Genomic DNA, 112,109 nt, shown 5'->3' with positions numbered 1-112,109 from the left:
TCGCTGCTGTTTCCGCTGGTGCTGGCGCCGCGCCTCGGGCTGGTGCGCACCGGTTTCCTGTTCGGCCTGTTCAATACGGCGATTGCGGTCTGGACGCTGTGGCACTTCCGCGCCGAGCTGGCGCTCACGGCCCGCATGCGTACGGCGATGGCGTGGCGCGCAGGCGCAGTGGCAGCGGCATTGCTGGCGGGCTTTGGCGCATCGGACAAGCTTACGCATTGGTCGGAACGCGCGCTCTTTGGCGACGAGATCATCCATGCGATTTCCTCGCCGTATCAGCGGCTGGTGGTGACGCGCTGGAAAGACGACCTGCGCCTGTATATCAATGGCAATCTGCAGTTTTCCTCGCGCGACGAATATCGCTATCACGAGGCGCTGGTGCTGCCTGCACTGGAATCCGTGCGTGGTGCGCGGCGCGTGCTGGTGCTGGGCGGCGGCGACGGCCTCGCACTGCGGCAGATCCTGAAATACCCGCAAATCGAGCACGTCACGCTGGTCGACCTGGACCCGCGCATGACGAGCCTGTTCTCGCACGCCGAGGCACTGGTCGCGCTCAACCAGCATGCGTTCAGCGACCCGCGCGTGACGGTGGTCAATGCCGATGCAGCGCAATGGATGCAAACCGCCACCGACATGTTCGACGTGGCCATCGTCGATTTTCCGGACCCGTCCAACTTCAGCATCGGCAAGCTGTATTCGGTGCCGTTCTACCGGCTGCTGTCGCGCCATGTGGCGGATACGGGCCTGGTTGTCATTCAAGCCACGTCGCCTTATTTCGCGCCGCGTTCGTACTGGTGCGTGGATGCGACGCTGAAGGAAGCCGGTTACCGCACGTGGCCGTACCACGCGCTGGTGCCATCCTTTGGCGAATGGGGCTTCATCCTGGCCGCACCGGGCCGCGCGGATTTCCAGCCACCCACGTCGTATCGCGTGTCAACGCGCTTCCTGGACGCCGACACAACGCACCAGATGTTCAGCTTCGCGCCCGACATGCCGCGCCCGCAGGTGGAACCGAACCGGCTGAACAACCAATCGCTGGTGCGGTATTTCGAAGAAGACTGGCACGGCGTGCTGCGCTGATGGCCGGCACATCATGAACAGCAGACGCAGCTTTCTGGTGGGTGCAGCCGCGGCCGGTGTGGCTGCGGCGGGTGCCGCTTCGTGGGCAGGCTTTCGCGCCTTTACCGAAATCACGCCCAACGTGCGCATGCCCGGCCAGGCTGCGGGCCATCGGCTGCGCGACCTGCGCGCGCTGCCGCGACCATCGGAAACGCGGCGCGTGCGCGTTGCCATTTGCGGCAGCGGCATCGGCGGGTTGAGCTGTGCGTGGCGACTGGCAAAAAGCGGCCGGCGCGACGCGGTGGTCGTAGAAGGCCCAGAGCGCTATGGCAATGCGGCTGGCGGCGCCTTCGGTACGCAGCGCTTCCCGACCGGTGCGCATTACCTGCCACTGCCGTCGATGGAATCGACGCACGTGCGAGAGATGTTGGCCGACTTTGGCGTCATCGAGCGCGACCCGTTTGCCCTGCGCCCGACGTACGACGAACGCGTGCTCGTTCACGCGCCCGATGAACGCCTGTGGCTCGGAAATCGCTGGCAAGACGGCTTCGTGCCGCACGAGGGCATTTCCGAGGCGGAACGCTCGGAGCACACCAGGTTCTTCGCCCACATCGACCGGCTGCGCCAGACCACCGGTGCCGACGGCCGCCGCGTCTTTGCCGTGCCGACGGCGCTCTCGTCCGCAGACCCAGCGTGGCGCGCGCTCGATGCACTCACCTTCCGCGACTGGCTGCACCGCGAGGGCTACCGCGCCGCCACGCTGCACTGGTATGCCGATTACTGCTGCCGCGACGATTACGGCGCCACGGCGGATCATGTTTCCGCCTGGGCCGGCATCGCCTATTTCGCCAGCCGCGGCGGCATGGCGAGCAATGCGGAACAAGGCACCGTGCTCACCTGGGCCGAAGGGCTGGACTGGATGGCCAAGCGGCTGTTCGAAGCCGCCGGATTGAACGAACCGGGCCGTTTGCTACCGGGCAGCGCCGCGCGCATCGGCACGACGAACGAGGCCGGCGCACGCGTCTTCGCCGATGTGCTGCAAGCGGATGGCCGCGTCGTTCGGCTGCTGGCCGATCACGTGGTCAGCGCGATGCCGCTGCACGTTGCCAAACACATCGTCGACGGCTTTGACGTGCCCGCCGCCGAGTTGCCCGAAACCGCACCGTGGCTGCTCGCCAACCTGCTCATCGACGGCTTTCCGCCCGAACACGACGACACGCCGCTGGCGTGGGACAACGTGGTGTATCGCGGCACGGGGTTGGGTTATGTGGTGGCCAATCATCAGGACATTCGTGTCGGGCCACCCGCGCAGAGCGTGTTCACCGCCTACGTGGCGCTGTCGGACATGACACCCAAGGCGGCGCGTGAATGGCTGCTGAAGGCATCGCCGCAAGCACTGCTCGATCGCGCGCTGGCCGATCTCGATACGGTGTACGGCATCCGCCTGCGCACGCAGATCCGCCGGGCCGACCTGACGCTACGCGGCCATGCGATGGCGATTCCCACACCCGGGTTCCTCTCTCGACCGGGCATTGCGCGCCTGCGTGAAAGCGCCGGGCCGGTCCACTACGCGCATGCGGACCTGTCCGGCTATTCCGTCTTTGAAGAAGCCGCGTGGTGGGGGGATCGCGCGGCGCTGCGCATTCTGGGCGGCTGATTGCCCGCGCCGCCGCAGGGCATCTAACGCAACCGTTCGACCTCGGCCATCAGTTCCCACGTGGCTGGGTCGATATCGCTGCGCTCGAGTGCCAGTGACAGGTATGCCCCGATCATGTCGACAAACCCGCGCGCAAATGCGGGGGGATATGCGCTGCCGGTGTACTGCATCAGTTGCTGCCGTAGCAGGCGCGGCCGATGCTGCCCGAACTCGCGCACATAGGCCTGCGTTCGGCAGAGGAAGGCGCGCGCTTCCAGCGCACCGTCAAGGTAGATACGGCGTTTGGTGAGTGTCATTGGCGGCCTCCGGTTCGCAACGGAACGGGGCACAGCCAAGGTGGAGAGGGAAAAGACGCGGGGCGACGCCCGCCGAACACAACAGTCATGGAGCCTCCTACGGATAGCAAAAGGCCCGACTAATCGCTGCTAAACGAGGGTGGCGGGCCCGACGACAGGGTTAGCAGACCGGCCCGTAGGACGCCGGCGACCCGAAGGTCCCCTGCCCGGCCCGCCGTGGTACAAGCGTGCGCGAGCACGGACGTAAAAAAGCCGCACGAGGCGGCCGTCCGGCCATACGGTAAGAATAGGCTGCTAAACCCAGCTGCCGTTGGTGCGGCAGCGCCGTGAATTATAGCGGCGGCAACAGCGCAGCCCACATGCGAAATTGCAGCATTTCGTGAGCGCGCCGTACCGCCAAACCCGCCGTCCTGTGTGCGCTTACCCTTAACGCGGCCAGAGCGTGCGGCCGAAGAACGTCAGCGCGCGGTCCCACGCATGTTCGGCCCACACCGGGTCGTATTGCGTGATGGCGATGCGGTTCTCGCCCACGGCCGTTTCATTGGCGAATGCGTGATGCGCGAGATAACGATGGAAGTCGACATCGACGCCGGCATCGACGAGCTTCTTTTCCAGCGCATCGACGCCCTCGATCTTGAAGGCGGTGTCCTGCGTGCCCCAATGGCCCTGCACCGGCACCTTGATCTTCGAGGCGTCGATGTATTCCAGCGGAGGGTAGCCGTACCAGACCACGCCGGCATCCGCCTCCGGCACGTTGCTCAGCGTCAGGAGCGTCAGCGCACCGCCCATGCAGTAACCCGTCACGCCCACGCGGGCGCAGGTCTGCTTGAGGTATTGCACCGCACCGCGCACATCCTGCGTGGCAGCGTCGCCAAAGTTGAGATTGGTCATCAGGTGGTGCGCTTCCTCCTCTTCCACCGTCATGGTGCCGCGATAGAGATCGGGCACCAGCGCCACGTAGCCCGCGCGCGCGAGGCGGTCGGCCACGCCGCGAATCTGGTCGTTCAAGCCCCACCACTCCTGGATGACAACCACCCCGGGCGCGCCCTCTTCCTTGGCCGGCTTGACCAGATAGCCCTGGAGTTCCTGCCCATCCGGGCGTTTGAACGTGATCATGGATCCTTGCGATGCAGTCATGCGATGGCTCCTCTGCCTGGAACGAAAGCGCACAGCATAGTCCTGGCCGATGAAATTTGCAGCCGGCGCATCGCGGGCAAAGGGGATTGCGCACCGATGCCGCGCTGATACCCCACCATCCGGGTGCAGGCACGCGGCACAAAATCTCTATCATGACGGCACGTTCACTTTTGATGACCGCCATGATCAAAACCCTTGCCCTGCTTGCCTATCTGCTCGTGCTGCTGATCCACGTCTACATCGTCGTACTCGAGATGGTGCTGTGGAAAACGCGCGGCCCCAAGGTATTCCGCATCACCCCGGAGAAAGCCGCCGAAACCGCCGCGATGGCGTCCAACCAAGGCCTGTACAACGGTTTTCTGGTGGCGGCGCTGGTCATCGGGCTGGTCGCGCCAGACCCGGCCATCAACGCTGCGTTTGCGCTGTTCGGGTTGATCTGCGTGGCGGTGGCCGGCATCTGGGGGGCCATCACGGTCAACAAACGGATTCTCTTCGTGCAGACGGTGCCCGCGGCGGCGGCATTGGCGCTGGGGTGGTTCGCCTAAAATGCGGGGCGATCCGCCTACGGTTTAAGCGGCAATGCAGGCGTTTTGACGTTGCCCGGCACCCCCGGGCTGCGGCGAAACAACGCATACGGCACACCGCGCTCGGGGTGTGCCGTCGTCTCGTCGATGAAGCGTTCCACATCGGGCACCTCGCGCAGCGCGGTCATGAACGGCCCCAACGTGTAACCGGGCGCCACGCAGCCCTGCACGAGTATCCAGCGCTGCCATATCGTCACCCACAGCGTGGTGTTCTGCTTCCATCCCGGCACGTGAATGGACATCCATTGCAGACGCCGCTTGGCCGTCTCGGCAATTTCGTCGTCGTAAGAGAACGCGTTGGGCAGGCGGCACCGGCCTTCGACCCAGCAATGGTTGCCGTGCTCGATGCGGTGGTGTGAGTCGCGCTTCCATTCGGCTTCGTTGATGCGCGGGCCGGCAGGCTCAGGGCAGTTGGCGACGCCGGAGGAAATCTGGAAGAACGGATCGTGACCGCGGTTTTGCAGGTCGTCTTCCGCGTGCGCCGCGCACGCCAGCAACAGCATCGCCAGAGCAAGGCGCAAATCGATCGTCATGGCGGCCTCCTTGGCGGACCGGGCGCAATCGGCTGCTGGCAAGCATAGGCGTTGCGGGGCTTAGCGGCCAGGGATCAGCTCAGCGGAATCTCGAAAATCCACTTCAGCGTCCAGCGGTCTGAGGCGCGGGTCAGGCCGCGGCCGATGCCAAAGTTGAAGACGAACGGCTTGCGGTCCACATCGAACGCCAGAAACACCGTGTGCTGCTGTTCATGCAATGGCGCGATGTGGTTGATGGGGCCCAGCCCGGCGTAATACTCCGTGCCGGCGCGCACGCCTGCCGCAACCGTACGCGCAATCTTGAAACTGGGCGCGGCCTCCGGCACACCGCTGCGCCCATCCCCCGAGATGTTCCAATCGAGCACCGGATTGACTGCCCAAAGCCAGCGGTCGTTCTGATACCCATAGATGGGTCGCAGTTCTGCCGCGTTCTGGGATGCCTCAAAGCGGCCTGCCACGTGGGCGAGTTCGACGTTGATGCCTGCAAAGTTCCCTACGCCATCAACCGGGCGCACGGGCATCCATTTCACCCGCACCTTTGGGCCTGTCACGTAGAACGTGTTCTCGCGCGTGAGCGTGGTCGGCACGTAGAGCCCCAGCTCCAGCGAGGGCGTCAGGCCATACGAGAACTCCGCCGTGGCACGCCAGCCGTGCGGTGTCGTGACTTCGCCCGGATAGCTTGGCGTGCCGATGCCGCTGGGCGTGGTGTTGACGTGCAGCTCCAGCCCAAACTCGCCCGGCGCGTTGATGTCACCGGTGTAGACCTGGATCTCATCGGGCAGCACCGCATGCGCCGGCAGCGCCAGTGCCGAAAACACAACCGCCGTTCCAATCGCGCGTGCAACGTGTGCAACCACCATGATGACCTCCGGAGCAATCCCGAGATCATAGTGAGGGGATGGCGTCGTGTGCGAATAACCGGCGGGCGCAGATAGAAATCCGCATAAGAGGCATTCGCATTTGCGCCCGTGGGTTGGGCCCCGTTACCTCGATTTCACATGCGCCGCCAGCATCTCGGCAAACACATCGTGCAGCTCGGTCTTGCCAAAACGCTGCTCCGAAATGCCTTTCTCGACATCGATCTGACCAGCATTGACCGCGTCGTACAGCTCGGTAATGAGCTGCACGTGGTTCGTGCTCAGACCGGCGCGTTGCAGCATCGGCGCCCACGCGGTGCGCGGCACGGCTTCGGCAGCAATCTCGCGGCCGACGACGGCGCTGAATGCGCGTGCCACGTCGACAAGGCTCACGCGGCGCGGCCCTTCCACGCTGATGATGCGCGGCGTTTTGGCCGATGGCCCTTGCAGCAGCAGTTCGGCGGCCAGCTTGCCGACGTCCTGCGTGGCGACCGTCGCAAACGCGCGGTCGAGCGGCTGGTGCAGGCTGGGCAGCCGCCCGGTTGCCAGCATGACGGGCAGCATCGCCGCCCAGTTCTGCACATGCTCCGCTGAACGCAGCAGTGTCAGTTGCGTCGCAAGCGGCTTGAGCCGCTCTTCGAGCAGATGAAACAGCCGCGTCAGACCGGTGCCCCGCTCCAGCTCAGCGCCGTAATCCGACAAGGCCAGCACCGCGGGCGGTGGGTCGGCACGCAACGCACTGGCGGCCACGTCGATCATGCGTTCCATGGTCAAGGCCGGATCAACGTCGCCCACCGGCACTGGACACAACATCTGCACAGCCGTCGCGCCCTTGATGGCGGAAGCAACGGAAGCCGGATCGGTCAGATCAGCCAACGCAATCTCGCAGCCGATTCTGGCCAGCGCTTCGCCTTGCCGCGCACTGCGCACGACCGCCCGCACGGGCCGCCCCGCATTGCGCAGCGCTACGGCGGTCGCGAGCCCGACCTTGCCCGATGCCCCAAAGATGACAAACATGTTCGTGCTCCTCTTAAGTGGGAGGCACGAGCTTAGGCCCGGCCCTCAAACCAAACTTGCAGGAACAGAGGAATTTGGCAGATTCGGTGGATTGACTAACGAGCCGGCGTATCCGCGGTCGCGGCCAACGCCTTGCCGGCGCGGATGATTTCACGCGGCGTGACGCCGAGCAACCGCTGCATCCACTGCGTCATATGGCTCTGGTGCGCAAAGCCCACGTCCAGCGCAATCTGCGACGCACTGCGGCGGCCTTCGAGCAGCAACGCTTTCGCGCGCTCCACCCGGCGCTGCACAACGTAGCGATGCACGGGCACGCCCAGGGTTGCGCGAAACAGCACGTTGAAATGGGGCACGCTCAAACCAGCTTGCGCGGCCAGCTCGGCCAGCGTCAGGCGCGCATGCAGATGGGCTTCGATGTAGTCGATCATGCGCGTGGCCACGTGGGGCGCCAACGTGCCGGCGCGCTCGGCCACCCCGGCGGCACCATCCCGACTACGGCTCAGTAGTCGGACGACCAATGCCGTGCAAAGGCTTTCGGCGTACAACGCATCGGAGGTGTCTTGCGCCTCCAGTTCTTCCCCCAACGCCGCCGCAAGATGGCGCACGCGCGCATCGCGCCATTGCAGACGCGGCGTGATGTCGGCTGGCGCGCCAATCTGTTCGCCGATGCTGCGAACAAACCTGTCGCTGATGGCGATCCGCAGAATCCGGCAGTCCGCATCGTCCGTCCACATGCCGGGCACGCCCGCGGGAATGACGTCCGCATCGCCGTGTGCCTGGATGCGTGAATAGCGGCGGCCATCGCATGCGCAATTCATCCGCACGGGGGCTCCCACATGCACGTTGACGCGATGCTGCGCCATGGCCGGCACCCGGTACGCGCCGGGGCGGATCCCGAGCAGCGTTGCGGCAAAGCCGTCCCAACCAAGCCCGTGGCTGGAGCGCAGGCTGACTGGGGCGGGTTCAAGCAAGGCGAGAGGCGTGATGGCGTTCATGGCAGGTCCGGGAACTCGGTGGCGCCTCGACATTCTGCGCTACCCGGCGCCCTATCGTCGCCATAACAAAGATCAATTAGATTTCATATATCGATAGTCAGATACTTGCCAATGTTGTATTTGGCTCTCCCACAGCCGAATTTCCGACGGCCTCCGGGCCGTCTTTTTATTTCTGCGCGCCGCGCTTATGGTGAAACGGGGCACGCATCACATCGGAGACACGCCAATGGACCGCGACGCATTCGTCAGCGCGTTGAGAGCGGAAGGCTTTACCGAGTTCGTTCTGGTGACGCGAGAGCCGGGTGAGCTGGACACGCACACGCACCCGTTTGAGGCGAAAGCGCTCATCCTGGCCGGCGAAATCCACATCCGCGCAGAAGGGGCGGAGCGCGTCTACCGGCCCGGCGACACGTTTCATCTGGCGGCCAATGCACCGCACACCGAGCGCTACGGCGCGCAGGGTGTGCAGTATCTGGTGGCGCGGCGCTAGCCCGGCAAGTCAGGCGCGCGCCGGAAACTGCGCGAGCACCTTGTCGCGAATCGACGGCTTGATATTCGCCAGCGACATGTTGCCGTTGTAGTGCGCCACCACGCGCGGGTTCATCACCCGGAACCACAGCGGCGGCACATAGGCGATCAGGATCATCGCCGCATAGCCTGCGGGCAATTGCGGCGAATGCTCGAAATGCCGCAATGCCTGGAAAGACCGCGTCGGGTTGGCGTGGTGATCGGCATGCCGCTGCAGTTGATACAGGAACAGGTTCGTCACCACGTGGTTGCTGTTCCACGAATGCTGCGGCGTGCATCGTTCATAGCGGCCGCTGGGCAATTGCTGGCGGCACAGGCCGTAGTGCTCCAGGTAGTTCACCACCTCCAGCAGCGACGCGCCGTAGATGGCCTGGATGATCAGGAACGGCACCGCCTTGAGCCCGACAAACGCGATGCACACACCCCACAGCACCACCGTCATCGCCCAGGCGTTGAGCACATCGTTACGCCAGGACCAGACCGAGTGCCCGTGCTGCTCCAGCCGACGTTTCTCCAACGCCCAGGCCGATTTGACGCTGCCCACCACCGTACGCGGCAGGAACTCCCAGAATGACTCGCCATAGCGGGCGCTTGCCGGATCGGCCGGCGTAGCCACCCGTACATGGTGGCCGCGGTTGTGCTCGACAAAGAAGTGTCCATACGCCACGGGCGCGAGCGTGATCTTGGCCAGCCAGCGCTCGAAGCCGTCGGTCTTGTGACCCAGCTCGTGGGCGGTGTTGATCGAGATGCCCCTCACCACGCCCACCGAAAACGCAAACGCAATGTAGTCGTACCAAACCAGGTCGTTCGTACGCAGCACCCACATCGATACGGCAAAGCTCACGTAAAGCACGGTGGTCGCCAAGTAGACGATGCGGCGGTAGTAACGCTGTTTTTCCAGCGTCGGGACGACGTCTTCGGGCGGGTTGTCTGGGTCGTCGCCAATCAGGAAATCGAGCAACGGGATGATCGTGAACACGATGAATGGCCCCGCCCACCAGAGCGGATGCCAGCCGGTCGCCAGCGCCGAAACGGCCGCGACGATGGGTAGCGTGATGGTCAGTGCGCCGAGCATCCAGAGATAGCGCTTGCCGTCGGTCCATTCCACGGACGCGACCATGCCGGGTGTTGCCATGTGTCTTCCTCCTGTTTTGCCCCACTGGGTGGCTTGGCGTCTGTACGCACATGCGTGCGCCGCCGGGGTCGTGCCCGACATCTGCGTTATAGGCGCAGCAGGAGGAGAGACCAACGCCGGAAACTAGGCGCGAAACTCCAAACAAACGGGCCGCCGGGCAGCCCTCTGAAGGCGGGAAAAAAGCAGGCGATTGAAACGATCGATTTAAAAACGGTCGTTCGATTTTGGTGCGACGCACCTCAATGGATGCTCAAAATAACCGCTGATGCCGGCGCTCAAAGGTGCTGTTGGCGCCGGGGCCCAACGCGGGTCAGGCCAAGGTCGGGAGAAACGTATTGACCGCATCCAGCACGGCGGCTTCCTGCTCCCGATGCGGCACGTGCCCGCAGCGCGGCACCAGCTTGAGCGTGGCGGGCGCCCCGGCCAGCGTGACGATGCGCTCCGGCTGGGCGGTGGAGCCATATTCGTCTTCCGTGCCGTGCAGCGCCAGTACGGGGCTGCGCACGGCAAGCAGCGCGTCGTCGAGGCACCACTGCGCGAATGCCGGAGACAACCACGTATTGACCCACGCATCCAGCACCCATTGCGCCTTGCTGCCGTGGTAACGCTCGAGCCTGCCCATCTGCCCGGGCTCTGCAAACTGTGCCTGGGCGACGCGGATGCCCTCGCGTGTTTGCTCTTCCACAAACGCCTGCGCAGACTCGGTGATCAAGCCGGCGCAGCGGCCCGGATACGCTGCGGCAATCGACACCGCCATGCCGCCGCCGACGCTGTGGCCGAAGACGATAAAGCGGTCCACGCCAAGCCGCTCGGTCAGGGCGGCAAAGCCACCGTACGCTTCCTGCTGAATGAAGCCCGCATCAAGCTGGCCCGGAAAGGCGTCGGACCGGCCGAAGCCAAGCCGGTCGTAAGCGATGACTGCATGTCCGGTCGACTGCGCCAGGCGCTGCGGAAAATCACGCCACAGCGCGACGCAGCCGAGCGAATCGTGCAGCAGCACGATCGGCGGTTTTGCGGCATCGCCGACCGGGCCGCCCCATTGCCTGGCATAGAGACGACCATCGGGTGTGCTGATCCAGGCTTCGGTACCGTCAACGGACGGCGCGGAAAGCGATTCGGCCATCCCCGGCTCAGAACAGGCGGTCGAGCCAGCCGTGCGGGTCCGGTGCGCGGCCGTTCTGCAGATCGACCAGCGCCGCCTTCAGCTTCGTCGTCAGCTCACCCGCCTTGCCATCGCCGATGGTGAAGTTGTGCTTGTGACCCTTGACCTTGCCGATGGGCGTGACGACCGCTGCGGTGCCGCACGCAAAGGCTTCACGCAGGCGACCGCTTTGGGCGTCGGCCTGCCATTGGTCAATGGAATACGGCTCTTCGCGCACGGTCAGGCCCATGCCCCGCGCCAACGTAATCAGCGAATCGCGCGTGATGCCCGGCAGGATCGTGCCAGTCAGCGGCGGCGTCTGCAGCGAACCGTCATCGAAGACGAAGAACACGTTCATACCGCCCAGCTCTTCGATCCACTTGCGCTCCACCGCGTCGAGGAAGACGACCTGGTCGCAGCCCTCGCGGGTGGCCTCAGCTTGAGCGACCAGGCTGGCGGCGTAGTTGCCGCCGCACTTGGCCTCGCCCGTACCGCCCGGTGCCGCGCGCGTGTAGTTGTCCGACACCCAGATCGTGACGCCCGACGATGCGTCGCCCTTGAAGTACGCGCCCACGGGGCAGGCAATCACGCAGAACAGGTATTCGGCCGAAGGCTTCACGCCGAGGACCACTTCGGTGGCGATCATGAACGGACGCAGGTACAGCGCGGAGCCCTGGCCCGACGGAATCCAGTCGCGATCGAGCTTGACCAACTCGCGCACGGCTTGCAGGAAGAGGTCTTCGGGCAGCGCGGGCATCGCCAGGCGCTTGGCGGAGTTCTGGAACCGGCGCGCGTTGGCTTCCGGGCGGAACAGCGCACCGCCGCCGTCCGGCAGACGGTAGGCCTTCATGCCCTCGAAGATTTCCTGCGCGTAATGCAGCACCAGCGTGGACGGATCGCACTGGATCGGGCCATGCGCGCCGATTTTGGCGTCGTGCCAGCCCTTGCCTTCCGTGTAGCGGATGGTGGCCATGTGATCCGTGAAGACGCGGCCGAAAGCGGGGTTTTCCAGCAGGCGTGCCCGCTCTTCCGCCGGAACAGGGTTCGGGCGCTTCTCGATCGAAATAGCCGATTCGACAACGTTGTTCATACCGTCTCCAAGAGTGCGAGGGGCGCAAAATGCCCAAACCGCTATTTTGCGCCAACGGCGATGCAATTTGGTGGCGTATTGACGCACACGCGGTATTGCAGGCGGCGGAAAAGCCATGCGCCCGGCAGGCGCCCTATGGCTTGAGCGGCCTTGGCGGAGCGGCTGAAAAGCCGCCTTGCTGACATGGATTCCGCATGGAAATGACGGTAGGGCCATGCATTCGCACGCCCAGAAACTTGATGGCCCGGCATCACCCCTGCGGGACATGGAGCCCTATGGTACGGTTGGCGGAATGAACGTCATGACCCGCCATCCCCTGCTGGTGCACGGCGGCACAGCGGTGCCGCCGGGGAGCGTTGCGCACCATGAGTGATGCGAAACGCGATCCGCGCCGCCTGATCCACGCCGAGAAAGTTGCCGCCAGCCGGGCTTTGCGCCTGAGTGTGCCGGCAGAGGCGCGGCCCGCGCCGGTGAGCCGGAAAGACTGGCTTCGGCAACGGAAGGAACAACTGCAGGCTGCCCGCATTGCCGCCAAACAGCGACGTGACCAACTGAAAGCGGAAATCCTTTCCGCAGCGCAGGAGATTGCGCGCGAAGAGCGGGTGGCCGCGCGACTGGAAGCCGAACGCCTCAAGGCGGAAACGAAGTCCGCGAGCGTGCATGCGAAGGAAGACGCACGTGCTGCAGCCAAGTTCGAGCGGAGAAAGCCGGCCCGCGCATCGTCAAAGCGCAAGACGCTGGGAACGGGAAAACGCAAACTGATCTCCTACGCCGACCTTTTGCGCATGCGTGGATAACCACGCCCACTCTTTTACGGGAAGTTGCTCGCGCCCGCCGCCGCCCTGCCGGAGGCCCTTGCCGTTCCGCGCGCTCAACAACTGGATGACGCGGGATGGAGCCCGCCCACGCCGTGCCCGCCATCGTTAGCGCGCCTGTACAGCGTCGGCTTCTACGTTTTTGGCATGAGCCGGCTCGGGCTTGGCGTCGAGCTTTCTGAAAATCAACGCAGAAAACACGGTGACAACGCCCATGGTGAAGAACGCCAGCCGATACGCCGGCGCCGCCACGCCAAGCTTGATCGAGAAAAGGCTGACAAGCCCGCCCCCGATCGATACACCGAGCCCGATCGCCAGCATCTGCACCATCGAAAACAGGCTGTTGCCGCTGCCGGCATCCTGGTGCGACAGCCCTTTGAGCGTGATGCTGTTCATGGCCGCAAACTGCATCGAATTTGCCCATCCGAACACCGACAGCTGCACGATCGACAGCACCAGCGGCCAGCCCGGCGACATGGCCGCAAACGAGGCGATCGAGACACCAACGACCCACGTGTTGACCTGCAGGAAAACGTCATATCCGAAACGGTTCACGAGGGGGACGACCCAGCGTTTGGCGAGCATGCCGGCAATGGCAATTGGCAATAGCAGCAACCCGGAATGGAATGGCGAATAGCCAAGCTGCAACTGGAACAGCAGCGGCAGCAAAAAGGGCACGGCACCCGAGCCAATGCGGCAGAACAGGTTGCCGACGAGCCCAATGCTGAAGTTCGGTTCGCGAAACAGCGCAAGCTGGAATAGCGGCGCCACACGCCGCCTCGCGTGCGGAATATAGAGCAGCGCACTGACCACGCTCACGGCGATCAACACCGCGCTCCACGGGCTGTGCGTGCCATTTTCAAGCGCCAGCGAAAACGCCACCATGCACAGCGACAGCAATCCGCAGCCGAGCCAGTCGAATGGCGCCACCGCACGCACGGCGTCGTGCGGCAGATAGCGCCGTACCGCGAACAAGCCTACGAAACCCACCGGCACGTTGATCAGGAAAATCCAGTGCCACGAGACATCCTGCACGAGCCAGCCGCCAAGAGCCGGCCCCAGGAGCGGGCCCACCTGCCCCGCCACCGACACGAAGGCCAATGCCGCGATGTACTGCTCGCCCGGAATATTGCGCAACACGGCCAGCCGGCCGATCGGCAACAGCATCGAGCCACCAATCCCCTGCAGCACGCGCGCGACCACCAGTTGGCACAACGTGTGCGCCGTTGCACAGAACACAGACCCCAGAACGAAGATGAGGATCGCGGTGAAATAGACGCGCCGCGTGCCGAACTTGTCCGCCAGCCATCCCGATGCCGGCGTCAACATCGCCATGGTGAGCGTGTAGGCCACCACCACTGATTTCAGGTCGAGCGGTTTTTCGCCCAGGCTGCGCGCCATTGACGGCAGGGCTGTATTGACGATGGTCGTGTCCAGCGCCTGCATGAAGAAGCCGGCAAAGACGATCCAAAGCATGGCGGTTTGCGAAGCGCTCTGCGGCGCGGCGGGGGCTGAAGCGGTCTGCATGTGAATCCTGGAATGCCTGTCCGGAAAGCGCCGGACATCCACTCGCAATGCTACCGATGAGGGGCCAATCGGGAACCCCTCTAGAGACGTTGACTGTGATCGGAATATCCGATGACAATGCCCGCATGCTCAATCCCGTCTGGATCCAAACCTTCGCCACCGTGGCCGCGGCCCATAGCTTTACGGAGGCCGGGCGGCAGCTTGACCTGTCGCAATCGTCTGTCAGCGATCACATCCGCCGGCTGGAACACAGCGTAAACCGGCGGCTGTTTGTGCGCGACACCCATTCGGTCTCGCTCACACCCGACGGCGAGGCGCTGCTCGTCCACGCCAAGCTGATCCTCGAATCCCTGGCGCGCGCCGAGCTGCAGTTCAGTGCGCCCCGGCTGCAGGGTCGCGTTCGGCTCGGTTCATCGGAAGACCTGGCGCAGGGGCCGCTGCCCAACCTGCTGGCGGCGTTTCGGGCAACGCATCCCGATGTCGAACTCGAGATCACGATGGGGATGACCAGCAAACTGTACGAAGGCATCGAAGACGGCTCGCTTGACCTGATTGTCGGCAAGCGCCGCGAAGGCGGCCGACGTGGTGTCCCGCTATTCCGAGGGCAGCTCGAATGGCTGGCCCGGCCCGGGACCGTGGTTGACGTAAGTCAGCCACTGCCGCTCATCCTCGTCAACGAGCCGAGCGTGACGCGCTCGATCGTGCTCGACACGTTGGCCGCAGCAGGTTGGCTGTGGCGCATCGTCTGCACCAGCAGCAGTCATTCCGGATGTATTGCCGCGGCCCGCGGCGGATTGGGGATTACCGTGCGTGCGCAGAACCTGGCGGGCGGCGGGCTAGTGCCGCCGGTCAACGGCGACGTTTTACCGCCGCTGCCGGCCATCGAATTCATCACGTTGTCGGCGCGGCGCCTGAGCAAGCCCGCGGAGACGCTCTTGCAGCTCATCCGCAAGAGCGACTTGCGCGCCGGGCGAGCGGACTGAGCAACGCTCACGTTACGACAAGACGGCCTCGTCGACCTGCACCGCCGTCTGCGCAACTTCAAGCCGCCTGACGAAACTCAGGCCGCCTTGGCCTGTGGAACGGCATCGAGTTGATCGCCGCCAAGGCTGTCGATCAGGTCGGACAGCATCCGCGACAGTTCACCGGTCATCAGTGCGGCATCCGAGTCGAAGCGCTCGTCGTCGTTCTGGGCAGTGGGGTCTTCGGCTTCCTTGATCACGTCGAGCGGCGTGACACGCTTGATCAACAGCGACGGCGTCAGCACGAACGAGACGCGGTCGTCCCACGTCATGGCAAGGCGCATGCACTGCTTGCCGGCTTCGATATGCCGACGCATGTCTTCCGCTTCGAGCGCGTGGCCAACGTATCGCACCGTGGCGCCGCCCTCGCCCGTCGAGCGCAACTCGGCGTCCTGGTCGACGGTGAAGCCGCCGGGCGCCTCGCCGGAGAGCAGCCACTCCGTCATCGCCGCAACAGGCGAATGCTTCACATGCACGCTGGTGAGTGGCAATTGATCGATCGACTTGACGAGCAGGCCGCGCACGTCGTCGGCAACCGCCTGCGAAGCTGCATCGATCACGAGCCAGCCATTTGCCGTATCGATCCACACACGGGTATCGCGGCGAATGCTGAACGCGCGCGGCAGCAGTTCGTCAGTCACCTGCTCCTTGAGTTCGCGCAGTTGCTTTCGGCCGGGCTTGAAGCCCTGCTGCTCCTCCAGTTCAAGCGCCCGGGCCTTGGTGACCTGATTGATGACGGACGCGGGCAGCAGCTTCTTCTCGGCGCGGAACATCAGCAGCATCTGCCCGTTGTTTGAATATACGAGCGCGCCGTCGTCACGCGGCGAGGCCCAGCCGAAGGTCTGCTTTTCTACGCTGTTGCCCGGTTGAAACGCGTGGGGTGCCAGCCACTTTTCAAGCTGGTCAGGGGTCACGGCCCAAGGTGCCGGCAGACGATGAAGCTGGAGGTTTTTGAACCACATGGGAGGTCGGCAAAGTGTGCGATTCTAATTGATGGCGGGGCTCTCCCCCCAACGGCCGATGTTCGCCCGGCGTGCTCGGCGCGTTCGGGTGGCGCTGGTACTAATATGCAGGTCCCGACGCCGGCATCCGCTGATGACCGATCGGGCGTCGCATTGGAGTTGGAGACAAACGATGACACGTGTTCGCGTTGAGGGCTTCACCCTATCGCTTGACGGATACGGCGCCGGTCCGGACCAGGACATTACCAACCCGCTCGGCATTGGCGGGACAGAGCTGCACCAGTGGCTCGTTGCGACGCGCACATTCCAGCAGGCCGTGCTCGGCAAGGAGGGCGGCATAACCGGCGTCGACAACGACTTTGCTGCCCGCAGTTTTCAGAACGTAGGCGCATGGATTCTCGGGCGGAACATGTTCGGCCCCGTTCGCGGCGATTGGCCTGACGACACTTGGAAAGGCTGGTGGGGCGACAACCCGCCGTATCACGTTCCCGTTTTCGTATTGACCCACTACGCGCGTGCGCCACTCGAAATGGAGGGCGGCACAACGTTCCACTTCATCACAGGCGGCATTCGCGAAGCGCTGGACCATGCCCGCGAGGCTGCCGGCGGGCAAGATGTACGAATCGGCGGTGGGCCGGACACCATTCGGCAGTACCTTCGTGAGGGCCTTATCGATGAGCTGCACATTGCGATCTCTCCCGTCTTGCTTGGCCGTGGGGAACCGCTGTTCGAAGGCATTGATCTGCGGGCGCTGGGCTACACGTGTGTTGAATCCGTAGCGTCGGAAAAGGCAACGCATGTGGTGTTGCGGCGGCCATCTCCTACCCACATTTGAACGGACGATGACAGGAAGAACCATGTCTGAACACGCGGCAAAACTGTACGGTAGCTGGCGGCTGGTGGCTTTCGAAACCGAGCTTCACGATACGAAGGCGCGCAAGCAGCCTTGGGGCGCCGATCCCAAGGGGTCACTGATCTTCGGCGCCGATGGCCGCATGATGGTGCTCCTGACCGCAAAGGCGCGGGAGCCCGGCAACACGGACGAGAAGCTCGTGGCGCTGTTCCGCACGGTGCTGGCCTATACGGGCCGGTATCGGGTCGACGGAGACCGCTTCATCACAAAGGTCGATGCCAGCTGGAATGAAGCCTGGAACGGCACGGAGCAAGAGCGCTTCTACACGCTCGATGCAGATACGCTTGAGGTCCGCACGGCATGGATGCCGAACCCGTTGATCTCCGGACATCCAACTGGAAGGGGGGTGCTGAGTTTCAGGCGCGAGTAAATGGGGCTACGAACCCGACGGCCAGTGCCGATTTAGCGCGATGCACAATCCAATACTGACGTTCACCAGTCAGCAAGCCTGGGAGGCTTGGCTCGAAACCAACGGCGAGACAGCCGCCGGTGTGTGGCTGCGCATCGCAAAGCGGACGGCCGAAGACTCCACCGTCTCTTATGCCGAGGCACTCGAGAGCGCCCTGTGCTACGGATGGATTGACGGGCAAAAGCAGGCCGAAAATGCCCACTACTGGCTGCAACGATTTACGCCCAGGACCGCCAAAAGCATCTGGTCGAAGATCAATACCACCAAGGCGGAAGCTTTGATCGCGGCCGGGAGGATGCGCCCCGCTGGGCTCCGCGCCGTCGAGCTAGCCAAGGGCGACGGGCGCTGGGAGGCTGCCTATTCGTCTGCGAGTACGTCGACCGTGCCGGATGATCTCCAGCAGGCTCTGGGGGCCAACCCCAAAGCCAAGCAGTTCTTCGCGACCCTGAACAGTCAGAACCGGTACGCGATTCTGTTCAGAATCCAGAACGTGAAGAAGGCCGAGACGCGCGCAAAGAAGATCGCTCAGTTCATCGACATGTTGAACAAGGGCGAGAAGCTTCATCCATAGCGGTGTCGGAGTGCCGACCCACCGCCGACGAGCCCATACACACTGTCGAGATCAAGCCGGATTGCGTGCAATACGCTGCAACGGCACCCGCGGTCACATCATTGGCTAGGGACGACCCGCAACTGAACCATGCAGTGGTGTGCTTGCGGCTGCTCGGCGTAAGTTCGCTGGCCCGGTGCGGCAGACGGTACCCGGGAATTGGCTACTGAGCGACAAAGCCATCAATGATGGCCTCAGCCATCTTCGTCGCCGCACGTTTGGCAACGCCGATGCTTTCCCACTGGTCAGCCGGCAGCGCGAAAATACGGGAATGCTCGCCGCTCGGCGGCTCGCCTTCCTGGCAGATCAATACGGAGGCGCTGTAAGACCGGTCGGGACGCCGCTCATGCCATTCACGAGGGGCATCAAACAGATAGATCAGGGGGTAAACATCGAACCCCTTGTAGCGGCAAATCGGATAGGCGTCCACAGCAATCTCCGTTGGAAGGGGTGGCCTCACTGTACGCTGTTTATGCCGGTTCCATAGAACTATTCGCGAACAAGCAAATGCGGACGAAGCGGCCGTTGTACACCACGTGACCCCGCCGGTCTCAAGTCTCCGTCCCAAGGCTGCACGCGCATATCGAGGGTATGGTCGCCTTGTTCCGTTTTTGCGTAGAGGCTGTCTCGCATGACTTGTCCGATGGCTAAGCGACACAGGGCCTCAACGCTACCCGCGGCAGCGGATGCCAGATCGGACGCCTGTGCCAATACCCTGAAAGACCGTCTTCCGTCGCCCACGAAACTGGTGAACTGCACGCAGTTCGGTTGCCCATCGCAGACAAAGCCGACGGTGACGGAATACGCCATGCCCTTTGCCGCTCCGGGAAGTGTGCAGAGAAAGCTCGTATTGTCGGACGCGGATGTCATGTTGTTTCCTGGGTGGTCATGCACGGCCCGGATCGCAACCTCTAAGTGATCAGGGACAAAAAGCGCAAAGGTGCAACAGGATCACGGCGCGCCTGTTACAACGAGTCCATCGATGACGTCTTCGCCAAACGGCATCCACCGATTGGCCGACGGTCAGGAATCCACTCCGAGATGATCGACGGTGATGATGACAACCGTACGATCTTCCGGGTGCGCCTGGGCATGCATGCCCAGATGCGCGCGCAGAAAGCGGTCAAGCACGCACTGCAGCTGACAGAGGTCTTGCCGATCTGCGTGCGTCAACTGATTCATGACATCGTGCGTGAATGCGATGTTCAGCGTCCTCACACGCCAGATGCGGCTACCCAGCTCAGGCACCTGCCAGTTTGCCGCCAGCACACCGGGGCCGGAGTTCCAGGTCCGCACATCCTGCCCGGTAATTTCATCGAGCACCGGTTTGGTAAACGCGACCAGGTCGAGCATCACGGATCTCCATGACTTACATCGCGAGTCGGAGCATCAGCAGGCAGACGTCCGTGTGCGGAACAGGCGAAGATGACGGTGTGCAGGGCGTGTCTGCCCAGTAGGAACCACCGGGCGCGGTGATCAAAAGTGCGGGTCACCGTGCTTTCGTACCGATTTTTCGTACCAATGGAAGCATGATCCGGCGCACCGTTGTCGGTGTGCCACTGTACTCCGATCCATGCTCGGCGGTATGACGATCTTTCCAGGCGGCGAACAGCATGTTGTGGGCGCCCAGGGACCGCAGTGCAGTAGACAGGAAAACAACGTGTGCGCGCGGACATGTCGCTGAAGACGGCGCAGGCGTTGCGAGAAGCGGTTACCATGCGCAACCTTCGCCCGTCATTCGAACCGATCGGGCTGGCTGCCCAGCAAGAAGACTTACAAAACGCTGGTCACCCGTCGGGCGTACACCCGAATCATCCTGGGCCACGCGGCCCACCACCTAACTGACCGGCGATTTATCCGCTCCGTATGCAGCGCGCATGTACTAGGCGCGGGCCTACGCAAGTACGGTCACTCCGTTTCCAATCGCTTGCGCCATGCATTTGCATGCATGATCCGAAAGCGTTGGCTTTACCCATCGTGGCGTAGCTCATCTGCAGGCATTGGTTTGCTCAGGCATTCCAAGGCTGCCATCCGCTCTCGTCCGAAACCTGGCAGTGCATTGAACACAATCGACTCCCCGTACACGGTATCCGTGTACCCAATTGAACAAGAACCCGGCGTGTGGTTTGCCACCTATCTCATCAACGAATACCGGGATGGCGCAGAACGCATCCTCGCTAACGTCTCGTTGCGGCATAACGTGCATGGCACTGAAGCGCTCGCTACGCATGCCGCGCGCGTTGCCGGCAGAGCCGCCATCGCACGCTTGGTGCCCCATCACAACAAGAACTGAACCACGCGAGCCGCGCCGGACGGCATGTTCCGGTTGCGGCAACACAGGCACACGCCGGCCATCAACACAAAGGAAATCACCATGTCTGTTATCGAAGAATGGGAAGAGTTGCATCTGACCCCCGATGGCTGGAAAGATGGCAGCTATCGTCACGTGCCGGGTGAGGCGATCATCGTCGCGCCACCGGCCAATGACGTGCTGACCGTGCGCAGGCATGTGGCCGCGGTTTATGGCGGGCCGTCACGCGTGACGGAAGATAGAACGCCGCGCACCGACGACATGAGCCAGATCGAGCAGTTACTGTTGAAGTACGGCGCGCCTGTCTTTGGCGTGTAGACGGCGTCCGCGGCATCAGATCCACATTATTTGAGAGAGGAATCGGCATGACACTCTGCCCCGCTTGCCTTGCGATTGAAGTCCATCAGCTTGGTGCGCCAGGCCATGCCTTTCTGAGAATCACAGACACCCAGCGCATCAAGGTTTCCAAGGCTGCAGCTGTCACGGTCAGTACGTTCATCTGCCGCACGTGCGGCGCGAACTGGACGTATCGCGAAGGCAAGAACGTGCCCAATCCCGGATGGTCGCTCGACCAGTAGGCAGCTTATTAAGTTGCAGGCCTGCGGCGCCCTGTCCGAGGCTTTGAAAAACGCTTGGCGGCACGTCAGGCAACTCCTTCCAGGAGCCCCCCGGCATCTCCGATCGCGGCTTGCCAAGCACACCAATGCTGCCTTGATCATCGCTGCTGGCGACCGCCTGCCCAATGGGCGAGGCTGGCGGACGCACGTGAAGCGCCTGATGGGGCCGCCTCCCGAGAGCGCTGAAGCCCAGGCAGCCTGGATCAATGCAGAAATGGCAGAGATGGTCGAGCGCTTTCCTCAGCAATACCTGTAGGGCTACAACCGATATAAAGTGCCGGCCGGCGCGCCATCAGCTCCCACGGGCATCAGCCGAGCGGATTTGCTGCTGAAGCGCCCGGACGATTGATCCGCCATTCTAAAAACCAATATCGCCTGGCCTCGGAGAGGCAAATGCAGGTGCGGGACTACGAATCGCACAGCTGGTTTTTATTTGAAGCGAATGGCGCCCTGTATCTCCATGCCAATTGCAATCATGGCGCTTTTGGTTACAGCTTCATGATTCGCCTGACTGCGGCAGAGGTCCAGCGGTATCGCGCTGAGAGCAGGGATTACCTGAGCTGGCTCGCTCAGGACATACACAATTCCGCGCCGATATTGTCTGCCAGTTCGTCGCCCTATAAAACCCGAAAGGCAGCCGCCGAAGAAGAAGCCCATGCGAGCACGGCGTTGGCGGCACGGCGGGCGGAGCGGATTCGGGCGATCCGCAGCGCCACTTAGACCGGCGAGCTGGAAAACATCAGACCCCTATCGATGGACCCTGTCCGTGCAATTGGAACGCGGCCGGGGTAGACAAGAAGAGGGAGAGCTTTTTTTGCGGCGGGCAGAGAAAATATACGAAGGTATTTCACAGATTCCGTGAACAGTTAGGCTACATACCCGCGCTTTGGGCCAGAGAATGAGCGCCGTCCGCCGACACGGTGTGGTCCTACTGTGATGTATGAGTGCAACTGCAAGGTTTGTCCGCCAATCGCATTCCGCCAGACCCATGTCCGCTACCCACGTTCCAGGCAAGCTGTCGCCCAATCCCGATCAGGTTCCCTCGCAGAAGGCAAAAGCACGCAAACGTCCAATAGTGAGCAAGGTCATTCTGGTAGCTGGCCTGCTAGTCACAGTCTTTGCGCATGGCTTGTTCTTCAGCGTTCAGACTGAAGCCGCCGAAGCTCCCGCGCAGTCCACTGCACCGATAACGGCTCCCATTGAACCGGAGATCGTTTCCATTACGGTCCCGGGTGCTGGCATGTTTGGCGGCGATGTCGATATGCGCGCCGAAGTCTACAAACCCGCAGGTGTCGGTCCGTTTCCGACATTGATCTTTTCTCATGGCCGCTCGGCAGATCGTCTAGACCGCGCCAATTTGAAATACCCGATCCCGAAAGGTCACGTGCGATATTGGCTGGCCAAGGGCATTGCTGTCGTTGCCCCGATTCGCGTGGGGTATGGAGCGACCGGGGGTCCCGACCAAGAGGCCTCTGGAGCCCTCTTCAATGCCACGGGCGTCTGTACAAGCAAGCCCGATTTCCCGCATTTGGTTAAGGTCACGCGAGATATCACCATGACTGCACTGGCATGGACGCGCATGCAGCCGTGGGTCGACAAAGACCGGATTCTTTTGGAGGGGCAGTCTGCAGGCGGTTTTGCCACGATCGCTACAGTCGCGGCACAACCGCCAGGCGTGATTGGATACATCAACTTCGCTGGAGGCGCGGCCGGTTGGCCCGACGGCGCGCCCGGTCACAGTTGCGACCAAGAACAACTTCGCGAGGTCATAGGAGAGCTCGGGAAGACAACGAAGATTCCAGGCTTATGGCTATACGCGAAGAACGATCAGTACTGGGGCCCCGACGCTCCCGGTAATTGGTACCGAGCCTTCGCTGCCGGAGGAAGTCCAACTGAATTCATCCACGCTGCTGAACTGCCAGGGCGCGACGGACATCTTCTGATGTACTACGGCGGCAAGCTCTGGTCGGTTCACGTCGACCGGTTTGTCAAGGCGCTTGGGCTTTAGCTGGAACAAGCGAGGTACAACGCCTTATCCAGGCATCTGCTTTGCGCAAATATTCCCGGTTAGCCAATTAGCCATGGCTAGGACGACGGCCCCAGATAGATAAGGTGTTGACGGACGTTTTGGTGGGGTTATACGTTAATGCAGTCAAGCCATGAAGGCCGCTTGTTTCATGCCGATGAAAAAAGCGCGATAACCACCTAACCAAACGGTTATCCCACGATGTAGGGATAGATTCCCCCCTCGTATTTGCTTAGCATCCGCTTGCGCCAGCGCACTCGCCCGCGCGCATACAGACGTTGCGGCAAAACGCCTTTCTTTATCGAGAACGGCTATTTTCGCAACGTCTTGAGAAAACAAAACAGGGGGATTTTGATGAAAGCAAGGTACGCCAAGAGTATCTGGCAAGTGAGTTCGGCCGTGACGGCCATTGCATTGGCTGCAGTCACGCTGGTGGCCGGTTGCGGCGGCGGCTCGGATAGCACAGCGTCCGGTGGCACCAGCACCGCCACACCCGCGGCCGCGACCCTGACCGGCACCGCTGCCACGGGTAGCGCGCTCGCCAACGCCAACGTTGCCGTGACCGACAGCACCGGCAATTCGCCGTGCGTTGAAACTGCCATCACCACCAGTGCTCTTGGTACGTACACCTGCACGCTCAAAGCTGGCGAGACGGCGCCGTTCTTCGTGGTCGTGACCGACCCGACCGGCAATACCGCGCCGCTGGTCAGCGTGACCACAACCACCCCGCCGGCCGGCACTCCGCTCACGCTCAATGCCACCCCGCTGACGACTGCCATCGTGGCGCAGCTGGCATCGGACGGAAATCCGCTGACGCTGGTCAACGCAAAGACGGTGGATGCAAATGCGCTCAAGGCCGTCACGGCGAACGTTGTGGCCCAGCTGTCGTCGGTGCTGAGCGCCATCGGTGCACCGGCAAACTATGACCCATTTGCCACCAGCATTTCCGCCGCTACGGCGTCTGGCGTCGGCAACACGGCTGACCAGATTCTGGACGTGGTGACGGTGTCGAAAGACCCGGCCACCGGCCAACTTCGGCTGGGTACGGTAGATGGGACGCCCGTGCCGCTGGCCACGGCCACCGGCGGCGGCGCGACGCTGCCTGCACCGGCGCCGAACGTTTCAAGCCTGCCGCAAGGCGCGCAAGCGCTGGCGAATGCGCTGACTGCCTGCTTTGCACTGCCAGCCTCGCAGCGCGTGCTCGGGACCGACTTCACGGTGCCTGCCACGCAAGGCGGCCCGAAGGTGACGTCGCTCGCGCCTGCCTGCCAGAACATTGCATCGGATACGAGCAATGCGGGCAGCATCCCATTCCTGCACAACGGCTACGCCTTCGGGCAGTGGATCTTCGGCCTTCTGAACAGCGACTCCATGACCGGCGCCAAGTTCAGCGTGCCGGAAGTCATGGCGTTCTATCCGGGCTCGAACACATCGGTACCGACAGCCGTATCGCCGATGTCGGCGCCCCTGCCGGATCAAGCCGTATTGAACGTCAAATATCTGGACGCGAACGGCAATCCGGGCAACATCATCGCGATGATGCGCTATATCGCCTCAGGCACGTCCAGCGCGCATCCGTCCAAGTGGTGGGTCGTGGGCAACCAACAACCGGTGGAGGTGATCGACCGCGTGCAAGTTCGCCGCGTTGAGCAGGTCAACCCGAACTTTGCGGGCACCAGCGCCAACAGCAGCAGCTACAGCCACTACCAGACGGGCATCCAGTTCTGGATCAACGCCAAGGGGCCGGGCAGCGTTAACGGCAACGGCAGCCTAAGCTATGCGCGCGTGACAGGGCCGGGCTTGCCCACCAGCGGACTCGTCTACATCGCCCCCACCGGCGACAGCAACGAGCCTAGCCAGGTGTACATGGATGTGAGCAACAAGTTCGGCACGGTGCCTGCCACCACCCGTTGCAGCAACGGCGGTACAGCTACCTACAACTGCCCGAACTTCTGGTTCGCGCGTACGGTCGGCCTGACCGGCTCGGCAGCGACGACACTGGCAGCACCGCGTAGCGACTTCAGCAACCCGGTTTGGGCGCAGGCGTCGGACAACCTTGATCCGAACCCTGTTGTGAAGGGCGCGCGGTATCAGATCGAACTGTTCTACGGCTCGCAAACCACGCCGGACCGTGTCTACAGCAAGACGCTGCTGACCGATCTGGTGCAGGCAACCCAGGCCGTGAACCTGCCGTGGGATACGGCGGGCAGCCAGACGCTGGCAGTGCTGAACCCGTCCAACAGTGCCACCAACGGCGTGCTGTCTTCGCTGGTAGTGGATTGGGCGCTGAACCCGTCGGCCCAGCAGATCGGTAGTGCTGCTGTGACGGTGGATACGAAGGGCACCTACAGTGCGTCAACAAACGCAGCCAAGGGCGCGACATCGGCGGTCATCAACCTGCCGAACCCGCAACAAGTGCCGGCGTTGACCAGCTCGGGCACGCGCTCGGTGCTGTTCAACTACCGCATGCTCGACAACAGCCTCAAGAGCATGGTCTACACCTACAACTAAGCGCGAAGGCGAAGCGCAATCCGGCCGGTCCGCACGCTGCCAAGACGGCGTGCGGAATCCGCCGGATCGATCACGATGGGCGTGCCAGACGGCGCGCCTTTTTTTCGCGTGTCGAGGGTGATTTCTCCGAGCCCCGACCTCCAAGCCCCGCGCTCGGCCCTCCAAGGCCCAACCACGAGGCTTTTTGCCTCGCCGCTGCTGCTTTTTTGAGCAATGGGGCGGACCATTGACCTCGACCCACGGCGTTCCGAACGCCACGCATGGGGTTATGAACTCCACGCGTGACCGCTTTTTCCTCGCGCTTGCTGCATTTTTCAGCAACACATGCTGCTTTTTTGGGCACGGTCGAGGGTCTGAACTCGGCGATTGAGGTTCTGAACTCCACCGTTGAGGTTCTGAACTCGACGGTTGGGGCTCGGAACCCGGCGTGTCAGGCTTTGTGCTCGGCGTTTGAGGTTCGGACCCCGGAGATTCGAGTCCGGAACCCGGCGCGCGGCGTTTCGGACTCGGCAGTTGCTGCGGGCACCGCCACAAACCGCAACTTGCCGCCGCCGCTTGCCACCCCTAAACTCTGTCCCGCTCGCGCAAACCAAGCGCAGCCGGGACTGCAATCCCGAATCAAAAAGACCCCGTGAGTGCCGTTATGGCTCTCGCGTGCCGTTGTTCGCCTTTACGGGTGGGCCTCGGCAGGGAGGGCTTCGGCCCTGCCGGTTTTTTGGTGTTTTTGATCGGTATTGCAGACCTTGTCGTGTGCCCGCCCACCCTCACCGGTGGGTGGCTCCTCACTCAAACCAGAGGGCAAGACAATGGATCAACCGACCCAAGCCGTACCCATCCCACGCGGGCATCGCCCCGCACGCTGTCAGTTCACCAGCATCGCGCAACGTCCTTCGTCCGGAGGTGCCCGATGAACGTCAATGAAAATCTCCTATACGCACAGGGCGCCTTGGCCGCCAAGGAGTATCTGCACAAAGCGCAGATGGACATGAAAGTGAACCGCCGGTTCCAACCCCAGACGTTGCGCTTACATAAGCAGGCCTACCTGAAGGACAAGGCACTCGAATTCCAGGCCGGGTTTATGGACGCGATCGGGGCGTTCATTCTGACCTCGCTGGATGGTGTGACGGTGGATTTGTTCCGGTGGGAAGTTCTGAGCGTGCTTCAGCGCGCGAATCGCAAGAAATAACGAAAACAGCAGTAACGCGACCCCGAGACGGGCGGGGAAGCTTGCAGTCGAGGCGCTATCAAGCGCATTCAACACAGCCGACCAAGGCCGATGCAGCAATCGGACGCATTCAGTCAACGCGGACGCTTCTCAATGCTGTGATGTAGCGCACTCCAGTCGCCTGAAAAGCCATCCGCTTCAACTCCACCCCTCCACCCCAGGCACCCGCATCCCCTCCACCTCCGGCAGATCCATCCCAAAGTACTCAGCCAGCAGCCCGCGCAACGCGCGCCGGTCTTCCAGCTCAAACCTGTGCGGCGTATTCCCGCGCCAGATCGTGGCATCCCGATTCATCACCGTCACGCGGCCTTCGTCCGTCAGGGCGCGCATCAGGATGCGATTCACGAACGGCGATGCCGGATAGGTTGACGTGTAGTAGTTCGCCATTTCGAAGTCGATCGGGTAGTCCTGCTCCATCGTGGTGACCCACGCGTCGACGGGCGTGTCGCTGCGCACTTGCGCGCGGAGTATCCAGCGGTCTTCGTCGCGCGCCACCCAGTGGAGTTCACCGTCGATGTTGGCTTGTGTGCCGTCCAGAGGCACGGGTACGCGCGGCGCCAGCGCGCCAAAACCGGGGTCGACGACGAAGGTGCCTTCGGGCAGCGGCACCGTCAGGAACATGTGCGTGCGAGGTGCCTCAGTGCGCGGCGAAAGCAGGACCACGCGCGACGAGTGACGGGTTGGTTGAAAGCCAAGCTGCTCCAACACGGCGGCAAACAACGTGGCGTGCTCGAAGCAGTAGCCGCCGCGCCGCGCGTGGACGAGCTTGTTCTGCAGGCTTTCCAGGTCGATCCGGATGCCGCGTCCGAGCAGCACGTCGAGGTTTTCGAACGGAATGTGCCGCATGTGCGCACGCACCAGTTGCGCGAGCGTGTCGTAGGTTGGGCTGGCGCTGCCGCCCCACTGGATGCGGTTGAAGTAGGCGTCCAGATTGAGTTGCGATGTCACGTGCGGTCTCCTTGTGCGCCCGGGACGACACAACCTCAGCCCGGTTTGCGGCGACGGAATTGCTGTTCGGTCACGGTGCTGCCCCACTGCGTGCCGGCTTCTTCATGCGTGAGTTGAAAGCCGAACGATTCGTAGAGGTGGCGGGCGGCATCCAGGCCCTTGAAGGTGTTGAGGTACGTCTCGTCAAAGCGCGCATCAACAAAGCGCATCGCCTGCAACATCAGATGACGGCCAATGCCGGTGCCACGCAGGGAATCATCCACGATGAACCAGCGCAGGTGTGCAACGCGCGTGTCCGAGTTTCCGTCAATTGCGAGAGACGCAAGGCAGCGGCCGTTTTCCACGCATAGCCAGAGTGCTTTGTCGGGGTCGGGCAAGGCTTGCGCAAAGTCGGCGAGTTCCTTGGCGACCCGGCGCTCGAAGAACACGCCAAACCCCCAGTGCTGCGCGTAGAACCGGCCATGCAGGCCGGCGATATCCCCAATGCAGCCGGGCACGTAGCCTTGCACGATCTGTGGGCCGGCATCGGCGGCGGCATGCGCGGGCTTGTGGTCGTTGTCATCGGCCAGCGCGCTGACGTACTGCGACAGTGACGCGACGAGCCGTTGCTGCTCTGCCGGGGTCAGGTGACGCAGCGCGTTGGAAACCTGCTCCGAAGCAAATGCATCAATCTTGCGGCGCAGTTGCTGGCCGCTTTTTGTGAGATGCAACTCGGAAGCCCGTGCATCGTCAGCGCAGGTGCGGCGTTCGACCAGCCCGGCGGATTCAAGCCGCGTGAGCTGCCGGCTGGTGCTCGATTTGTCCAGCCGCAGGCGTTCGGCCAGATCGCGCGCCTGGATGCCGGGCGCCCCGGCAATCTCGAGAATCGCGTGTACGGCAGAGGGCGGCAGGTCGCTCTCTGCCAGCGTGTTGCGCATGAAGCCGAGCTCGCGGACAAGCTTGCGGGAAACCTCACGCAGCTCACGGATGGTCTGTTCGCGTGACTGCGCGGGGGCTTCGATGATGTCCATACCGGGCCTGAGTTAGTTGTTTGGCACAACCAATATAGTTGCGCGATACAACTTCTTCAAGGCCGGCATGTCTACGGGAAACTGCGACTGCGTGCGCCTAATTGAAAGGCGGTACGGCATGCGACTGCATGAGGATGGCCGAGGCCGGGGTGTCCTTGGCCGTCTCGGTCGACGACCGCGCCGGCCTGTGCGGGGTGGACGGTGGCAATGCTGCCCCGCGCTGTGCGCGCCCAAGAAAGCGTTGCATGAGGCAGAACACGCATAGCAACACACCAATCGCAATGCGCGCCCACCAGGAGCTGAGCGTGCCGTCAAAGGTGATGAGCGACTGGATGACGCCAAGCAACAGCACGCCCACCACACTGCCGCTGATGAGGCCCACGCCGCCGGTGAGCAGCGTGCCACCGACCACCGTGGCGGCAATGGCGTCCAGTTCCATGCCTTGCGCGTGCAGCCCGTAGCCGGACAGCATGTAGAACGTGACCAGCACGCCTCCCAGCGCCGAGCAGAAACCGCTGAGCACATAGACGAGGATGCGCGTGCGCGCCACCGGCAAGCCCATCAGGAGGGCAGACCGCTCATTGCCACCCAGTGCGTACACCGTGCGACCAAAGCGGCTGCAATGTGCAAGCCACGCTGCTGCCGCAAACACCACCAGCGCAATCACCACGCTGGGCGACACGTAGTTGCCGCCGCCCACCTGGATCTTGTACTGCGAGAGCGCGGTATAGATCGGGTCGGTAATGCTGATCGAATCGATGCTGATGAGATAGCACAGCCCCCGCGCGAGGAACATGCCGCCCAGCGTGACGATGAACGGCTGGATGCGGAACACCTGGATCAGCACGCCCATCACCAGGCCGAACAGGCACCCGACGGCGAGCGCCAGTGGCACCACCACGCCAATCGACCAGCCGTGATGCTCGACCAGCGCGGCGGAGATCATGGTGGTCAGCGCCACCACCGCCCCGACCGACAGATCAATGCCGCCCGACAGAATGACGAACGTCATGCCGATGGCAACGACGATCAGGAACGCGTTGTCGATCAGCAGATTGAGAAACACCTGCACGCTGAAGAAGCCCGTATAAGTGACCGAGCCGAAGCCGAACAACAGCGCAAACAGAAACAGCGTGACGTAGAACGGCAAGCGCCGTGGATTGATTCTCATGACTGCGCCCCCGCACGGCTGTGGCGTTGAAAGAGCATGCTGCGAAACGCCTCCGATTGCGCCAGGCATACGGCAAACACCACCACGGCTTTCACCACGAGGTTGATTTCTGGCGGCACACCCATCGAATAGATCGCATAGGTGAGCGTCTGGATGATGAGCGCCCCCATCACGCTGCCCCACAGGCTGAACTTGCCGCCTGCCAGCGAGGTACCGCCCAGCGTGACGGCCAGGATGGCGTCAAGCTCCAGCAGCAGCCCCGCGTTGTTGCCGTCCGCGCTCTTGACGTTGGAGCAGATAATGAGCCCCGCAACACCGGCCATGGCACCGCAGAATGCGTAGATGCCAAACAGCAGCGCCTTGGTGTTCAACCCCGCAAGCCGCGCGGCCACGGGGTTGATGCCAACGGCCTCGATGAACAAGCCCAGCGCCGTGCGGTGCATCAACAGCAACAGCAGGCCCAGCACAGCAGCCGCGATGTATAGCCCGAACGGCAGACCGAACAGATAGCCGTTACCCACGAAGAAGAACGGCTCGTAGTACACGGTGATGATCTGGCCGCCGGTAATGAGCTGCGCCACGCCGCGGCCGGCCACCATCAGGATCAGCGTGGCGATGATGGGCTGCATGCCCGCGCCCGCCACCAGCAGGCCGTTCCACATGCCACACACCAGCGCCGCGCCAACGGCCGCCAGCAGCGCAAGCAGCAGCGGCACCTTCGTCACGTAGACGGGCAGGCCGTTCTGCACGACCAGCGTGCCGCCGACAAGCGATGCCGCAATGGCGCCGGAAATGGCGACCACCGCGCCCACCGAAATATCGATGCCGCCCACCGCAATCACAAGCGTCATGCCGAGCGAGACGAGCATCAGCGGCGCTGCGCGGTTGAGGATGTCGATCAGGCTGCCGTACAGATGCCCATTGCGAACGTCGAGGTGAAAGAAATGCGGGTTGAACCAAGCGTTGAGCAGACACAGCAAAAGCAGCGTCACGCACGGCCAGAACAATCGGTGGCCGGTGAGCGCACGCAGGCGGGCGGGGTTCATGCAGCGCCTCCGGTGGTGGTGGATTGGCTGGCGGGCACGTCGCCGCCGGCAATCACGTGGCACAGGTTGTCTTCCGTCACATCGGCGCCGGTTAGCTCGCCCACCTTCTTGCGATCGCGCAAGATCGCCAGTCGGTGGCTCACGCGCAGCACCTCTGGCAGCTCGCTGGAGATGAACAGGATCGCCATGCCCTTGCGGCACTGCGCGGTCACCAGATCCATGATGTCGAGCTTGGCGGCAATGTCGATACCGCGCGTGGGCTCATCCAGGATCAGCATGGCAGGATCGGTCGCCAGCCAGCGCGCGAGCACGGCCTTCTGCTGGTTGCCGCCCGAGAGCTGGCCGATCGGCTTTTCAGCGTCGGGCGTCTTGATGCCGAGCTGGGCGATGTACTGGTCGGCAATCTCGCGCTGGCGCTTCTTGGGCAGATAGCGGAACAGGCCGCGCTTGGCCTGCAGCGCAAGGATGATGTTCTCGCGAATCGACAGCTCGGCGATGATGCCTTCGGTCTTGCGGTCTTCCGGGCAAAAGCCGATGCCCTGCCGGATGGCGTCACGCGGCGAACTGAACTGGCGCGCTTGCCCCTGCACGTTGATCGAGCCCGCATCGTTGCGGTCGACACCGAACAGCAGCCGAGCAGTCTCCGTTCGGCCCGAGCCAAGCAGGCCGCCAAGGCCGAGCACCTGCCCGGGGCGGACGTCCAGATCGAGCGGCTGCACGACGCCACGACGGCCCATGCCGCGCGCGCTCAGGAACGCTGGCGCCGTGTCGTCCACGGGCGGCACTTCGGTGCGCTCGAAGCGGCTCGCGTCGATGTCGCGCCCGACCATCTTGTTGATCAGTTGCAGCTGCGGCAGATCGCGCGCGGCGTATTCGCCTTCCAGCCGGCCGTTGCGCAGCACGGTAATGCGGTCGGCAATCGCGTACGTCTGCTCCAGAAAATGCGTGACGAACAGCACGGCCATGCCGCGCGCCTTGAGCGTGCGGATGGCGGCAAATAGGCGGGCCACTTCATCGTCGTCCAGGCTGGAGGTGGGCTCGTCGAGGATCAGGATGCGGGCTTCGGTGGAAAGCGCGCGCGCAATCGCCACCATCTGCTGAATGGCCACCGGATACAGCGACAGCGGCAGCGTGACGTCAATGTGGATATTCAGATCGGCAAGCAGTGCCTGCGCCGCCCGGTTGGTGGCACGCCAGTCGATGCTGCCCAGCCGCATGGGGAAGCGGCCGATGTGGATGTTCTCCGCCACGGTCAGGTTCGGGCAGAGATTGACCTCCTGGTACACCGTGCTGATGCCGAGCTTTTGCGCCTCCAGCGGCGAGCTTGGCGCGATGGGCTGACCGCCGAGCAGGATCTCGCCCGCATCGGGTGCTTCAACACCGGTCAGCACCTTGATGAGCGTCGACTTGCCGGCACCGTTCTGCCCCATCAGGGCATGGACTTCTCCGGGCAACAAGCGGAAATCGACCCGGGCCAGCGCCTGCACGCCGGGAAAGTTCTTGCAGATGCCGCGCATGTGCAGCAGCGCGCCGCGTGCATCTGTCGCGGCGGGTTGATCAACGTGATCGGACATGGGTGTGGCCTGTTGAGGGTGCATACCGGCAAGGCGAGTCACCGTCACCCGCCCTGCCGGCATGCCCCGATTCAGCAAAGGGCTTGCGAATGGCCCCCCTCAGTACTTGCGGTTCGGGAACTCCTTGGCCGCCACCTCCATCGGGAAGATGCCTTCCTTGGTGACGATGCGCTTGGGCACGGTCTTGCCCGCCAGCACGGCGCGCGCGGTATCCATCAGTTGCGGCCCGAGCAGCGGGCTGCATTCGACCGTGACGTTCAGCTTGCCGGCCATCATGGCTTCAAAGGCGCCCTTCACGCCGTCGATCGAGATGATGACGATGTCCTTGCCCGGCTTGAGCCCCGCCTCTTCAATGGCCTGGATGGCACCGATCGCCATGTCGTCGTTGTGCGCGTAAAGCACGTTGATCTTCTTGCCCTCGGCCTTCAGGAACGCTTCCATCACCTCCTTGCCCTTGGCGCGGGTGAAGTCGCCCGTTTGCGAGCGGATGATCTTGTAGTGCGGGTCGGCCTTGATGATCTCTTCAAAGCCGCGCTTGCGATCGATGGCGGGCGCGGAGCCCACCGTGCCTTGCAACTCGACGATGTTCACGTCGCCCTTGGGCTTGACGTTCTCCAGCAGCCAGCGGCCCGCCTTGCGGCCCTCCTCGACAAAATCGGAGCCGATGAACGTGGTGTAGAGCGAGGTGTCTTTGCTGTCGATGCCGCGGTCGGTCAGGATGACCGGGATCTTGGCGGCCTTGGCCTCCTGCAGCACGGTGTCCCAGCCGGATTCCACCACGGGCGAGAACGCAATCACATCGACCTTCTGCGCGATGTACGAGCGGATCGCCTTGATCTGGTTTTCCTGCTTCTGCTGCGCGTCAGAGAACTTCAGGTTCACGCCCTGCGCCTTGGCCGTCGATTTGATGGACTCCGAATTGGCGGTGCGCCATTCGCTCTCGGCACCCACCTGGGCAAAGCCCATCGTGAACGACTTGTCAGCCGCGTAAGCCGCTGTCGTCAAGCCCGTGGTCAGCAGCAGCCCGGCCGTGGCCAGGAAGGTCAACACAGTCCGTCTGGCGCACGCAGCGCTCGTTTTTTGCATCGTTTGTCTCCGTTATGGTGGAACGCAGCCGGTGACTACCCCCGGGGCTGCGCACGTCGTCTTTGCAACGCGATACACGAGTCGATTCCGGCATGAGGCGTGCATCTTCCCTTGCCGGTGATTCGTGCTGAGCCATGGTATGGACAGCGAGACATGACCGTCTAATGCTTTTTTGGGGCCCAAGCGATATCGGTTTTGATATCACGCGGGCATTTGCGCACCGTGCAACGCACCAAATTCGCGCACGGTGCGACAGGAAAGGCCGCGCGCTCAGCCCGATTCGGCCAGCGATGCCGCCACGTGCGAGAAGGCCACGCGCTGGCGCCGGAAGTCATTGGGCGACAGGCCCTGAAGGCGTCGGAAGACCACCGCAAAGTGGCTCGCGCTTTCAAAACCCACCGCCGTTGCGATCTCAAGGATGGACATGCGTGTCTCGGTCAGCAGCCGGCTGGCAAGCTGCAGGCGGCGCTCGGTCACGTACTGGTGCGGCGTACGGCCGCTGGCCTCTTTGAAGCTGCGCGCGAAGTGGTGGACGCTCAGGTCGGCAATCTCGGCCATGTCGCGCACGCTGATGGGCTGCGTCACGTTCGCCTCGACAAAATCGATCACGCGACGCAGGACGTGCGCGGGCAACGACGCGCGCGTGGCGATCTCCTTGTTGCGCTGGGCGCTGTCGCGGGCCTCTTCCAGATGCGTGCAGGCGCGCACGATGATGCGCATGGCGCCGCCCATCACCGTGTCGTTCATCCAGGCGCGGTCCGATCGTGATGACGACAGGCTGCAAAAGACGATCCAGGTGGAGCGCGGCGTCATCTGATGGCGCAGTGGCGCGCCCCATACGATGCCGCTGTGCAGATTGAAGCGGCTCAGATCGGTCAGGAACGTTTCGATGCGGGGTTCGCTCGGGCTGTTGCCGACGCGCTCACGCAGGTAAGGAACGTCCCACGCCAGAGGCAGGCCGCAGTCGCCCTGCAGCGCGATGCGCGGGTCGATCTCGAAATGGCGCTGCTCCAGATAGCGCTCTTCCCAGCCGGCGGGGGAATTGGTGTTGTAGAGCACGCGTTGCTCGCCCCGCTGCTTGCCCGCCTCGCCGATGTATTCCATCAGGCCAAACGAGAGCCACTCGAAGCCGACGTCGTGCATGGCTTGCCGCAACGTGTCAGCAAAGCCGGCAGAAAAGTCTTGCAGGCGCGTGCCCAGGTCCATCACCCGTATCCGTTGTTTTCGTACGCCGTCTGAGGTGCGGCGTTCCGCGCGTCTGGTGCCGGCCCGCGTGCGCGGTGCGCGGACGGCTCAGAACAATCCCGTCACTATAGCTGCGGCTCATGTCAGAAACCGAGCATGCATATCGAAAAAGCTTCGTTCCGCTGCATACGTCTGCTTTTTACACTGGGCGCACTTGTTATGACGAGTTACGCCCCCGATGACGACCTCCAATGTGCACCGCCAACCTGCCCTGCCGCTTTATGAGCGGATCAAGGGCACGCTGCGCGAAGGCATTCTCAACGGCCACTATGCGCCCGCCTCGCTGCTGCCTTCGGAGGCGGCGCTGGGCGAGCAGTTCAACGCCAGCCGCATCACCGTGCGTCAGGCACTGGCCGATTTGCAGAACGAAGGGCTGATCTTCCGCCGCCACGGCAAAGGCACCTTTGTGAGCCAGCCGAAGGCCTTCCAGAACGTGACCGCGCTGCAGGGCTTTGGTGAGGCGATGTCGGCACAAGGTCACGCCATCCGCAACCGCGTGCTGACGCTGCGGACCGTCCCCGCACCAATCGACGTTGCGCAGGCGCTGCAACTCGCACCCGGCACACCCGTCACGGAATTGCATCGCGTGCGGTTGCTGGACCACGAGCCAGTGTCGCTCGAGGTGACGTGGCTGCCTGAAGCCCTGGGCAGCATCGTCGCCCGGGCGGACCTCGTCACGCGCGATGTGTTTCTCGTGCTGGAGCAGGACGCGGGTGTGGCGCTGGGCCATGCCACGCTCGCCATCGATGCGGCGTTGGCCGATCACGCCACGGCCACCGCACTCGACACGGGCGCAGGCGCGGCACTGCTGCGTGTGGAACGCCTGACGCACGACGGACAGGGCACGCCCATCGACTTCGAACGTCTTTATTTCCGCGGCGACGCCTTCCAGTACCGGCTTCGGCTGGATCGGCAAGTGGCGGCGCACGCGCAATCCATCCTTCCTTTGCAAGGCACCGTATGAATACGCTGGAACTAAAGTACGACCTCGTCGTCGTGGGCGGCGGCACGGCCGGCCCGATGGCGGCCATCAAGGCCAAAGAACGCAACCCCGCGCTGCGTGTGCTGCTGATCGACAAGGCGCATGTCAAGCGCAGCGGCGCCATCTCGATGGGCATGGACGGGCTGAACAACGCGGTCATTCCCGGGCATGCCACGCCCGAGCAATACACGCGCGAGATCACGCTGGCCAACGATGGCATCGTCGATCAATCGGGCGTGTATGCCTATGCGCAGCACAGCTTTGCCACGATTGAGCAACTTGACCGCTGGGGCGTGAAGTTCGAGAAGGACGAAACCGGCGACTACGCCGTCAAGAAGGTCCATCACATGGGCAGCTACGTGCTGCCGATGCCAGAGGGGCACGACATCAAGAAGGTGCTGTATCGGCAGCTCAAGCGCGCGCGGGTGGAGATCACGAACCGCATTGTCGTCACGCGTGTGCTGACCGATGCCGATGGCGCCGCCTGCGGCGTGCTCGGCTTCGATTGCCGCACGGCGGATTTCCTCGTGGTGCGCGCAAAGGCCGTGGTGCTGAGTTGCGGTGCGGCGGGGCGCCTTGGCCTGCCGGCTTCCGGCTACCTGATGGGCACATACGAAAACCCCACCAACGCAGGCGATGGCTACGCGATGGCGTATCACGCTGGCGCAGAGCTTTCCAACCTGGAATGCTTCCAGATCAACCCGCTCATTAAGGATTACAACGGCCCGGCCTGCGCGTATGTGACCGGCCCGTTGGGCGGCTACACAGCCAACGCGCGCGGCGAGCGCTTCATCCAGTGCGACTACTGGAGCGGCCAGATGATGTGGGAGTTCTACCAGGAACTGCAGGGCGGCAAGGGCCCGGTGTTTCTCAAGCTCGACCACCTGGCCGAAGAAACCATCCAGACCATCGAGACCATCCTGCACACCAACGAGCGCCCGAGCCGCGGCCGCTTCCACGCGGGGCGCGGCACCGATTACCGCACGCAGATGGTGGAGATGCACATCTCGGAAATTGGCTTCTGCAGCGGGCACAGCGCGTCTGGCGTGTATGTGAATGCACGCGCGGAAACCACCGTGCCGGGCCTTTACGCGGCGGGCGACATGGCGGCCGTGCCGCACAACTACATGCTCGGCGCGTTTACGTATGGCTGGTTTGCGGGGCAGAACGCGGCGGACTACATCGCCGGCCGGCAAGGCGACGCCCGCGTCGACGAAGCGCAGATCGAACGCGAGCGCGCGCGCATCTTTGCGCCGCTGCAACGCGACCACGGACTGGCCCCCGCGCAAGTGGAATACAAGCTGCGCCGCATGGTGAACGATTACCTGCAGCCGCCCAAGGTCACACGCAAGATGGAAATCGGCCTGCGGAGGTTCGACGAGATTGCCGAAGACATCACCCACCTGCACGCGCGCAACCCGCACGAGCTGATGCGCGCGATGGAAGTCAGCTTCATCCGCGATTGCGCCGAGATGGCCGCGCGCGCCTCGCTCTTCCGCACCGAGAGCCGCTGGGGCCTGTACCACCACCGCGTGGATTACCCCGAACGCGACGACGCCAACTGGTTCTGCCACACGCGCTTGTACAAGGACGCACACGGCGCCATGGCCAGCCGCAAGCAGGCCATCGAGCCGTACGTCATCCCCGTTGATCTGCTCGGCACCGATTCCTACGCGCACATGCGCATTCCGAAGGCTGCATGACCATGCAACAGACGACCGTTCATTTCACCCACACGCCGCACGACATCACCTCGCGCAGCAGCGCGCCCGTCACCATCGACGAAGCCAAGTGCATTGCCGACAAGGGCTGCACAGTATGTGTCGACGTCTGCCCGCTCGACCTGCTCGCCATCGACCTGACCAAAGGCAAGGCCTTCATGCAGTTCGACGAATGCTGGTACTGCATGCCGTGCGAGCAGGATTGCCCGACCGGCGCGGTGAAGGTGGACATCCCGTATCTGCTGCGCTGAGGCCGCGATGACGACAACACCCCTGGCGCGTCTGCTCGACGCGGATGCCGCCACCCGCCGCGTTGCCCTGCTGCAGATCGCCGATGAAGAAGACGCCGATTCGCTGCCAAACGTGATTGCGCTGCTTGAGCAAGACCCTGCCCCCGAAGTTCGGCTGGAAGCTGCGCGCATCCTGGCAACGTGGGAACAGCCGGATACCGTGGCCGCGCTCGCCCGTGCGCTGGAAGACGCCGATGGCACCGTGCGCGATGCAGCCGCAATCGGCCTGGCGGATTTGAAGTCTCCCGAGTCGGCGCCGGCGCTGTTGCCTTACGTCGACCATGCCAATTCCTTTGTGCGCGCCGCCGCATTGCGTGGGCTGCGTGAGCTGCGCGTGCCCGAGAGCGAAGCACCCGCGCTGCGAGCCTTGCAAGACGCGGACGCCGCCGTGCGTCGCGAGGCCGTTGCGGTGCTCGGCTGGCGCAAGCATGTGGGCGCATTGCCGGCGCTGGCGGAACGCGCGCGTCATGACGCAGATGTCGACGTGCGCCGTGCCGCAGTCGGCGCCCTCGGCCTCGCCACCGATGCCGCCGTACTGCCCGCGTTGCTCGATGCGCTGCAAGACACCGCCTGGCGCGTACGCGAGGAAAGCGCCAGCACGCTCGGCAAGCTGCGCGCGCTCGCTCCCGACTCGCATGTCACGCAAGCGTTGGTGGATGCGCTGGCCGATGCGTATTGGCAAGTTCGCCTGCAGGCCGCCCGGGCGCTCGGCCGTTGGCGTGCTGCGCATGCCGTCGATGCGCTCGCCGCGCTGCTCACGCACCCAATCAGCAACCTGCGCAAGGAAGCCGCACTCGCACTGGGAGAGATCGGCGAAGCCTCTGCCCTGCCCGCCCTGCGCAGCGCAGAAGCCGATGGCGACCCGGAAGTCGTCAAGGCTGTGCGGATCGCCTTGGCACAAATCGAGCGCGCCCGTGCATCCGCCTGAGCGTATCGAAAACGACGTCGCCCAAGGCCGGCTGCGGCTGCACTGGGCAGACGCCGTGGTCGCACTCGACCACGCCGCGTTGCGCGAAGCGTGCCGCTGTGCGGAGTGCCAGTTCAAGCGCCATCACGGCACGCCGATCAACGTGCCGGCCGCCGTGCGCGCCACCACCATCGCGCCCGCGGGTTACGGCGTGCAACTGGTGTTCAGTGATGGACATGCGCGTGGCATCTATCCGTGGGCCTACCTGGCTGAACTGGCTGCCATAACAACAGGCTGACGCAGCCGCGTCTATGCACATGCAATCTTGTTCGTTCCTTCGCGCGTGCGCGGTCCGTAGCATCGACCGCACAACACCTGACTCGCTGGAGGAATCATGCAAACCCAATTGCCCCATACCGCCGCATCGTCTGGCCGCCGACGCTGGCTGGCCGCATTGCTTGGCGCCGGCATGGCGCTGTGCGCAGGCCTGACGCAGGCCGCCGAGCCAACCACGGTGCGCATCGGCTTTCAAAAAGCGGGGCTGCTTGCCGTGCTCAAAGCGCAAGGCGCACTCGACAAACCGCTGGGCGACCTCGGCTACAAGGTCGAGTGGAAGGAATTCCCTGCCGGGCCGCAACTGCTCGAGGCGCTCAACACGGGCAGCATTGACTTTGGCTACACCGGCGCGCCGCCGGCCGTGTTTGCGCAGGCCGCAGGCGCACGCCTTGTCTATGTGGGGGCCGAGCCAGGCGGCAAGACCAACGAGGCGCTGTTCGTGCTCGACAGCTCACCTGCGCACAGCGTGGCCGACCTGAAAGGCAAGCGCATCGCGCTGCAGAAGGGCTCCAGCTCCAACTACCTGCTGGTGCAGCTGCTCCGTCGCGCCAACCTCACGGTGCAGGACATTCAGCCGATCTACCTGCCACCGGCCGAGGCGCGCGCAGCCTTCGAGAGCGGCGCGGTCGATGCGTGGGTCGTGTGGGATCCGTATTACGCACTGGCACAGAAGGCGTTGAAGACGCGCACGCTGGGCGATTTCAGCGAGTTGCCGGTGTTCAACTTCTACGAAGCCACGCCGGAATTCGTGACCACGCATCCGCGCGCGGTCAACGCCATCCTGGCCCAGTTGCGCACGGCGGGGCTGTGGGTGAATCAGCATCCGCAGGAAACCGCCGCCCTGCTGGCGCCCAAGCTCGGCATTGAACAGCCCGTTGTGGAGACCTGGTTGCGGCGCGTGCCCTACGGCGTCACGCCGGTCACGCCGCAGATCGTGGCCTCGCAGCAGCAGATTGCAGACCTGTTCCTGCAGCAGAAGCTGATTCCGAAACAGGTCAACGTGCAAAGCGCTGTCTGGCAGGCGAATTTTCCGGCAGCGGGGCTCTGAGCGTCTGCCCCTGCCGATCATGCAGTGCTAAGGTGCGGCACCGACACGTGAACGGAGCCGCATCGTGATTTTGAAAATCCCGTTTCTGGCAGCGCTCTTGGCGCTGTGCACTGCCGGCACCGTCGGCAAGGCAAGCGCTGCAGATATCAGCGTCCTCACGGCCGGGGCATTCCGGCCCGTGCTGGATGCGCTGGAACCGTCGATCGAACGCTCGGCCGGTCTCCACCTCATCATCACCAACGGCACGGCGGGCGAACTGGCCAAGCGTATTCAGAACGGCGAGGCCTTCGACGTAGCGATCCTGCCCGAGCCCCTCGCGAAGACCCTCAGCGCGTCGGGCAATCTGGCCCCCACGCTCAGCAGCGTGGCCCGCGTCGGCATTGGTGTGGCGGTGCCCGAGGGCGCCCCGCGGCCCGATATCTCAACCGTTGAGCAGTTCAAGCAGACCTTGCTGGCGGCGCCTTCGGTGGCGTATCTGGACCCAACCGCTGGTGGATCGTCCGGCGTGTATCTTTCGAAACTCTTCGAAACGCTCGGCATTGCGCAGGCCATTGCGCCCAAGGCGGTGCTCGTTCACGGCGGGTTGGTGGGCACCCGGCTGGTCGATGGACAAGCCGCGCTGGCCGTGCATCAGATCAGCGAACTGCTAGCGGTGCCGCGCATCCAGTACGTCGGGCCGTTGCCCGCAGCCGTCCAGAACTACACGGTGTATGCAGTGGGCGTGAGTGCGCATGCGAAGAACCTTGCAGACGCGCAGAAACTGATCCAGGCGCTGCACGGCAAGGAAGCCTCTGCCTTGCTCAAGCCCAAGGGCATGGAACCGGCCGCGTCGCAGTAAACGCAGGCGGCCAGCGAAGGCACGTCAAAAGTTGCCGAACCGGCCGATCCATGCAGCGGCGCCCTTGCTATGCCCCTTGATGGCCGCTTCCAATTCAGCGCGCGTGAGTCCATTGGGCAGCGCGTCCGGCGCCAGATCCGTGGCGATCAGCACAAAGACGTAGTGATGCATGCCCGTGCCCTTGGGCGGACACGGCCCGAGATACGCCGGCTTGCCGATGGAGTTCTGGCCCATGCGCAGCGCCGCGCCGCTGCCGGCGCCTTCCGGCAGGCTCGTCTGCGTGGCCGGGATACCGTAGGCCATCCAGTGGTTTACGCCCAGGCCGCCTGCGCCCTGCGGGTCAGAGGCGATCAGCACAAGGCTGTTGGTGCCCGCGGGCACGTTGGACCAGTGCAGCGGCGGCGAGACGTTGTCGCCCGTGCAATTGGCGTTGGCGGGGTTCTTGCCGGCGTACTTGCGGTCCATGACGCCGTTGTCGGCAAAGGCAGGCGATTCGACGGTGAACGTGGTATCGGCCTGCGCGTGCACTTGCGGCACGGCAGACAGGCACGCCAGCGACAACAACGCGCGAAACAGGGTGGGCTTCAAGGCAGGTCTCCTCACAGGGAAAACAGCGAACGGGCACCACAATACGCGAATGCGCCGCGGCTGCGCAGAGGCACAACGCACAGATCCACGTCAGATTGCCGTGCGACAATACCGCGCCCCAGCGCGCGCGTATGCCGCGCGCTCCTGCCCGACCTGACCATAGGAGAACCGGACGCATGTTCGGCGATATCACGCGTTTTCTGCTCGACACGATCTTCTCGCTCTTCGGCGCGGCGCTGCTGCTGCGCGCCTGGACGCAAGCGGTGCGGCTGTCACCGCGCAATCCGCTGTCGCAGGCCATCTTCCAGCTGACCGGCTGGCTGGTGCACCCGCTGCGCCGGGTGATTCCGGCCACGGGCTATATCGACTGGTCCTCGCTGGTGGCTGCCTATCTCACGGCGCTTGTGTATCTGTTCCTGCTGCTCGCATCGGTGGGCCTGAGCCCGGTGGCGCTTGTGCCGATGGGCTTTGTGGCGGCCCTCTTCACGGTGCTCAAGTGGGCGTTCAACGTGCTGGTGTGGGTGACGATTGCCTCGGCCGTGCTGTCGTGGATGGGGCCGGCATCGCCGATGGGCGCAGTGCTCAACACGCTGGTCGACCCGCTCCTGCGCCCGATCCGCCGCGTGGTGCCGCCGCTGGGCGGCCGGCTCGACCTGTCTCCGCTGATCCTGCTGGTGATTGCGCAGGTGATCGTGATCGCGCTGTCGCATCTGTCGCTGTCGCCGTTGTTCATGTGAGCCCGGCACGCGCTTTGCTCGACTGAGGCATATGCCGACGGCTGCATCTGGCCGGCTTCTCAGGAGGACATCATGAACGCATGGAAAACGGCGCTGATATGCGCAATTGCCGTGCTGGCGCCTGCTCTCACGGCGTGTACGGCAGGCGGTGCGGTGGCGGGCGGTGTGGCCGGCCACGAGATCACGCATAGCACGGCCGGGACGATCGGGGGTGCCGCAGCCGGGGCCGTCATCGGCCACGAGTTGAGCAAGTAGCCAAGTAATCGATGCAGCGGCCTACCGGCCGCTTTTTTATGCCTCAGGTTTGCGCAAACAAGGCGCGGTAAGCGCTGGGCGACGTGTGATATGTCCGGCTGAAATGCTGGCGCAGCGATACGGCGCTGCCGAATCCCGCCAGTTGCGCAATCGCTTCGACCGGCTGACGCGTGGTTTCCAGCATGCGTTGCGCATAGGCCAAACGCTGCCCGAGCAACCATTGGCTGACAGTGGTTCCTGTCAGTTCACGAAACCGCCGCGTGAAATTGCGCCGGCTCATGGCCGCGCGTTCGGCCAGCGAGTCGAGCGAATGCGGCTCCGCTAAGTTGGCCACCGTCCAGTTCAGCAAATCTGACAGTCGATCACCGCCCGGCGCATCGTGCAGCGGTTGCTCGATGTATTGCGCCTGACCACCCTGCCGATGCGGCGCCACCACGAGCCGCCGCGCAATGCGGTTGGCGACCTCCGCGCCATGCCACCGGCGCACCAGGTGCAGGCAGCAGTCCAGCCCGGCGGCGGTGCCTGCAGATGTCACCAGCCGGCCGTCGGCCGCGTCCAGATACAGGACATCGGGCACCAGCTTCACACGCGGGTAGCGCTGCGAGAACGCATCGGCAGCGCTCCAGTGCGTGGTGGCCTCGTGGCCATCGAGCACGCCCGCCTCTGCCAGCACGAACGCGCCCAGGCACAGGCCGACCACCGTGGCGCCGCGTTCGTAAGCATCCCGTACCGCATTCACCATGGCCGCCGGCGGCCGCTCTTCCGTATCGCGCCATGACGGCACGACCAGCACGTCGGCGCGGGCGGCATCTTCGAGCGTGAACTCCGTCTGCAGGGCAAACCCGGCTGTGGTGCGCAGGCCGCCGTTCCGGGCCGGCTCCCCCGCACAGATCCGCAGGTTGTACGACGGCAGCCCGGCCCAGACGCGGTCTTCAAACACAAGACACGGCACCGACAGGTGAAATGGGCTGATGTCGTTGAAGGCCAGAACGGCGATTTCCTGGGGATGCTGAGGTTGCATACGGGCTCCGCACTTTGGCCCGATTTTTTCGATAATCGTCTTCTGGGCCACTGTCGGGAAGGATAGTCATCCGCGAAGATGCTGTCCACGGGCCCACGCAAATGCCCGATCCAACCGACCTTGAGGAGTCAGCCATGACCACGAACAATGCCCCGAAGCGCGCCCTGATCGTCATCGATGTGCAGAACGAATACTTCACGGGCGGCCTGCCGATCGAGTATCCGGACCCGCAGCAGACGGTCGCAAACATCGGTGCCGCCATGGATGCGGCACGCGAGGCGGGCATTCCGGTGATCGTCGTGCAGCAGACCTCGCCGGCCAGCTCGCCGCTGTTTGCCATCGACACCGATGGCTGGCAATTGCACCCGGTGGTGGCGTCGCGACCGCATGACCACTATCTGCGCAAGCTGCTGCCCAGCGCCTATCCCGAGACGGACCTGGCGCAATGGCTGGAAGCACGCGCCATCGATACGCTAACCGTGGTCGGCTACATGACGCACAACTGCGATGCGTCCACGATCAATCACGCCCTGCACAACGGCACGGCGGTGGAGTTCCTGCATGACGCGTCGGGCGCGGTGCCTTATCAAAACCAGGCTGGCTTTGCGAGTGCGGAAGAGATCCACCGCGTGTTCAGCGTAGTGCTGCAATCGCGCTTTGCGGCGGTGATGTCGACCCAGGATTGGGTGCACAGCGTGAAGACCGGCGCGGTGCCGGTTCGTGACAACATCTACAAGTCGAATCAGCGGGCGCGCGGGCTGCTCCAGGACGAGGTGGCGCAGCAGGCTGCCTGATCGGTCAGCCGGCCACGCTGTCTTCGGCCGGCAGAAACCCGCGGAAGGACACTTCTACCTGCTCCACCATCGACGCCGATGTGGCTTCGCGCAGGGCCGCCAGCAATGCATCGAACGCGCCCTCCACCGAGGCGCGGTCGGTGGCCTCGACAAGGCGCTGGCGGATCGGGTGCTCGGCCGAGCTGAATGTGCGCGCCGCAATATCCATGAGGTACATGCGCGCCGCCGCCAGCGAACGCTTGCGCGCCGGTGCGGCAGGTGCAACGGGCTTGGGCGCCTCGGGTTGCGGCTCGGCCACCTGGACGAAGACGGGCTCGCTGGCAACATCGGTTGCGCGTTGGATGAAACCGGCCTGCACCAGATCGAATACGGCCTGCGCTTCCAGTCCGAGCTGGCCGGCACGCACGGCAAGGTCCTCGCCAGTGACTTGCCCATCCACCATGATGAGCAGCGCGCGGCTTGAGCGACTGAGCGCGCCCCCGCGCGTGGCGATTTCACGTCGCCCCGCGTCGGTTTTTTCAAATCGTGCAGATAACCCTAACCCCAGCATGGCAGCCCCCTATCCTCCCCCGAAGATCGGGCCAACATAGGGCGGGTTGTTTGCAGAATCGTGAAATCGCAACCCTCCCCCACCAGCCGGGGGGCGGCAAACGCTTGCGCTCAGGCAGATGTCGGCAAATCCAAACACCCTCCCCCGAAGTGGGGCTGACAACACGCGCTATTGCCTGCGCCTTCTTCCGGCTCTACGATGCGTTGTTACCGGTACCAAAATTACGTCACAGGCTTCCGCAAAGCGCCACGCCAATTCCCCGCAGAGGGAACCCCAGTTGCACATAACGAACGAGACACCATGCCCGCCCAACCTCCCCGCAGACTGCGCAGCCAGCTTTGGTTCGACGACCCAAGCCACGCCGACATGACTGCCCTCTACGTAGAACGCTTCATGAACTACGGCCTGACGCGCGAAGAGCTGCAGTCGGGCCGGCCCATCATCGGCATTGCGCAAACGGGTAACGATTTGGCGCCGTGCAATCGGCACCACCTTGAATTGGCGCAGCGTGTGAAGGCCGGCATACGCGACGCGGGTGGTATTCCGATGGAGTTCCCGGTTCATCCGCTGGCCGAGCAGAGCCGCCGCCCGACCGCGGCGCTCGACCGCAATCTCGCCTATCTCGGCCTGGTCGAGATCCTGCACGGCTTCCCGCTCGACGGCGTCGTGCTGACGACCGGCTGCGACAAAACCACGCCCGCCTGCCTGATGGCCGCCGCCACAGTGGACCTGCCGGCCATCGTCCTGTCTGGCGGGCCGATGCTGGACGGCTGGCACGATGGCAAACGGGTCGGCTCCGGCACCGTTATCTGGCATGCGCGCAACCGGCTGGCTGCAGGCGACATCGACTACGAAGGCTTCATGGAGTTGACCACCGCGTCGTCACCGTCGATCGGCCACTGCAACACGATGGGCACCGCACTTTCGATGAACAGCCTGGCCGAAGCGCTGGGCATGTCGCTGCCCGGGTGCGCCAGCATTCCGGCGGCGTATCGGGAGCGGGGGCAGATGGCCTATGCCACCGGCAAGCGCATCGTCGACCTCGTGCGTGAAGACGTCCGCCCTTCGACGATCATGACGCGCGCGGCGTTCGAGAACGCCATCATGGTGGCCTCGGCGCTTGGCGCGTCGACCAACTGCCCGCCGCACCTTATCGCCATCGCGCGCCACATGGGCGTGGAATTGAGCCTTGAAGACTGGCAGCGCCACGGAGAGTCGGTTCCACTGCTCGTGAACTGCATGCCGGCCGGGGAATACCTGGGTGAAAGCTTCCATCGCTCTGGCGGCGTGCCCGCCGTATTGCGCCAGCTTGACGCGGGCGGGTTGCTGCGCCGCGATTGCCCCACCGTATCGGGCCGGACGATCGGTGCAATCGCCGATGCCGCCCCCGCCGCCGACCGCGAGGTGATCTTTCCCGTGGACGCACCGCTCAAGCATCGCGCGGGCTTCATCGTGCTGTCGGGCAATTTCTTTGACAGCGCCATCATGAAGATGTCGGTGGTGGGCGAGGCATTCCGGCAGACCTACTTGAGCGAGCCGGGCGCGGAGAATGTTTTCGAGACGCACGCGATTGTCTTCGATGGCCCAGAGGACTATCACGCCCGCATCAACGATCCGGCGCTGGCGATCGACGAGCGCTGCATCCTCGTCATCCGCGGCTGCGGAACGGTCGGTTATCCGGGCAGCGCGGAGGTCGTCAACATGGCGCCGCCGGCGGCACTGGTCAAGCAAGGGATCGAATCGCTGCCGTGCATGGGCGATGGCCGGCAAAGCGGTACCTCGGCCAGCCCATCGATCTTGAACATGTCTCCGGAGGCTGCTGCCGGTGGCGGGCTTGCGCTGCTGCGCACGGGCGATCGCATCCGCGTGGACCTCAATGCACGCAAGGTCGATGTCCTGGTCGATGCGGAAGAGCTGGAGCGCCGCCGCGAAAGCGCGACCTTCAGCGTGCCGCAGTCGCAAACGCCTTGGCAGGAAATCTATCGGCAGTTTGTCGGGCAGCTTTCGACGGGCGGATGCCTGGAGCCCGCAACGCTGTACCTGAACGTCATCGAGACGCGCGGCAATCCACGGCACTCGCATTGACGCTGGGCATGAAGCAGCCGGCTATGCGCTCTCGCGCTCGACAACGCTGAAGTCAATGCGTGAGAGCTTGCGCGGGCTCGTGGCCTCGCCAACGCCGAGCGCATCGAGCAAGACCTCGCCCGTGCGCAGGCCGATGCCATAGGCGTCGACGGAAATCGTCGTGATGGTCGGATGGCAGCACCACGCGACCTCAAAATTGCCGAAGCCCGCAACAGCAATGTCACCGGGCACGGACAAGCCGCGCCGGTGGCATTCCATGATGGCGCCGAATGCGGACATGTCGCTCACGCACATCACGGCATCGGTGTCGGGCCAGGTATCGAGCAAAGCGGCCATCGCGGGCCCGCCGTGGCTCATGGTGATGGGCGATTCGCCCAGGCGGATCACACGCGGCTCGCCCAGGCCAAGCGCCTTGATCCCGCTCATGTACCCGCGCATGCGGTCGGTGCCGCGCCGGTCCAGTTCGCTTGCCCCGCACAGGAAACCAATGCGCCGGTAGCCCCGCCCATGCAGGTGATGCAGCATCGCGAGCGATGCCTTGGCGTTCGAGAACCCGACCGCCCTGTCGATCGGGCGTTCTGGCAGATCCCACATCTCGACGATGGGGATGCCGGCGCGCTCGAGCAACGCACGCGTGCCTGGACTGTGATGGCGCCCGGTCAAGGCGATGCCACGCGGCTGATGGCGCAGCAGCGACCGCACCAGCGCCTCCTCCTGATCGAGGTGGTAGTCGGTATCCCCCAGCAGCAGTTGCAGACCATGCGGCGCCAGCGCATCGCTCAGCCCGCGTACGGTATCGGCAAAGTTGGAACTGGCCAGCGAAGGCACCAGCGCGGCGACGAATTCAGATCGGCCGCTGGACAGCATCCCAGCCGCGGCCGTGGCAACGTAGCCGAGTGCATCGATAGCCTCTTGCACGCGCGCCCGGGTCTCGGGCGACACGCTGCCGCCTGCCAGCACCCGCGACACGGTCATCTTCGACACGCCGGCAACGCGCGCAACATCGGCCATGCGAGGAGGAGTGGTGCCGGTGGTCATGAGAAACGCCTACGCGCCAAGGGTAGAAAAAAGGAAAGAAAAAAGAGGTGTGGCGATCATAGCGGAACCGGCCACGAAGCAGCCCGCCGCTATGCCTGCGCGAGCGCGCGGCCGATGCGATCCGCCATCCCCGCAACACCGACGACTAGGCGTTTCTCCCTGCGGGCGTCCAGTCGGCTGACGGGCACGCTCGAACTCACCGCAACGCGTTTCCCGAGCGGCGTGATGCCCACGAACGCCGCGAAGCAGGCAAGCCCCGCCACCACCTCCTCACGCTCTGTCGCCAGCCCCCGCACGCGAATGCGCGCAAGCTCGTCGAGCAAATCGGCGCGGCGCGTGGTGGTGTGCTCCGTCATGGCGGCAAGACGCGCCGGCAGCAGCGCACACACCGCTTCGTCATCGAGGCTCGCCAGCAGCGCCTTGCCCAGCGCGCAGCAATGTGCCGGCAGGCGCAGACCGACATCCGAGACCAGGCGCACCGGCCGCGGCGCATCTTCCCGCGCGATGTAGACGACTTCCGTGCCGTCGAGCACGGCGAGTTGCACGACTTCGTTGTGCATGGCCACGAAGGCGGTGGATTCGCGCCGGAACGCTGCCAGCAAGCTGTCGTGGCGGAAATAGGCGTTGCCCAGCTCGAACAACGTCAAGCCGATCAGGTAGCCGTCTGCCCGCTTTTCGATCCAGCGGCGCTTTTCGAGCGACTCCAGCAGCAGGTACAACGTGCTTCTGGACATGCCCGTCGCCTGCGCCAACGCAGCCGGCCGCACAGGAGACGTCGCCGCGCAAAGTATTTCCAGCACGTCATGAATGCGCTTGAGTGCTGGCACCTCGTAGTCTGTTTTCACTGGAAACCTGCTCCACTCGCAATTGGTTCGATTGTCCAACAGGTTGGAAATTGCGTCACGGTGTTGGACACCGTGCATCGCCGTCTCTACGATCACGCGGGTTCCCTGGCAACAGGGGTGTCCTACTCACGGAGTGCACATGACCGACATCGCCAACTACTTGCCGCACGATCTTGAGCACGCAACGCTCGTCGGTCGGGTGTGGCGTACAACGGCCAACGGCGAGGGGCCATCCGTCGTGGTGGTACGCAACGGTGTCGTTTTCGACATCACGGAAGCCGTGCCGACCGTGTCGGATCTGTTCGAGCATCCTGACGCACTGGCCGTCGCCCGGCAGGCACGCGGGGAAGACCTGGGCCGCGTCGAAACGCTCGTCGAACGCTCCCTGGCTGCCGATCGTGCGGGCAACGCGCCCACCCTGCTCGCTCCGAATGATCTGCAGGCGATCAAGGCCTGCGGCGTGACGTTTGCCGTCAGCCTGATCGAGCGGGTGATTGAAGAACAGGCGGGCGGCGACCCAGCCAAGGCGCGCGACGTGCGCGCGTCCATTGTCGGCGTGGTGGGCTCGGACCTCTCCAAGATCAAGCCCGGCTCCGATGCCGCCATGCGGCTCAAGGAAGAACTGCAGCGCCGGGGCGCGTGGTCGCAATACATGGAAGTCGGCATCGGCCCCGATGCGGAAGTGTTTTCCAAATCGCAGCCGATGTCGGCAGTCGGGTTCGGCGCCGATGTGGGCCTGCATCCGGCCTCGCGGTGGAACAACCCCGAGCCGGAAATCGTGCTGGCGGTCAGCAGCACGGGGCATGTCGTCGGAGCAGCGCTGGGCAACGACGTGAACCTGCGCGACATCGAGGGGCGCTCCGCGCTGCTGCTGGGCAAATGCAAGGACAACAACGGCTCCTGCGCCATCGGCCCGTTCGTGCGCCTGTTTGACGAGCGCTTCACGATCGACACGATCCGCACGACGCAGGTATCGCTGCGCGTTGAGGGCGCCGACGACGGCTTCACGCTCGACGGCGTGAGCCACATGAGCGAGATTAGCCGCGACCCGCTCGACCTCGTGGCCCAGACCTGCGGGCCGCACCATCAGTATCCGGACGGCTTCATGCTGTTCCTCGGCACGATGTTCTCGCCGATCAAGGACCGTGACGCGCCGGGCGCCGGCTTTACGCACCACCTCGGCGATCGCGTGACGATCAGCGCGCCTGCACTCGGGGCGCTGGTCAACACGGTACGCCTGTCGACGGAAATCGCCCCTTGGACGTTCGGTGTCCGTGCCCTGTACCGCAACCTGGCGGCACGCGGGCTCATCCGTCAGGGTTGATCGGGCTTCGCTGCGGAAACGTCCACGGCACATTCCGTGGAAGGCAGACCCTTGACCGGCGCGCGAAACGCAAACAATCCGCCGGCAAGCGGCTGCGTATGCAACGCCTCGTCCGTCAGGCCCTTTCGTGCAGTGGTTGCATAGACGGTCTGCAAATCATCGCCGCCGAACGCGAGCTTGGTGATGTTGGAACACGGAAAGTCGACGCGCCCGACGCATCGGCCGTCCGGCGAGAACCGCTCGATCCGGCCTCCGCCAAACAACGCGATCCACACGCATCCTTCCTCGTCGACAGCCATGCCGTCTGGGTAGCCGGAGCCGTCGATGTTGGCGAAGACGCGCTTGCGTTCCAGGCTGCCGTCATCGCCAAGGTCGAAGGCATAGACCACACGCTGCAAGGTATCGGTGTGATAGAGCGTGCGGCCGTCCGGGCTCGCGGTCGGGCCATTCGTGATGACGTAGCCAGAATCGCGCACGCTCAGTCGGCCATCCCGACCGACGCGGTAAAGCTGCCCGCTCGGCTCCGACTCCCCATCGTCCATCGAGCCGAACCACAGCGCCCCGGTGCGATCGACATAGCCGTCGTTCAGGCGGTTTCCCGGCCGATCGGTCTCTACGGGCAGCATGCGGCTGAAGATGCCGCTTGCGAAATCGAACCGGTAGAGACCGCCCTGCACGCCGCAGACCCAGCTGCCGTCAACGCAGGGCAGCGCAAAGCCGATCTGGCCGGGTGCGACCCAGCTGCGGCGCACATCGGTATCCGGGTCATAGCGGTAGAGCCGCCTGCCCTTGATGTCGACAAAGACCACGCAGCGCGATGCGGCGTGCCACACCGCACCTTCACCCAGCGTTGCACCAACGCGCCAGACGCATTCCGGATGGATGGGCGCCATCATCCGCCGTACCATCCGGCATCGACAAAGTACTCGCGCGCCGTGCAGCGGGCAGCGTCGTCCGATGCAAGAAACAGCGCCATGCGCGCCACGTGTTCCGGCTCGACGCGTTCATGCAGGCATTGCTCGCCCAGCAGCTTGGCTTCGCTCTCGGGCGATTGCCAGAGCGCCATCTGCCGCGGCGTGCGCACCGCGCCGGGCACGATGCAATTGACGCGAATGCCGAATCCGCCAAGGTCACGCGCAAGGCCGCGCGTCAGGCCCTCGATGCCGGCCTTGGCCGTCATGTAGATGGAGAGGTCCGCCTGGGCAAGGTGCCACGAAATGGACCCAAGGTTCAGGATCACGCCGCGCCCCAGCTTCTTCATGCTGGGCAGCACGGCCTGCGCGCAGAAGAACTGATGGCGCAGGTTCACCTCGATGCGGTTGTCCCAATAGGCCTGGGTCACGGTTCCGATCTGATGGCGGTCATCATTTGCGGCGTTGTTGATCAGGACTTCGATGGGGCCGGCGTCTGCCTCAATGTCCGAGAACGTGGCGTTCAGCACATCGATATCCCGCAAATCGCAGTGGCGGAAGACCGGCGGATGCACGCACTCGCCAAGCGACGCCGCCAGCGCTTCTGACTCCACACGCGCAATATCCAAAAACGTGACACGCGCGCCCTGTTTGGCAAAGCCTTCGACGATGGCAGCGCCAATGCCGCTACCGCCGCCGGTAATCACAACGTTCTTGTTAACAAGGCTCGGATAAATCGCATAAGACATAAGAGATTCCAGTGACAGCAAAAGAAATAAAGCCTGTAGCGCAGCCTCAGCGGCGGCCGGAGCGCGAGATGACGTCCACCCAGACGGCCAGCACGAGGATGCTGCCCTTGACGATCATCTGCCAGTACGCGTCGACGTCGAGCATCGACATGCCGTTGTCGAGGCTGGCCATCACGAGTGCACCGACCAACGCGCCGTACACGGTGCCTGCGCCGCCGCGCATGGACGTGCCGCCGATGAAGCAGGCCGCAATGGCATCCAGTTCGCCCATGGTTCCGGCGGACGGCGAGCCCGCGGCAAGACGCGCCGTATTGACGATGCCCGCAAACGCGCACATCAGGCCCATGAGGCCGAAAATGGCGAGCTTCACGCGATCGGTGTTGATGCCCGACAGACGCGTGGCCTCAAGGTTTGAACCCACGGAATAGATGCGGCGACCGAACACCGTCTGGCTGGCGATCCAAGAAAAAATGCCCAGCAGCGCCAGCACGAGCAGAACGGGCACCGGAATGCCGCCATAGCTGTTGAGCGTGGCGACAAACGCCACGATGACCGCGCCAGCAACAATCAGCTTGGCGACGTCTTGCCAGAGCGGCGCAACGTCGAGCTCATAGCGGCGATGCTCACGCCGCTGCCGGATCACCACGAAGATCAACAGACAGAAGATCAGCACCGCCATCAGGTCGCCCACGTGGCGCGGCAGGTAGCCCTGGCCGATCAGCACGAAGCTGTCCGACACCGGTGCAACGGTTGAGCCATGCGTCAGGCCGAGCAGGATGCCGCGATACGCCAGCATGCCGCCCAGGCCGACGATGAAGGACGGCACGCCCCGGTAGGTCGACCACCATCCGTTGAACAGGCCCATGGCCACGCCGAGCAGCAGCACCACGGGCACCGTCGCCGTGATCGGCCAGCCCAGTCCTTGATCCAGGATGGCCGCCACGCCACCGAGCAAGCCGAGCAACGAACCGACCGATAGATCGATCTCGCCCGCGATGATGACGAACACCATCCCGCAGGCCAACATCCCCGTGATCGACATCTGGCGCAGCAGGTTGGACAGATTGCGCGGCGAGGTAAAGGCGCCGTTGGTCAGCATCGAAAAGAACAGCCAGATCGCGGCCACGGCGATCAGCAACGCCAGGATCTTGTAGCGTGCGAACAGTTGCCTCAGGCGCTGGCTTGCCTTGAACGTATTGCGCGAATCGGCGACCCCGCCGGCGGCTTGTGGGCTGGTTTGAGAAGTCATGCGTGACCTGCCTGATGGAAAGTGGCTGCGTGCCTGGGTGGGTTCCGGACTGGCTGAATGGCTGCGGTCAGAATGTGTTCCTGCGTCAATCCGTCGTTCACGAAGTCGCCGCGCAGTTGGCCCTCCCCGATCACAAGCACACGATCCGAAATGCCAAGCACTTCGGGCAGCTCCGACGAGATCACGATGATGGCCATGCCGCGCTTGGCGAGATCACCGATCAGCCTGTAGATCTCGTACTTGGCGCCGACGTCCACGCCGCGGGTCGGCTCATCCAGAATCAGAACGCGCGGCTCCGTGAGCAACATTCGGGTGAGGACCGCCTTCTGCTGATTGCCACCCGACAGGCTGGCAATGGGTAGCGTCGGATGCGCCGCACGCACGGCAAGCCGCCGCATCTCCTTGCGGATCGTGTCGAGTTCGGCCGCGCCGTCGATACGACCGAGACGCGCGAAACGCTGAAGGACGGCCAGCGTGATGTTGTGCCCGACGCTCATCAGCGAGACGATACCGTGACGCTTGCGGTCTTCCGGCACCATCGCAATGCCCGCACGAATGGCGTCCAGCGGCGCGCGAATTTTTAGCGGCTTTCCGTCCAGCACCAGCTCCACCTCACTGGCACCTTCGTACGCGCCAAACACCGCCTGCATCAGCTCGGTGCGCCCTGCCCCGACCAATCCCGCCACCCCAAGAATTTCGCCGCGCCGCACCGCGAAGGACACGCCGTCGACCCGCTTGCGCGCCGGGTTGTTGGCGTCGTAGCAAGTCACATTGCGAGCTTCGAATACAACTTCCCCGATGGGATGGGGCTCGCGCGGAAACAGTTGCGTGATCTCGCGGCCGACCATCTGCGCGATGATGCGGTCGGTCGTCAGATCACGCATCGGCGCGGTCGAAACATGGCGGCCATCGCGGATGACGGTGACCGTGTCGCACACCGCCTCCACCTCATCGAGCTTGTGCGAGATGTAGACGCACGCAATGCCGCGCGCTTTCAGGTCGCGCACGATGTCGAGCAGGATGCGCGTCTCTGCCGCCGTAAGCGACGACGACGGCTCATCCAGGATCAGCAGCTTGGCGCGCTTGTTGAGCGCCTTGGCGATTTCAATCAACTGCTGGTGGCCGCCGCCGTAGTGCATCACGGGCAGCGCCACGTTGATACCCTGGATGTTCAGGTCACGCAGCAGCTTGTCGGCGCCCTGGTACATGGCCGCGTAGTTCATGCGGCCACCCGGCAGCGTGATTTCGTTGCCAAGATAGATGTTCTCCGCGACCGCCAATTCCGGCACCAGCATCAGTTCCTGATGGATGATGACGATGCCCGCGCGCTCGGTGTCGCGAATACCGCCGGCGCGCAGTGGCTGCCCCTCCCAGACGATTTCGCCATCCCAGGTGCCGCTCGGGTACACACCGGAAAGCACCTTCATGAGCGTGGACTTTCCGGCGCCGTTCTCGCCGCACAGGCCAACACACTCGCCTGGCCTCACGACCAGGTTGATACCATCGAGCGCCTTCACACCGTCGAACGTCTTGACGATGCCGCGCATCTGCAACAGCGGTTCAGACATGCCCCGTCCCTGGGATACGAAAGCGGCCGGCGACGAGCGGCTGCCTCATCGCCGGCACAAAGCGACCTGACTGTGCGACCTTACTGGCCGCCGATCTGAGCCTGCGTGTAGAAGCCGTCTTTCACCACCAGATTGACGTTGTCCTTCGTGAGTTGGGTGGGTTGCAGCAGCACCGTGTCGACCTTCTTCTTGCCGTTGTCGTACTGGGCGTTGTATTTGGGCTTGTCACCCTTGGCGAGGGCCACCGAAAGCTGCGCGGCCTCCGTTGCAATCAGCTTGAGCGGCTTGTAGACCGTCATCGTCTGCGTGCCGGCAATCACGCGCTTCACGGCAGCAAGGTCGGCATCCTGGCCCGACACCGGCACCTTGCCGGCCAGCTTCTGCGCAGCCAGCGCCTGGATCGCGCCGCCCGCCGTGCCGTCGTTGGATGCCACCACGGCATCGATCTTGTTGTTGTTCGCCGTCAGCGCGTTTTCGACGATACCCAGCGCCGCAGAAGCGCTCCACTCGGGCACCCATTGCGAGCCGACAACCTTGATGTCGCCGCGGTCGATGGCCGGCTGCAGCACCTTCAGCTGGCCCTGCCGCAGCATCTTGGCGTTGTTGTCCGTGGGCGCGCCGCCCAGCAGGAAATAATTGCCCTTCGGGCGCACGTTGAAGACGCCCTGCGCTTGCAGTTCACCCACCTTCTCGTTGTCGAACGAAATGTAGGCATCAACGTCGGCATCGAGAATCAGGCGGTCATACGACACCACCTTGATGCCGGCCTTCTTTGCTTCGGCCACCACGTTGGTCAGCGCCTTGGAGTTGAACGGCACGATGACGATCACGTCGACACCGCGCGAGATCAGGTTCTCGATCTGCGAGATCTGGCGTTGCTCGCTGGCGTCCGCTGATTGCACCGACACCTTGGCACCCAGCTTTTCTGCGGCAGCGACAAAGTAATCGCGGTCGCGCGACCAGCGCTCCACGCGCAAGTCGTCGATACAGAAGCCAATTTCCGGATGCGCCTTGCTCGCGTGCGCCAGCGGCGCGGTCATCGACAGGCTGGCGAGCACTGCACCGCAAACGACGGCCCTCAAAACACAACGGCGTTGGTTCGATCTCATGTCTCACTCCATCTTCTTTTGTTGGTGGATACCCTAGGCCGACGGAACGCGTGGTGCGCCGCAATGGTGATCTCGCCCGGCTCGACGGCCATCGCATGGTGATGCGGCGGCCCAGCACGGGCAATTACGAAATTGCCCAACCGAACTAACATTTCTTGCCACCCGGCACCGATCGTCTGACAGCGCTCCATGTAGCCAATAGAATGTGCGGGCGAGCGGCACGCCCCTGCGCTGCGGCCGCTTGGCAACCCCTGCCACCGCGAGCGGCCCGAGCCACCATGCACCGTCAATCGTCCGATCCATCGCAGCACGCGCGCATTCATCGCATTGCGCTGCTGTTCAATGCCAACAAGGTGTATGACCGCGAAATCATCGCGGGCATTGGCGACTACATGCGCTCCACCCGCGTGACGTGGGACTTGTTTCTCGAAGAGGATTTCCGCTGCCGGCTGCCCGGTATCGAGCGCTTTGACGGCGACGGCATCATTGCGGATTTCGACGACCCAGCAGTCGCCGAAGCGCTGCGCGGTTGCCCGTTGCCCGTGGTAGCCGTCGGCTCATCGTATGAAGACGCGGCGCACTACCCGGCAAAGGAACCGTATGTGGCGACCGACAACGGCAAGCTGGTCGCGCTGGCCTACCGGCACCTGATCGAAGCCGGACTTCAGCACTTTGCGCTGTACAGCCTGCCCCAGGCACCTGAGAACCGCTGGGCACAGGAGCGCGAACTGGCCTTTACGCGTTTGCGTCGGCAAGACAATCCCGCCGCCCCCGTTGAGCAGGAGATCTATCGGGGGCTTTCGACCAGCGCGCCGACCTGGCATCAGGCGATCAGCCGGTTGATCGAATGGCTGCGCGGCTTGCCCAAGCCCATCGGCATCATTGCCGTGACGGATGCGCGGGCGCGCCACCTGCTGCAGGCCTGCATGACGGCGGGGTTCGCCGTACCGGAAGAAATCGCCATCATCGGCATCGACAACGATCCGCTCACGCGCACGCTCAGCCGCATCCCGTTGTCATCGGTCATTCAGGGCACCGTGGAGATGGGTCGCACCGCCGCACATCTGCTGCATCAGATGCTGGGCGGCGCCCGCCTGGCAGGCCGGCAGATTCTCGTACCACCCGTGGGCATCAACGTGCTGGCGTCGTCCCGGCACCAGCCGCTTGCCAGCCCGTACGTCATGCGGGCGCGGCACTTCATTCGGCAATACGCCTGCCAAGGGATCAAGACCGAGCAGGTCGCGGACTACGTCGGTATCTCGCGGTCATCGCTCGAAGAACACTTTCGTCGTGAATTGCATTGCACCGTGCACCAGGAAATCCTTCGCCATAAGCTCGACGCGGCCAAGCACATGCTGGCCAGCCGTGATGTCGCAACTGCCGAAGTGGCGGTGCGCTGCGGCTTTACTTCCCCGCAATATATGCACGCCGTATTCCGCCGCGAGCTGGATTGCACACCACGCGAATACCAGGAACGCACCATCGCAGAGGGCCAATCATGAGCATCGCGCCAGCGCTGTCCGCACACGCGCCGCTCGACGGCGCCATCTCGTCAGCAACATGGGGGCACTTGCCGGACGGTGAGCCGGTTCGGCTGTTCACGCTGCGCAATGCCTTGGGCATGCGCGTTTCGATCAGCGACCTCGGGGCGACGCTCGTCTCCTGGCAGGCGCCGGACCGCGGCGGGCGTCTGGGCGAGATTCTTCTCAACCATGCGACGCCTGCCGCCTACCTTGAATCGGGAAGCTATCTTGGGGGCTTGATCGGACGCTGGGCCAACCGGATTGCCGGCGCGCGCTTTACGCTCGACGGGATCGACTACGCGCTCGACCGCAACGAGGGCAGCAATCTGCTGCACGGGGGAGCGAGCGGGTTTCATCGGGCACGATGGGACGCCGACGATCAGGACGGCGCTTTGGTCCTGCGGCTCACGTCTGCGGAAGGCGATGCGGGATTCCCGGGCAATGTCGCCGTGCAGGTTCGCTATGCGCTTGCCGACGATGGCACGCTGTCGATCGACTACGAAGCGCGGACCGATGCGCCCACGCCGATCAACCTGACCAGCCACGGGTATTTCAACCTGAGCGGCAAACCCCGCACCGACATCAGGGGCCACATCCTGTCGATCGATGCCGATGCCTATCTGGAAGTCGATGCCAAGCTGATCCCGACACGGGCAGTGAGTGTCGCCGGCACGGCATTCGATTTTCGGCAGGCGGCGCCCATCGGGGCACGGCTGGACTGGCCTAACGCACAGTTGGCGCAGACCGGGGGATTCGACCACTGCTTCGTGCTGCGCAATTCGGCCTCGGACGGTCGTCCGCATGTGCGTCCGGTCGCGCGTCTGTATGAACCCGGCAGCGGCCGCGAGCTGACGGTGCTCACAGACCAACGCGGGCTTCAGTTCTACTCGGGCCACAAGCTGGCGGGCACGCACGCGCAGCGCAGCGGCTTATGCCTGGAAGCGAGTGCGTTTCCGAACCAGGTCAACATGCCCGATGCCGAAACAGTCATGCTGCGCCCGGGCCAGGTCTATCGGCAGCACACCGCATACCGCGTCTCCGTTGCCGGAGAAACCTGAGCCGCGGTGCAGCGCGGGCGTTGGATGATCAATGCGCGGCTGCGGCTGCACCGTGCATCACTTCGTGCGAGCCGCGGATGCCGTTGAACCAGGCGTTCAACACCACGGCCACCAGCGTGCCCATCACGATGCCGCTGTGGGTGATCGGGCGCGTCCAGTCCGGGAAGTGATGGAAGAAGGCTGGGGCAAGCGTCGGCATCATGCCAAAGCCCACCGACACCGCGATGATCAGCAGGTTGTGGCGCTGCTGTTGGAAATCGACCATGCCCAGCATGCGGATGCCGGCTGCGGCCACCATGCCGAACATCACGATGCCCGCCCCGCCCAGCACGTATTGCGGCACCGATGCCACCACGTACGACAGCTTCGGAAACAGCCCCAGCACGATCAGCAACACCCCGCCGGCGGCCGCCACATAGCGCGAACGCACGCCCGTGATCGACACGAGCCCGATGTTCTGCGAGAACGACGTATGCGGGAACGTGTTGAACACCCCGGCCACCACCGTCGCCAGACCATCGGCACGCAGGCCGTTGGTCAGTTCATTACGCGAGATGGGCTTGCCGACCACGTGCGCCAGCGCGAGGAACATGCCGGTCGACTCCACCAGCGTGATCACGATCACGATGCACATCGAGATGATGGCCGACAGCTCGAACTTCGGCATACCGAAGTAGAACGGCGTCACCAGCGTCATCAGGGGTGCGGCGCTCGCGTCGGCGAGCGACACCTTGCCGAACGCCGCCGCCACCAGCGTGCCCGTCACGATACCCAGCAGCACGGCGATGTTGCACAGCAGTGCGTTGCCGAACTTGGTCAGCAGCAGGATCGTCACCAGCACGAGCGCCGCAATGGCGAGGCCGAACGGATCGCCAAACGCCGGGTTCGGCACCATGTGGCGCACGCCGTCCACCACCTGCGGAATCATCTGCTGGCCGCCCGCGGCCCAGTTGATCCCGACGCTCAGCAGCGAAAAACCGATCAGCATGATGACCGTGCCCGTCACCACGCGCGGGAAGAGGCCGAGCAGCCGCCCCATCAGCGGCGCCACGGCAATCCCGAACACGCCTGAAACGATCGACGCCCCGAAGATGCCGGGCAGCCCCATGCCGGGCTCCACACCGATGGCGATCATGGGCGCAACCGCCGCAAACGTAACGCCCATCATGACCGGCAGGCGGATCCCGAACATCAGGAAACCGAGCGATTGGATGAGCGTGCCGATGCCAGCCGCAAACAGGTCGCAATTGACGAGATAGGAGAGATCGCTCTTCGACAGGCCGAGCGCATTGCCGACAATCAGCGGCACGGCGATCGCGCCGGCGTACATCACCAACAGGTGCTGCAGGCCAAGCGCGAACAGGCGTGGCAGCGGCAGAAATTCGTTGACGGGATCGCCAGCGGCGCCGGTGATTGTCGACGAAGAGAGCGAGGGTTGGCCGGGGGATTGGCGCATTGTCTGTCTCCTGGGCCGCCCCCGTGTCAGTGCCGGGAGCGTGCTTTAGGCGGATGGGGCGGGTTCGATCCGCCAGCATTCATGCGGCGTGATGCCGCGTATTCGCCGGAATCTTGGATGGGCGCCATTTTTCTGTCAACAATTACATACGTTTTTTGTGTACATATTTTGCGTTCTGAAATGCAGGTGCGCGATGGTGACTTCACGGGTCGCGTGCATCTGCCCCGGCACCGGAAATCAAAGATTCCTTGATACTGACGTCATCCTTCTCATCTCTGTGCTTCGCTGACCCGCTCCGATGCCATGAAGAATCCCGACTACAACCCCGCCAAGCCGCACCACACGCCGGACGGATTCCGCAACCGCTATCCGCACCCGCGCCCCGACGCCGATTTCTGGCAATGGCAACGCGAGCGCCGCCGCCTGAAGCTGCCCAAGCCGCCGACGCAAGACCTCTCCTGCGTTGCGCCCAACCTCGGTGCCATCCATCAGCCGCCGAGCCAGCCGCAACTGACCTGGATCGGCCACGAAACGCTGCTCCTGCAGATCGACGGGCTGAACGTGCTGACCGACCCGGTGTTCTCAAAGCGCGCCTCGCCGCTGCCGTTTGCCGGGCCGCGCCGCCATCAACCGCCAGGGCTGTCGCTCAAGCAGTTGCCGCATATCGACCTGGTGCTGATCTCGCACAACCACTATGACCACCTCGACCGCGCCAGCGTGCGGGCGCTGATGCGCCAGCCCGGCGGTGCGCCGATGTTCTTCGTGCCGCTGGGCATCGACCGCTGGTTTGCGCGCAACGTGCGCGGCACGCGCCTGGCCGGCGACCAACCGAACGTACGCGCGTTCGACTGGGACGACGAAGCCCGCTTCGGCCCCTTCGCCGCGCACTTCTGCGCCGTGCAGCACTGGTCCGCGCGCGGCCTGTACGACCGCAACCGGACGCTGTGGGGCAGCTGGGCGCTACTGCATCCGCACCTGCGCTTCTGGTTCTCGGGCGATCTGGGGTATTCGCAAGACACGCGCGACATCGGTACGCGCTTCGGCCACTTCGATGTGGCGGCCATTGCCGTGGGCGCCTACGAGCCGCGCTGGTTCATGAAGGCGCAGCACATCGACCCGGCGGAAGCCGTGCAGGTCATGCAAGACATCGGCGCACGGCAGGCCGTGGGCATTCATTGGGGCACGTTCGAGCTGACGGACGAAGCGCTGGACCAGCCCATCACCGACCTGGCCCACGCGCTGAAGGCCGCCAACGTGCCCGCCGAGCGCTTCCTTCTCTTCAAGCACGGCGAGACCCGCGTGTGGGATGCCGCCGCGTCGCGGCTCGTGACCGACGTGCCCGAAGTAACCGACGTGCCGAAAGAAAAAGCGCGGCCGCGAGATGACTCGCTGGCCGCGCAGTAAGAAACTGGCAGGTCAGGCACAGACCCGGCGTCGCTCGCCATTGGCGGCGGCGCTCGGGTGATATCGGATCAGGTCGGCGTCGGCAGCCACGCACGATCGCGCAGCCGCGAGCGGATGCGGGCAATCGCCTGGCTATGGATCTGACACACGCGCGATTCCGATACGCCCATCACGGCGCCGATTTCACGCAGGTTCAGATCCTGCTCGTAGTAGAGGCTCATCATGAGCTTTTCGCGCTCGGGCAGTGCCTCGATGGCGGCGACCACCGATTCGCGCAGGTCGTGGTCCAGCAGTTGGTCCAGCGGCGTGGCGTCGTTCTCGGGCGCACGGTTCTCGATGAAGGCGTCGGCGTCTTCGCGATCGAAATCTTCGTAATACAGCAGCTGGCTGCCTTGCAGGTCGACCAGCTGCTTCTGGTATTCGGCCAGCGACATGCCCAGCGCTGCGGCAATCTCGGTTTCGGTGGGCGCGCGGCCCTTCTGCTGCTGGAGCTTCTGGATTGCCTGCTCGATCGTGCGCGCGTTGCGGCGCAGGCCGCGCGGCAGCCAATCCGAGCCGCGCAGTTCGTCCAGGATCGCGCCGCGGATACGCTGGGCCGCGTAGAACTCGAACTGCACACCCTGCGTTTCCTCATAGCGCGACAGCGCGTCGAGCAAGCCCATCATGCCGGCCTGGATCAGGTCGTCCAGCTCAACGCTGGCCGGCAGCTTGACCATCATCTGGTTGGCAATGCGACGCACGAGCGGTGCGTACGTGGCCATCTCGTCGGACTTGGTCTTGCGACCGGTTGCGGTGTACATATCCATGCCTGCCTTTGACGCTTCGTTCATGCTGCGCCTCAATAAACCAATTCGGCCGCGCGTGCGGTGGCGCCGGGTGTCGCTGTCGATGCCGACATTGACGTTGCTTGCGCCGATTCATCTGCCGGCTCCTGAGCCGGTGCCCGCGCCGACATGACCACCCGTGACGGCGCACTGCCATCACCGGCTTGGGCCTCGGCGCTGGCCCAGCTCAACATTTCTTCGGCAAGCTGGCGGAAGGCCATGGCCGAAGGCGATGCGGGAAACGCACTCGCCACGGGCTTGCCGAGCGAGAGCGCGAGTTCTACGTGCCGGTCCTCGGGGAGGTAGCCGGCGAAATCGATCCGGGTGTTCAGGTACTGGCCCACGGTGTTGGCCAGGTTGCCGAACACGCGCACGGCGGAATCCACCGAATGCGCGCCGCACACCACGGTGCGGATGCCGGCGCCGCCTTGCAGCACGGCGGTTTTCTTGAGCAGCGTGTAAGCGCTCTTGATGCCTTCCGGACCATCCGAGAAGGTCAGCAGCACGTCGTCGCACGCTTCGGCCACGGTGCCCAGCGCCCGCGTGCCGAAATGCGCTGCCACGAGGGTCACATCCGCCGTCTCGTCGTGCTCCTCAAGCACACCGGCCATGGCCAGCACGGTCTGCGCGCTCACCACAGCGGTATCGCGGCCCATGCCGGACAGCGCGATGCGCAGGTTGTCGACAAAGTCATCGACCTGCTCTTCCGCGCCGATCACGAGCACGCGGCGGGCAGCGGCATGACCGAGCATGCGCCGCAGCCCTGCGGCTTGATCCTTGGCGAATGGCGTCGTCATGGTCGCCCCCTTGTCAGGCGAAATCGAAAGCGGCCAGGCCGGGTTCGCGGTTGCCTGCGTTGCGTGACACCGCACCCTGGGCCACGAGCAGCGATTCGTCCGAATCCAGCGTGAACGACGACTGCTCCGCACCGGCCCGGAACGAGCGGTGGATGAGCAGCTTCTTGTTCGGCACCGCGATGTCTTCCGGCACTCGCTGGCCGTACGACACGTAGTGCAGCGGCAGGCGGCGGCGGATCATCACGTCCATCGCGTGGCCCACGGAAGCGGCCTCGTCGATCTTGGTCAGGATGCAGCCGGCCAGGTTGGCGTCGCGGTAGGCACCCACGACTTCATCGAGCGTCTTGCCGTTGCTGGCAGCGTTGAGCAGCAGCAGGCGCTTGATCGACGGGCCCACGGCGTGCAGCATCGCCATCTGTTCGGACACGGCGCGGTCGCGCTGGCTCATGCCGATGGTGTCGATCAGCACGACGTGCTTCTCGCGCAGGTCGTTCAGCGCCAGGCTCAGGTCTTGCGCGTCTTTCACGGCATGCACCGAGACGCCCAGGATCTTGCCGTAGATGCGCAGCTGTTCGTGGCCGCCGATCCGGTAGCTGTCGGTCGACAGCAGTGCCACACGTGAGGCGCCATGGCGCAGCACGAAGCGTGCGGCCAGCTTGGCGGTCGTGGTGGTCTTGCCCACGCCGGTCGGGCCCATCAGGGCAAACACGCCGCCCTGGTCGAGCAGGCTGTTTTCATCCGACACGGTGCTCAGGTTCTTTTCAATCGCACGCTGCACAAAATCCAGCGCGCCTTCGTACGTGTCGTGCTGCGGCATGTTCTCCAGCACGTAGCGCGTGAGCTGCGCCGAGAACCCTGCGTTGAGCATGGTCTGGAACAGGCGCGTACGCACCGGGTCGCCCAGCTTCACGCCCAGCGAGGCCAGGCTCGACATGGCGTCGTTCAGCGTGCTCTTGAGCGTTTCGATCTCGCCGACCATGCGGCGGGTCATCACGTCGGTCTCGGCACGGATGCTTTCCTTCACGTCGGCCTGGAAGGCCGAACGCTGCAGGCTCACGTCATCACGCGGGGCTTCGGGCTTGGCCATCGTGTCCTCCACGCGGACGAAAATGTCGGACGCCTTGCCTGCGTCGGCTTGCGCGTCGATGCGGGCCTTCACAGGCGCTTCGGCCTTCTGCTGTTCTGCACGGAGGTTGCGGGCCTGGGCTTCCACGCGCTCGGCAAAGCTGCGCAGCGAAACCGGGCGCTCTTCCTGTTCATGTGCCTGCTCGCGTGGCTGCTCACGGCGTGCGGCAAAGCGGGCGGTCGATTCCATCGCCGGCTCCTCGTCTTCCACTGCGGTGCGGCGGGCGATGAATTGGGCGGTGCTGGCCAGGGCTTGCGCCGCGGACTGGGCAACCTCGGCATTGGCGCGGTCCAGCGACAGGCCAGCCAGCATGCGGGTGGACGCTGCCAGCGCATCTTCTTCGCCGAAGGCCACGTCGTCATCCACGCGCGTTTGCAGCGTGCGGCCGGCCGGCTTGGCCACCGGAGCAACCGGGGCTGCCGGAGCTTCATCCGGTGCCGGCGCGCGGCGCGAAGCAATGAAGCGGTTACGCAGACGGGCCAGCGCGTTGGGTGCCGGGGTCTCGGCCTGCGGGGCTTCATCCGCCGGTGCCTGCGCGGCAGCCACCGTTGCGGTTGCAGCGGCAATCGGTGCGGGCTCGGGAATCGGGGCCGGTGCCGTGGGACGGCGCTGCGCCGTCCGGGGCGCCGACGACTGCGTGTCGACCAGCGCATCCACGTGCGAATCGGATGCCGCGATGATCTCGATGCCGCCGGGAATGGCGCGGTTCGACAGGATCAGAGCGCCATCGCCCAGTTGGTCGCGGACCTTGCGCAGAACGTCACGCGACGTCAGTCCGGTAAATCGATGCATTTTCATGCGCGGCCTCCAAGCATGGCGACAACCTTAATCGTTCGGTGATCTGGAATTTCTGCGTGCGACAGCACGCGCAGGCTCGGTGCGGCACGCTTGAACAGGCGGGCGAGCATCGGGCGCAGTGCGGGCGGCACGAGCAGGACGCCGGTCTGACCCATCTGTTCGTGCTGCCGCGACGAGTCCGCTGCCGCCTGCATGAGCGAGTCGGCCAGTTGCGGTTCGATCGGGCCGGCGTTAGAGCCAACGACGCTTTGCAGCAAGATGTTCTCCAGATTCGGGTCAAGCGTGACGACCTGCATTTCGGTCTTGTTCGGGAAGAGCTGCTGGGCAATCGCCCGGCCCAGCGCCACACGCACGGCGGCGGTGAGTTCGGCGGGGTCTTGCGTCCTGCCTCCGTGCTCCGCCAGCGTCTCGACGATGGTGCGGATATCGCGGATGTGCAGGCCTTCGTCCAGCAGGTTCTGCAGCACCTTCTGCACGGTCGCGACGGGCAACAGCTTCGGCACAACGTCTTCGACCAGCTTCGGTGCTTCCTTGCCCAAATGATCGAGCAATTGCTGGACTTCCAAACGGCCGAGAAGCTCGGTGCTATGGGTGTAAATCAACTGATTGACGTGCGTGGCGATGACCGTGCTGCAGTCGACCACGGTGTAACCCTCGGCCTGCGCGCGATCGCGCACATCGGCAGTGATCCACATGGCAGGCAGACCAAAGGTCGGGTCCACGGTCGGGGTGCCGGGCAGTTGCGTGCCCAGTCGACCACCGAGGCCACCCATGCCGCCATGACCCCCCATGCCGTCCTGGCCGCCCGGGTTGATGGCGAGGAACTTGCCCTGCTGCACTTCGCCGTGGCCGATTTCCACACCCTTGAGGGTGATGCGGTACGACGACGGGCCCAGCTCCAGGTTGTCGCGGATGTGTACCACCGGCGCCAGGAAACCCATGTCCTGCGTGAACTTCTTGCGGATGCCCTTGATCCGGCGCAGCAGCTCGCCGTCCTGGCTCTTGTCGACCAGCGGGATCAGGCGGTAGCCGATTTCCAGGCCCAGCACGTCGACCCACGCAACGTCGTCCCAGCTCGCCTCGGGCGTATCCACCGGGGCAATGGCCTGCAGCACGGGCTCGATCTCGGGCACTTCGCGCTTCTTCTTGAGGTACCAGCCCAGGTAGCCCAGGCCGCCGCCAAACAGCACGAACGGGATGTGCGGCATGCCCGGCACCAGGCCCAGCAGGCCGAGCACGCCGGCAGTGGTCATCAGCACCATCGGCATGGCAAACAGCTCGCTCGACAGTTGCTGGCCGACGTCCTTGTCGGTGGAGACGCGGCTGACCATGATGCCCGCTGCGGTGGAGATCACCAGCGCGGGAATCTGCGCGACAAGGCCGTCACCGATGGTCAGCAGCGTGTAGTTGGTGGCGGCGTGGCCCACGTCCATGCCGTGCTGGAGCACGCCCACGGCCAGGCCGCCGACGATGTTGATCAGCAGGATGGCGATACCCGCCACCGAATCGCCGCGCACGAACTTGCTGGCACCGTCCATGGAGCCGAAGAATTCAGCTTCCTGGGCGATCTCCGTGCGGCGCCTGCGGGCCTCGTCTTCGCGGATGAGGCCGGCGTTCAGGTCGGCGTCGATGGCCATCTGTTTGCCGGGCATCGCATCGAGCGTGAAGCGCGCGCTGACCTCGGCGATACGGCCCGCGCCCTTGCTGATCACCATGAAGTTGATGATCACCAGGATGACGAACAGCACGATGCCGACGGTGTAGTTTCCGCCCACGAGGAAGTGGCCGAACGCCTCGATCACCTTGCCGGCGGCGTCGGGGCCGGTGTGGCCTTCCATCAGCACCACGCGCGTGGACGCCACGTTCAGCGACAGCCGCATCAGCGTGGTGATCAGCAGGATGCTCGGGAACGACGAGAAATCCAGCGGCTTGAGCGTGTGCATGCTGATCAGCAGCACGATGATCGACAGCGCGATGTTGAAGGTGAACAGCAGGTCCAGGATGAACGGCGGCAATGGCAGCACCATCATCGCCAGGATCAGGATGATGAGCACCGGGCCCGCGGCCGAGCGGTAGTCGCCCTTGCGCAGGATGTCGGTGACTCGGAGCAGTGCGGCGTTCATTGGCGGGGCGTGCAGCGGGGGGCTTTTCGATGGATGCCATCTTGCAGGCGGCATCGCCAAATCGAAGAAGCGAGAAAGCCGCCCAAAAGGCGGCTTTTCGTTGAAATACCCTCCCACCGGGGGGTGCGCTTCTACCCCTTCACGCCGCCAGGGGGGCCTGGGGGTGCGTCGTACCAGACTTTCATACAGAATCGCGTACTCAAATGGGCTGTGCCCATGCTGTCCCTCAACCGCTCCCCTTTCGATACCCTCGCGCTGCAGCAGCGGCCTGGTCGTATGCGCCATGCCGCCAGGGATGCTGGGTATGGGACTTGCAAATCATCCTGAAACGCCGCCCACCAGAGCCGGATCCAGGCAACGCCGCACGACGGTGGTGCAGTGCCCGGTGCGTGGATGCACCAACCCGATCATAGGCAACGTTCAATGAAGCGCCCCACCTCTGGATTACCGGACATCCATGATTGTTTGCCGGACTGGCCGTTCATCCGATGAGCGGCACCATGGACCATCAGCTTCATCACGCAAGCAGCGCCGTCGCAGCAAACCCTCCCCATGCCGCCCGGCACACGATGCTCGAAGACGTCTACGGCATGGCCGTCGGCATGATGTTTATCGTGACGGGGGTGGTGTTGCTCAGCGCGGCCGGACTCGTGACCGGTGGCATTGCAGGGATCGCGTTGCTCGTGTCGTATGTCGCGCCGCTGTCGGTCGGCACCATTTTCACGTTGGTCAACGTGCCGTTTTTCGTGTTCGCCTATTTCGTGATGGGCCCCCGTTTTGCCATCAAGTCGACGCTGGCCAGTTGTGGCATCACCCTCCTGCTTGCGGTGACGCGGCAGGCCTTGCACATCGATTTTGAGAGCCCGCTGTTTGCAGCGGTGGTGGGCGGGACGCTCAACGGCATGGGGGTGTTGGCGCTCGCCCGGCATGGCTCCGGCGTGGGCGGCACGGGCGTCCTGACGCTCTGGCTGCAGCGCACGCGGGGCATCAATGCGGGGATCGTACAGGTGGCCATCGATTCGATGATTCTGCTGACATCGCTCCTGGTGATTCCGACCGGCCGCGTGGGGTGGTCGGCACTCAGCGCAGTCGCCATGAGCGCGATGGTGATCGCATGGCACCGCCCGGGCCGATATAACGTCGTGGTGCGGTAGCTCCAGTCGGAGCCTTACCGGGCGAAGGCGTCAGCGTCAACGTCGGGGTTGCCGATCCCTCAGGCGCCGCTGGTGACGTCGTCATCGGCATCGTCCGGGCCGGGCTGCGGCCCCGGATCCATATCGGCAGGCACCGGCAGGTCGGTCGGACGCACCGGCACACGGCCGCCCACCTGATGCAGGCGGCGCAGCTGGTAGACATAGGCGAGCACTTCGGCCACAGCGGCGTAGAGCGCCTCCGGAATCTGGTGGCCGATCTCGGTATGGCGGTACAGCGCACGGGCCAGCGGGGGCGCTTCCAGAATGGGAATCTTGTGCTCCGTCCCCAACTCCCGAATCTTGGCGGCGACCATGTCGGCGCCCTTGGCCAGCACGCGCGGCGCGCCGCCTTCCTTCTCGGAATAGCGCAGCGCCACGGCGTAGTGCGTCGGGTTGGTGACGATCACGTCGGCTTTGGGCACGTCGGCCATCATGCGGCGCTGGGCCGCCTGGCGCTGCAGGTTGCGGATGCGGCCCTTGACGTGCGGATCGCCTTCGGACTCGCGGTGCTCCTTGCGCACCTCTTCCTTGGTCATGCGGTGCTTGCGCGCGTATTGCCACAAGGACAGCGGCACATCCACGGCCGCCACCAGCATCATCACCGCCGCCATGCAGAGGAAGGCCACGCCGGCCACGTGCAGGGTGTCGCGCATGGCCACACCCAGGTCCTGCTGCGGAAGTTCGATCAGATCACCGCGGTAATACCGAACGAGCAGCCAGCCCACGCCGGCAATCAGGAACAGCTTGATCAGCAGGCGGGGCAGCTCCATCAGCCCCTCCATCGAGAACATGCGCGTCAGCCCTTGCAGCTTGAACAGGCGCGAAATGTCGGGGGACAGCGGCTTGAACGAGATGGCCCCGCGCGTCAGCGCCAGCGGCGACAGCGCGGCAATCACCAGCATCAGCATCAGCCCGCCCAGCGCCATGGCCAGCGGCATGAACTGGCCGGTCACGTAGTTCCACTGGTCCTGCCCGCTGGTGTAGTTGTAGCGGTGGAATTCCAGGCAGCGCGCCAGAAAGGACGACGCTGCCCGCACAATTGAGTCGCCCATCACCCACAAACCACCCGCGGACACTGCCGTGAGGGCGAACGAAGCCAGTTCCCGTGATCTGGGAACGTCGCCTTCCTCGCGCGCCTGCTCGAGGCGCCTCGGAGAGGCTGGTTCGGTTTTTTCGAGATCGCTTTCTTCGGACATGCCGGCGTGCGAGGGGGGAACGGGATGGAATGCACAGCACCGGCCTGATGGCCGACCCTCGCATTATTCCGGCACCCTCGCCTGGCCGAAGCGCGGAAAAAGCCGCTCCGGAGGGGGCATTTCCTCGAAATGGCGCTGCTTGTGGCGCAGGCGTCGTCCATACAGAGTTAACGTGGGGTTCGCAATGGCGGGGCAACGGCCTGCGCACGGGCAAAACGCCTGTGCGTCATATCGACGTGCGGAAAACTTCGTCGCCTTATGCAGGGGGCGTCCATAGCATGACCCGTTCACCAAACCAGAATGCAGAACGGACCAACCGTCATGTCGCCCGATCGAGCCAACTCCCCTGCCCTGCCGTTGCGCCAGCGCTTGCTGGCGGCCCTGCTCACCACCGCCCTTGCCACGCTCAGTGCGTGCGGCAGCGATTCGCCGCCCGGCACGTCCACGGCCGGCACCGACAACAGCACACCGGACACACCGGCCCGCAAGCCGAACATCCTGTACATCATGGCCGACGACCTCGGCTATTCCGACATCCACGCCATGGGCGGCGAGATCGACACGCCCAACCTCGATGCGCTGGTGCAGTCCGGCCGGCTGCTGACCAACCACCATGCGGGCACCGTCTGCGCCATCACGCGGGCAATGCTGATCTCGGGCACCGACCACCACCTGGTGGGCGAAGGGACCATGGGTGCGCCCAACGACGAGCGTGCGGGCCTGCCGGGCTACGAGGGTTATCTGAACGACCGCTCGCTGTCGGTCGCGCAACTGCTCAAGGACGGCGGTTATCACACCTACATGGCCGGCAAGTGGCATCTGGGCAACGGCATTGCGGGCAGCGCTGCCAACCTGGGCAAGACGCCCGACCAGTGGGGTTTCGAGCGCTCGTATGCGCTGCTGCCGGGTGCGGCCAGCAACCACTTCGGCCATGAAAACGCCAACGCCAGGAACTACACGGAAGACGGCGCCTATGTGCAACCGGGCCAGCCAGGGCAACCGGGCGGCGCGGGCGGCAGCCCGGCGGTGTTCTATTCGACGGATTTCTACACGCAGAAGCTGATCAGCTACATCGACTCGCACAAGGGCGACGGCAAGCCGTTCTTTGCCTATGCGGCGTACACCTCGCCACACTGGCCGCTGCAGGTGCCGGACCCGTGGCTGCACAAATATGCCGGCCGCTATGACGCGGGCTACGACGTCATCCGCGATGCGCGCATCGCGCGGCAGAAGGCGCTGGGCATCATTCCGGCCGATTTCACGCCGTTTGCCGGGCTGCCCGGCACGACCACGCGTTCGGCCGCATCGCCCAACAACGGCACGACCAATGCGCGCTACATCAATGCAAATCATGGCCCCGCGCAGGGCTATACCGACTACGGCCCCGGCTACGTCAACAAGAAGTGGAGCGACCTCACGCCGCTGGAGCGCAAGGCGCAGGCGCGCTACATGGAGATCTACGCCGGCATGGTCGAAAACCTCGACTACAACATCGGCCTGCTGATCCAGCACCTGAAAGACATCGGCGAGTACGACAACACCTTCATCATGTTCCAGTCGGACAACGGCGCCGAAGGCTGGCCCATCGACTCGGGCGCCGACCCGAAGGCCACCGATGAAGCCAACGCCACCGACCCGGTCTACTCCAGGCTTGGCACCGACAACGGCCTGGCCAACGCGCAGCGCCTGCAATACGGCCTGCGCTGGGCCGAGGTGAGCGCTACGCCGTTCAACCTGGTCAAGGGCCATGCAGCCGAAGGCGGGGTGTCGGTGCCGGCCATCGTGCGTTTGCCGGGGCAGACGCAGGCGCTGCCACCCATCACGCGCTTCACGCATGTGACGGACAACACCGCCACCTTCCTGGCCGTGGCCGGCATTGCCCCGCCCAGCACACCCGCGCAGCCTGCCGTGGACGGCAACGGTGTCGACCAGAACAAGGGCAAGGTGCAGTACGGCAGCCGCGCGGTGTATCCGGTGACGGGCGTGTCGCTGCTGGCGTCGATCCGGCAATCCGCCGATGCAGGCCCCATCCACACGCAGCCCTTCGGCGACGAGTCGTACGGCCGGGCCTACCTGCGCAGCGCAGACGGCCGCTGGAAGGCGCTGTGGACCGAACCGCCGCTGGGCGCGGCCGATGGCCACTGGCAGCTCTTCGACATTGCCAGCGACCGGGGCGAGACCACCGATGTGTCTGCGCAGCACCCTGACGTGGCGGCCACGCTGTACCAGCAATGGCAGGACTACATGCGCAGCGTTGGTGGGGTGGAGCCGCTGCGCCCACGCGGGTTCTATTGATGAGCGCCGAGGTACAGCAGAAAAGGCACCGGCGTGTGCGCTGGGTGCTGGCAGGTGCAGCGCTGGCCGCGGTGGCAACCGTGGCGCTGCACCCGGCCGGTGGCAACATGGCGGCCCGCGCCGCAAATGTGGTCAACGCGCACACGGCGCCGCGCCTGCCGCTGGGCACGACCGAGGCTTGCGCCCGCTACGGCGGGTTGCCGCCCGGCTGGCGGCAGGACACGCGGGCCGGCATGGTGCACGTGAGCAGCGGCAGCTTCACCTTTGGCACCACGCTCGGCTATCCGGACGAACGCCCGGCGCAGAGCGGTGGCACGCCTGCCCAGACGCGCGTGCGCGGTTTCTGGATCGACCAGACGGAGGTGACCAACGCGCAGTTCGCCGGTTTCGTGGCCGCCACGGGCTATGTGACCGACGCCGAGCGCCAGGGCGGCGCGGTGGTGTTTCACGTGCCGGATTCGGCAGAGATGCAGACACGCCCGTATGCATGGTGGCGCTGGGTGAAAGGGGCGGACTGGCGCCACCCGACTGGGGCCGACAGCCAGCTCGCCGATGCCGACAACCAGCCCGTGACGCGTGTCACCCAGGCCGATGCACTGGCTTACGCCCGCTGGCTTGGCCACGACCTGCCGACGGAAGCGGAGTGGGAATACGCCGGCAAGGCCGGGCGCGATGGCGCGGACCTCGAGAAAGCTCCGCGCGATGGCAGCGGCAAACCCGGCGCCAACTACTGGCAAGGCATCTTTCCCGTGCTGGACACCGCAGAGGACGGCCGCGCCGGCATCGGCCCCGTCGGCTGCTATGCCGCCAACGGCTTTGCGCTGTACGACATGATCGGCAACGTGTGGGAATGGACCCGCGACGCCTATACCGGCCCGCATCAGTCGCACGCCAATGGCGACACCCGCGCCGTGGCCGCGCTGGACCAACCGCAACGCTTCGGTCGGAACAACAGCCAGCCGAACCGGCCGATGGTCATCAAGGGCGGCTCGTTCCTGTGCTCGCCGGACTTCTGCGTGCGCTACCGGGCCTCCGCACGGGAGGCGCAGGAAGCCGATCTGCCCGCAGCGCACATCGGGTTCCGGACCATCCTGCGCGATTGAGGGCGGCGGTATCGCGCCATGACAGGCAATAGACAAAACAAAACAAAACGGGCGTTGCGCACATCGTCGCAACGCCCGTTTTGTTGTGTCCAGCGCCGAGGTCAGAACCCGAGGCTTTCCAGCAGGTCGTCCACCTGTTCCTGGTTGGCAACCACGTCCGGATGGTCCGGATTGATCTGCGGGCCGTTGAGCAGCGACGTCGCAACCTGCGCGGCTTCCACGCGCAGGTGTTCCGGCGCGTTGTCGAGCAGGATGCCGACCAGCTGGCTTTCGATGAGCTGGACGACATCCAGCACCTTCTTGATCACCTGACCGGTCAAGTCCTGGAAGTCCTGGGCCATCAGGATTTCCATGAGTTGCTGGTTCGTGTCGCGCGTTTTTTCAGGAACGCTGCGCAGGAAGCCGTTGGTCTGGCCCACCAGCTCGCGGATCTCGTCGTCGCCCAGTTGGCGGTCCATCCACGACTGCCAGCGGTTGACCAGCGCCTGGGAGTCGGACTCCAGCGCGTCTTGCACGGGCCGCGCTGCGTCGATGGCGTTGAGCACGCGGGTGGCCGCCTGCTCGGTCATGTTGGCGATGTAATTCAGGCGGTCGCGTGCGTCGGGGATGGCCGATGCGGCCTTCTCGACACCCTTGTCCAGGCCCAGCTCGCGCATGCTTTCACGCAGCATGCGCGTGAGGTGGCCGATGCGCTGGAGCATTTCGGGCATGTCGCCGTGGTCTGCACCTTCGGCGGCGGGCGCCTGGGCGCCATCGTGCATCTCGCTCATCACGCCCCCTTTTCGAGTTTCTCGAAAATCTTGCCCAGCTTTTCGTCCAGCGTGGCAGCCGTAAAGGGCTTGACCACGTAGCCGTTGGCTCCTGCCTGGGCGGCGGCGATGATGTTTTCCTTCTTGGCTTCGGCCGTCACCATCAGCACCGGCATCTTGCTGATGACGGGGTTGGCGTCGCCACGGATGCTCTGCAGCATCTGCAGGCCATCCATGTTGGGCATGTTCCAGTCCGAGATCACGAAATCAAACCGGCCTTCCTTGACCTTGGCCAGGCCGGCGGCGCCGTCTTCGGCCTCGTCGACGTTGGAAAAACCAAGTTCCTTGAGCAGGTTACGCACGATCCGGCGCATCGTCGGGAAATCGTCGACGACGAGGAATCGGTACTGGCTCTTGTCCATGGACACAATCTCCGCAAACTAACTGAATTGGGGGGTTTCGGGCTTCCTTGGCAATCTTATCGGCGCCTGGGGCCGATTCTTGAGCGCCGGAATGGTGCGGGGCGCCTGACTGCTGCGCCCCGCAACCAATGTACCCGCAAAGTCGGGCGTTAAACCCGCGTCACGCGGCCGTGGGCCGACAGCTTGGCCAGCACGTGCGGGCCGATCTGCGACAGCGGCAGGACTTCGTGCACGCCGCCGTGGGCCACCGCCTCCTTGGGCATGCCGTACACCACACAGGACGCCTCGTCCTGCGCGACGTTGTAGGCACCGGCGTTGCGCATCTCCAGCATGCCCACCGCGCCGTCCTTGCCCATGCCGGTGAGGATGACGCCCAGGGCGTTGGCCCCGGCGTTGCGCGCGGCGGAGCGGAACAGCACGTCCACCGCCGGGCGATGGCGGTTGACCGGCGGGCCCTGGTCCAGCTCGGTGACGTAGTTGGCGCCGCTGCGCCCCAGCGAGAGGTGCATGTCGCCCGGGGCAATGTAGGCGTGGCCCGGCAGCACACGCTCACCGTGCGCGGCTTCCTTCACGCGGATACGGCACAGGCCGTCCAGCCGCTTGGCAAACGAGGTGGTGAAACCTGCCGGCATGTGCTGCACGATCAGGATGCCGGGGCAGTCGGGCGGCATTTCCATCAGGAAATCCTTGATCGCCTCGGTGCCGCCGGTGGAAGCGCCCACGATGATCAGCTTTTCCGTCGACGAGAAATGGGTACGCGCAGTTGCCGGCGTTGCCGCAGCGTGGTCGGCGCGAACGTGTGCGCCGGGTGCCGACGCTGTGGCCGCGCCCGCCACGGGAACCGGAGCGGCGGTACGCGGACGCAGCTTTGCGCGAGCCGCCGCGCGGATCTTGTCGGCGATCTGGTCGGCGTATTCGTGCATGCCGTCGCGCATACCCAGCTTGGGCTTGGCGACAAAATCCACCGCGCCCAGCTCCAGCGCGCGCAGCGTGGCTTCAGAACCGCGCTCCGTCAGCGACGAGATCATGACTACCGGCGTCGGGCGCAGGCGCATGAGCTTTTCCAGGAAGTCGAGGCCGTCCATCTTCGGCATTTCGACGTCCAGCGTGAGCACGTCCGGATTGGTCTGCTTGATGAGGTCGCGCGCGATGATCGGGTCGGGCGCCACACCCACCACTTCCATATCCGGCTGGCTGTTGATGATCTCCTTCAGGATGCTGCGGATCAGTGCGGAATCGTCGATGCACAGCACCTGAATCTTGCGTTTGTCGTTCATGTTCGGGAGCAAGTCTTCTGAATGTTGAGACCGTTGCAAAACGAAGCGAAGCGGTTCTGATGGATCAGCGCCGACGCAGGCAGTACAAGTCGTACGGCAAGGCGGCGTTGGGCCGTCAGAATCGTTTTTTGGCGGTCTCCTAAGTGAATAGTTGCAGGCGCGAGGCGGGCTTTGTCGTGATGGACTTCGACAGCTTGCTGGCGTATTGCGCCTCGCTGTCCAGCTCGGCCGCCGTGTTCTGCGAGCGCAGCTTGCGCACCATGATCTGGCCGGTGGACGGTACGAAATACACCTTGCGCGGGTGTACGTCAAAGAGGTCTTTGGCGGCCACCGTCAGGCCTTCGTTGCGCAGGAATTCGAGCACGAACTTGCCGTTGCGCTCGCCCACGTCGAGCGTGCTCATGCCGGCCAAGACGGCGGCGCCGCCAAACACCTTGATCTCCAGACGCTCGCGCTTGGCGCCCGCCTTGTAGAGCTGGTTGAGCAGCACTTCCATGGCATGCGTGCCGTAGCGCATGGAGGGCGACAGGATCGACTCCCCTTCGTTGCGCGAGGGCAGCATGAAGTGGTTCATGCCGCCAATGCCGAGGGTCTTGTCGCGCACGCAAGCCGAGACGCACGAGCCGAGCACGGTCACCAGCATCAGGTCTTCGGTGGTGACGGAATACTCGCCGGGCAGCACTTTCATGGCCCGACGGCCGAAGGTGGTGTCGTAGTACGCGTGGGTGCTGGCGGCCGATTGCGCGAGCGTGGCCATGGCGCCAGCGCTCATGCCGCTGCTCATGCCGCTATCGCTGCGCATGGCGTCGGCGGCTGACTGCGGGGTCGCGCGTTTGCCGAATTCGATCATCGTGCCCCCATCTTGGCGCGCAGCTCGGGCGCGACTTCGTACACGGTCTTGCCGCGCAGCGTCCACGCCTTGGTGACCTGCAGGAAGCTCTCCGAATGGCCGGCAAACAGCAGGCCATCGGGTTTCATCACGTCGATGAAATGTTCGAGAATCTTGGCCTGCGTTGGCTTGTCGAAATAGATCATCACGTTGCGGCAGAAGATCACGTCGAACTTCTGCTGCAGGGGCCAATCGCGGTCGAGCAGGTTGATCTGGCGGAAGTCGATCATGGCCTGCAGCTCGGGCCGCACGCGGGCATAGCCTTCGTGCTTGCCGGTGCCGCGCAGGAAATACTTTTTCAGGCGCTCGGGCGACAGCGCCGCGACACGCTCCATCGGATAGATGCCGGCGCGGGCGCGGGCCAGCGCGTTGGTATCCACATCCGAGGCGATCACGCTCACCTGGCTGGGCGACATCGAGCCAAACGCTTCAGCCAGCGTGATGGCGATCGAGTACGGCTCTTCGCCGGTCGACGATGCCGAACACCACACGGTGAACGGCGTGCGCTTGGCCTTGGCGTGCTCGTGCAGGATCGGAAAGTGATGCTGCTCGCGAAAGAACGCGGTCAGGTTGGTGGTCAGGGCGTTGGTAAAGGCCTCCCACTCGTCGGGCAAGTGGCCTTTTTCCAGTGCGTCCAGGTAATCGCGGAACGAGCCGAGGTTGACCACGCGCAGACGGCGGGCCAGGCGGCTATAGACCATTTCACTCTTGCGGTCGGACAGCGAGATGCCGACACGTCGGTAGATCAGGTCCCGAATGCGGCTGAAATCTTCAGCGGTGAATGAAAACTCGCGCGACGCGAGCGTCGGCGAGACTGGCGCCAAGGTTTGTGCCATAGGTAACTACCCCGTAATTGCGCGAGTCTTGATGCCCGCTTTCAGTATGTGGCGGGCACCGTTGCCGCAGGCCGCGCCAAGTTTGCTGTTGGCGAGGCTGGCGTCAGAATGTGCTCCAGTCATCTTCATCGGCAGAACCGGTGCTCAGCTTGAGGGCCGGGGCAAGGACGGCTTCGGAAACGGCCGCCGCAGCCACGGCGGCAGCCACCGGCGCAACCGCCGAATGTGCCTCCTGGGGCGCTTTTTGCTCCTGCACGGCGGCGGGTGCCTGCTCCGGGACCAGCTCCGTCGATGCGGCTGGCTTGGCGGCCTTGCGCGAAGCCAGGGCGCGCGCCACGGATGGCACCACTGTGGTCTTCTCGGGGCGGATCTGGCTGCGGACGGCAGGCGCGGAAACGGCAGCAGGCGCCGCCGCCACGGCCAGCTCCACCGAGGCATCGGTGCGGAACGTCGCCACGGCATCGCGCAGCAGTTGGGCCTGCTCTTCCAGCGACAGGGCTGCGGCAGCAGCCTGCTCCACCAGCGCGGCGTTCTGCTGCGTGACCTCGTCCATCTGGTTCACGGCCTGGTTGACCTGTTCGATGCCGGAGCTTTGTTCGTCCGACGCGGCGGAAATCTCGCCCATGATGTCGGTCACGCGGCGCACGGCCACCACCACCTCTTCGATGACGGTGCCGGCTTCGGCCACCAGGGCCGACCCGTTGCGCACACGGCCCACTGAATCGCCGATCAGTTCCTTGATTTCCTTGGCCGCCGTGGCCGAGCGTTGCGCGAGGCTGCGCACCTCGCCCGCCACCACGGCAAAGCCGCGGCCCTGCTCGCCCGCGCGCGCCGCTTCCACGGCGGCATTCAGGGCGAGGATGTTGGTCTGGAACGCAATGCCCTCGATCACGCCGATGATGTCGGCGATCTTCTTGCTGCTGGCGTTGATGCCGGCCATGGTTTCCACCACGCGGCCCACCACTTCGCCACCCTTGACGGCGATGTCCGACGCGCTGCCGGCCAGTTGGCTGGCTTGGCGCGCGTTGTCGGCGTTCTGCTTCACGATGCTGGTCAGCTCTTCCATGCTGGACGCGGTTTCCTCCAGCGACGAGGCCTGCTCTTCCGTGCGCTGCGAGAGGTCGGCATTGCCGGCGGCGATCTGCTTGGTGGCGCTGGCAATGGAATCGGCGGAACTCTTGATGTTGGTGATCGTGCCGGTCAGTTGCTGCTGCATCTGCGCCATGGCGAACAGCATGCTGTCATGGTCGCCGGGGCGGGTCTGCACGTGCACGGCCAGGTCGCCCGCGGCAATGCGGCGGGCAATCTCGGCGGCGTACGACGGCTCGCCACCCAGCTGGCGCGACAGCCGGCGGGCAATGACCAGCCCCAGCACGATGCCGAGCAGCGCCCCCGCGCAGGCCATCACCATCATCACCAGACGCGAACGGTGCGCATCGTCACGGGCCTTGACGGTGGATGCGGCGGAGACCTCCTCCACGCGCTTGACCATCTTGTCGAGCGTCTTTTCAAACGCCGCGGTGTCGTCCAGCAAGCCGACGTTTTCTGCGGTGACGCGGCTGTCGAACTGGGTCGGGTCCAGGCCCTGCTTGTCCATCAGCGCCACGAAGTCGGTCATGCGCTTGCCCCAGACGGGGTAGATCGCATCGACCTCGCGGATCATCTTCTTGCCTTCGTCCGAGGTGAACAGCGGGCGCACGTTCTCCACACCGTCTTTCAGGTGCTGCATGCTGTCCGAAATCTGCGCGCTGAGCGCCTTGCGCTCGTTGAGCGTGGTGGCAATCAGCAGCGCTGTCTGCGCACGGCTGGCATGCGCCAGGCTGTTGGCCGCGCTGCCCATCTGGGTGATGGCGCGCATCTGCTTTTGCGCCAGCTCTTCGCTGGCTTTGCTCAACTGCGTAATCGTATAGATGCCCAACCCGCCAATCGCTGCGCCCATGGCCGCCACGATCAGGAAACCGCCCGTGAGTACCGTGGACACCGGCAAACGCTTGATCCAACCCATGTTGTCTACCTCTTCCTGTTTTTTTATATGCCCCCTAGCGCTATCGGCCTGCGGGGGACGGCCCTTTAGAACCGCCATGAGGTCATGCCACTTCAGTGGGGGGTCACCCCGGCTTCAGCAGGCATTAGCCCAGGCAAAAAAAAACCTGCCCCGGAGGGCAGGCTGCACACCACAAACACACACGAGAGAGCTTTCGCGAGCAGCGAAGATCCCGTGCATACATGGTCAAAAGGTCTCCCAGTCGCGATCGTCGCCGCCTGCGGCAACGAGCTTGGGTACGGGCAACTTGAGCGCTGACGCAGCCGCTTTGATCACGGCAGCGGCGGCGGTGCGCTCGCGTTGTTGTTCTGTGGCGCTGGCCGGCGCTGCGGGTGCGGCAGCGGTCAGCGCAGTGGGTTCGGCGGCGCTGCGTGCGGCAGCCTTTGGCTTGGCGGCACGGCGCGGTACGGCTTTGGCCTTCGGGGCCGGCCTGGCAGTTGCACGCACAGCCAACGGCGCCGTGGCCGCCTTGTGTGCTGTCGGTGCCGAGGGTGTCGAGGGTGCCGACGGTGCCTGCGTTCCTGCCTGCGTCCGGAAAGCAGCCACCGCCTGGCGCAACCCGCTGGCCTGCTCCTGCAGCGACATCGCGGCGGCGGCGGCTTGCTCCACCAGCGCGGCGTTCTGCTGCGTGCCTTCGTCCATCTGCGTGACGGCCTGGTTGATCTGCTCGATACCGGCGCTCTGCTCGTCCGATGCGGAGCTGATCTCGCCCATGATGTCGGTCACGCGCTTGACGGCAACCACCACTTCTTCGATGACGCTGCCGGCTTCGGCCACCAGCGTGGTGCCGTTTTCAACGCGGCCAACCGAATCGCTGATGAGTTCCTTGATTTCCTTGGCCGCCGTGGCGGAGCGCTGTGCAAGGCTGCGCACCTCCCCGGCCACCACCGCAAAGCCGCGGCCCTGCTCGCCTGCGCGGGCGGCTTCCACTGCCGCATTCAGCGCCAGGATGTTCGTCTGGAAGGCAATGCCTTCAATGACGCCGATGATGTCCGCAATCTTCTTGCTGCTGTCGTTGATGCCCGCCATGGTGTCCACCACCCGGCCGACCACTTCGCCGCCCTTCACGGCGATGTCCGATGCGTTGCCCGCCAGCGTGCTGGCCTGGCGCGCGTTGTCGGCGTTCTGGCGCACGATGCTCGTCAGCTCTTCCATGCTTGACGCGGTTTCTTCCAGCGCCGAAGCCTGCTGCTCGGTGCGCTGCGAAAGGTCGGCATTGCCGGCGGCAATCTGTTGCGTGGCGCTGGCAATCGAGTCGGAGCCCGTGCGCACCTGCCCCACCATCTTCTGCAGGCTTTCCTGCATGCGTTGCAGCGCCTGCAGCAGACGGCCGGTTTCATCGGCGCGGTCGACCTGGATGGTGTGCGTGAGGTCGCCCTGCGTGATGTGCTCGGCCTGTTCGATGGCGCGCATCAGGGGCACCGTGATCGAGCGGCGCAGTGCCCACGTCAGCAGCCCGCCCACCAGAATGCCGCCCAGCAGCAGGCCGGTGGTGAGGGTGCTGAGCTTGTGATGCTCGGCCTGGCTCGCTTCGTAGCTGGCTTTGGCCACGTCCATCTGCATGCGGTTCAGCGCCTCGACTTTGTCGCCCAGCGGGCGGTACAGCGCGGGCATCACGTCCATGACGCTTTTGTTGATGCGCGCTTCGTCGTGTGCTTGCACGGCTTGCATCAACACCTGTGCGCCATCACGCAGAAATGCTTCACGCAGGCCCTGGGCCTCGTCGGCCAGCTTGCGTTCGTCTGCCGCGGCGGGCAGCACCCGGTAGCGCTTCCAGGCCGCGTCGGACTTATCCAGGAACATCTTCGCGCGCTCGATCGACTTTTCCACGCCGGGCGCGTTGGGCGCCATGGCTGCACGATCGAGCACGATGCGCGCGCTCAGGAGATTGGAATCGGATTCGGCCAATGCCACGGTGCCCGCCAACTGCACGGCATAGCCGTCCTGAACGCGGGTATTGGCGTGTCGCATGCCGATAAGGCCCGACACGCCCACGATAACGGCGAGCACACCGATGCCCGCCATCATCAGCCCCAAACGGAGCCGGATGGTCATTTTGCTGAACATGCTTCCCTCCCCTAACGGCGCCGCACCTGTTCTTACGGTGTCTTGTCGCCCGCTGGACCCAGTTGGCCCAGCCTTCATATGCCGTGAGCACGTCGCCCGTGCCCCGGCCGGATTCATGTTGCGATCAGGCGGCTTCTGCTTCGTCGCACAGCGCCATGTCGGCCGACATCAGCAGGCGCTCGATGTCCACCAGGATCAGCATGCGCTCGTCGATCGAGCCCAGGCCACGGATGTATTCCGTGTCCAGCGCGCCCGAGAACTCCGGCGCCGGCTTGATCTGCTGGCTTTGCAGCGTCAGCACGTCCGACACGCCATCCACCACGATGCCAACCACACGGTCCTTCAGGTTCAGGATGATGACGACGGTGTACTGGTTGTACTCGACGCGATCGAGCTGGAACTTGATGCGCAGATCAACGATCGGCACGATGATGCCGCGCAGGTTGATCACACCCTTGATGAAATCGGGCGCGTTGGCGATGCGCGTGACGGTCTCGTAGCCGCGGATTTCCTGCACCTTCAGGATGTCGATGCCGTATTCCTCGCGGCCCAGCGTAAAGGCCAGGTATTCCTCCCCGCCGGTGTCTTCGCCGATCGCGTGTTCCTTGACTTCCATTGCGGCTCCCCTCGGCCCGTTGGGCCACTAGATTGAATTCATTGCCGGGTGGCCGATCCCACCCTGTCAGACGTGAGCGCTTATGCTGCGGCCATCGCCTCGGTCGAGAAACGACCGCCCTGTGCTTCGCCCATGTCGTGCTTTTCGGCAGTAACGGCACGCATCGCGTTTTCTGAATGGCCGGCACGGGTCTCGCGCATCAGTGCCGACACATCGACGATCAGGGCAACGCTGCCGTCGCCCAGGATAGTCGCGCCCGAAATGCCGGGCACACGGCGGTAGTTGGTCTCGAGGTTCTTGACCACCACCTGCTGCTGACCGACCAGTTCGTCCACCTGCAGCGCAATCTTCTTGCCTTCCGAATCCAGAATCACGACGATGCCTTCCGACGGATTGGGCAGCGACGGCGTGATGCGGAAGCGTTCGTACATCGGCACCAGCGTCAGGTATTCGTTGCGCACCTTCAGCAGGCGACCGCCGCCCGGCACGGCCTTGATGTCTTCCGGACGCGGCTGCAGCGATTCGGCCACGCACGACAGCGGGAGGATGAACACTTCGTCGCCGGTCTTGACCGACATGCCGTCGAGGATCGCCAGCGTGAGCGGCAGCACGATGCGGATCGTGGTGCCCTTGCCCTTCTGCGACTGGATCTCGACGTAGCCGCCCATCGACTGGATGTTCTGCTTGACCACGTCCATGCCGACGCCGCGGCCGGACACGTCCGTCACCTGGTCGGCCGTGGAGAAGCCCGGCGCGAAGATGAGCTGGTTGATCTCGTCGTCGGTCATGTTGTCCGACACGGGCAGGCCGCGCTCGCGGGCCTTCTTGAGGATCTTGTCGCGGTTCAGGCCCTGGCCGTCGTCGCTCACCTCGATGACGATGTTGCCGCCCTGGTGGGCAGCAGACAGCAGCAGTTGGCCGGTGGCGTCCTTGCCGGCGGCCACGCGGGCCTCGGGCAGTTCGATGCCGTGGTCCAGGCTGTTGCGCACCAGGTGCGTGAGCGGATCGATGATGCGTTCAATCAGGCCCTTGTCCAGTTCGGTCGACTTGCCGAACGTCGACAGCTCGACCTGCTTGCCCAGCTTGTTCGCCAGGTCGCGCACCAGGCGCGGGAAGCGGTTGAACACGTAGTCCATCGGCATCATGCGGATGGACATGGCGGCTTCTTGCAGGTCGCGCGCGTTGCGCGTGAGCTGCGACAGGCCGGCAAACAGGCGCTCGTTGAGCACCGGGTCGAAGGCCTGCGCGGTTTGCGCCAGCATGGCCTGCGTGATGACGAGTTCGCCTACGAGGTTAATCAGCTGGTCGACCTTTTCCACGCCCACGCGGATCGACGTTTCTGCAGCCACGGCCGGCTTGTGATCGGCGGCAGCCGGACGGGCCGGCATCGGGGCGGCAGCAGCGGCAACGGCAGCCGCCTGCACGGGCGCAGCTTCATTGGCAGCCGGGGCGTGGACTTCCGTCTGTGCGGCGGCGGGCGTCGGTGCAGCCACCACCGGCGCAGCGGCCTCAGCGGCCGGCGCCGCGCCACCGACGTGCGGCGTGATGACGATCTGGTCGGCATCGATGATGAAGCAGCTCACCGCGATGATGTCGTCGGCGGTGCAGGTGCTCTGCAGCACGATGTCGCTGTTGCGACCGGTGCGCGCGTGGCGCAGCACGGTGCCCAGGTGCTTGAGTTCGGTGACGATCAGCTCGCAGTCTTCGTTCGAGACGTCGATGAGCTTGATGTCCAGACCGCCTTCGATGTCGCCCACGGCTTCGGCCGCAGCCACCTCGACCACCACCGGCTCAGGCTGGGGCGCAGCCACCGGTTCGGGCGTCGCCACGGGCGCCGCAGCTGCCGGCGCGGCGGCAACAGGGGCGCCGTCCTCGGCGGTCAGGCTGTTGAGCTTGGCCACCATGTATTCGAGCGTGGCCGTATCGATAGGGTGCTCTTGCCGGTAGGCATCAAGTTGGCTTTTCAACACGTCTTTCGTTTCCAGGAAGGCATCCACCATGTTTTCGCGCAGCTGCAGGGTACCGGTGCGAGCGCGGTCCAGAATCGATTCAGCCACATGCGTGAGTTCCGTCATGTGTGTGAACCCGAACGTCGCAGCACCACCCTTGATGGAGTGCGCGCAGCGGAAGATGGCGTTCAGATCATCAGAAGAAGGATTGGCGACATCGAGGTTGAGCAGCAGCCGCTCCATGTCGACGAGCAGCTCTTCCGCCTCTTCGAAAAAGGCGCCGAAAAACTGGCTAAGGTCGAGGTTCATATCTGTCGTCTCGGTCGTTTAATGCGTCGATGCAGACCCGTGGGTCTGCGCGTGCCATTCGAGCAGCTGCATCACCGAATCCGTCAGCCCGTCAGGGTCGAACGGCTTGGGCAGGAAGCCCGTCGCACCAGCAGCGCGTGCCTGGTCGCGGATCGTGCTGTCTGCCTCGGTGGTCAGCATGAGGATCGGGGTGTCGGCGTAGGCCGGCAACGTGCGCAGGGCGCGGATGAGGGTCAGGCCGTCCATCGACGGCATCACCTGGTCGGTAATCACAAGGTGGTGGCTGCCCTGGGCCAGTGCGCGCGCGGCTTCCAGCGCGGCGGTGCCGTCACCGGCTTCCGTCACGGCAAAGCCGCACTCGCGCAGGCACGCGGCAATCATGCGGCGGATCGACGTGGAATCGTCCACCACCAGGATGTGTTTCTCGCTCATTGACTGTTTCCCCCTCGGCGCTCTTTATGGCTTGGCCGCGCTTACCGCATCGGCCACACCTGTGGCACGTGCAGCGGCGTCGGTCAGCGTGTCTTTGCCGTCATTGCGCAGGTCGGCCACCGGCTCGACCCCACCCGAGCGCACGGCTTCAGCTGCGCGCGCGTTGAGCACGACGATGCTGATGCGGCGATTGATCGGGTTGTAGATGTTCGTCTTGTCCAGTGGCACCGATGCCTCCAGGCCGACCACGCGGCTGACCTTCTCGGGCTTCATGCCGCCCGCCACCAGTTCGCGTCGCGATGCGTTGGCACGGTCGGCCGACAATTCCCAATTGCTGTATCCATGCTGCGTGGCGTACTGCGTGGCGTCGGTGTGGCCCGACAGGCTGATCGGGTTGGGCACGTCGTTCAGTGCCGAACCGAGCTCGCGCAGGATCGTGCGCATGTACGGCTGCACCTCTGCGCTGGCGTTGGCAAACATCGGACGATTCTGCTGGTCGACGATCTGGATGCGCAGGCCTTCGGTGGTCATGTCGATCAGCAACTGGTGCTTGAACTGGCTCATGACCGGGTTCGTCTCGACCATCTCGGCAATCTTCTGCTTGAGCTTGTTCAGCGCCGCATCGTCCGATTCATCGCGGATGTTGCGCTGGCGCTGGACGGTCGGGCTCGGGCTCGGGTTCGGCTGCGGCATGTTCTGCTTGAGCGCCGGGCTGCCCTGCAGGATGCTCGACTGGTCGCCCGAACCGGCGCCACCGAACAGCGCCACCTTCAGCGGCGTGCGGAAATACGTTTCGACCGACGACAGCTCAGCCTTCGTCACCGAGCTGAGCAGCCACATCAGCAGGAAGAACGCCATCATGGCGGTCACGAAATCGGCGTAGGCGATCTTCCACGCGCCACCGTGGTGGCCGTGTCCGCCTTTCTTGTTGCGCCGAATGACAATGAAGGTCGGCGTGCTGGACTTGCTCATGGTCCGCTCCCGGTTTGTACTGTGTGGTTAGTGGCGCAGCTCGTTGGCTGTGCTCTTGTGGTCGTAAATATCGTTTTGAACCCGCTCAGGATCCGTAGCGAGCAGGCCCGAGGTTGGCGCGAGAAGCGCAGCCGTACACGGGTACGGTGAGCATCGCAGGGCCAAGATCGGGGCGCGCAGTAGGATCATGAGTGGGTTCAGGCTGTCTTGGCGCCACGAACGTGGTCTTCCAGCTCGGCAAAGGACGGGCGCTCGGTCGAGAACAGCACCTTGCGGCCGAACTCCACGGCAATTGCCGGGGCGTAGCCGTTCATGCTGGCCAGCAGCGTCACCTTGATGCACTGGAACAACTTGGTCGATTCTTCGGCGCGCTGCTCCAGCAGCGAACCCAGCGGCCCGATGAAACCGTACGCCAGCAAGATCCCGAGGAACGTGCCGACCAGCGCCGAGGCGATCAGCTTGCCCAGCTCTGCCGGCGGCAGGCCGACCGAGCCCATGGTGTGCACCACGCCCATCACGGCGGCCACGATGCCGAAGGCCGGCATGGCGTCGCCCACTTTGGTGATGATGCGGGCCGGTTGTTCGGCTTCGTGGTGGTGGGTGTCGATTTCCTGATCCATCAGCGCTTCGATCTGGAACGGATTCAGGTTGCCGCCGACCATCAGGCGGAGGTAATCGCAGATGAAATCCAGTGCGTGGTGATCGGCCTGGATGGCGGGGTAATTGGCGAACAGCGCGCTTTCGTGCGGGTTCTCGATGTCGGCTTCGATCGACATCATCCCTTCGCGGCGGATCTTGGAGAGCACCACATACAGTAGCGCCATCACTTCCATATAGAGGGCCTTGGTGTATTTCGAGCCCTTGAACAGGCCCGGCAGGGCCTTGACGGTGGCGTTGATGGCCTTTTTGTCGTTGCCGACCACGAAAGCGCCAATACCGGCGCCGAAGATGATCAGCAGCTCAGTCGGCTGGAACAAGGGCCCGAGGTGTCCTCCGGCCAGCATGTAGCCGCCGAACACCGACGCGAGAATCACGATGTAACCGATGGCAACTAACACGGGGCGAACTCCTGAATGGGCGATCCTTCGATCAATACAAGAGGGAATATCGGCATCCCCCCGGTTAACTGAAGGCTTCAGCGCCGGCTTTTGCTGCTGCGCGGTGCTCGAAAAACCCTGCCGCCGCGCCCTTCTTCCCCAAGAACGGCAACAAATCGGGGGGCTTGAGCGCCACCCGGCTCAGAGAAGGCTTGCCCCTAGGCAAACGCAAAGAAAAAGGGGACGGAAATCGCTTTCCGTCCCCACTTTTCGCCCCTCTTCTACGCGCGGCGGCAAAAAAATGCCGGTCCGCAGTTTCCCGCGACCGGCCTACCCCCTTCCCCTTTTGTCCTGCCTGAGCCCCTGTGCTTGTCCTGCTCTGTATTCGTTGCTCTTTTGTTCTTTGTGTTTTTATGTGCCGATCTGCGCGGCTATTCCCGTATTTCCCGTACTGCTACCTTCTTTTCCCGTCCGCCCTTTTTTGTCCATCCCCCGGCGGTTCTGCAAGTCCCGTGTTCCCGTGTTCCCGTACCCTGCAATGCCGTTATCAGGCGTCGACCGTCTTTTCTGCGATCGCATCAACCGGAGCAGCGACGCGCTTTTTCTTCCCTGCGCGTGACGGCGGCTGGCACACACCGCACACGAAATCGTGGTGCAGGTCGTCCGCGTGGGCCACGAAATGGCCGGTGCAGCGCTTGCACTTCACTGTGTGCAGCATCTTCCCCTCGAAGAACTTCAACATCATCCACGCGCGGGTGATCGAAAGCACCTCTTCCTGTTCGTGGACGTGAATATGTTCCTGGTACAGCTTGTAGGCCGAGATCAGACGGCGCACCCCGGTGCTGCGGCTGTTCTCGCCCAGAAAACGGTAAATGTTCAGGAAGATCGACGAATGGATGTTCGGCGACCACGTCAGGAACCAGTCTGCCGAGAAGGGCAGCATGCCCTTGGGCGGCGATTCCCCACGAATTTCCTTGTACAGCTTGACCAGACGCTCACGGCTGAGCGTGGTTTCTTGTTCCAGCAATTGCAGACGGGCACCGAGCGAAATCAATTCCGCTGCGAGGTGGATCTGCTCAACTTCATTCATGACGCTGGTGTGACGCATGGCACTGCTCCCGCTACGCTTGCTACTCATCCCAAGGTGCAATCTCTGAACCCGGCGGAAAACCCGCCGCAAACAGTTCAGTTGATCTGCTCAACCGCCTGACGTGCCAGCAGAATCGACATTTGCGATTGCTGCAGGCCCTTGTCACGGTGCGGCTGGGTCACCAGACCCAGGATGGCGTGATCGTCGAAGCGGAAGCGGCACAGCATCATGTTCGTGCTGGCCAGCTTGACGATCTGCGCGGGCGACATCGTCAGCAGGATGTCAGCCAGTTCTTCGGAGATGCCGAGGCGAAACAGTGCGGCATCACGATCCTTGGCCAGCATCTGCTGGGCAAGCATCAAATAGGTGAGATTCAGTTCGCTGATCTCGGAAACAATGTCTTGCGTGTCCATGTATGTCCCGTCGTGTGCAGTAAAAGTACAACTTGCATCCGGTCTCGCATGGTGATGCCCGGTTGGCGCTATTTTTTTGCACCTACCCTCGCCGGGCTGTTCACCAATCCCCACAGATCGGATGTTTCCTGCAGTCGGCGCCGTTGCCGGCACTTCCTGCCCCTTCTTACTCACGTCGCTAAAGACATGGCGAAGTTGTTTTCTGTTGAACACATTGTGGTTTGAGGTCCAGGGTAAGTAAAGAAGGGGGGACCCCTACGTTGGAGGGGTGAGGTATTCCGTTTTTTTGTAGGCATTTTTCCTACAAATCTGTTAATAAACGTTGCGGATGAAGCCTTTGCCGACGCAACAGCCCTGGGTGGACCATGCGCTAAAGCGGGTGTTTGACACGTATTTACCCCAACGAACGGCCAAAGATAGCAATTAAATTGCCTAAAGTTGTCGAAAATCAACAAAGAAGGCGTCGCACTTCTGCGACTGTGAGCATTGGATGCCGGGTTAACCGCTTGTAGGAAACTTCTGACCCACTCCTACACGCCGTGTAGGACAGTTCCGACCCGTTTCGGGCTCGTTTTGTAGGAACGGTCCTACAGAAAAATGGCGGCTTTGTAGGACGACTCCTACCCTTTTGTCTACTTAAAAGTTACGCGTATCCCTTATCGATACAAAAATTGGGTGAGAAGCGAGTATGCCCGGGCTGGGAAAGACGCATGCCGCACTTCCTTTGATGCAGCGCGGAAAAAAGTGCCGCATCGCCCTCTCGGAAAGGAAAAAACGTGGGAATTTTGACGATTTGACAGCCGCCCCGCTTGTAGGACAGCTGTAGGACAACGCGGGTACGGTGAATGGCCCGCGCCTGGGCTCAGTCGTGGCGGGGCGGGGTCCAGCGGGTGCGCAGTATGGTGCCCGTGGCAGATTCGGTAATGACGAGCGATTGCCCGTCCGGCGTGAGAGCGACGTTGGTGGTGGTGCGCCCACGACACGACGCGATACGCGCCAGTGGTTCGCCATGCGGCGAGACAACAAACACCGCGCCCAGCGATGCATGCGCGACGAACAGGTGCCCGGCAGCATCCATCGCCATGCCGTCGGGGCCGCTGGTGCCGTAGAACTGCGCGAAGCGGCCGACCTTGCTGGTGCTGCCGTCGGCAAGCAGCGGCAAACGCCAGACGGCGTTGTCGCGCGTCATGGCCACGAACAACGCGGATTCGTCGGGCGTCAATACCAGACCGTTCGGGCTCGGGCCATTGGCGAGCAGGCAGTCGAGCCGGCCGTCCGTACGCAGCCGATACACACGGCCAGTCGGGTCATGCAGGCCGGTCTGGCCTTGGTCGGTGAAATACACATCGCCGTTGCGGGCGACGATCAGATCGTTGGGGCCTTTGAAGCGTTCGCTGTTGCGTCGCGTAAGAAACGGCGTGACTGCGCCGGTCGAGGGGTCCAGCGACAGCAACCCGTTCTTGTAGTCCGCAATCAGCAGCGTGCCGTCGTGGCGAAGCGCCAGACCGTTCGGTTCGCCGTCGTATTCCGCCACCACATCCCAATCGCCCTGCGCAGAGACACGCAGGATGCGGCCGTGCGGAATATCGACCAGCCACAGATTGCCGTGCGCGTCCCAGCATGGGCCTTCCAGAAAGCAATCGACCGGCGCGCCGCCCTTGTTGGCGCGGGACCATTCGGTCGGCACCGGGAGACGCAGCGCGGGCGGCATCTCCGCAAAGACGGTCGTCTCCACAATGGGCCAGTTGAAATACGTCATGGCGCGGTGGCGGGCTCGGCTTGCGCCAGGTGCCGCGTGCCGTGGCCGGTATAGCGGTACGGCAGCTGGCGCGGCATCGGGCCCTTGTTGCGCTCGCCGCGGCTGCTTTGCTCCCATGCGTGCGCCAGGATGCCGACGGCCCGCGACAGGCAGAACACGCCGCGTGCCAGCGGCGCCGCAAAACCCAGTTCTGCATAGATGACGGCCGTGGCGCCGTCGATGTTCAGCGGAATCGGCTTGCCCTTGCGGCCGGAGAGCATCGCTTCGATGGCGCGGCCGATGGCGGCATAGCGCCCGCCGACCACGCCGTCCTGCGCAGCCTCGTCCACCAGCGCGAGCAAGCGACCGGCGCGCGGGTCGACCGGGTGGAAGCGATGCCCGAAGCCCGGCAGGTATTTGCCATGGGCGGCGATGAACGCATCCACACCGGCCGCCGTGGCCGCCTCCAGCGAGGCCCCTTCGAACATGCGCGCCTCGATATCGTGGAACAGCTCGACGGCCTGCTGCCCCGCGCCGCCGTGCACGTCGTCCAGCGCGTTCAACGCAGACGCCATCGCGCCGTTGAGCGGCAGGCCACAGCTCGTCGCCATCTTGGCGATCGCAATGGATGGGGCGTGCGGACCGTGATCGACGGACGCCACCAGCGCCGCTTCCAGCAAGGCGGCCTGGCGCTTGGCAGGCAACTCTCCGCGCAGCATCAGCCAGATCATTTCGGCAAAACCGATCTGGCCGATCAGTTCCTGGATGGGGTAGCCGCGTACGTGGATACGGCCCGGTTCGATGTCGATGATGTCGGTGCGCCAGTAATCGGCAGCGAGGCCGGCGGCGTCCTGTGTCGGTGCGGTCGTCATGATCAGATGGCGCCTTCAGCGCGCAAGGCTTCGATTTGGTCGTGGCGGTAGCCGAGCCTGGCGAGCCAGTCGTCGGTATGGGCGGAGAGCAATGGCGCCGGTGTCTGCGGGCACGGGTCTTCGCCCGAGAGTCGGAAGCCCGCGCGCGTCACGTGCTGCCCGGCTTCCGGGAAGGAGGTGACGAAGTTGCGGCCCGTCACCTGTTCGTGCGCGAGCACACCAGGCACGTCGAGCACCAGCCCGGCGGGAACGCCGGCCTCGATCAGCAGCGGTTCCCATTCGGCAGCCGAGCGCGCCGCCAGAGCGGCCTCCAGTGCGTCATTGAGTTGCTGGCGATGTTCCTTGCGTGCATGGCGTTCGGCAAAGCGCGCATCGGTGGCAAGGTCCGGATGGCCGACCACGCGACACAGCGCGGCAAACTGCTTGTCTTCGTTGGCCGCGATGTTGATCAGCCCATCGCGCGTGCGGAACGTGCCGGAGGGTGCCGCCGTGAAGTTCTGATTGCCCATCGGGTGCGGCGTCACACCGGCATTCAGGTAGTTGGAGACGACCCAGCCCATGGTGGCGAGCGTCGATTCCAGCATCGATACATCTACCATGCAGCCCTGCCCCGTGCGTTGCGCGCCGAGCAGGCAGGCGGTGACGGCCAGCGCAGCCGTGATGCCGCCCACCGTATCGCTGATCGGGTAACCCACGCGCAGCGGCGCGGATTCGTCATCGCCCGTGACGCTCATCACGCCCGAAATGCCCTGGATGATCTGGTCGTATGCCGGTCTGCCGCTGAGCGGGCCATCCTTGCCGAAGCCCGAGATGGCGCAATAGACGAGACGCGGATTCACTTCGCGCAGCACGTCGTAGCCGAGTTCCAGGCGGTCCATCACGCCGGGGCGATAGTTTTCGATCAGCGCATCGGCCTGCGCCACCAGCTTGAGCAGGATCGCGCGCCCTTCCGGGTGCTTCAGGTTAACGGTGACGGACTGCTTGCCCGCATTGACGGCGACGAACGAGGCGCCCATCTTGCGGCGCGCCTGCTCGGGATCGGCCCCCAGACGGCGGGCGAGATCGCCATTACCGGGGACCTCCACCTTGATGACTTCAGCGCCGAGCAAACCCAGCTGATAGCCGCAGAACGGCCCGGCCAGCACGTTCGACAAGTCGAGCACGCGCAAACCCGCGAGAGGCAAAGCCATGAAAACAACTCCTGCTACACAATCGGCTCCGCCCCTCGCCCCGCTCAGGAGGTTGGGCGTGTTGGCGGAGCCTAGGTTTTCTGGATGAGCTGGGCAGCGAGACGCAACGGCGCGGGGTCGCCACCCAGCGTGGAAGTGATTTGCGCGGCGTGCTCCAGCACCGGCACGCGCCACGATTGCAGCAACGCCCCGTCGATGCGCGACGCAGGGCCTGCAAGGCACAACGCACCCCGCAGCGCCTGCTGTACGCCAAACACCGGCACGGACAAGCCCACCGTTTCCCGATCGCGCTCACCGATCGACACGTAGTAGTGATCGCGCCGGATCGCGTCGTACGTGGCGCCTTGCATGCCCGAGAACGCGCACAGCACGCGCCCGCCCGAACCACGCTCCAGCGGCAGCACATCGCCCTCGCGCACGTGATCGCGAATCGAATGGTTCGAATCTACGCGGTGCAGGCACACACGCACATCGCGCTCGCGTATGTAGAGCGACACCGCCTCACCCGTGGCCTCGGCCAGCGCGCGCATGTGCGGCAGCACCACGTCGCCCAGGCGCATGCTGCGCTGGTAGAGCGCGCCGAGCATCAACGGGGCGGCCCCGATCTGGTAGCGGCCGTCTTCCAGGCGAAACAGCATGCGATGCTGGATGAGCGAGCCAGCCAGCCGCAGGATCGTGCTCTTGTAGAGTCCGGTGCGGGCGGCCAGCTCGGCCAGCGTCAGCGCGTAATCGCCGGGGCGGAACGCAAACAGGATCGAGAACGCGCGGTCCAGTGCGGCCACACCCGACTGCCCCGGCGTGGCGGCATCGCCCTCATTGGCGGCGGGCGTGATCTCGTTCTGGGTGGTTTGGCGCTCTGCGGTCATGGCGTGTTGGGCGAGACGGTTCACTTGACCGTCTTCAGGGCTTGGTCGACGAAGCGGTTAGTGTACGTTTTACTCAGGTCGATCTTGGCGTTGCGGATCTTTTCGTCGTAGCTGGAAAGCACCGTCAGGGCCACCTTGGCATCGGCATCGGTCATCAGGCCGTCCTTCGAAAAAATCGGCTTGGAGTGGCGCAACGCATCGACAAACACATCACGGCCGCCCACCTGCTGCTCCTTGGGCATCTTGTCGGCAATGGCCTCGGGCGTGCTGGCGTCGATCCACTTGAGCGTGCGGATGAAGGCGTTCACCAGACGCTGCACCGTCTCGGGATTCTTCGTCATGAAGTCGCGGGTGACATACAGCGTGGCCGTCGGGTAGCGGCCGCCGAACACGGCATTGGAGCCGGCATCGGTGCGCGTATCGACGAGGAACTTGCCGGCGCGGCGCTTCTCCAGCAGGCTGGCTACGGGGTCGAAATTGACGAGCGCGTCGATCTCCTTGCGATCCAGCGCCACCATGCCCGGCGCGCCGGAACCCACGGCGATGTATGACACGTCGTTCACCTGCAGCCCGCTCTTGATGGCGTAATATCGGGCAAACAGATCGGTGGACGAACCCGGCGCGGTGATGCCGATCTTCTTGCCCTTCAGATCCTTGCCAGTCTTGATATCCAGGTCGGGCCGCACGGCCAGCACGATGCCTGGCGTAACGTTGAGCAGCGCCACAGACACAATGTCCTTGCCCTGCGCCTGAATGTGGATGGTGTGGTCATAGAAGCCCACCACCGCATCGGTCGAGCCGGCAATCAGCGCCTGCAGCGCCTTGCTGCCGCCGGCCTGGAAGTTCTCCACCTTCACGTTGAGCCCTTCCTTCTGGAAGTTGCCCAGCGACTGCGTGAGCGGCACCGGCATGTAATTCAGGATCATCGAGCCGACCGACAGGCTCACGTCCTTCTTTTCCGGCTCGGCGGCGTTGGCTGCCGTACAGACGGCCGCACACAACAGGGCCGCAATCCATCGCTTCATGGTTGTCTCCATCATTGTTATTGGTATCGGGGGTCAGGCGCTGGTCTCGGGATCAGCCTTCGGGCGCCACACCAGCAACTTGCCCTCGAGTGCGTCGACGCTGCGGTCCAGCGCAATCACGAAGGCCGACAGCACGACGATCCCCGAGAACACGCCGGTGGCATCGAACACGCCTTCGGCCTGCGCGATCAGGTGGCCGAGGCCGGCCGATGAACCGAGGTACTCCGCCACGATCGCGCCCATCACGGCCATGCCGACGGAGGCACGCAGGCTGGAGAGAATCCAGCTCGTGGCGGACGGCACATACACATGGCGCAGCAGGCTGATGCGGCTGGCCTTGAGCAGGCGCGCGTTGGCCAGGATGACGGGGTTGACCTCGCGCACGCCCTGATACGTATTGAAGAACGTGATGAACAGCACCATCGTCGCGCCCAGCGCCACCTTGGAGGTGAGCCCCAGCCCGAACCACATCACGAAGATGGGCGCGAGCAGGATGCGCGGGATCGCGTTGAAGACCTTGATGAACGGGTCCAGCACCTCGGCGGCCAGCTTGGACAAGCCGAGCCACAACCCGAGGCTGATGCCGAGCAGCGTGCCGATGCCGAACGAGAGAATCGTCTCGGCCAGGGTGATGGCGAGGTGCGTGTAGATGTCGCCGCCGGTAAACCACTCCCAGATGCGCGCGACGATCGACGACGGCATCGAGAAATAGAACGGATCGACCACGCCAGCGCGGCCAAAGCCTTCCCACGCGCCGAACATCACCACCACCACGGCCAACTGGAACAGGCGGATCTTGGTCTTGTGCGCGAGACCGGCGCGCTGCGGGCCCACGGCAGGCATCGTGTTAGTGCTGGACGGCATGGCTCTTCTCCACTTCGGTGCCCAGGATCGACCAGATCTCGCGATACAGGCGGATGAACGCGTCGGACATGTTGATTTCAGAGACGTTACGCGGGCGCGGCAGCGTGATTTCCACATCGCCAACCGGATGGCTGGCAGGCCCGGCGGACATGACGACCACGCGGTCGGCCAAGGCGATGGCCTCTTCCAGGTCGTGCGTAATGAACAGCAGCGATTTGCGGTCTTCCTGCCACAGCCGCAGCAGCTCGCTCTGCATGAGGTGGCGCGTGTGCACATCGAGCGCCGAGAACGGCTCGTCCATCAGCACGATCTTGGGCGAGAGAATCAGCGTCTGCGCCATGCTGATGCGCTTCTTCTGCCCGCCCGAGAGCTGATGCGGATAACGGGCTTCGAAGCCCGCCAGGCCGACCTTCTTCATCCACGGACGGGCGCGCTCGCGGGCCTCGTCCACCGGCACGCCCTGGAACACCAGGCCGAGCGCAACGTTGTCCAGCGCCGTCTTCCACGGCAGCAGCGAATCCTGCTGCATCATGAAACCGGCATTGCCGTTGAGCCCGGTCAGCGGCTCCCCAAACACGGTGACGGTGCCTCCGGCCGGCTTGAGCAGCCCGGTCACGGCATTCAGCAGCGTGCTCTTGCCGCAACCCGTCGGGCCCACCACGGCCACGAATTCGCCTTCACCAATCGACAGGTCAACGCCCTGCACCGCCGTGAAGCTGCCGAACCGCACCGACACCTGATTCAGCTGAACCGCCGGCAACCCGGCGTGAAGTCGGCCATCGGCGACCGTAGAGGTAGAAAGCATGGGCGTCTCCTTGAACGCGCATGATCCTGTGCGTTCTGTTTGATGGAATTACATTCTATTTTATAGACGATCATTGCCCCTGCTAACGGGCGTAAACCCGTAATCAACCCGAGAACACATGAACTCGCCCGTACATATTGGCGCTTAACACGGTCTATTTGTTCTTTCTGAAGCAATACTATTCTTTCTGACGGAACACTGACAATGAAGCCTCTCAAGATTTGTTGGCCAGACCGCTAAAGTTTTCCGCCCGCCATCCGATGAAAGGCGTACTGATCAGCGAGATGGCCATGCAACTTTCCTCCCCTTCCGTTTCTACTGCGACCGCCGGGGCATCGGGCAGCGGGAGCACCTCGGCCGTTGACATCGAGCGCCTGCAGCGTCAACTCAAGAACCTGCAGAAGTCGATGCAGGATCTGCCTGCGCAAAATCTGCCGCCCGATCAGGCACGCGAGCAGGCCCAGTTGCTCAGCCAGCAGATTCAGATCGTGCAGGCGCAGATCGCGCGCCTTCAGGCGCAGAACGGCCTCGAGCAAGCGGAGACGCGGCTGGAGAACCGCCACAACGCATCCAAGAACGCCTCGGGCACAGCCAATACCGATGCGGCCGCCAAGGCCCGCACGACAGACAAGGTCACCGGTTCGTCCACCGTAAGCGACACCCGTCAGCACACCCGCGAGGCAGCGCAGGCTCAGGCGGCACAGTCTGCCCACCCCGCCAGCGCAGAGGCCATCACGCCGGCCAAGCCGCCGCTCGTTTCCGTCAGGGCTTGACTGGCGCAGCGCGGCAGCGGCTTTTTCGCGATGACGCCGTTGCCTTCGCCTGACCGCCCCCCTCATCACCCCCTCCCATGGAGGGGACGCCAGCTTGCGGTGCGGACAGCGACAATCGCCGCGCCGCCATCCTGTGTGCGGCATCGAGAACACGCATGACCTCCGCCGCCAGCGACGCCGCCCTGCCTCCGACCGTCCCCACCGATCCGCATCCGGAACGCACGCCATCGCGCAATTTCTTTGCACGTCACTGGCGCGGCGATTACAGTCTCGCCCGCTCGTATTGGCTGCATACCGCGCTGATGCAATTTGGCGTGGTGGCACTCAGCGCCGGCGTCACGCACGCGCTGGCGCATAACGCCCCCGCGCGCGCCGCGTCTTCCGCACTGCTCGTGATTTACGTGATGGGATTGGCGCTGTGGATCTGGGCGGTGGTGGGCACCTGGCGCGCAGCCGACCGGGAGCAAGCGCGCAACCGGCTTGCCGGCCTGTCGAACCCATGGCCGCTGATCGCCAAGGTGATGATCGTGCTGGGCGCTGTCGGCACCAGCTCGCGCGTCGTCAACGATGGGCCCCGCCTGGGCGCGCATCTGCGCACCGCACTGGGTGAACAAGCCGCATCGCCATTTGCGGTGATACCGCAACGGGATGGCCGCGCCATCCTGTTCAGCGGCGGCATCAACGATGGCGCCGCCGATGCGCTGGAGGCCGCGCTGCGCAAGGCGCCAAACGCCACCGTCGTGGTGCTCCGCTCCGAAGGCGGGTGGCTGCGCGAAGGGACGCTGGTGGCAGACGTCATCCGCCGACATCATCTGCGCACATATGTTGAGCGCACCTGCGCCTCAGCCTGCACGATCGCCTTCCTGGCAGGCGAAGACCGCGCCGCCGCACCCGGCGCGCGACTCGGCTTCCACCGCCCGCGCGCGGTTGGCGCCGAGCACGACCAGAGCCCCGGCGCCACCGACAGCGAACTTTGGCGAGCCTATTCAGATGCCGGGTTGCCCGATGCCTTTGTGCGCCGCGTGCAGGACACCCCGTTCGACCAGATGTGGTTTCCCACCGCGCAGGAACTGCTGGCCGACCATGTCGTAACGCGCGCGTCGCCCGGTGGCGAATACGCAACCATGGCCACGCAGTTGAATACCCGCGAAGCGCTGGCCGCAGAGCTGCGCAGCGCGCCGCTGTACGCAGCGTTGGAGCGTAAATACCCGGCGCACTTCAGCCGGTTGATCGACACGCTGTGGCCAGAACTGCAGCGCAACGTGACGGATGCGCAAGCCATGGCGCTGCTACGCGAGCAGACAGGCAAGCTGTATCGCGCACTGATTCCGACTGCCCCAAATGCATTGCTCTTTGCCAACGCCCAACTCACGCTTGAGCAGGCGCAGGCCCTGCAGCGGGTGAGCCCTGAAGCCTGCGTCGCTTATCTGGATGGCACGCCTGGGGCAAGCGCCGCTGCCGCGCGTCTGCCGCGCACGCTCGTCACGCGCGAGCAGACGTTGTTCTCCGACCTGATGCAGGCTGCCGACCCGGACCACGCGCCGGTTGTCACGCGCGCGCAAAGCCTGCCGGTGCTGCAACTGGCCGTGGCTGCGCTTCCGCCGGCTCAACAGCGCGTGCTGACCGACGCCGCGCTGCGGCACTCCACGCCGCCGGCCGAGCGCTGCCAGGCGCTGATCGGCTTTTCCCACTCCATCCTGGCGCTGCCGGAAGCCGAACGCGCGCTGGCGCTGCGCGGCATGTACGCCGATACGTCCGCGCCCGGTTCCTAGCGTGGCCCTTCAGGCTGAACGCAAGGCAGCCAGCGACGTGCGCTGGCGCCCGTCTTCGTCAAAGTTGTCCGGTGACAGCCATTGCTCGAATGCGGCCCGCATCTGCGGCCAATCCGCATCGATGATGGAAAACCACGCGGTATCGCGGCTGCGGCCCTTGTAGACCACCGCCTGGCGGAAGATGCCCTCGAACTGGAAACCCAGCCGCTGCGCAGCCTGCCGCGATGGCGCGTTCAGGCTGTCGCATTTCCACTCATAGCGCCGGTAGCCGAGGTCTTCAAAGACGTGCTTCATCAGCAGGAATTGCGCTTCCGTCGATGCCGGGGTGCGTTGCAGCAGCGGCGAGAACGTAACCGCGCCCACTTCCACCACGCCGTGTTCGGGCGTGATGCGCATCAGCGCGAGCGTGCCGACCGGCCGATCGTTGCGCGCGTCGATCACCGCGTACTGCAGCGGATCTCGCTTCGCCGCAATGCGCTCGATATAGGCGCGGTGTGCGGCGATATCGGCAAATGGGCCTTCCACCATGTACGTCCAGACGCGATCGTCCTGCGCCTCATTGAACGCAGCGAACAGCGCGTCGGCGTGACGTGCAGCGTCAAGCGGCTCCAGCCTGCAGTAACGGCCGGCGAGCGGCGTGTGCGGCGGCAGCGGCCGGGCCGTCCAGCCGGACATCGGCGCGCCGATGGGTTGCTGATATGCGTTGAGGGTAGCCATGCGCAACACCTGAATTGAAAACACCGGGGACCTTGCACACTACCGAACACGTTGGCTCCATGAGAAGAGCCATGCCAGGCGGATTTGATAGAGCCACACCAATACCCACGTTGGGATTAAACCGTTCGATGCCCCGCCACACGCCAGTGGCGCGCCTGCATGCCAATCGATATGTTCGGGGCGGGGGTAGGACGGCGCCGCGAATCGGCGCGGGCATACGCATTGCTGTGCGTAGGTATGCACACGCCCACGGAATCGTTCGCCATCTTTTCTGCCAGGAGCCCACGAGTGGCGCCGTTCATTACAACGTGGTACCGCCGTTTCGGCGGTTGCATCAGATGTGCATGCGCAGCCGCATGGATCGCCGCAATTAGCATGGTGCCCTGGACGCCAACCTGGGCAGCGCCAAAGTTCGCCTACCCGGTTACGCAACGCATTGACGCGAGCGCCAGCATTGCGCTGCCCCGCACATGGGGCCCGTTGCGGTTGACCAGCGAAACGCCCATTCCGTCGGTTGCGGCCACCATCAACTCGCCGTTTGGGCCGTCACGACTGGTGTTTGCACAGCAGACCGTCGCGCCAGAGAGCTTCGCCCTGGTGACGGTGCGCAAGTCCGATTTCGACAAGAGCACGCCGGACTATATGGAAACCCTCCGCTCACGCGACCTCGCAATCCTGCTGAACCACATGGAATCGCGCGTACACGGCGATCTTCCTGCCTGGGCTGCCCGTCTCGTGCGCGGCAAGGCCCCTACCCTGCAGGTTCTTGCCGGACGCCGAGTGATTTACTGGGAAGGCGAATGGAGCACTTCGACGGCGCGGACCGTCGTGGTGCGGGGGTATGCGTTCTTCGGCGACGGTGCGGTCTACCTGCTTCGCGTATTTGGCACCGCCGGCCACGACAACCCTGCGGAGTTTGCCGAAGAAGGCCGTTTTGCCGATTTGGTGGCGTCGACATTCCGCACGAGGTAGCTGCACAAAGTAGCCGTCGGAGCCGTCCGACCGCTCTTTTGTTGCAATGCAGCAACAAGGGGCTACCTCCTGCCAGCCTGGGCGCTCAAGCGCAGGTCTGTCCACACAAGCGCTGAAATTTGTTGTTACTCTTGGAACAGTCTGTTCACCCTTACTCGTATTGTTCTTCCGCATTGCAACACCTACACTTCGTGACAGTTGTTCAGACATCGATTGCCTGAACAAGCAATGCAAGTGTTGTAAGGAGAACAATGATGAAATGGTTGGATATTGGCGCCGTCATGGCCGCCTGGATCGCGAGCTGCGTGGCAGCAGGCTGGCTCATCAGCGCCGCCGCTTTCCTGGCTTAACGCCCTGCCCTCAGGCATCAGGCAAAACGGCCGAGCGGGAACCTCTTCCCCGCGCGGCCCTGAACACCCCGGTTGATCGATTCGTCAGGCAGGCTTCTGCCCCGCCCACTCGACGAATCGGTCGACAAACCCCTGCAAGAACTGGCGCGTACGCGCATCCGTCACCCCGCCCTGGGCATCAAAGGGCTCCCCCGCAAAGTGGAAGAACACCTCCGGCAACGGTAAGACCTTTACGCCGACCGCCGCGAGCACAGTGCGCAATTGCGCCTGCGACAGCGCCGTCCCAATGGCGCCCGGCGAAGCGCCCGCAATGCCCGCCGGTTTGCCGCCCCACACGCTCTGGCCGTACGGCCGCGACCCCCAGTCAATCGCATTCTTCAGCACGCCCGGTATGCCGCGGTTGTATTCCGGCGTGACGAATAGCAGCGCGTCCACGCCCGCCACCGCCGCCTTGAAGCGCTGCACGGGCTCGGGCAGGTTGGCATCCAGATCCTGGTTGTAGAGCGGCAGCTCCCCAATTTCGATGGGCTGCGCCGTCGCGCCGGAAGGCAGCAAGCCTGCCAGCGCCTGCGCGAGCTGGCGGTTGAATGACGCCTTGCGCAGGCTCCCGACGATCACTCCGATAGTCAGATTGCTCATGAACGCTCCTTAGGGGCAAAACGGTTCAGGACAGCCCTGATGCTCAATCCGCCGTTGCTGGCTCGGGGGCCACCTCGCGCTTGAGGCGGTTGATCAGGGCAAACATCAGCGGGTTCAGCAGGATCGACAAAATCGCCGCCGACAACAACAGCCCTCGCGCACGGTCGGGCAGGATTTCCAGGCTGATCGCCAGCCCAATCAAAATGAACGAAAACTCGCCGATCTGCGCGAGGCTGGCAGAAATCGTGAGCGCCGTGCGGTTGCCGTGACCAAACGCGCGCACCACCGCAAACGCTGCCAGCGACTTGCCCACCACCACGATCAGCACCGTGCCGAGAACCGCCCAGGGGTCTTCAATCAGCACGCTGGGGTCGAACAGCATGCCCACCGACACGAAGAACAGCACCGCAAACGCGTCGCGCAAGGGCAGCGATTCTTCCGCCGCGCGCTGGCTGAATTCGGACTCGGCCAGCACCATGCCCGCAAAGAACGCGCCGAGCGCGAACGACACGCCAAACAGCACCGTCGCGCCATAAGCGACGCCCAGCGCGGTGGCCAGCACGCCGAGCCGGAACAGCTCGCGGCTGCCCGTCATGACAATGCGTTCCAGCATCCACGGGATCACGCGGCGGCCCACCACCAGCATGAGCGCGGCAAACGCCACCACCTTCGAAAGCGTGACGGCCAGCACCTTGACGATGTCCCACGTGCTGACCGCCGTGCTGCCGGCGCCGCCCAGCGCCCCCGCCAAGGCCGGCAGCAGCACGAGCGTCACCACCATCACGAGGTCTTCCACGATCAGCCAGCCAACGGCGATATGACCTTCGTGCGAGGTGTCGATACCGCGATCTTCCAGCGCCTTCAGCAGCACCACCGTGCTCGCCACCGAGAGCGCCAGGCCGAATACCAGCCCCGGGCCCCAATCCCACCCGAGCAGCCACGCCAGGCCCATGCCCATGAGCGTGGCCAACGCAATCTGGCCGATGGCGCCCGGAATGGCGATGGCCTTGACCGCCAACAATTCCTTCATCGAGAAGTGCAGCCCCACGCCGAACATCAGGAGGATCACGCCCAGCTCGGCCAGTTGCGGTGCGAGGCTTTGATCGGCCACGAAACCGGGCGTGAACGGCCCCGCCACCACGCCCGCCATCAGATAGCCGACCAGCGGCGGCAGGCGCAGGCGCTGCGCGATGGTGCCGAAGATGAAGGCCAGCACGATGCCACCGATGATGGTGGAGATGAGCGGGGTGTCTACGTGCATGCGTTCGTGGAAAGGGACGGGTTCAGAGACGGAAGAGCGGGAAAGGGAAAGGGAAAGGGAAAGGGAAAGGGAAAGGGAAAGGGGCCGGGCCGGCCCTGGTGCGACAACAGCGGCGCCCATTTGTTCACATTGCGTCACAACTATAAGGATTGCCCTTTGCGAAACCTTACGGAGCAAATGTCATGCAGAAGACATCGCGGCAGAAACACCGCTCCTACACTGCGCCGCAGACCCGCTCGCCCAGGGCGGCACCAAGGAGACACCCCATGCGCTACGCCAACAAGGTCCTTTCCGTGGACGAGGCCATCGCCCACGTCCGCAGCGGCAGCCGCCTGATGCTGGGCGAATTCGTGGGCGCCGGCGAGCCGGCCTGCTGCATCGAGGCGCTGCTCGCCAGCGGCATCGGGCAACTGACGCTCATCACCAACACGCCGGGCCTGCGCGGCGGTTTTCTCAAAGCCCGACTGTTCAGTTCGGGCCAACTGGCCGAGTTCATCGGCACGCACGTCGGCACGACGGACGAATCGACGCAGGCTTACCTGACCGACTCCGTGCGCGTGGCCGAGTTCTTTCCGATGGGCACCTGGGCCGAGAAAGTGCGTGCGGGAGCGCTGGGCCTGGGCGGCGCCCTCGTGCCGGTGGGCGTGGGCATCCTCGACCAGCCCGGGATGTTCCCCAAGCGCGGCGCGCCCAAGCAGACGCTCACCGTCGACGGCACGACCTGCTTCGTGGAGCCGCCCCTGCGCGCCGACGTGTCGATCATCAAGGGCTGGCGCGCCGATACCTTCGGCAACGTGGAGTTTCGCGGCACGGCACTGCAGAACCAGCGCGACATCGCCATGGCCGGCGACTACACCATCGTCGAGGTGAACGAGATCGTCGAAGTGGGCACGATTCCGCCCGAGCGCGTGGGCTGCCCGGGTGTGTTCGTCAATGCGGTGGTGCAAGGGCTGTCGCTGGATGACCAGCATGCGCTTTACAGGCACCACTGGACGAAGCTCGGCCGCCTGCCCGCCGCCGAAGCGTGATCGTCAGACCCACAACGAGGGAGACCGCCATGCAAGCCCTGCCCGAAACGCCCAAGCAACGCATTGCCGCCCGCTGCGCGCTGGAACTGCGCGCCGGCGAAGTCGTCAACCTGGGCCTGGGGATCCCCACGCTCACGGCCAACTACCTGGACGCCAATGCCGGCGTCATCTTCCATACCGAAAACGGCGCCTTCGGCTTTGGCGGACGCCCGCCGCTGGACGCCATCGACAGCGACTTCACCAACGCCGGTTGCGAACCCATCACCCTGATGCCCGGCGCGGCGCTCATGGACCTTGCTACGTCGCTCGGTGCGATGCGCAATGGCTACATCGACGTGACGATCCTCGGCGCGTTGCAAGTGGATGCGCTGGGCAACCTCGCCAACTGGGCATGCGATCGCAACGGCAAATGGTGGCCCGGCATTGGCGGGGCGATGGACCTCTGCCACGGCACACGCAAGGTGATTGCCGCGCTGGCGCACACCGACAAACACGGCAACTCCAAGATCCTGCCGCGCTGCACGCTGCCGCTCACAGGCCGGCGCTGTGTGAAAGTCATCGTCACGGAGCACGCCGTATTCGACGTGACGGACGCGGGGCTGGTGCTGCGTGAAATCCTCTCGCATGCGACACTCGATGACATTCGCGCGATGACAGCAGCGCCCTTCACGCTGGCGCCACTGCTGCAGATGCGCGCCGCCTGAGGAGACTGCATGCCCGCCACCGTCGATTGGTTCTTCGATGTCATCTCGCCGTTTGCCTATCTGCAGCTCGAACAGTTCGACGCGCTGCAGCAGGCCAACGACATCGTCATCCGCCCCCGGCCGCTCGTGCTTGGCGCGATCCTGCATCACTGGGGGCAGAAAGGCCCGGCGGAGATCGGAGCCAAGCGCGTGTTCACGTACCGGCATGCGCTGTTTCGCGCGCAGCAGCTCGGCATTCCGTTTCGCATGCCGCCCGCCCACCCGTTCAACCCGATCAAGGCGCTGCGGCTGACGATTGCAATGGGCGGCTCGCTCGATGCCGTGCGGGCGGTGTTCCGGCATATCTGGCGCGACGGCAACGATGTGGCATCGCCAGAAGGTTTTGCCGCGCTGTGCGAGGCGGTGGGCTTTGCAGAGGGCGCGGCCGCCGTCGAACAACCCGCCGTGAAAGATGCCCTGCGTGCGCACACCGATGCGGCCATCGCCCTCGGCGTGTTCGGGGTGCCCACCCTGGTGCACGAAGGCGAGCTGTTCTGGGGTGAAGATGCGACCGCCATGTTCCTGCAAAGCTTGCGCGCCGACTGGCTCTCCACGCCCGAAGTGCAGCGCGTGAGCACGTTGCCGGTGGGCATTCAACGTGGCTGAGGACGAGCCCAGCTCGCGCCCCGGCATCAGCCGCGCGCGGCTGGCGCATATCGCGGCGTGGTCGATCGATCTGCCCCCGGACGAAGCGGACCGCGCGTGCGCGGGCATCGTTGAGAAAACCTATGCGCGCGGCGCCTGCATCTGCCCAAAGAACACGTTGCTGGAAAGCTGGACGGGCGTGGTCACGGGTCTCATCAAGATCGGCACGGTGTCGCCCGAGGGGCGCAGCGTCACGTTTACGGGCGTGCCGGCCGGCGGTTGGTTCGGCGAGGGCACCGTGCTCAAGAACGAGCCGCGCCGCTACGACATCGTTGCGCTGCGCGACACGCGCATGGCCTTCATGGACCGTGCCACCTTCATGTGGCTGGTGGAAAACAGCGTGGCGTTCAACCGCTTCCTGGTCAAGCAGCTCAACGAGCGGCTCGGGCACTTCATGGCGCTGCTGGAATACGACCGCCTGCTTGATGTGACGCCGCGCCTGGCGCGTTGCATTGCGTCGCTGTTCAACCCGGTGCTCTACCCGGGCGCGGGCGATCACCTGGAGATCACGCAGGAAGAACTCGGCCTGCTTTCCGGCATGACGCGCCAAGTTGCCAACCAGTCGCTCAAGGCCCTGGAGAAGGATGGCGTGGTCCGGCTCGAATACGGCGGCGTGACGGTCGTCGACCTCGATCGGCTGCGCAGCTACGGCGCCTGAAGACGCCGGCATTGTTCATCCGGCAGAGCGGATCGCACCTGTTGGGATCGGGGCCCAACAAGATAGGATCCGGCGCGCCATGGGCCAACGCCCGAACTGACGCGCAGGCAGCACGCGCAGCCTCAGTTGCGCGCCTCGACCGCGTGCACCGCATCGAGAATCACCTTGGCCACATCCTGCGGCCGCGACTGCTGCGGGACGTGGCTCGTCGGCAGCGTCGTCACCTTGGCGCCAATCTTCCTGGCCATGGCGCGTTCCAGATCCGGCTGGATCATGCGGTCGTGCGCGCTGACGATGAACCACGACGGCTTGCTCTGCCATGCCGCCACCGTGGTGCGCTCGCCAAATGCCGCAGCCTTGATGGGCCCTTGCGTCGCGGCCATCACGCGCGCCTGCGCTGCCGGCACGTCTTGCGCAAAGTCGCTCGCCAGCGCCGCTGCGGGCAGTGACAGATAGCCATTGGGATCGGCCACCAGCTTGCCGATGCCCGGCGCGGGCGCGTAGTCCTTGCCGACCTCTTCCGTCGACTGGCCGGCGTCCGGCGCAAACGCCGCCACGTACACGAGGCCCGCAACCTTGCTGTCCGCACCGGCTTCGGTGATGACCGTGCCGCCCCATGAGTGCCCCACCAGCACGACCTTGCCCGGCTGGTTGCCGATGGCGCGGCGCGTGGCGGCCACGTCGTCGGCCAGCGAGTTCAGCGCGTTCTGCACCGCCTGCACCTTCACGCCCTTGGCTTGCAGCAGCGGGATCACCTTGGCCCAGTCGGATCCATCGGCAAAGGCGCCGTGCACGATCACGACGGAAGGTTGATCGGCATCGACTGCCGTAGCGGCCAGCAGGGGCGTACTGGCGGTCAAGCCAAGTGCCAGCGCAGCGATGGAGATGGCTTTGCGGTTGAACATGTCGGGTCCTTGTTCTCTGTGCGTTTCTCAGTGGGATGGGTCGCGCGGTGCCGCCGCGTCAGGCGTGCGCGCCGTCGTAGTACGGGTTCGCGCTGCGGGCACCGTCGGTGTAGATGTCGGTGGAGCGCGCACCGTCCGTATAGACGTCGGACGAACGCGCGCCCTCGGTGTAGGCATCCACCGCGCTCTGCACGGCGCGGGCGCCTTCGGTGTACGGATCGCGTGCACCGATTGACGAAGCGGCTTGCGCGCCGGCGGCAGCCACAGCGAGGGCAACAATGGTGAGGGTCTTGGCGAGATTGCGGGTCATGATCATTTTCCTTTGAACGGTTGGATTGAGAGTGCGTGGCCTGCCGGTGCTGTGCTTTGCATTGACCCGGCGTCGTGGCCACGGAATGCATTTAAGGCGCCTGACGTATCCGCCACGTAGCGACGTGCTGCCGTTTTGTCTAGGCATGTACCGGAGCCGCCGCCGGATACAAACGCATACAAAACCCTGCGCATCGATGCCCGTTGCTACAAAGCAATACAAATCGGCGGCATCGTGAAACCGACCGGATACATCGCGGGCGCCCAATGCTGGAAACGAGGTGAACAAGACCCCGCCTCGTCACCACTGTTGACCACTGGAGCCCTCATGCAACCGAATCGATTGACCGCAACCTTGCTCGTCCTCGCAGGCGCGCTGGGTGCGCACAGCGCATTTGCGCAAGCCGCCGGCGTGCATCGGACCGACCTCGTCCATCACGACCTGAACGTGCCCGGCCGCGAAACCCTGCAAGTGCGCGTGGATTTTGATGAGCGTGCGTTTGCCCCCGCGCATGTCCACCCCGGCGAGGAAATCGCCCACGTCCTGCAGGGCACGATCGAGTATCGACTTGAGGGCCAGGCCCCCGTGACGCTGAAGACCGGCGATTCGCTGTTCATTCCGGCTGGCGTTGCGCACTCTGCGCGAAATGTCGGCAGCGGCAAGGCCTCGGAACTGGCGACGTATGTCGTGAAGTCCGGTGAGCCGCTGGTCACGCTTGTTCATTAACCCGCTGTCCCCTCCCCGCAAAGAGAGAACCCCCATGTCGAACCCCGTCAACCTCCGCCGTCGCCGCCTTCTGGGCACCACCATCGCCAGCATTGGTGTGCTGGATCTCGGTCTGGCCGAACTCGTGCAGGCGCAACCGGCACCGTCTTCCAGCGCAAGCACGCTGCTCAGCGGGCAGGCCAACCCGTTCGGCACGCTGCAACAGATCGATGCCGGCGTGCTCAACATCGGCTATGCAGACCTGGGCCCCAAGAACGGCCCGGTGATGATCCTGCTGCATGGCTGGCCCTACGACATCTACAGCTATGCAGAAGTCGCGCCCACGCTGGCGGCGGCAGGCTATCGCGTGCTGGTGCCGTACCTGCGCGGCTACGGCACGACGCGCATCCGCTCGGCAGACACGCCGCGCAACGGGCAGCCGGCCGCGCTGGCCGCCGACATCATCGCGTTCATGGACGCGTTGAAGATCAAGCAGGCGCACTTTGGCGGATACGACTGGGGGGCGCGCACGGCGGACATCATCGCGGCGCTGTGGCCGGAACGCTGCAAGACGCTGGTGTCTGTGAGCGGCTACCTGATCGGCAGCCAGGAGGCGAACCGCAAGCCGCTGCCGCCGGCTGCGGAATTTGCGTGGTGGTACCAGTTCTATTTCACGACGGAACGCGGCGCGCAGGGCTACGCCGCCAACTGCAAGGAATTCAACCGCCTGATCTGGAAGCTGGCGTCGCCCACGTGGAAGTTTGACGACGCCACGTACGACCGCAGCGCCACGGCCTTCGACAACCCCGACCACGTCGATATCGTCATCCACAACTACCGCTGGCGCCTGGGGCTGGTGCAGGGAGAAGCAAAGTACGACGCGCTGGAACAACGCCTGGCCACGGGGCCCGCCATTACCGTGCCGACCATCACCATGGAAGGCGACGCCAACGGCGCACCGCACCCCGAGCCATCGGCGTATGCGAAGAAATTCACGGGCAAGTACCAGCACCGGAACATCGGTGGCGGCATCGGGCACAACCTGCCCCAGGAAGCACCGAAGACGTTTGTGCAAGCCATGCTGGATGTGGTGAACCTGTAGCGCATCGAGGCGAACGACGCATGCGGCTCACAGCGCCGAGAGCAATCCTTGGGGCAATCCGCGTGTGAGTGCCAGCAGCATCATCACGGCCGGCATGGCCGCCGCGGCCATCACCGTCTGCGCGGCGGTGATGCCGGCCATGAGCGGCGCATCACCGCCCAACTCGCGCGCCATGATGTACGACGAAGAGGCGGTGGGCAGCGCCTGAAACAGCAGCGCCACGATCAATGCGGCATCGGTCAAGCCCAGCGCGTGGCCAAGAGCCTGCGTCAGCACGGGCATGGCCAGGAACTTGATGATCGACGACACGAGCACCGGCTGCGCCCACGACCTCACACCGCTGAAGTTCAGCGCAGCGCCCACGCACAGCAGGCCCAGCGGCATCGATGCCAGGCCGAGCGCCCGCACCGCCGGCTCGATGGCCGCAGGCATCTGCAGCCCCAGCAGCTGCATGGCAATCCCGAGCGAGCAGGCGACCACCGGCGGGTTCGTCACGATCTGACGCACCAGCGCGCGGCCGGTGAGCCGCACCGACCCATAGCGCGCAAAAACGAGCACGCACAGCAGATTGACGGTCGGCACGATCGCCGCGTTGCAGACGGCCGCCAGCGCAATCCCCTTGGCGCCGAAGAGGCCCGTGGCGAGCGACACGCCGACGTAGTTGTTGAACCGCACTGCCCCTTGGAATACCGAGGTGAAGGCCGCTCCGTCCACCTGCATCCACGGACGGGCCAGCATCAGCGCGACGGCCACCAGCAATGTCGCGCCCATCAACGTCAGCACCAGCGGCAGCACGGGCAAAGCCCGCATGTGTGCCGTGGCCAGCCCATGCATGAATAGCGACGGCAGCAGAACGTAGTAGCAGAGCCGCTCAGCCTGCGGCCAGAAGGTTTCTGCGATGAAAGCGGAGCGCTTGAGCCAATGGCCAAGCGCCACCAGAAGGGCAACCGGCGCGAGCGAGAGCAGGATGGCAGCGGTCATGGCCGTGCTCCTGCACAGCGGTGTGCCCGCACTGCGGACGAGAGGCAGGGAAACTTCCGGGACGGCATGCGGGTGTTCTGCAAAAACGGGAACACCACCAAGCTACCATGCGGTCGCAGCAGCAATAATTGTTATTTATCCAGCGATCAATGAGAAATTCTCATTGCAGAAGCGACGACGGCATCGGCCAACGCCTGGGTAAAGCGCTGCGCCGCCCGCGATTGGTGTTCAAGCAGAACCACCGCGCGATGCAATTGCGGTTGCCCGAATGCCAGGCGCGCGATGGGCGGCAATTGCGTCAACTCGGAGTCGGAAAGCGCCACCACTGCGGCCCCCAATCCGCTGGCCACCATCCGCACGATCGTGTCCTTGTTGTCGAGCACCATCTCTTCACGCACCCGCACGCCCAGGCGACGCAGTTCGGAAGCGATCATGCGGCCGGCCCAGGCCTGCGCATCGAAGCGGATGAACGGCAGCTCGGTCAGCAGCACACGCGCGTCGCGCTCGGCGTATTGGGCCGGCGCGAGCAGCCAGAAGCGGTCTTCATACAGCGTCGTCCAGACAAGCTCGGCCGGATGCGGCCGCACAGGGTGCGACGTGATCGCGGCATCCAGCTCACCATCGGCCACGCGTTGCGCAAGCTCGGCCGACATGCCGGCGGCCACGTGCACGCGCAGGCCTGGATGCGCCGTCCGCAGAGCCAGCAACGCATTGGGCAGCGGCCCCGACAGCGCCGTCTGGATGGCGCCGATGCGCAACCGCCCGACCAGCGCCTTCTCATCGCTCAGTGCATCGGGAATGCGGTCATACAGGGCGAGGATCTGTTCGGCCTGGGCCAGTACGATGCGGCCGGCTTCTGTCAGCGCGGGCTCGCGCCGCGAGCGATCGAACAGGCGGACGTTGAACTCCTCCTCCAGCGATTTCACCTGCAGGCTGACAGCCGACTGCGTGAGCGCGATGGCCTCGCCGGCACGCGCAAACGTGCGGTGGCGGGCGATGGCAACGAGCGTTCTCAAGGCGCGGAGAGACATGGCGGATACGAAGGTGAACCGGAGGGACGGGATGGCGCATCGTACCTCTCCACCTGCCGCTCCCCCAACGGGGAGCCGCTGCGCCAGCCGCCTAGCCGCTTAGCGCTGCGCCGCCACCAGCTTGCGCATCGCATCCACCAGCTTCGGATCGACCGCACCCAGCGTATTGGTGCGCGCGTTGATGCGCCCTTCTGCGTCCAGCAGCAGGATCGTGCTCGAATGGTTGAAATCGCCATCTGCCAAGCGTCGGTACTGCACGCCCAGCAGCGCCGCAACCTCGCGCGTGCCGCTGACGTTTGCGCGGGCGACTTGCCAGCGGTCGTCGGCGCCATGCGCGCTGGCCGTCTTCTTGAGCGCCGCAACGGAATCGCGTTCGGGATCGACCGTCACCATCAGGACACGCACGCCATCGTGCGCGGGCTTGCCGCCCTTGGCCAGGGTCGCGCGAATGGTCTCGAAGATCATCGGGCAGACCATCTGGCACGACGCATAGAACATGCTCACCAGCACCGGCTCGCCGCGCAGATCCGCCAGGTGAAAGACGCGGCCGTTCTGGTCGGTCAGCGCCACTTCGGATTGATACAGCGAGCCCGAAGCGACGGGCCCGGCGGCAAGCGCGCCTGCGGCGGCACCCGCCAGCACACATGCCACGAAGGCACGGCGAAGTTGCTTAAGAAGCGTCATGGACGTTCTCCATTGATGGATCGGGCGCAGCGAAAGCCAAGGCTTCCCGTGGCATCGGCGCCTTCAAGGGAAGACAGCAACGCCACGCGCATCAGCACGGCGTAGCTGTCGCGGCGCACGATGCTGATGGCACCGGCGCCGCAGAATTTCTGCTTGTCGGGGTCGCCCTGGGTGCGGCTGTCTCCGGCAATGAACAGTGCGTTGAAATCGTCGACCCATTCCCAGATCAGACCGTGCATATCGCGCACGCCATGGACATCCGCTGGGCCGCCCACCGGCGGCAGCACACGCGTCGCGGGCCGTTCGTACCAGCCGAGAATGCGCTTTGCCCATTGCGGGTCGTCGCGGGCGTCTGCGCGTGTGGCGTCGGCCGCGGCGGCAGATTCCCATTCCAGCCATGTCGGCAGCCGAGCGCCTTCGCTTTCGCAATAGGCACGGGCGGCAAACCAGCTCACGCCGGTCACTGGCGCTTGCGGCGAGACTTGCGCATCGGCGTGGGTCGCATCGGCCCAGTCGGCAAGGTAGGCCTTACCGGCAAAGACTTGCGGCACACGGCCACGCTGCCAGGTTTCGTGGCTTTGCACGAAGGCCTGGAACTCGCCGATGGTGACGGGCGTGGAGCGCAACTCAAACGGCTCGATGCGCACCCGCTGCGGCTGCCTCGGTGCGTTCTGGGGCAGCACGCTGTCGAAGTCGCCGCCGGGCAACCGCACATAGGTGGCCCCGTGTGCGGTTGCACTGGCCAGCGCCATCAACATGGCAGCAATGTGCGAGGTCAGGCGGGCCATGGTTGTGCGGTTCCCGTCAATGTTCGGCCACGGCCTTGGCGGGTGCCGGCTGGGCACGCACCTTCTTGACGTCGTCTGCGCTCACGCGACCGCCGGGGTTGTCCCAGCTGTTGAGCACGTAGGTCAGGATGTTGGCGACCTCGTCGTCATTGAGTTGTGTCATCGGCGGCATGACGGAGTCGTATTCCTGGCCATTGACCTTGATCTTGCCGTTCAGGCCATGCAGCACGATATTCATCGCACGCTTGGGGTCAGCTGCCAGGAAATCCGACTTGGCAAGCGGCGGAAACACGCCCGGCAGCCCGGCGCCATTGCCCTGGTGGCACACCGAGCACGTGCCCGCAAACAGCGCGCGGCCAGCCTGCACCTGATCCTGCACCGTCAGCGTGCCGCTCACCGACGCCTGGGTCGCCTTGGTGACGGCGCTCAAGTTGGGTGCGGCACGATCGCCCAGGTACACTGAATCCAGCTCCTTGCCGGAATAGACGAGCTTGTTCTCCGGGCCATCCACCTTGAGAATCGCCATGGCGCCCTTGTTGAAGGCTCGGAAGATCGAGTGGTCTACCAGCACATAGCTGCCGGGCACGCGCGCGGTGAACTTCACGACCGCCGCGCCACCCGCCGGGATCAACGTGGTCTGCACATTCTTCTGCACGTTGGTGCCGCCCTCGTAGCGCACCTGGTC

The 112,109-nt window shown here is 64.4% G+C and carries 112 protein-coding genes (2 of these 112 cut by a window edge); 44 read left to right on the top strand and 68 right to left on the bottom strand.

Annotation, left to right across the window (positions count from 1 at the left end):
* Positions 1-1,080: the 3' portion of a polyamine aminopropyltransferase gene (locus tag N5B55_RS18855; protein ID WP_304541123.1), read on the top strand. The gene continues 498 nt to the left of window position 1, outside the view; 1,080 of the gene's 1,578 nt are visible here — the last part of the coding sequence; its start codon lies beyond the left edge, outside the window; the stop codon is at positions 1,078-1,080.
* 13 nt (positions 1,081-1,093) lie between these two features.
* A complete protein-coding gene (locus N5B55_RS18850) occupies positions 1,094-2,716 on the top strand; it encodes an NAD(P)/FAD-dependent oxidoreductase (RefSeq protein ID WP_304541121.1) in 1,623 nt (540 codons plus the stop codon).
* Positions 2,717-2,739: 23 nt separating this feature from the next.
* On the opposite strand, the gene N5B55_RS18845 is transcribed toward N5B55_RS18850, so the two are convergent.
* Both N5B55_RS18845 and N5B55_RS18840 read right to left on the bottom strand, forming a co-directional pair.
* Positions 2,740-3,012 carry a hypothetical protein gene (locus N5B55_RS18845; protein WP_065854408.1) on the bottom strand — a complete coding sequence of 91 codons (273 nt, stop codon included), beginning with the start codon at positions 3,010-3,012 and terminating at the stop codon, positions 2,740-2,742.
* Between the two features lie 426 nt (positions 3,013-3,438).
* Entirely contained in the window at positions 3,439-4,149 is a 711-nt protein-coding gene (locus N5B55_RS18840; RefSeq protein WP_304541118.1) for a dienelactone hydrolase family protein, read from the bottom strand.
* A gap of 182 nt (positions 4,150-4,331) precedes the next feature.
* On the opposite strand from N5B55_RS18840, the gene N5B55_RS18835 reads away from it, so the two are divergent.
* Positions 4,332-4,694: a DUF1304 domain-containing protein gene (locus N5B55_RS18835; protein ID WP_304541116.1), complete on the top strand. Its 363-nt coding sequence runs from the start codon at positions 4,332-4,334 to the stop codon at positions 4,692-4,694.
* A 17-nt stretch (positions 4,695-4,711) separates the two neighbouring features.
* On the opposite strand, the gene N5B55_RS18830 is transcribed toward N5B55_RS18835, so the two are convergent.
* The 4 genes from N5B55_RS18830 to N5B55_RS18815 all read right to left on the bottom strand — a co-directional run bounded on the left by N5B55_RS18830 (position 4,712) and on the right by N5B55_RS18815 (position 8,135).
* Positions 4,712-5,266 carry a BON domain-containing protein gene (locus N5B55_RS18830; RefSeq protein ID WP_304541114.1) on the bottom strand — a complete coding sequence of 185 codons (555 nt, stop codon included), beginning with the start codon at positions 5,264-5,266 and terminating at the stop codon, positions 4,712-4,714.
* A gap of 74 nt (positions 5,267-5,340) precedes the next feature.
* Positions 5,341-6,126 (bottom strand): hypothetical protein, encoded by a 786-nt coding sequence (locus N5B55_RS18825; protein ID WP_304541112.1) that lies wholly within the window; start codon positions 6,124-6,126, stop codon positions 5,341-5,343.
* Between the two features lie 123 nt (positions 6,127-6,249).
* Positions 6,250-7,140 (bottom strand): NmrA family NAD(P)-binding protein, encoded by an 891-nt coding sequence (locus N5B55_RS18820; protein WP_304541110.1) that lies wholly within the window; start codon positions 7,138-7,140, stop codon positions 6,250-6,252.
* Between the two features lie 95 nt (positions 7,141-7,235).
* On the bottom strand, positions 7,236-8,135 hold the full coding sequence (locus N5B55_RS18815; protein ID WP_304541108.1) for an AraC family transcriptional regulator: 900 nt from the start codon (positions 8,133-8,135) through the stop codon (positions 7,236-7,238).
* 226 nt (positions 8,136-8,361) lie between these two features.
* Between N5B55_RS18815 and N5B55_RS18810 the strand changes: the two genes are divergently transcribed.
* A complete protein-coding gene (locus N5B55_RS18810; protein WP_004627644.1) occupies positions 8,362-8,625 on the top strand; it encodes a cupin domain-containing protein in 264 nt (87 codons plus the stop codon).
* A gap of 9 nt (positions 8,626-8,634) precedes the next feature.
* Here the strand turns inward: N5B55_RS18810 and N5B55_RS18805 are convergent, their stop codons facing one another.
* The 3 genes from N5B55_RS18805 to N5B55_RS18795 form a co-directional block, all read right to left on the bottom strand.
* Positions 8,635-9,798: an alkane 1-monooxygenase gene (locus N5B55_RS18805; protein WP_304541105.1), complete on the bottom strand. Its 1,164-nt coding sequence runs from the start codon at positions 9,796-9,798 to the stop codon at positions 8,635-8,637.
* A 310-nt stretch (positions 9,799-10,108) separates the two neighbouring features.
* On the bottom strand, positions 10,109-10,921 hold the full coding sequence (locus tag N5B55_RS18800) for an alpha/beta fold hydrolase (RefSeq protein WP_065854395.1): 813 nt from the start codon (positions 10,919-10,921) through the stop codon (positions 10,109-10,111).
* A 7-nt stretch (positions 10,922-10,928) separates the two neighbouring features.
* Positions 10,929-12,029 carry a branched-chain amino acid aminotransferase gene (locus N5B55_RS18795; protein WP_004627649.1) on the bottom strand — a complete coding sequence of 367 codons (1,101 nt, stop codon included), beginning with the start codon at positions 12,027-12,029 and terminating at the stop codon, positions 10,929-10,931.
* 365 nt (positions 12,030-12,394) lie between these two features.
* Between N5B55_RS18795 and N5B55_RS18790 the strand changes: the two genes are divergently transcribed.
* Positions 12,395-12,826 carry a hypothetical protein gene (locus N5B55_RS18790; RefSeq protein ID WP_304541097.1) on the top strand — a complete coding sequence of 144 codons (432 nt, stop codon included), beginning with the start codon at positions 12,395-12,397 and terminating at the stop codon, positions 12,824-12,826.
* Positions 12,827-12,952: 126 nt separating this feature from the next.
* On the opposite strand, the gene mdtD is transcribed toward N5B55_RS18790, so the two are convergent.
* Positions 12,953-14,371 (bottom strand): multidrug transporter subunit MdtD, encoded by a 1,419-nt coding sequence (gene mdtD, locus N5B55_RS18785; protein ID WP_304541095.1) that lies wholly within the window; start codon positions 14,369-14,371, stop codon positions 12,953-12,955.
* 125 nt (positions 14,372-14,496) lie between these two features.
* On the opposite strand from mdtD, the gene N5B55_RS18780 reads away from it, so the two are divergent.
* Positions 14,497-15,354, top strand: coding sequence for a LysR family transcriptional regulator (locus N5B55_RS18780; protein ID WP_154205737.1), 858 nt, complete (start codon positions 14,497-14,499; stop codon positions 15,352-15,354).
* Between the two features lie 77 nt (positions 15,355-15,431).
* Here N5B55_RS18780 and N5B55_RS18775 read toward each other — a convergent pair whose 3' ends face one another.
* Positions 15,432-16,355 carry a recombination-associated protein RdgC gene (locus tag N5B55_RS18775; protein WP_304541092.1) on the bottom strand — a complete coding sequence of 308 codons (924 nt, stop codon included), beginning with the start codon at positions 16,353-16,355 and terminating at the stop codon, positions 15,432-15,434.
* Between the two features lie 172 nt (positions 16,356-16,527).
* Between N5B55_RS18775 and N5B55_RS18770 the strand changes: the two genes are divergently transcribed.
* Genes N5B55_RS18770 through N5B55_RS18760 form a run of 3 tightly spaced genes read left to right on the top strand, consistent with a single transcriptional unit; the run spans position 16,528 to position 18,248 of the window.
* On the top strand, positions 16,528-17,190 hold the full coding sequence (locus tag N5B55_RS18770; RefSeq protein ID WP_304541090.1) for a dihydrofolate reductase family protein: 663 nt from the start codon (positions 16,528-16,530) through the stop codon (positions 17,188-17,190).
* A 22-nt stretch (positions 17,191-17,212) separates the two neighbouring features.
* Positions 17,213-17,638 (top strand): lipocalin-like domain-containing protein, encoded by a 426-nt coding sequence (locus N5B55_RS18765; protein WP_304541088.1) that lies wholly within the window; start codon positions 17,213-17,215, stop codon positions 17,636-17,638.
* 40 nt (positions 17,639-17,678) lie between these two features.
* Positions 17,679-18,248 (top strand): YdeI/OmpD-associated family protein, encoded by a 570-nt coding sequence (locus N5B55_RS18760; protein WP_154205733.1) that lies wholly within the window; start codon positions 17,679-17,681, stop codon positions 18,246-18,248.
* A 202-nt stretch (positions 18,249-18,450) separates the two neighbouring features.
* On the opposite strand, the gene N5B55_RS18755 is transcribed toward N5B55_RS18760, so the two are convergent.
* The 3 genes from N5B55_RS18755 to N5B55_RS18745 form a co-directional block, all read right to left on the bottom strand.
* A complete protein-coding gene (locus tag N5B55_RS18755) occupies positions 18,451-18,717 on the bottom strand; it encodes a hypothetical protein (RefSeq protein ID WP_178961885.1) in 267 nt (88 codons plus the stop codon).
* A 59-nt stretch (positions 18,718-18,776) separates the two neighbouring features.
* Positions 18,777-19,157 carry a hypothetical protein gene (locus tag N5B55_RS18750; protein ID WP_253912911.1) on the bottom strand — a complete coding sequence of 127 codons (381 nt, stop codon included), beginning with the start codon at positions 19,155-19,157 and terminating at the stop codon, positions 18,777-18,779.
* Between the two features lie 153 nt (positions 19,158-19,310).
* Positions 19,311-19,640 carry a hypothetical protein gene (locus N5B55_RS18745; protein WP_065854375.1) on the bottom strand — a complete coding sequence of 110 codons (330 nt, stop codon included), beginning with the start codon at positions 19,638-19,640 and terminating at the stop codon, positions 19,311-19,313.
* A 706-nt stretch (positions 19,641-20,346) separates the two neighbouring features.
* Between N5B55_RS18745 and N5B55_RS18740 the strand changes: the two genes are divergently transcribed.
* From N5B55_RS18740 to N5B55_RS18705, 8 genes are all read left to right on the top strand, one after another.
* Complete coding sequence (locus N5B55_RS18740; protein WP_304541082.1) at positions 20,347-20,580, top strand: isochorismatase; 234 nt, start codon at positions 20,347-20,349, stop codon at positions 20,578-20,580.
* Positions 20,581-20,661: 81 nt separating this feature from the next.
* Entirely contained in the window at positions 20,662-20,916 is a 255-nt protein-coding gene (locus tag N5B55_RS18735; protein ID WP_304541081.1) for a translation initiation factor 1, read from the top strand.
* Between the two features lie 47 nt (positions 20,917-20,963).
* Positions 20,964-21,176, top strand: coding sequence for a hypothetical protein (locus tag N5B55_RS18730; RefSeq protein ID WP_304541080.1), 213 nt, complete (start codon positions 20,964-20,966; stop codon positions 21,174-21,176).
* A 133-nt stretch (positions 21,177-21,309) separates the two neighbouring features.
* Complete coding sequence (locus tag N5B55_RS18725) at positions 21,310-21,471, top strand: hypothetical protein (protein WP_304541079.1); 162 nt, start codon at positions 21,310-21,312, stop codon at positions 21,469-21,471.
* A gap of 137 nt (positions 21,472-21,608) precedes the next feature.
* Positions 21,609-21,935 carry a hypothetical protein gene (locus N5B55_RS18720; RefSeq protein WP_304541077.1) on the top strand — a complete coding sequence of 109 codons (327 nt, stop codon included), beginning with the start codon at positions 21,609-21,611 and terminating at the stop codon, positions 21,933-21,935.
* 268 nt (positions 21,936-22,203) lie between these two features.
* Positions 22,204-23,223: a dienelactone hydrolase family protein gene (locus N5B55_RS18715; RefSeq protein WP_304541075.1), complete on the top strand. Its 1,020-nt coding sequence runs from the start codon at positions 22,204-22,206 to the stop codon at positions 23,221-23,223.
* A 372-nt stretch (positions 23,224-23,595) separates the two neighbouring features.
* Positions 23,596-25,752 carry a hypothetical protein gene (locus N5B55_RS18710; RefSeq protein WP_304541068.1) on the top strand — a complete coding sequence of 719 codons (2,157 nt, stop codon included), beginning with the start codon at positions 23,596-23,598 and terminating at the stop codon, positions 25,750-25,752.
* Positions 25,753-26,659: 907 nt separating this feature from the next.
* Complete coding sequence (locus tag N5B55_RS18705) at positions 26,660-26,938, top strand: hypothetical protein (RefSeq protein ID WP_304541066.1); 279 nt, start codon at positions 26,660-26,662, stop codon at positions 26,936-26,938.
* A 177-nt stretch (positions 26,939-27,115) separates the two neighbouring features.
* Here N5B55_RS18705 and N5B55_RS18700 read toward each other — a convergent pair whose 3' ends face one another.
* The 7 genes from N5B55_RS18700 to N5B55_RS18670 form a co-directional block, all read right to left on the bottom strand.
* Positions 27,116-27,925: an arylamine N-acetyltransferase family protein gene (locus N5B55_RS18700; protein ID WP_304541064.1), complete on the bottom strand. Its 810-nt coding sequence runs from the start codon at positions 27,923-27,925 to the stop codon at positions 27,116-27,118.
* A 35-nt stretch (positions 27,926-27,960) separates the two neighbouring features.
* Positions 27,961-28,935 carry a bifunctional helix-turn-helix transcriptional regulator/GNAT family N-acetyltransferase gene (locus N5B55_RS18695; protein ID WP_304541062.1) on the bottom strand — a complete coding sequence of 325 codons (975 nt, stop codon included), beginning with the start codon at positions 28,933-28,935 and terminating at the stop codon, positions 27,961-27,963.
* A gap of 97 nt (positions 28,936-29,032) precedes the next feature.
* Positions 29,033-30,106, bottom strand: coding sequence for a galactofuranose ABC transporter, permease protein YjfF (gene yjfF / locus N5B55_RS18690; RefSeq protein WP_304541058.1), 1,074 nt, complete (start codon positions 30,104-30,106; stop codon positions 29,033-29,035).
* Positions 30,103-31,152, bottom strand: coding sequence for an ABC transporter permease (locus N5B55_RS18685; protein WP_304541052.1), 1,050 nt, complete (start codon positions 31,150-31,152; stop codon positions 30,103-30,105). The genes yjfF and N5B55_RS18685 overlap by 4 nt, the downstream gene beginning before the upstream one ends.
* Positions 31,149-32,726, bottom strand: a complete 1,578-nt coding sequence (locus N5B55_RS18680; RefSeq protein ID WP_304541048.1) for a sugar ABC transporter ATP-binding protein — start codon at positions 32,724-32,726, stop codon at positions 31,149-31,151. Before N5B55_RS18680 ends, N5B55_RS18685 begins: the two co-directional genes overlap by 4 nt.
* 99 nt (positions 32,727-32,825) lie before the next feature.
* Positions 32,826-33,812 (bottom strand): ABC transporter substrate-binding protein, encoded by a 987-nt coding sequence (locus N5B55_RS18675; RefSeq protein ID WP_178961868.1) that lies wholly within the window; start codon positions 33,810-33,812, stop codon positions 32,826-32,828.
* A gap of 270 nt (positions 33,813-34,082) precedes the next feature.
* Positions 34,083-35,018: a helix-turn-helix domain-containing protein gene (locus tag N5B55_RS18670; RefSeq protein ID WP_065854355.1), complete on the bottom strand. Its 936-nt coding sequence runs from the start codon at positions 35,016-35,018 to the stop codon at positions 34,083-34,085.
* A gap of 217 nt (positions 35,019-35,235) precedes the next feature.
* On the opposite strand from N5B55_RS18670, the gene N5B55_RS18665 reads away from it, so the two are divergent.
* The 7 genes from N5B55_RS18665 to N5B55_RS18635 all read left to right on the top strand — a co-directional run bounded on the left by N5B55_RS18665 (position 35,236) and on the right by N5B55_RS18635 (position 41,179).
* Entirely contained in the window at positions 35,236-36,021 is a 786-nt protein-coding gene (locus N5B55_RS18665) for a GntR family transcriptional regulator (RefSeq protein ID WP_304541036.1), read from the top strand.
* Positions 36,018-37,742: a fumarate reductase/succinate dehydrogenase flavoprotein subunit gene (locus N5B55_RS18660; protein ID WP_304541035.1), complete on the top strand. Its 1,725-nt coding sequence runs from the start codon at positions 36,018-36,020 to the stop codon at positions 37,740-37,742. The genes N5B55_RS18665 and N5B55_RS18660 overlap by 4 nt, the downstream gene beginning before the upstream one ends.
* A 2-nt stretch (positions 37,743-37,744) precedes the next feature.
* Entirely contained in the window at positions 37,745-38,011 is a 267-nt protein-coding gene (locus tag N5B55_RS18655; RefSeq protein ID WP_004627681.1) for a 4Fe-4S dicluster domain-containing protein, read from the top strand.
* A 7-nt stretch (positions 38,012-38,018) separates the two neighbouring features.
* Positions 38,019-38,978 carry a HEAT repeat domain-containing protein gene (locus N5B55_RS18650; RefSeq protein WP_304541033.1) on the top strand — a complete coding sequence of 320 codons (960 nt, stop codon included), beginning with the start codon at positions 38,019-38,021 and terminating at the stop codon, positions 38,976-38,978.
* Entirely contained in the window at positions 38,965-39,255 is a 291-nt protein-coding gene (locus tag N5B55_RS18645) for a DUF971 domain-containing protein (RefSeq protein ID WP_304541031.1), read from the top strand. Before N5B55_RS18650 ends, N5B55_RS18645 begins: the two co-directional genes overlap by 14 nt.
* A gap of 96 nt (positions 39,256-39,351) precedes the next feature.
* On the top strand, positions 39,352-40,341 hold the full coding sequence (locus N5B55_RS18640) for an aliphatic sulfonate ABC transporter substrate-binding protein (RefSeq protein ID WP_304541029.1): 990 nt from the start codon (positions 39,352-39,354) through the stop codon (positions 40,339-40,341).
* A 64-nt stretch (positions 40,342-40,405) separates the two neighbouring features.
* Positions 40,406-41,179, top strand: a complete 774-nt coding sequence (locus tag N5B55_RS18635) for a substrate-binding domain-containing protein (protein ID WP_304541028.1) — start codon at positions 40,406-40,408, stop codon at positions 41,177-41,179.
* A 24-nt stretch (positions 41,180-41,203) separates the two neighbouring features.
* Here N5B55_RS18635 and N5B55_RS18630 read toward each other — a convergent pair whose 3' ends face one another.
* On the bottom strand, positions 41,204-41,767 hold the full coding sequence (locus N5B55_RS18630; protein WP_178961852.1) for a YbhB/YbcL family Raf kinase inhibitor-like protein: 564 nt from the start codon (positions 41,765-41,767) through the stop codon (positions 41,204-41,206).
* A 176-nt stretch (positions 41,768-41,943) separates the two neighbouring features.
* Here N5B55_RS18630 and N5B55_RS18625 point away from each other — a divergent pair, with 176 nt between their 5' ends.
* Together N5B55_RS18625 and N5B55_RS18620 are read left to right on the top strand one after the other, a co-directional pair.
* Positions 41,944-42,504, top strand: coding sequence for a YggT family protein (locus tag N5B55_RS18625; RefSeq protein ID WP_065854340.1), 561 nt, complete (start codon positions 41,944-41,946; stop codon positions 42,502-42,504).
* 72 nt (positions 42,505-42,576) lie between these two features.
* Positions 42,577-42,759: a glycine zipper 2TM domain-containing protein gene (locus tag N5B55_RS18620; protein WP_065854338.1), complete on the top strand. Its 183-nt coding sequence runs from the start codon at positions 42,577-42,579 to the stop codon at positions 42,757-42,759.
* A 43-nt stretch (positions 42,760-42,802) separates the two neighbouring features.
* On the opposite strand, the gene N5B55_RS18615 is transcribed toward N5B55_RS18620, so the two are convergent.
* Entirely contained in the window at positions 42,803-43,780 is a 978-nt protein-coding gene (locus N5B55_RS18615; protein WP_304541024.1) for a GlxA family transcriptional regulator, read from the bottom strand.
* 134 nt (positions 43,781-43,914) lie between these two features.
* Here N5B55_RS18615 and N5B55_RS18610 point away from each other — a divergent pair, with 134 nt between their 5' ends.
* On the top strand, positions 43,915-44,574 hold the full coding sequence (locus N5B55_RS18610; protein ID WP_304541022.1) for a cysteine hydrolase family protein: 660 nt from the start codon (positions 43,915-43,917) through the stop codon (positions 44,572-44,574).
* Positions 44,575-44,578: 4 nt separating this feature from the next.
* Here N5B55_RS18610 and N5B55_RS18605 read toward each other — a convergent pair whose 3' ends face one another.
* On the bottom strand, positions 44,579-45,016 hold the full coding sequence (locus N5B55_RS18605) for a hypothetical protein (protein WP_258035413.1): 438 nt from the start codon (positions 45,014-45,016) through the stop codon (positions 44,579-44,581).
* 408 nt (positions 45,017-45,424) lie between these two features.
* On the opposite strand from N5B55_RS18605, the gene N5B55_RS18600 reads away from it, so the two are divergent.
* Positions 45,425-47,209 carry an IlvD/Edd family dehydratase gene (locus N5B55_RS18600; RefSeq protein ID WP_304541019.1) on the top strand — a complete coding sequence of 595 codons (1,785 nt, stop codon included), beginning with the start codon at positions 45,425-45,427 and terminating at the stop codon, positions 47,207-47,209.
* Positions 47,210-47,230: 21 nt separating this feature from the next.
* Here N5B55_RS18600 and N5B55_RS18595 read toward each other — a convergent pair whose 3' ends face one another.
* Both N5B55_RS18595 and N5B55_RS18590 read right to left on the bottom strand, forming a co-directional pair.
* Positions 47,231-48,247, bottom strand: coding sequence for a LacI family DNA-binding transcriptional regulator (locus N5B55_RS18595; protein WP_304541017.1), 1,017 nt, complete (start codon positions 48,245-48,247; stop codon positions 47,231-47,233).
* An 89-nt stretch (positions 48,248-48,336) separates the two neighbouring features.
* Positions 48,337-49,092, bottom strand: coding sequence for an IclR family transcriptional regulator (locus tag N5B55_RS18590; protein ID WP_304541015.1), 756 nt, complete (start codon positions 49,090-49,092; stop codon positions 48,337-48,339).
* Positions 49,093-49,231: 139 nt separating this feature from the next.
* Here N5B55_RS18590 and N5B55_RS18585 point away from each other — a divergent pair, with 139 nt between their 5' ends.
* Positions 49,232-50,416 (top strand): fumarylacetoacetate hydrolase family protein, encoded by a 1,185-nt coding sequence (locus N5B55_RS18585; RefSeq protein WP_304541013.1) that lies wholly within the window; start codon positions 49,232-49,234, stop codon positions 50,414-50,416.
* Here the strand turns inward: N5B55_RS18585 and N5B55_RS18580 are convergent.
* The 5 genes from N5B55_RS18580 to xylF form a co-directional block, all read right to left on the bottom strand.
* A complete protein-coding gene (locus N5B55_RS18580) occupies positions 50,407-51,312 on the bottom strand; it encodes an SMP-30/gluconolactonase/LRE family protein (protein WP_304541011.1) in 906 nt (301 codons plus the stop codon). The two genes, N5B55_RS18585 and N5B55_RS18580, sit on opposite strands and share 10 nt — an antisense overlap.
* Positions 51,309-52,076: an SDR family NAD(P)-dependent oxidoreductase gene (locus N5B55_RS18575; RefSeq protein WP_304541009.1), complete on the bottom strand. Its 768-nt coding sequence runs from the start codon at positions 52,074-52,076 to the stop codon at positions 51,309-51,311. Before N5B55_RS18575 ends, N5B55_RS18580 begins: the two co-directional genes overlap by 4 nt.
* A 46-nt stretch (positions 52,077-52,122) precedes the next feature.
* Positions 52,123-53,325: a sugar ABC transporter permease gene (locus N5B55_RS18570; RefSeq protein WP_304541007.1), complete on the bottom strand. Its 1,203-nt coding sequence runs from the start codon at positions 53,323-53,325 to the stop codon at positions 52,123-52,125.
* Positions 53,322-54,893, bottom strand: a complete 1,572-nt coding sequence (gene xylG / locus N5B55_RS18565; RefSeq protein WP_304541006.1) for a D-xylose ABC transporter ATP-binding protein — start codon at positions 54,891-54,893, stop codon at positions 53,322-53,324. Before xylG ends, N5B55_RS18570 begins: the two co-directional genes overlap by 4 nt.
* 80 nt (positions 54,894-54,973) lie before the next feature.
* Positions 54,974-56,002: a D-xylose ABC transporter substrate-binding protein gene (gene xylF, locus N5B55_RS18560; RefSeq protein WP_304541004.1), complete on the bottom strand. Its 1,029-nt coding sequence runs from the start codon at positions 56,000-56,002 to the stop codon at positions 54,974-54,976.
* Positions 56,003-56,280: 278 nt separating this feature from the next.
* Here xylF and N5B55_RS18555 point away from each other — a divergent pair, with 278 nt between their 5' ends.
* Together N5B55_RS18555 and N5B55_RS18550 are read left to right on the top strand one after the other, a co-directional pair.
* The gene (locus N5B55_RS18555) at positions 56,281-57,504 is read left to right on the top strand and encodes a XylR family transcriptional regulator (protein ID WP_065854312.1); all 1,224 of its coding nucleotides are present in this window, start codon (positions 56,281-56,283) and stop codon (positions 57,502-57,504) included.
* The gene (locus N5B55_RS18550) at positions 57,501-58,583 is read left to right on the top strand and encodes an aldose epimerase family protein (RefSeq protein WP_304541001.1); all 1,083 of its coding nucleotides are present in this window, start codon (positions 57,501-57,503) and stop codon (positions 58,581-58,583) included. Before N5B55_RS18555 ends, N5B55_RS18550 begins: the two co-directional genes overlap by 4 nt.
* Positions 58,584-58,611: 28 nt before the next feature.
* Here N5B55_RS18550 and N5B55_RS18545 read toward each other — a convergent pair whose 3' ends face one another.
* Positions 58,612-60,039: a nucleobase:cation symporter-2 family protein gene (locus tag N5B55_RS18545; RefSeq protein ID WP_304540999.1), complete on the bottom strand. Its 1,428-nt coding sequence runs from the start codon at positions 60,037-60,039 to the stop codon at positions 58,612-58,614.
* A 303-nt stretch (positions 60,040-60,342) separates the two neighbouring features.
* On the opposite strand from N5B55_RS18545, the gene N5B55_RS18540 reads away from it, so the two are divergent.
* A complete protein-coding gene (locus tag N5B55_RS18540) occupies positions 60,343-61,443 on the top strand; it encodes an MBL fold metallo-hydrolase (protein ID WP_304540997.1) in 1,101 nt (366 codons plus the stop codon).
* Positions 61,444-61,511: 68 nt separating this feature from the next.
* Here the strand turns inward: N5B55_RS18540 and N5B55_RS18535 are convergent, their stop codons facing one another.
* From N5B55_RS18535 to flhA, 4 genes are read right to left on the bottom strand one after another with little or no spacing between them, the layout of a single operon-like run.
* The gene (locus N5B55_RS18535) at positions 61,512-62,273 is read right to left on the bottom strand and encodes an RNA polymerase sigma factor FliA (protein WP_027679301.1); all 762 of its coding nucleotides are present in this window, start codon (positions 62,271-62,273) and stop codon (positions 61,512-61,514) included.
* Positions 62,274-62,281: 8 nt separating this feature from the next.
* Positions 62,282-63,064: a MinD/ParA family ATP-binding protein gene (locus N5B55_RS18530; RefSeq protein ID WP_178961822.1), complete on the bottom strand. Its 783-nt coding sequence runs from the start codon at positions 63,062-63,064 to the stop codon at positions 62,282-62,284.
* Positions 63,065-63,077: 13 nt separating this feature from the next.
* Positions 63,078-64,988 (bottom strand): flagellar biosynthesis protein FlhF, encoded by a 1,911-nt coding sequence (gene flhF / locus N5B55_RS18525; protein WP_304540991.1) that lies wholly within the window; start codon positions 64,986-64,988, stop codon positions 63,078-63,080.
* Complete coding sequence (gene flhA / locus N5B55_RS18520) at positions 64,985-67,111, bottom strand: flagellar biosynthesis protein FlhA (protein WP_065854253.1); 2,127 nt, start codon at positions 67,109-67,111, stop codon at positions 64,985-64,987. Before flhA ends, flhF begins: the two co-directional genes overlap by 4 nt.
* Positions 67,112-67,572: 461 nt before the next feature.
* On the opposite strand from flhA, the gene N5B55_RS18515 reads away from it, so the two are divergent.
* On the top strand, positions 67,573-68,265 hold the full coding sequence (locus N5B55_RS18515; protein ID WP_304540988.1) for a YitT family protein: 693 nt from the start codon (positions 67,573-67,575) through the stop codon (positions 68,263-68,265).
* A gap of 59 nt (positions 68,266-68,324) precedes the next feature.
* On the opposite strand, the gene flhB is transcribed toward N5B55_RS18515, so the two are convergent.
* Positions 68,325-69,500, bottom strand: a complete 1,176-nt coding sequence (flhB, locus tag N5B55_RS18510) for a flagellar biosynthesis protein FlhB (RefSeq protein WP_065854251.1) — start codon at positions 69,498-69,500, stop codon at positions 68,325-68,327.
* Positions 69,501-69,821: 321 nt separating this feature from the next.
* On the opposite strand from flhB, the gene N5B55_RS18505 reads away from it, so the two are divergent.
* Together N5B55_RS18505 and N5B55_RS18500 are read left to right on the top strand one after the other, a co-directional pair.
* Positions 69,822-71,795 carry an arylsulfatase gene (locus N5B55_RS18505; protein WP_304540986.1) on the top strand — a complete coding sequence of 658 codons (1,974 nt, stop codon included), beginning with the start codon at positions 69,822-69,824 and terminating at the stop codon, positions 71,793-71,795.
* On the top strand, positions 71,795-72,898 hold the full coding sequence (locus N5B55_RS18500) for a formylglycine-generating enzyme family protein (RefSeq protein WP_304540984.1): 1,104 nt from the start codon (positions 71,795-71,797) through the stop codon (positions 72,896-72,898). The genes N5B55_RS18505 and N5B55_RS18500 overlap by 1 nt, the downstream gene beginning before the upstream one ends.
* 101 nt (positions 72,899-72,999) lie before the next feature.
* Here the strand turns inward: N5B55_RS18500 and cheZ are convergent, their stop codons facing one another.
* The 21 genes from cheZ to N5B55_RS18395 all read right to left on the bottom strand — a co-directional run bounded on the left by cheZ (position 73,000) and on the right by N5B55_RS18395 (position 95,360).
* A complete protein-coding gene (gene cheZ, locus N5B55_RS18495) occupies positions 73,000-73,668 on the bottom strand; it encodes a protein phosphatase CheZ (protein ID WP_009240470.1) in 669 nt (222 codons plus the stop codon).
* The gene (gene cheY / locus N5B55_RS18490) at positions 73,668-74,069 is read right to left on the bottom strand and encodes a chemotaxis response regulator CheY (protein WP_009240469.1); all 402 of its coding nucleotides are present in this window, start codon (positions 74,067-74,069) and stop codon (positions 73,668-73,670) included. The genes cheZ and cheY overlap by 1 nt, the downstream gene beginning before the upstream one ends.
* 149 nt (positions 74,070-74,218) lie before the next feature.
* On the bottom strand, positions 74,219-75,346 hold the full coding sequence (locus N5B55_RS18485; RefSeq protein WP_304540981.1) for a protein-glutamate methylesterase/protein-glutamine glutaminase: 1,128 nt from the start codon (positions 75,344-75,346) through the stop codon (positions 74,219-74,221).
* Between the two features lie 139 nt (positions 75,347-75,485).
* On the bottom strand, positions 75,486-76,103 hold the full coding sequence (gene cheD / locus N5B55_RS18480) for a chemoreceptor glutamine deamidase CheD (protein WP_045202244.1): 618 nt from the start codon (positions 76,101-76,103) through the stop codon (positions 75,486-75,488).
* Between the two features lie 89 nt (positions 76,104-76,192).
* The gene (locus N5B55_RS18475; RefSeq protein ID WP_154205673.1) at positions 76,193-77,071 is read right to left on the bottom strand and encodes a CheR family methyltransferase; all 879 of its coding nucleotides are present in this window, start codon (positions 77,069-77,071) and stop codon (positions 76,193-76,195) included.
* A 103-nt stretch (positions 77,072-77,174) separates the two neighbouring features.
* Positions 77,175-79,076 carry a methyl-accepting chemotaxis protein gene (locus tag N5B55_RS18470; RefSeq protein WP_304540979.1) on the bottom strand — a complete coding sequence of 634 codons (1,902 nt, stop codon included), beginning with the start codon at positions 79,074-79,076 and terminating at the stop codon, positions 77,175-77,177.
* Between the two features lie 225 nt (positions 79,077-79,301).
* The gene (locus N5B55_RS18465) at positions 79,302-81,182 is read right to left on the bottom strand and encodes a methyl-accepting chemotaxis protein (protein ID WP_304540977.1); all 1,881 of its coding nucleotides are present in this window, start codon (positions 81,180-81,182) and stop codon (positions 79,302-79,304) included.
* A 124-nt stretch (positions 81,183-81,306) separates the two neighbouring features.
* On the bottom strand, positions 81,307-81,798 hold the full coding sequence (locus tag N5B55_RS18460) for a chemotaxis protein CheW (RefSeq protein WP_009240463.1): 492 nt from the start codon (positions 81,796-81,798) through the stop codon (positions 81,307-81,309).
* Positions 81,799-81,878: 80 nt separating this feature from the next.
* On the bottom strand, positions 81,879-84,056 hold the full coding sequence (gene cheA, locus N5B55_RS18455; RefSeq protein WP_304540974.1) for a chemotaxis protein CheA: 2,178 nt from the start codon (positions 84,054-84,056) through the stop codon (positions 81,879-81,881).
* A gap of 18 nt (positions 84,057-84,074) precedes the next feature.
* Positions 84,075-84,488: a response regulator gene (locus tag N5B55_RS18450; RefSeq protein WP_009240461.1), complete on the bottom strand. Its 414-nt coding sequence runs from the start codon at positions 84,486-84,488 to the stop codon at positions 84,075-84,077.
* 24 nt (positions 84,489-84,512) lie between these two features.
* A complete protein-coding gene (gene motB / locus N5B55_RS18445) occupies positions 84,513-85,460 on the bottom strand; it encodes a flagellar motor protein MotB (RefSeq protein WP_304540972.1) in 948 nt (315 codons plus the stop codon).
* Positions 85,461-85,657: 197 nt separating this feature from the next.
* A complete protein-coding gene (gene motA, locus N5B55_RS18440) occupies positions 85,658-86,518 on the bottom strand; it encodes a flagellar motor stator protein MotA (RefSeq protein ID WP_065854235.1) in 861 nt (286 codons plus the stop codon).
* A 526-nt stretch (positions 86,519-87,044) separates the two neighbouring features.
* Positions 87,045-87,605: a flagellar transcriptional regulator FlhC gene (gene flhC, locus N5B55_RS18435; RefSeq protein WP_103519201.1), complete on the bottom strand. Its 561-nt coding sequence runs from the start codon at positions 87,603-87,605 to the stop codon at positions 87,045-87,047.
* Positions 87,606-87,682: 77 nt separating this feature from the next.
* Positions 87,683-88,000 (bottom strand): flagellar transcriptional regulator FlhD, encoded by a 318-nt coding sequence (gene flhD / locus N5B55_RS18430; RefSeq protein ID WP_065854231.1) that lies wholly within the window; start codon positions 87,998-88,000, stop codon positions 87,683-87,685.
* An 862-nt stretch (positions 88,001-88,862) separates the two neighbouring features.
* Positions 88,863-89,759, bottom strand: a complete 897-nt coding sequence (locus tag N5B55_RS18425) for an SMP-30/gluconolactonase/LRE family protein (protein WP_304540968.1) — start codon at positions 89,757-89,759, stop codon at positions 88,863-88,865.
* Positions 89,756-90,610, bottom strand: coding sequence for a citryl-CoA lyase (locus N5B55_RS18420; protein WP_304540967.1), 855 nt, complete (start codon positions 90,608-90,610; stop codon positions 89,756-89,758). Before N5B55_RS18420 ends, N5B55_RS18425 begins: the two co-directional genes overlap by 4 nt.
* 2 nt (positions 90,611-90,612) lie before the next feature.
* Entirely contained in the window at positions 90,613-91,800 is a 1,188-nt protein-coding gene (locus N5B55_RS18415; protein WP_304540965.1) for a CaiB/BaiF CoA transferase family protein, read from the bottom strand.
* A gap of 71 nt (positions 91,801-91,871) precedes the next feature.
* On the bottom strand, positions 91,872-92,666 hold the full coding sequence (locus N5B55_RS18410; protein WP_065854223.1) for an IclR family transcriptional regulator: 795 nt from the start codon (positions 92,664-92,666) through the stop codon (positions 91,872-91,874).
* 20 nt (positions 92,667-92,686) lie between these two features.
* The gene (locus tag N5B55_RS18405) at positions 92,687-93,691 is read right to left on the bottom strand and encodes an ABC transporter substrate-binding protein (RefSeq protein WP_304540962.1); all 1,005 of its coding nucleotides are present in this window, start codon (positions 93,689-93,691) and stop codon (positions 92,687-92,689) included.
* A gap of 33 nt (positions 93,692-93,724) precedes the next feature.
* Positions 93,725-94,555, bottom strand: a complete 831-nt coding sequence (locus tag N5B55_RS18400) for an ABC transporter permease (protein WP_103519205.1) — start codon at positions 94,553-94,555, stop codon at positions 93,725-93,727.
* Positions 94,539-95,360 (bottom strand): ABC transporter ATP-binding protein, encoded by an 822-nt coding sequence (locus N5B55_RS18395; RefSeq protein ID WP_304540959.1) that lies wholly within the window; start codon positions 95,358-95,360, stop codon positions 94,539-94,541. The genes N5B55_RS18400 and N5B55_RS18395 overlap by 17 nt, the downstream gene beginning before the upstream one ends.
* Before the next feature lie 260 nt (positions 95,361-95,620).
* Between N5B55_RS18395 and N5B55_RS18390 the strand changes: the two genes are divergently transcribed.
* The gene (locus N5B55_RS18390) at positions 95,621-96,133 is read left to right on the top strand and encodes a FlxA-like family protein (protein ID WP_154206086.1); all 513 of its coding nucleotides are present in this window, start codon (positions 95,621-95,623) and stop codon (positions 96,131-96,133) included.
* A gap of 155 nt (positions 96,134-96,288) precedes the next feature.
* Complete coding sequence (locus N5B55_RS18385) at positions 96,289-97,905, top strand: hypothetical protein (RefSeq protein ID WP_304540956.1); 1,617 nt, start codon at positions 96,289-96,291, stop codon at positions 97,903-97,905.
* 9 nt (positions 97,906-97,914) lie between these two features.
* On the opposite strand, the gene N5B55_RS18380 is transcribed toward N5B55_RS18385, so the two are convergent.
* Complete coding sequence (locus tag N5B55_RS18380; RefSeq protein ID WP_304540954.1) at positions 97,915-98,622, bottom strand: GNAT family N-acetyltransferase; 708 nt, start codon at positions 98,620-98,622, stop codon at positions 97,915-97,917.
* Positions 98,623-98,997: 375 nt separating this feature from the next.
* Between N5B55_RS18380 and N5B55_RS18375 the strand changes: the two genes are divergently transcribed.
* Positions 98,998-99,594: a hypothetical protein gene (locus tag N5B55_RS18375; RefSeq protein WP_304540953.1), complete on the top strand. Its 597-nt coding sequence runs from the start codon at positions 98,998-99,000 to the stop codon at positions 99,592-99,594.
* 434 nt (positions 99,595-100,028) lie between these two features.
* On the opposite strand, the gene N5B55_RS18370 is transcribed toward N5B55_RS18375, so the two are convergent.
* The gene (locus N5B55_RS18370) at positions 100,029-100,583 is read right to left on the bottom strand and encodes an NADPH-dependent FMN reductase (protein WP_304540951.1); all 555 of its coding nucleotides are present in this window, start codon (positions 100,581-100,583) and stop codon (positions 100,029-100,031) included.
* A gap of 43 nt (positions 100,584-100,626) precedes the next feature.
* Positions 100,627-101,844: a cation:proton antiporter domain-containing protein gene (locus N5B55_RS18365; protein ID WP_304540949.1), complete on the bottom strand. Its 1,218-nt coding sequence runs from the start codon at positions 101,842-101,844 to the stop codon at positions 100,627-100,629.
* A gap of 266 nt (positions 101,845-102,110) precedes the next feature.
* On the opposite strand from N5B55_RS18365, the gene N5B55_RS18360 reads away from it, so the two are divergent.
* From N5B55_RS18360 to N5B55_RS18345, 4 genes are read left to right on the top strand one after another with little or no spacing between them, the layout of a single operon-like run.
* Complete coding sequence (locus N5B55_RS18360) at positions 102,111-102,872, top strand: CoA transferase subunit A (protein WP_009240443.1); 762 nt, start codon at positions 102,111-102,113, stop codon at positions 102,870-102,872.
* Between the two features lie 29 nt (positions 102,873-102,901).
* On the top strand, positions 102,902-103,576 hold the full coding sequence (locus N5B55_RS18355; protein WP_304540945.1) for a 3-oxoacid CoA-transferase subunit B: 675 nt from the start codon (positions 102,902-102,904) through the stop codon (positions 103,574-103,576).
* A gap of 9 nt (positions 103,577-103,585) precedes the next feature.
* Positions 103,586-104,221, top strand: coding sequence for a 2-hydroxychromene-2-carboxylate isomerase (locus N5B55_RS18350; protein ID WP_065854203.1), 636 nt, complete (start codon positions 103,586-103,588; stop codon positions 104,219-104,221).
* Entirely contained in the window at positions 104,214-104,918 is a 705-nt protein-coding gene (locus N5B55_RS18345; protein ID WP_304540942.1) for a Crp/Fnr family transcriptional regulator, read from the top strand. Before N5B55_RS18350 ends, N5B55_RS18345 begins: the two co-directional genes overlap by 8 nt.
* A 122-nt stretch (positions 104,919-105,040) precedes the next feature.
* Here N5B55_RS18345 and N5B55_RS18340 read toward each other — a convergent pair whose 3' ends face one another.
* Positions 105,041-105,823 carry an alpha/beta fold hydrolase gene (locus N5B55_RS18340; protein ID WP_304540939.1) on the bottom strand — a complete coding sequence of 261 codons (783 nt, stop codon included), beginning with the start codon at positions 105,821-105,823 and terminating at the stop codon, positions 105,041-105,043.
* 58 nt (positions 105,824-105,881) lie between these two features.
* Positions 105,882-106,133 (bottom strand): hydroxyquinol 1,2-dioxygenase, encoded by a 252-nt coding sequence (locus tag N5B55_RS18335; RefSeq protein ID WP_304540937.1) that lies wholly within the window; start codon positions 106,131-106,133, stop codon positions 105,882-105,884.
* A 327-nt stretch (positions 106,134-106,460) separates the two neighbouring features.
* On the opposite strand from N5B55_RS18335, the gene N5B55_RS18330 reads away from it, so the two are divergent.
* Complete coding sequence (locus N5B55_RS18330; RefSeq protein ID WP_304540935.1) at positions 106,461-106,859, top strand: cupin domain-containing protein; 399 nt, start codon at positions 106,461-106,463, stop codon at positions 106,857-106,859.
* 34 nt (positions 106,860-106,893) lie between these two features.
* On the top strand, positions 106,894-107,940 hold the full coding sequence (locus N5B55_RS18325) for an alpha/beta fold hydrolase (RefSeq protein ID WP_304540932.1): 1,047 nt from the start codon (positions 106,894-106,896) through the stop codon (positions 107,938-107,940).
* 27 nt (positions 107,941-107,967) lie between these two features.
* On the opposite strand, the gene N5B55_RS18320 is transcribed toward N5B55_RS18325, so the two are convergent.
* From N5B55_RS18320 to nirK, 5 genes are all read right to left on the bottom strand, one after another.
* Positions 107,968-108,921 (bottom strand): AEC family transporter, encoded by a 954-nt coding sequence (locus N5B55_RS18320; protein WP_304540930.1) that lies wholly within the window; start codon positions 108,919-108,921, stop codon positions 107,968-107,970.
* Between the two features lie 146 nt (positions 108,922-109,067).
* Positions 109,068-109,952, bottom strand: coding sequence for a LysR substrate-binding domain-containing protein (locus N5B55_RS18315; protein ID WP_178961779.1), 885 nt, complete (start codon positions 109,950-109,952; stop codon positions 109,068-109,070).
* 99 nt (positions 109,953-110,051) lie between these two features.
* Positions 110,052-110,636 (bottom strand): SCO family protein, encoded by a 585-nt coding sequence (locus N5B55_RS18310; RefSeq protein WP_178961777.1) that lies wholly within the window; start codon positions 110,634-110,636, stop codon positions 110,052-110,054.
* Positions 110,633-111,424: a formylglycine-generating enzyme family protein gene (locus N5B55_RS18305; protein WP_178961775.1), complete on the bottom strand. Its 792-nt coding sequence runs from the start codon at positions 111,422-111,424 to the stop codon at positions 110,633-110,635. The genes N5B55_RS18310 and N5B55_RS18305 overlap by 4 nt, the downstream gene beginning before the upstream one ends.
* A gap of 16 nt (positions 111,425-111,440) precedes the next feature.
* On the bottom strand, positions 111,441-112,109 hold the 3' end of the coding sequence (gene nirK / locus N5B55_RS18300) for a copper-containing nitrite reductase (protein WP_178961772.1). It continues 831 nt past the right edge of the window; 669 of the gene's 1,500 nt are visible here — the last part of the coding sequence; its start codon lies beyond the right edge, outside the window; the stop codon is at positions 111,441-111,443.

Origin of the sequence: Ralstonia pickettii, from assembly GCF_030582395.1 — a bacterium.
GTDB classification, from domain to species: Bacteria; Pseudomonadota; Gammaproteobacteria; order Burkholderiales; family Burkholderiaceae; genus Ralstonia; species Ralstonia pickettii_D.
This window is presented reverse-complemented; position numbering and strand designations above follow the sequence as displayed.

Excerpts from the sequence above, each read along its gene's own strand:
- N5B55_RS18795 (WP_004627649.1), bottom strand. The coding sequence starts at position 12,029 with ATGAACAACGTTGTCGAATCGGCTATTTCGATCGAGAAGCGCCCGAAC.
- N5B55_RS18465 (WP_304540977.1), bottom strand. The coding sequence starts at position 81,182 with ATGTTCAGCAAAATGACCATCCGGCTCCGTTTGGGGCTGATGATGGCG.
- N5B55_RS18770 (WP_304541090.1), top strand. The coding sequence starts at position 16,528 with ATGACACGTGTTCGCGTTGAGGGCTTCACCCTATCGCTTGACGGATAC.
- N5B55_RS18840 (WP_304541118.1), bottom strand. The coding sequence starts at position 4,149 with ATGACTGCATCGCAAGGATCCATGATCACGTTCAAACGCCCGGATGGG.
- N5B55_RS18820 (WP_304541110.1), bottom strand. The coding sequence starts at position 7,140 with ATGTTTGTCATCTTTGGGGCATCGGGCAAGGTCGGGCTCGCGACCGCC.
- N5B55_RS18335 (WP_304540937.1), bottom strand. The coding sequence starts at position 106,133 with ATGACCCGCAATCTCGCCAAGACCCTCACCATTGTTGCCCTCGCTGTG.
- N5B55_RS18540 (WP_304540997.1), top strand. The coding sequence starts at position 60,343 with ATGAAGAATCCCGACTACAACCCCGCCAAGCCGCACCACACGCCGGAC.
- N5B55_RS18800 (WP_065854395.1), bottom strand. The coding sequence starts at position 10,921 with ATGGCCGAATCGCTTTCCGCGCCGTCCGTTGACGGTACCGAAGCCTGG.
- N5B55_RS18805 (WP_304541105.1), bottom strand. The coding sequence starts at position 9,798 with ATGGCAACACCCGGCATGGTCGCGTCCGTGGAATGGACCGACGGCAAG.
- N5B55_RS18620 (WP_065854338.1), top strand. The coding sequence starts at position 42,577 with ATGAACGCATGGAAAACGGCGCTGATATGCGCAATTGCCGTGCTGGCG.
- yjfF (WP_304541058.1), bottom strand. The coding sequence starts at position 30,106 with ATGAGAATCAATCCACGGCGCTTGCCGTTCTACGTCACGCTGTTTCTG.
- N5B55_RS18470 (WP_304540979.1), bottom strand. The coding sequence starts at position 79,076 with ATGGGTTGGATCAAGCGTTTGCCGGTGTCCACGGTACTCACGGGCGGT.
- N5B55_RS18585 (WP_304541013.1), top strand. The coding sequence starts at position 49,232 with ATGACCGACATCGCCAACTACTTGCCGCACGATCTTGAGCACGCAACG.
- N5B55_RS18595 (WP_304541017.1), bottom strand. The coding sequence starts at position 48,247 with ATGACCACCGGCACCACTCCTCCTCGCATGGCCGATGTTGCGCGCGTT.
- N5B55_RS18845 (WP_065854408.1), bottom strand. The coding sequence starts at position 3,012 with ATGACACTCACCAAACGCCGTATCTACCTTGACGGTGCGCTGGAAGCG.
- N5B55_RS18710 (WP_304541068.1), top strand. The coding sequence starts at position 23,596 with ATGAAAGCAAGGTACGCCAAGAGTATCTGGCAAGTGAGTTCGGCCGTG.
- flhA (WP_065854253.1), bottom strand. The coding sequence starts at position 67,111 with ATGAACGCCGCACTGCTCCGAGTCACCGACATCCTGCGCAAGGGCGAC.
- N5B55_RS18545 (WP_304540999.1), bottom strand. The coding sequence starts at position 60,039 with ATGCGCCAATCCCCCGGCCAACCCTCGCTCTCTTCGTCGACAATCACC.
- N5B55_RS18405 (WP_304540962.1), bottom strand. The coding sequence starts at position 93,691 with ATGAAGCGATGGATTGCGGCCCTGTTGTGTGCGGCCGTCTGTACGGCA.
- N5B55_RS18730 (WP_304541080.1), top strand. The coding sequence starts at position 20,964 with ATGACACTCTGCCCCGCTTGCCTTGCGATTGAAGTCCATCAGCTTGGT.
- N5B55_RS18760 (WP_154205733.1), top strand. The coding sequence starts at position 17,679 with ATGCACAATCCAATACTGACGTTCACCAGTCAGCAAGCCTGGGAGGCT.
- N5B55_RS18475 (WP_154205673.1), bottom strand. The coding sequence starts at position 77,071 with ATGGCACAAACCTTGGCGCCAGTCTCGCCGACGCTCGCGTCGCGCGAG.
- N5B55_RS18360 (WP_009240443.1), top strand. The coding sequence starts at position 102,111 with ATGCGCTACGCCAACAAGGTCCTTTCCGTGGACGAGGCCATCGCCCAC.
- N5B55_RS18775 (WP_304541092.1), bottom strand. The coding sequence starts at position 16,355 with ATGTGGTTCAAAAACCTCCAGCTTCATCGTCTGCCGGCACCTTGGGCC.
- N5B55_RS18825 (WP_304541112.1), bottom strand. The coding sequence starts at position 6,126 with ATGGTGGTTGCACACGTTGCACGCGCGATTGGAACGGCGGTTGTGTTT.
- N5B55_RS18715 (WP_304541075.1), top strand. The coding sequence starts at position 22,204 with ATGTCCGCTACCCACGTTCCAGGCAAGCTGTCGCCCAATCCCGATCAG.
- N5B55_RS18375 (WP_304540953.1), top strand. The coding sequence starts at position 98,998 with ATGGTGCCCTGGACGCCAACCTGGGCAGCGCCAAAGTTCGCCTACCCG.
- N5B55_RS18835 (WP_304541116.1), top strand. The coding sequence starts at position 4,332 with ATGATCAAAACCCTTGCCCTGCTTGCCTATCTGCTCGTGCTGCTGATC.
- N5B55_RS18320 (WP_304540930.1), bottom strand. The coding sequence starts at position 108,921 with ATGACCGCTGCCATCCTGCTCTCGCTCGCGCCGGTTGCCCTTCTGGTG.
- N5B55_RS18815 (WP_304541108.1), bottom strand. The coding sequence starts at position 8,135 with ATGAACGCCATCACGCCTCTCGCCTTGCTTGAACCCGCCCCAGTCAGC.
- N5B55_RS18610 (WP_304541022.1), top strand. The coding sequence starts at position 43,915 with ATGACCACGAACAATGCCCCGAAGCGCGCCCTGATCGTCATCGATGTG.
- N5B55_RS18745 (WP_065854375.1), bottom strand. The coding sequence starts at position 19,640 with ATGCTCGACCTGGTCGCGTTTACCAAACCGGTGCTCGATGAAATTACC.
- N5B55_RS18450 (WP_009240461.1), bottom strand. The coding sequence starts at position 84,488 with ATGAGCGAGAAACACATCCTGGTGGTGGACGATTCCACGTCGATCCGC.
- flhD (WP_065854231.1), bottom strand. The coding sequence starts at position 88,000 with ATGGACACGCAAGACATTGTTTCCGAGATCAGCGAACTGAATCTCACC.
- N5B55_RS18675 (WP_178961868.1), bottom strand. The coding sequence starts at position 33,812 with ATGCAAAAAACGAGCGCTGCGTGCGCCAGACGGACTGTGTTGACCTTC.
- motB (WP_304540972.1), bottom strand. The coding sequence starts at position 85,460 with ATGAGCAAGTCCAGCACGCCGACCTTCATTGTCATTCGGCGCAACAAG.
- xylF (WP_304541004.1), bottom strand. The coding sequence starts at position 56,002 with ATGAGATCGAACCAACGCCGTTGTGTTTTGAGGGCCGTCGTTTGCGGT.
- N5B55_RS18305 (WP_178961775.1), bottom strand. The coding sequence starts at position 111,424 with ATGGCCCGCCTGACCTCGCACATTGCTGCCATGTTGATGGCGCTGGCC.
- N5B55_RS18810 (WP_004627644.1), top strand. The coding sequence starts at position 8,362 with ATGGACCGCGACGCATTCGTCAGCGCGTTGAGAGCGGAAGGCTTTACC.
- N5B55_RS18395 (WP_304540959.1), bottom strand. The coding sequence starts at position 95,360 with ATGCTTTCTACCTCTACGGTCGCCGATGGCCGACTTCACGCCGGGTTG.
- mdtD (WP_304541095.1), bottom strand. The coding sequence starts at position 14,371 with ATGCAGACCGCTTCAGCCCCCGCCGCGCCGCAGAGCGCTTCGCAAACC.
- N5B55_RS18460 (WP_009240463.1), bottom strand. The coding sequence starts at position 81,798 with ATGGAAGTCAAGGAACACGCGATCGGCGAAGACACCGGCGGGGAGGAA.
- N5B55_RS18640 (WP_304541029.1), top strand. The coding sequence starts at position 39,352 with ATGCAAACCCAATTGCCCCATACCGCCGCATCGTCTGGCCGCCGACGC.
- N5B55_RS18660 (WP_304541035.1), top strand. The coding sequence starts at position 36,018 with ATGAATACGCTGGAACTAAAGTACGACCTCGTCGTCGTGGGCGGCGGC.
- N5B55_RS18685 (WP_304541052.1), bottom strand. The coding sequence starts at position 31,152 with ATGAACCCCGCCCGCCTGCGTGCGCTCACCGGCCACCGATTGTTCTGG.
- N5B55_RS18370 (WP_304540951.1), bottom strand. The coding sequence starts at position 100,583 with ATGAGCAATCTGACTATCGGAGTGATCGTCGGGAGCCTGCGCAAGGCG.
- N5B55_RS18790 (WP_304541097.1), top strand. The coding sequence starts at position 12,395 with ATGAGTGATGCGAAACGCGATCCGCGCCGCCTGATCCACGCCGAGAAA.
- N5B55_RS18720 (WP_304541077.1), top strand. The coding sequence starts at position 21,609 with ATGCAGGTGCGGGACTACGAATCGCACAGCTGGTTTTTATTTGAAGCG.
- N5B55_RS18665 (WP_304541036.1), top strand. The coding sequence starts at position 35,236 with ATGACGACCTCCAATGTGCACCGCCAACCTGCCCTGCCGCTTTATGAG.
- flhF (WP_304540991.1), bottom strand. The coding sequence starts at position 64,988 with ATGAAAATGCATCGATTTACCGGACTGACGTCGCGTGACGTTCTGCGC.
- N5B55_RS18605 (WP_258035413.1), bottom strand. The coding sequence starts at position 45,016 with ATGGTGGATGGGCAAGTCACTGGCGAGGACCTTGCCGTGCGTGCCGGC.
- N5B55_RS18420 (WP_304540967.1), bottom strand. The coding sequence starts at position 90,610 with ATGACGACCGCACCGACACAGGACGCCGCCGGCCTCGCTGCCGATTAC.
- N5B55_RS18415 (WP_304540965.1), bottom strand. The coding sequence starts at position 91,800 with ATGGCTTTGCCTCTCGCGGGTTTGCGCGTGCTCGACTTGTCGAACGTG.
- N5B55_RS18705 (WP_304541066.1), top strand. The coding sequence starts at position 26,660 with ATGAACGTCAATGAAAATCTCCTATACGCACAGGGCGCCTTGGCCGCC.
- N5B55_RS18655 (WP_004627681.1), top strand. The coding sequence starts at position 37,745 with ATGCAACAGACGACCGTTCATTTCACCCACACGCCGCACGACATCACC.
- N5B55_RS18535 (WP_027679301.1), bottom strand. The coding sequence starts at position 62,273 with ATGAACGAAGCGTCAAAGGCAGGCATGGATATGTACACCGCAACCGGT.
- N5B55_RS18570 (WP_304541007.1), bottom strand. The coding sequence starts at position 53,325 with ATGACTTCTCAAACCAGCCCACAAGCCGCCGGCGGGGTCGCCGATTCG.
- N5B55_RS18580 (WP_304541011.1), bottom strand. The coding sequence starts at position 51,312 with ATGATGGCGCCCATCCATCCGGAATGCGTCTGGCGCGTTGGTGCAACG.
- N5B55_RS18350 (WP_065854203.1), top strand. The coding sequence starts at position 103,586 with ATGCCCGCCACCGTCGATTGGTTCTTCGATGTCATCTCGCCGTTTGCC.
- N5B55_RS18650 (WP_304541033.1), top strand. The coding sequence starts at position 38,019 with ATGACGACAACACCCCTGGCGCGTCTGCTCGACGCGGATGCCGCCACC.
- N5B55_RS18410 (WP_065854223.1), bottom strand. The coding sequence starts at position 92,666 with ATGACCGCAGAGCGCCAAACCACCCAGAACGAGATCACGCCCGCCGCC.
- N5B55_RS18695 (WP_304541062.1), bottom strand. The coding sequence starts at position 28,935 with ATGGACATCATCGAAGCCCCCGCGCAGTCACGCGAACAGACCATCCGT.
- N5B55_RS18600 (WP_304541019.1), top strand. The coding sequence starts at position 45,425 with ATGCCCGCCCAACCTCCCCGCAGACTGCGCAGCCAGCTTTGGTTCGAC.
- N5B55_RS18400 (WP_103519205.1), bottom strand. The coding sequence starts at position 94,555 with ATGCCGTCCAGCACTAACACGATGCCTGCCGTGGGCCCGCAGCGCGCC.
- N5B55_RS18390 (WP_154206086.1), top strand. The coding sequence starts at position 95,621 with ATGAAAGGCGTACTGATCAGCGAGATGGCCATGCAACTTTCCTCCCCT.
- N5B55_RS18550 (WP_304541001.1), top strand. The coding sequence starts at position 57,501 with ATGAGCATCGCGCCAGCGCTGTCCGCACACGCGCCGCTCGACGGCGCC.
- N5B55_RS18750 (WP_253912911.1), bottom strand. The coding sequence starts at position 19,157 with ATGACATCCGCGTCCGACAATACGAGCTTTCTCTGCACACTTCCCGGA.
- N5B55_RS18575 (WP_304541009.1), bottom strand. The coding sequence starts at position 52,076 with ATGTCTTATGCGATTTATCCGAGCCTTGTTAACAAGAACGTTGTGATT.
- N5B55_RS18735 (WP_304541081.1), top strand. The coding sequence starts at position 20,662 with ATGTCTGTTATCGAAGAATGGGAAGAGTTGCATCTGACCCCCGATGGC.
- xylG (WP_304541006.1), bottom strand. The coding sequence starts at position 54,893 with ATGTCTGAACCGCTGTTGCAGATGCGCGGCATCGTCAAGACGTTCGAC.
- N5B55_RS18780 (WP_154205737.1), top strand. The coding sequence starts at position 14,497 with ATGCTCAATCCCGTCTGGATCCAAACCTTCGCCACCGTGGCCGCGGCC.
- N5B55_RS18830 (WP_304541114.1), bottom strand. The coding sequence starts at position 5,266 with ATGACGATCGATTTGCGCCTTGCTCTGGCGATGCTGTTGCTGGCGTGC.
- N5B55_RS18625 (WP_065854340.1), top strand. The coding sequence starts at position 41,944 with ATGTTCGGCGATATCACGCGTTTTCTGCTCGACACGATCTTCTCGCTC.
- cheD (WP_045202244.1), bottom strand. The coding sequence starts at position 76,103 with ATGGCCACGCTCGCGCAATCGGCCGCCAGCACCCACGCGTACTACGAC.
- N5B55_RS18615 (WP_304541024.1), bottom strand. The coding sequence starts at position 43,780 with ATGCAACCTCAGCATCCCCAGGAAATCGCCGTTCTGGCCTTCAACGAC.
- N5B55_RS18340 (WP_304540939.1), bottom strand. The coding sequence starts at position 105,823 with ATGTTCAACCGCAAAGCCATCTCCATCGCTGCGCTGGCACTTGGCTTG.
- N5B55_RS18485 (WP_304540981.1), bottom strand. The coding sequence starts at position 75,346 with ATGAACGACAAACGCAAGATTCAGGTGCTGTGCATCGACGATTCCGCA.
- N5B55_RS18425 (WP_304540968.1), bottom strand. The coding sequence starts at position 89,759 with ATGACGTATTTCAACTGGCCCATTGTGGAGACGACCGTCTTTGCGGAG.
- cheY (WP_009240469.1), bottom strand. The coding sequence starts at position 74,069 with ATGGACAAGAGCCAGTACCGATTCCTCGTCGTCGACGATTTCCCGACG.
- N5B55_RS18680 (WP_304541048.1), bottom strand. The coding sequence starts at position 32,726 with ATGTCCGATCACGTTGATCAACCCGCCGCGACAGATGCACGCGGCGCG.
- N5B55_RS18315 (WP_178961779.1), bottom strand. The coding sequence starts at position 109,952 with ATGTCTCTCCGCGCCTTGAGAACGCTCGTTGCCATCGCCCGCCACCGC.
- N5B55_RS18325 (WP_304540932.1), top strand. The coding sequence starts at position 106,894 with ATGTCGAACCCCGTCAACCTCCGCCGTCGCCGCCTTCTGGGCACCACC.
- N5B55_RS18530 (WP_178961822.1), bottom strand. The coding sequence starts at position 63,064 with ATGACGACGCCATTCGCCAAGGATCAAGCCGCAGGGCTGCGGCGCATG.
- cheZ (WP_009240470.1), bottom strand. The coding sequence starts at position 73,668 with ATGAGCGAGATGCACGATGGCGCCCAGGCGCCCGCCGCCGAAGGTGCA.
- N5B55_RS18385 (WP_304540956.1), top strand. The coding sequence starts at position 96,289 with ATGACCTCCGCCGCCAGCGACGCCGCCCTGCCTCCGACCGTCCCCACC.
- flhB (WP_065854251.1), bottom strand. The coding sequence starts at position 69,500 with ATGTCCGAAGAAAGCGATCTCGAAAAAACCGAACCAGCCTCTCCGAGG.
- N5B55_RS18500 (WP_304540984.1), top strand. The coding sequence starts at position 71,795 with ATGAGCGCCGAGGTACAGCAGAAAAGGCACCGGCGTGTGCGCTGGGTG.
- N5B55_RS18505 (WP_304540986.1), top strand. The coding sequence starts at position 69,822 with ATGTCGCCCGATCGAGCCAACTCCCCTGCCCTGCCGTTGCGCCAGCGC.
- N5B55_RS18555 (WP_065854312.1), top strand. The coding sequence starts at position 56,281 with ATGCACCGTCAATCGTCCGATCCATCGCAGCACGCGCGCATTCATCGC.
- flhC (WP_103519201.1), bottom strand. The coding sequence starts at position 87,605 with ATGCGTCACACCAGCGTCATGAATGAAGTTGAGCAGATCCACCTCGCA.
- N5B55_RS18670 (WP_065854355.1), bottom strand. The coding sequence starts at position 35,018 with ATGGACCTGGGCACGCGCCTGCAAGACTTTTCTGCCGGCTTTGCTGAC.
- N5B55_RS18355 (WP_304540945.1), top strand. The coding sequence starts at position 102,902 with ATGCAAGCCCTGCCCGAAACGCCCAAGCAACGCATTGCCGCCCGCTGC.
- N5B55_RS18365 (WP_304540949.1), bottom strand. The coding sequence starts at position 101,844 with ATGCACGTAGACACCCCGCTCATCTCCACCATCATCGGTGGCATCGTG.
- N5B55_RS18380 (WP_304540954.1), bottom strand. The coding sequence starts at position 98,622 with ATGGCTACCCTCAACGCATATCAGCAACCCATCGGCGCGCCGATGTCC.
- N5B55_RS18850 (WP_304541121.1), top strand. The coding sequence starts at position 1,094 with ATGAACAGCAGACGCAGCTTTCTGGTGGGTGCAGCCGCGGCCGGTGTG.
- N5B55_RS18310 (WP_178961777.1), bottom strand. The coding sequence starts at position 110,636 with ATGACGCTTCTTAAGCAACTTCGCCGTGCCTTCGTGGCATGTGTGCTG.
- N5B55_RS18765 (WP_304541088.1), top strand. The coding sequence starts at position 17,213 with ATGTCTGAACACGCGGCAAAACTGTACGGTAGCTGGCGGCTGGTGGCT.
- N5B55_RS18330 (WP_304540935.1), top strand. The coding sequence starts at position 106,461 with ATGCAACCGAATCGATTGACCGCAACCTTGCTCGTCCTCGCAGGCGCG.
- cheA (WP_304540974.1), bottom strand. The coding sequence starts at position 84,056 with ATGAACCTCGACCTTAGCCAGTTTTTCGGCGCCTTTTTCGAAGAGGCG.